General features: G+C 43.4%; 104 protein-coding genes, 1 tRNA gene and 1 pseudogene (2 of these 106 cut by a window edge). 70 read left to right on the top strand and 36 right to left on the bottom strand.

Translation table 11 applies throughout. From position 1 onward, the window contains the following. The 4 genes from KFE98_15280 to KFE98_15265 all read left to right on the top strand — a co-directional run. Window positions 1–750: the 3' portion of a TlpA family protein disulfide reductase gene (locus KFE98_15280; protein ID UTW61366.1), read on the top strand. It extends 702 nt beyond the left edge of the window; only the last 750 of its 1,452 coding nucleotides appear in the window; the start codon falls outside the window, past its left edge; its stop codon occupies window positions 748–750. A gap of 90 nt (window positions 751–840) precedes the next feature. After that, on the top strand, window positions 841–1,377 hold the full coding sequence (locus KFE98_15275; protein ID UTW61365.1) for a hypothetical protein: 537 nt from the start codon (window positions 841–843) through the stop codon (window positions 1,375–1,377). Between the two features lie 263 nt (window positions 1,378–1,640). Beyond that, window positions 1,641–3,467 carry a carboxypeptidase regulatory-like domain-containing protein gene (locus KFE98_15270; GenBank protein ID UTW61364.1) on the top strand — a complete coding sequence of 609 codons (1,827 nt, stop codon included), beginning with the start codon at window positions 1,641–1,643 and terminating at the stop codon, window positions 3,465–3,467. Next, complete coding sequence (locus KFE98_15265; protein UTW61363.1) at window positions 3,449–4,960, top strand: carboxypeptidase regulatory-like domain-containing protein; 1,512 nt, start codon at window positions 3,449–3,451, stop codon at window positions 4,958–4,960. Before KFE98_15270 ends, KFE98_15265 begins: the two co-directional genes overlap by 19 nt. On the opposite strand, the gene KFE98_15260 is transcribed toward KFE98_15265, so the two are convergent. Next, entirely contained in the window at window positions 4,957–5,856 is a 900-nt protein-coding gene (locus KFE98_15260; protein ID UTW61362.1) for a histone deacetylase, read from the bottom strand. The genes KFE98_15265 and KFE98_15260 overlap by 4 nt on opposite strands. A gap of 41 nt (window positions 5,857–5,897) precedes the next feature. Between KFE98_15260 and KFE98_15255 the strand changes: the two genes are divergently transcribed. The 8 genes from KFE98_15255 to KFE98_15220 all read left to right on the top strand — a co-directional run bounded on the left by KFE98_15255 (window position 5,898) and on the right by KFE98_15220 (window position 16,507). Then, window positions 5,898–7,394: a DUF2779 domain-containing protein gene (locus tag KFE98_15255; GenBank protein UTW61361.1), complete on the top strand. Its 1,497-nt coding sequence runs from the start codon at window positions 5,898–5,900 to the stop codon at window positions 7,392–7,394. Window positions 7,395–7,621: 227 nt separating this feature from the next. Further along, window positions 7,622–9,295 carry a hypothetical protein gene (locus KFE98_15250; protein UTW61360.1) on the top strand — a complete coding sequence of 558 codons (1,674 nt, stop codon included), beginning with the start codon at window positions 7,622–7,624 and terminating at the stop codon, window positions 9,293–9,295. Then, the gene (locus KFE98_15245) at window positions 9,295–10,902 is read left to right on the top strand and encodes a toxin-antitoxin system YwqK family antitoxin (GenBank protein ID UTW61359.1); all 1,608 of its coding nucleotides are present in this window, start codon (window positions 9,295–9,297) and stop codon (window positions 10,900–10,902) included. Before KFE98_15250 ends, KFE98_15245 begins: the two co-directional genes overlap by 1 nt. A gap of 1 nt (window position 10,903) precedes the next feature. Then, a complete protein-coding gene (locus KFE98_15240) occupies window positions 10,904–12,850 on the top strand; it encodes a transglutaminase domain-containing protein (GenBank protein UTW61358.1) in 1,947 nt (648 codons plus the stop codon). Then, on the top strand, window positions 12,847–13,620 hold the full coding sequence (locus tag KFE98_15235) for a DUF3857 domain-containing protein (GenBank protein ID UTW61357.1): 774 nt from the start codon (window positions 12,847–12,849) through the stop codon (window positions 13,618–13,620). The genes KFE98_15240 and KFE98_15235 overlap by 4 nt, the downstream gene beginning before the upstream one ends. Continuing rightward, on the top strand, window positions 13,617–14,831 hold the full coding sequence (locus KFE98_15230; GenBank protein UTW61356.1) for a hypothetical protein: 1,215 nt from the start codon (window positions 13,617–13,619) through the stop codon (window positions 14,829–14,831). Before KFE98_15235 ends, KFE98_15230 begins: the two co-directional genes overlap by 4 nt. A gap of 64 nt (window positions 14,832–14,895) precedes the next feature. Continuing rightward, the gene (locus KFE98_15225; protein ID UTW61355.1) at window positions 14,896–16,011 is read left to right on the top strand and encodes a DUF4105 domain-containing protein; all 1,116 of its coding nucleotides are present in this window, start codon (window positions 14,896–14,898) and stop codon (window positions 16,009–16,011) included. Between the two features lie 22 nt (window positions 16,012–16,033). After that, complete coding sequence (locus KFE98_15220) at window positions 16,034–16,507, top strand: DUF4293 domain-containing protein (GenBank protein ID UTW61354.1); 474 nt, start codon at window positions 16,034–16,036, stop codon at window positions 16,505–16,507. On the opposite strand, the gene KFE98_15215 is transcribed toward KFE98_15220, so the two are convergent. Beyond that, window positions 16,504–17,001, bottom strand: a complete 498-nt coding sequence (locus tag KFE98_15215) for a metallophosphoesterase family protein (GenBank protein ID UTW61353.1) — start codon at window positions 16,999–17,001, stop codon at window positions 16,504–16,506. The two genes, KFE98_15220 and KFE98_15215, sit on opposite strands and share 4 nt — an antisense overlap. Window positions 17,002–17,233: 232 nt before the next feature. Here KFE98_15215 and KFE98_15210 point away from each other — a divergent pair, with 232 nt between their 5' ends. The 3 genes from KFE98_15210 to KFE98_15200 all read left to right on the top strand — a co-directional run bounded on the left by KFE98_15210 (window position 17,234) and on the right by KFE98_15200 (window position 23,171). Next, a complete protein-coding gene (locus tag KFE98_15210) occupies window positions 17,234–19,810 on the top strand; it encodes a TonB-dependent receptor (protein UTW61352.1) in 2,577 nt (858 codons plus the stop codon). Continuing rightward, window positions 19,807–20,397, top strand: a complete 591-nt coding sequence (locus KFE98_15205; protein ID UTW61351.1) for a DUF1684 domain-containing protein — start codon at window positions 19,807–19,809, stop codon at window positions 20,395–20,397. Before KFE98_15210 ends, KFE98_15205 begins: the two co-directional genes overlap by 4 nt. Window positions 20,398–20,684: 287 nt before the next feature. Further along, window positions 20,685–23,171, top strand: coding sequence for a hypothetical protein (locus tag KFE98_15200; GenBank protein ID UTW61350.1), 2,487 nt, complete (start codon window positions 20,685–20,687; stop codon window positions 23,169–23,171). A gap of 45 nt (window positions 23,172–23,216) precedes the next feature. Here the strand turns inward: KFE98_15200 and KFE98_15195 are convergent, their stop codons facing one another. From KFE98_15195 to KFE98_15165, 7 genes are all read right to left on the bottom strand, one after another. Beyond that, entirely contained in the window at window positions 23,217–24,026 is an 810-nt protein-coding gene (locus KFE98_15195; GenBank protein UTW61349.1) for a purine-nucleoside phosphorylase, read from the bottom strand. Then, entirely contained in the window at window positions 24,019–24,723 is a 705-nt protein-coding gene (locus tag KFE98_15190; GenBank protein UTW61348.1) for a TIGR04283 family arsenosugar biosynthesis glycosyltransferase, read from the bottom strand. Before KFE98_15190 ends, KFE98_15195 begins: the two co-directional genes overlap by 8 nt. Before the next feature lie 4 nt (window positions 24,724–24,727). Beyond that, window positions 24,728–25,348 carry a TIGR04282 family arsenosugar biosynthesis glycosyltransferase gene (locus tag KFE98_15185; GenBank protein UTW61347.1) on the bottom strand — a complete coding sequence of 207 codons (621 nt, stop codon included), beginning with the start codon at window positions 25,346–25,348 and terminating at the stop codon, window positions 24,728–24,730. A 77-nt stretch (window positions 25,349–25,425) separates the two neighbouring features. After that, a complete protein-coding gene (locus KFE98_15180) occupies window positions 25,426–26,265 on the bottom strand; it encodes a universal stress protein (protein UTW61346.1) in 840 nt (279 codons plus the stop codon). Between the two features lie 10 nt (window positions 26,266–26,275). Further along, a complete protein-coding gene (locus KFE98_15175) occupies window positions 26,276–26,452 on the bottom strand; it encodes a hypothetical protein (GenBank protein UTW61345.1) in 177 nt (58 codons plus the stop codon). Window positions 26,453–26,632: 180 nt separating this feature from the next. Next, window positions 26,633–27,502, bottom strand: a complete 870-nt coding sequence (locus KFE98_15170) for a universal stress protein (GenBank protein ID UTW61344.1) — start codon at window positions 27,500–27,502, stop codon at window positions 26,633–26,635. 21 nt (window positions 27,503–27,523) lie between these two features. Then, entirely contained in the window at window positions 27,524–28,228 is a 705-nt protein-coding gene (locus KFE98_15165) for a Crp/Fnr family transcriptional regulator (protein ID UTW61343.1), read from the bottom strand. A gap of 156 nt (window positions 28,229–28,384) precedes the next feature. On the opposite strand from KFE98_15165, the gene KFE98_15160 reads away from it, so the two are divergent. From KFE98_15160 to KFE98_15130, 7 genes are all read left to right on the top strand, one after another. Next, on the top strand, window positions 28,385–29,716 hold the full coding sequence (locus tag KFE98_15160; protein ID UTW61342.1) for a 2-oxo acid dehydrogenase subunit E2: 1,332 nt from the start codon (window positions 28,385–28,387) through the stop codon (window positions 29,714–29,716). Window positions 29,717–29,830: 114 nt separating this feature from the next. Next, on the top strand, window positions 29,831–32,248 hold the full coding sequence (locus KFE98_15155; protein UTW61341.1) for an OmpA family protein: 2,418 nt from the start codon (window positions 29,831–29,833) through the stop codon (window positions 32,246–32,248). Between the two features lie 72 nt (window positions 32,249–32,320). Continuing rightward, the gene (locus tag KFE98_15150; protein ID UTW61340.1) at window positions 32,321–33,085 is read left to right on the top strand and encodes a ribonuclease H-like domain-containing protein; all 765 of its coding nucleotides are present in this window, start codon (window positions 32,321–32,323) and stop codon (window positions 33,083–33,085) included. Further along, window positions 33,082–33,693 carry a fumarylacetoacetate hydrolase family protein gene (locus tag KFE98_15145; protein UTW61339.1) on the top strand — a complete coding sequence of 204 codons (612 nt, stop codon included), beginning with the start codon at window positions 33,082–33,084 and terminating at the stop codon, window positions 33,691–33,693. Before KFE98_15150 ends, KFE98_15145 begins: the two co-directional genes overlap by 4 nt. Beyond that, window positions 33,678–34,469, top strand: coding sequence for a hypothetical protein (locus tag KFE98_15140; GenBank protein ID UTW61338.1), 792 nt, complete (start codon window positions 33,678–33,680; stop codon window positions 34,467–34,469). Before KFE98_15145 ends, KFE98_15140 begins: the two co-directional genes overlap by 16 nt. Continuing rightward, window positions 34,466–35,146: a hypothetical protein gene (locus tag KFE98_15135; GenBank protein UTW61337.1), complete on the top strand. Its 681-nt coding sequence runs from the start codon at window positions 34,466–34,468 to the stop codon at window positions 35,144–35,146. The genes KFE98_15140 and KFE98_15135 overlap by 4 nt, the downstream gene beginning before the upstream one ends. Further along, the gene (locus KFE98_15130; protein ID UTW61336.1) at window positions 35,133–36,815 is read left to right on the top strand and encodes a S8 family peptidase; all 1,683 of its coding nucleotides are present in this window, start codon (window positions 35,133–35,135) and stop codon (window positions 36,813–36,815) included. The genes KFE98_15135 and KFE98_15130 overlap by 14 nt, the downstream gene beginning before the upstream one ends. A gap of 282 nt (window positions 36,816–37,097) precedes the next feature. Here the strand turns inward: KFE98_15130 and rocD are convergent, their stop codons facing one another. Next, window positions 37,098–38,351 carry an ornithine--oxo-acid transaminase gene (gene rocD / locus KFE98_15125; protein ID UTW61335.1) on the bottom strand — a complete coding sequence of 418 codons (1,254 nt, stop codon included), beginning with the start codon at window positions 38,349–38,351 and terminating at the stop codon, window positions 37,098–37,100. 50 nt (window positions 38,352–38,401) lie between these two features. On the opposite strand from rocD, the gene rlmD reads away from it, so the two are divergent. The 3 genes from rlmD to KFE98_15110 are packed head-to-tail and all read left to right on the top strand — an operon-like array spanning window position 38,402 to window position 40,943. Further along, the gene (gene rlmD, locus KFE98_15120; GenBank protein ID UTW61334.1) at window positions 38,402–39,826 is read left to right on the top strand and encodes a 23S rRNA (uracil(1939)-C(5))-methyltransferase RlmD; all 1,425 of its coding nucleotides are present in this window, start codon (window positions 38,402–38,404) and stop codon (window positions 39,824–39,826) included. Beyond that, window positions 39,810–40,397 carry a methyltransferase domain-containing protein gene (locus tag KFE98_15115; GenBank protein ID UTW61333.1) on the top strand — a complete coding sequence of 196 codons (588 nt, stop codon included), beginning with the start codon at window positions 39,810–39,812 and terminating at the stop codon, window positions 40,395–40,397. Before rlmD ends, KFE98_15115 begins: the two co-directional genes overlap by 17 nt. 36 nt (window positions 40,398–40,433) lie before the next feature. Beyond that, a complete protein-coding gene (locus KFE98_15110; GenBank protein UTW61332.1) occupies window positions 40,434–40,943 on the top strand; it encodes a phosphoribosyltransferase in 510 nt (169 codons plus the stop codon). Here KFE98_15110 and KFE98_15105 read toward each other — a convergent pair. Then, complete coding sequence (locus KFE98_15105) at window positions 40,920–41,447, bottom strand: shikimate kinase (GenBank protein UTW61331.1); 528 nt, start codon at window positions 41,445–41,447, stop codon at window positions 40,920–40,922. The two genes, KFE98_15110 and KFE98_15105, sit on opposite strands and share 24 nt — an antisense overlap. Window positions 41,448–41,572: 125 nt before the next feature. Here KFE98_15105 and KFE98_15100 point away from each other — a divergent pair. Then, window positions 41,573–41,645: transfer RNA gene (locus tag KFE98_15100), tRNA-Lys, on the top strand. 276 nt (window positions 41,646–41,921) lie between these two features. Here KFE98_15100 and KFE98_15095 read toward each other — a convergent pair. Beyond that, window positions 41,922–43,586: a hypothetical protein gene (locus tag KFE98_15095; GenBank protein ID UTW61330.1), complete on the bottom strand. Its 1,665-nt coding sequence runs from the start codon at window positions 43,584–43,586 to the stop codon at window positions 41,922–41,924. Between the two features lie 728 nt (window positions 43,587–44,314). On the opposite strand from KFE98_15095, the gene KFE98_15090 reads away from it, so the two are divergent. Genes KFE98_15090 through KFE98_15080 form a run of 3 tightly spaced genes read left to right on the top strand, consistent with a single transcriptional unit; the run spans window position 44,315 to window position 46,466 of the window. Next, the gene (locus tag KFE98_15090; protein UTW61329.1) at window positions 44,315–44,725 is read left to right on the top strand and encodes a hypothetical protein; all 411 of its coding nucleotides are present in this window, start codon (window positions 44,315–44,317) and stop codon (window positions 44,723–44,725) included. Window positions 44,726–44,734: 9 nt separating this feature from the next. Then, window positions 44,735–45,193, top strand: a complete 459-nt coding sequence (locus KFE98_15085) for a hypothetical protein (protein ID UTW61328.1) — start codon at window positions 44,735–44,737, stop codon at window positions 45,191–45,193. Further along, window positions 45,186–46,466 (top strand): hypothetical protein, encoded by a 1,281-nt coding sequence (locus KFE98_15080; protein ID UTW61327.1) that lies wholly within the window; start codon window positions 45,186–45,188, stop codon window positions 46,464–46,466. Before KFE98_15085 ends, KFE98_15080 begins: the two co-directional genes overlap by 8 nt. 502 nt (window positions 46,467–46,968) lie before the next feature. On the opposite strand, the gene KFE98_15075 is transcribed toward KFE98_15080, so the two are convergent. Together KFE98_15075 and KFE98_15070 are read right to left on the bottom strand one after the other, a co-directional pair. Continuing rightward, window positions 46,969–47,358 (bottom strand): hypothetical protein, encoded by a 390-nt coding sequence (locus KFE98_15075; GenBank protein UTW61326.1) that lies wholly within the window; start codon window positions 47,356–47,358, stop codon window positions 46,969–46,971. A gap of 326 nt (window positions 47,359–47,684) precedes the next feature. Beyond that, window positions 47,685–48,512 carry a tetratricopeptide repeat protein gene (locus tag KFE98_15070; GenBank protein ID UTW61325.1) on the bottom strand — a complete coding sequence of 276 codons (828 nt, stop codon included), beginning with the start codon at window positions 48,510–48,512 and terminating at the stop codon, window positions 47,685–47,687. Between the two features lie 232 nt (window positions 48,513–48,744). On the opposite strand from KFE98_15070, the gene KFE98_15065 reads away from it, so the two are divergent. Together KFE98_15065 and KFE98_15060 are read left to right on the top strand one after the other, a co-directional pair. Further along, the gene (locus KFE98_15065) at window positions 48,745–50,109 is read left to right on the top strand and encodes a hypothetical protein (protein ID UTW61324.1); all 1,365 of its coding nucleotides are present in this window, start codon (window positions 48,745–48,747) and stop codon (window positions 50,107–50,109) included. A gap of 4,365 nt (window positions 50,110–54,474) precedes the next feature. Then, a complete protein-coding gene (locus KFE98_15060) occupies window positions 54,475–56,466 on the top strand; it encodes a T9SS type A sorting domain-containing protein (protein UTW61323.1) in 1,992 nt (663 codons plus the stop codon). A 184-nt stretch (window positions 56,467–56,650) separates the two neighbouring features. Here KFE98_15060 and KFE98_15055 read toward each other — a convergent pair whose 3' ends face one another. Together KFE98_15055 and KFE98_15050 are read right to left on the bottom strand one after the other, a co-directional pair. Beyond that, entirely contained in the window at window positions 56,651–57,880 is a 1,230-nt protein-coding gene (locus KFE98_15055; protein UTW61322.1) for a hypothetical protein, read from the bottom strand. Between the two features lie 206 nt (window positions 57,881–58,086). Then, complete coding sequence (locus KFE98_15050; protein ID UTW61321.1) at window positions 58,087–59,622, bottom strand: tail fiber domain-containing protein; 1,536 nt, start codon at window positions 59,620–59,622, stop codon at window positions 58,087–58,089. Window positions 59,623–59,906: 284 nt separating this feature from the next. Here KFE98_15050 and KFE98_15045 point away from each other — a divergent pair, with 284 nt between their 5' ends. The 3 genes from KFE98_15045 to KFE98_15035 all read left to right on the top strand — a co-directional run bounded on the left by KFE98_15045 (window position 59,907) and on the right by KFE98_15035 (window position 62,899). Further along, entirely contained in the window at window positions 59,907–61,052 is a 1,146-nt protein-coding gene (locus KFE98_15045; GenBank protein ID UTW61320.1) for a DUF4062 domain-containing protein, read from the top strand. A gap of 218 nt (window positions 61,053–61,270) precedes the next feature. Further along, window positions 61,271–61,981, top strand: coding sequence for a class I SAM-dependent methyltransferase (locus tag KFE98_15040; protein UTW61319.1), 711 nt, complete (start codon window positions 61,271–61,273; stop codon window positions 61,979–61,981). Between the two features lie 15 nt (window positions 61,982–61,996). After that, complete coding sequence (locus KFE98_15035; GenBank protein UTW61318.1) at window positions 61,997–62,899, top strand: hypothetical protein; 903 nt, start codon at window positions 61,997–61,999, stop codon at window positions 62,897–62,899. Window positions 62,900–62,911: 12 nt separating this feature from the next. On the opposite strand, the gene KFE98_15030 is transcribed toward KFE98_15035, so the two are convergent. After that, entirely contained in the window at window positions 62,912–64,822 is a 1,911-nt protein-coding gene (locus KFE98_15030) for a T9SS type A sorting domain-containing protein (GenBank protein ID UTW61317.1), read from the bottom strand. Between the two features lie 471 nt (window positions 64,823–65,293). On the opposite strand from KFE98_15030, the gene KFE98_15025 reads away from it, so the two are divergent. The 3 genes from KFE98_15025 (at window position 65,294) to KFE98_15015 (ending at window position 72,328) form a co-directional block, all read left to right on the top strand. Continuing rightward, window positions 65,294–69,496 (top strand): choice-of-anchor I family protein, encoded by a 4,203-nt coding sequence (locus KFE98_15025; GenBank protein ID UTW61316.1) that lies wholly within the window; start codon window positions 65,294–65,296, stop codon window positions 69,494–69,496. A gap of 332 nt (window positions 69,497–69,828) precedes the next feature. Continuing rightward, complete coding sequence (locus KFE98_15020) at window positions 69,829–71,829, top strand: tail fiber domain-containing protein (protein UTW61315.1); 2,001 nt, start codon at window positions 69,829–69,831, stop codon at window positions 71,827–71,829. After that, complete coding sequence (locus KFE98_15015) at window positions 71,819–72,328, top strand: T9SS type A sorting domain-containing protein (GenBank protein UTW61314.1); 510 nt, start codon at window positions 71,819–71,821, stop codon at window positions 72,326–72,328. Before KFE98_15020 ends, KFE98_15015 begins: the two co-directional genes overlap by 11 nt. A 64-nt stretch (window positions 72,329–72,392) precedes the next feature. Here KFE98_15015 and KFE98_15010 read toward each other — a convergent pair whose 3' ends face one another. The 3 genes from KFE98_15010 to KFE98_15000 all read right to left on the bottom strand — a co-directional run bounded on the left by KFE98_15010 (window position 72,393) and on the right by KFE98_15000 (window position 74,574). Continuing rightward, window positions 72,393–72,818, bottom strand: a complete 426-nt coding sequence (locus KFE98_15010) for a leucine-rich repeat domain-containing protein (GenBank protein UTW61313.1) — start codon at window positions 72,816–72,818, stop codon at window positions 72,393–72,395. Continuing rightward, window positions 72,815–73,468 carry a leucine-rich repeat domain-containing protein gene (locus tag KFE98_15005; GenBank protein UTW61312.1) on the bottom strand — a complete coding sequence of 218 codons (654 nt, stop codon included), beginning with the start codon at window positions 73,466–73,468 and terminating at the stop codon, window positions 72,815–72,817. The genes KFE98_15010 and KFE98_15005 overlap by 4 nt, the downstream gene beginning before the upstream one ends. An 89-nt stretch (window positions 73,469–73,557) precedes the next feature. Then, window positions 73,558–74,574, bottom strand: coding sequence for a leucine-rich repeat domain-containing protein (locus tag KFE98_15000; GenBank protein UTW61311.1), 1,017 nt, complete (start codon window positions 74,572–74,574; stop codon window positions 73,558–73,560). Window positions 74,575–74,705: 131 nt separating this feature from the next. Between KFE98_15000 and KFE98_14995 the strand changes: the two genes are divergently transcribed. Together KFE98_14995 and KFE98_14990 are read left to right on the top strand one after the other, a co-directional pair. Continuing rightward, window positions 74,706–75,884 (top strand): thioredoxin family protein, encoded by a 1,179-nt coding sequence (locus tag KFE98_14995; protein UTW61310.1) that lies wholly within the window; start codon window positions 74,706–74,708, stop codon window positions 75,882–75,884. A 40-nt stretch (window positions 75,885–75,924) separates the two neighbouring features. After that, window positions 75,925–77,736 carry a hypothetical protein gene (locus KFE98_14990; GenBank protein ID UTW61309.1) on the top strand — a complete coding sequence of 604 codons (1,812 nt, stop codon included), beginning with the start codon at window positions 75,925–75,927 and terminating at the stop codon, window positions 77,734–77,736. Here KFE98_14990 and KFE98_14985 read toward each other — a convergent pair. The 10 genes from KFE98_14985 to KFE98_14940 all read right to left on the bottom strand — a co-directional run bounded on the left by KFE98_14985 (window position 77,733) and on the right by KFE98_14940 (window position 84,164). After that, a complete protein-coding gene (locus KFE98_14985) occupies window positions 77,733–78,959 on the bottom strand; it encodes a hypothetical protein (GenBank protein UTW61308.1) in 1,227 nt (408 codons plus the stop codon). The genes KFE98_14990 and KFE98_14985 overlap by 4 nt on opposite strands. A 65-nt stretch (window positions 78,960–79,024) precedes the next feature. Next, window positions 79,025–79,612 (bottom strand): hypothetical protein, encoded by a 588-nt coding sequence (locus tag KFE98_14980; protein UTW61307.1) that lies wholly within the window; start codon window positions 79,610–79,612, stop codon window positions 79,025–79,027. 60 nt (window positions 79,613–79,672) lie between these two features. Beyond that, window positions 79,673–80,158 carry a GNAT family N-acetyltransferase gene (locus KFE98_14975; protein UTW61306.1) on the bottom strand — a complete coding sequence of 162 codons (486 nt, stop codon included), beginning with the start codon at window positions 80,156–80,158 and terminating at the stop codon, window positions 79,673–79,675. A gap of 132 nt (window positions 80,159–80,290) precedes the next feature. Further along, entirely contained in the window at window positions 80,291–80,665 is a 375-nt protein-coding gene (locus KFE98_14970; GenBank protein ID UTW64723.1) for a VOC family protein, read from the bottom strand. Between the two features lie 74 nt (window positions 80,666–80,739). Next, on the bottom strand, window positions 80,740–81,435 hold the full coding sequence (locus tag KFE98_14965; protein ID UTW64722.1) for a helix-turn-helix transcriptional regulator: 696 nt from the start codon (window positions 81,433–81,435) through the stop codon (window positions 80,740–80,742). 181 nt (window positions 81,436–81,616) lie between these two features. After that, a complete protein-coding gene (locus tag KFE98_14960) occupies window positions 81,617–82,141 on the bottom strand; it encodes a DUF4269 domain-containing protein (protein ID UTW61305.1) in 525 nt (174 codons plus the stop codon). Between the two features lie 7 nt (window positions 82,142–82,148). Next, a complete protein-coding gene (locus tag KFE98_14955) occupies window positions 82,149–82,709 on the bottom strand; it encodes a hypothetical protein (GenBank protein UTW61304.1) in 561 nt (186 codons plus the stop codon). Between the two features lie 121 nt (window positions 82,710–82,830). Continuing rightward, entirely contained in the window at window positions 82,831–83,130 is a 300-nt protein-coding gene (locus KFE98_14950; GenBank protein ID UTW61303.1) for a DUF1905 domain-containing protein, read from the bottom strand. A gap of 40 nt (window positions 83,131–83,170) precedes the next feature. Continuing rightward, window positions 83,171–83,695 (bottom strand): hypothetical protein, encoded by a 525-nt coding sequence (locus KFE98_14945; protein ID UTW61302.1) that lies wholly within the window; start codon window positions 83,693–83,695, stop codon window positions 83,171–83,173. Window positions 83,696–83,765: 70 nt separating this feature from the next. After that, window positions 83,766–84,164 (bottom strand): nuclear transport factor 2 family protein, encoded by a 399-nt coding sequence (locus KFE98_14940; protein UTW61301.1) that lies wholly within the window; start codon window positions 84,162–84,164, stop codon window positions 83,766–83,768. Window positions 84,165–84,411: 247 nt separating this feature from the next. On the opposite strand from KFE98_14940, the gene KFE98_14935 reads away from it, so the two are divergent. Next, on the top strand, window positions 84,412–84,756 hold the full coding sequence (locus tag KFE98_14935; GenBank protein ID UTW61300.1) for a winged helix-turn-helix transcriptional regulator: 345 nt from the start codon (window positions 84,412–84,414) through the stop codon (window positions 84,754–84,756). 317 nt (window positions 84,757–85,073) lie between these two features. Here KFE98_14935 and KFE98_14930 read toward each other — a convergent pair whose 3' ends face one another. From KFE98_14930 to KFE98_14910, 5 genes are all read right to left on the bottom strand, one after another. Next, window positions 85,074–85,394 carry a hypothetical protein gene (locus KFE98_14930; GenBank protein ID UTW61299.1) on the bottom strand — a complete coding sequence of 107 codons (321 nt, stop codon included), beginning with the start codon at window positions 85,392–85,394 and terminating at the stop codon, window positions 85,074–85,076. Window positions 85,395–85,428: 34 nt separating this feature from the next. After that, window positions 85,429–85,998: a 1-acyl-sn-glycerol-3-phosphate acyltransferase gene (locus tag KFE98_14925; protein UTW61298.1), complete on the bottom strand. Its 570-nt coding sequence runs from the start codon at window positions 85,996–85,998 to the stop codon at window positions 85,429–85,431. Window positions 85,999–86,004: 6 nt separating this feature from the next. Next, on the bottom strand, window positions 86,005–86,655 hold the full coding sequence (gene upp, locus KFE98_14920; protein ID UTW61297.1) for a uracil phosphoribosyltransferase: 651 nt from the start codon (window positions 86,653–86,655) through the stop codon (window positions 86,005–86,007). 3 nt (window positions 86,656–86,658) lie between these two features. Next, entirely contained in the window at window positions 86,659–87,609 is a 951-nt protein-coding gene (nusB, locus tag KFE98_14915) for a transcription antitermination factor NusB (GenBank protein ID UTW61296.1), read from the bottom strand. 76 nt (window positions 87,610–87,685) lie between these two features. Then, window positions 87,686–88,774 carry a Glu/Leu/Phe/Val dehydrogenase gene (locus tag KFE98_14910; GenBank protein UTW61295.1) on the bottom strand — a complete coding sequence of 363 codons (1,089 nt, stop codon included), beginning with the start codon at window positions 88,772–88,774 and terminating at the stop codon, window positions 87,686–87,688. Between the two features lie 150 nt (window positions 88,775–88,924). On the opposite strand from KFE98_14910, the gene KFE98_14905 reads away from it, so the two are divergent. From KFE98_14905 to KFE98_14825, 17 genes and pseudogenes are all read left to right on the top strand, one after another. After that, window positions 88,925–90,718 carry an ABC transporter ATP-binding protein gene (locus tag KFE98_14905; protein ID UTW61294.1) on the top strand — a complete coding sequence of 598 codons (1,794 nt, stop codon included), beginning with the start codon at window positions 88,925–88,927 and terminating at the stop codon, window positions 90,716–90,718. A gap of 173 nt (window positions 90,719–90,891) precedes the next feature. Continuing rightward, entirely contained in the window at window positions 90,892–91,419 is a 528-nt protein-coding gene (locus KFE98_14900; protein UTW61293.1) for a hypothetical protein, read from the top strand. Window positions 91,420–91,689: 270 nt separating this feature from the next. Further along, window positions 91,690–93,128 (top strand): annotated as a pseudogene (locus KFE98_14895) (AAA family ATPase). A gap of 480 nt (window positions 93,129–93,608) precedes the next feature. Then, window positions 93,609–94,172 (top strand): hypothetical protein, encoded by a 564-nt coding sequence (locus KFE98_14890; protein ID UTW61292.1) that lies wholly within the window; start codon window positions 93,609–93,611, stop codon window positions 94,170–94,172. Between the two features lie 578 nt (window positions 94,173–94,750). Next, window positions 94,751–95,152 (top strand): hypothetical protein, encoded by a 402-nt coding sequence (locus KFE98_14885; protein UTW61291.1) that lies wholly within the window; start codon window positions 94,751–94,753, stop codon window positions 95,150–95,152. 278 nt (window positions 95,153–95,430) lie between these two features. Beyond that, a complete protein-coding gene (locus KFE98_14880; GenBank protein UTW61290.1) occupies window positions 95,431–95,598 on the top strand; it encodes a hypothetical protein in 168 nt (55 codons plus the stop codon). 70 nt (window positions 95,599–95,668) lie between these two features. Then, complete coding sequence (locus tag KFE98_14875; protein UTW61289.1) at window positions 95,669–96,205, top strand: hypothetical protein; 537 nt, start codon at window positions 95,669–95,671, stop codon at window positions 96,203–96,205. 133 nt (window positions 96,206–96,338) lie between these two features. After that, entirely contained in the window at window positions 96,339–97,019 is a 681-nt protein-coding gene (locus tag KFE98_14870; GenBank protein ID UTW61288.1) for an NAD(P)H-binding protein, read from the top strand. Window positions 97,020–97,129: 110 nt separating this feature from the next. Further along, window positions 97,130–99,208 (top strand): sigma 54-interacting transcriptional regulator, encoded by a 2,079-nt coding sequence (locus KFE98_14865; GenBank protein UTW61287.1) that lies wholly within the window; start codon window positions 97,130–97,132, stop codon window positions 99,206–99,208. Window positions 99,209–99,392: 184 nt separating this feature from the next. Further along, window positions 99,393–100,007: a DUF1211 domain-containing protein gene (locus KFE98_14860; protein ID UTW61286.1), complete on the top strand. Its 615-nt coding sequence runs from the start codon at window positions 99,393–99,395 to the stop codon at window positions 100,005–100,007. A 52-nt stretch (window positions 100,008–100,059) separates the two neighbouring features. Then, window positions 100,060–101,082 carry a hypothetical protein gene (locus tag KFE98_14855; GenBank protein ID UTW61285.1) on the top strand — a complete coding sequence of 341 codons (1,023 nt, stop codon included), beginning with the start codon at window positions 100,060–100,062 and terminating at the stop codon, window positions 101,080–101,082. 18 nt (window positions 101,083–101,100) lie between these two features. Next, window positions 101,101–102,114 (top strand): hypothetical protein, encoded by a 1,014-nt coding sequence (locus KFE98_14850; protein UTW61284.1) that lies wholly within the window; start codon window positions 101,101–101,103, stop codon window positions 102,112–102,114. 148 nt (window positions 102,115–102,262) lie between these two features. Next, a complete protein-coding gene (locus KFE98_14845; protein UTW61283.1) occupies window positions 102,263–102,916 on the top strand; it encodes a hypothetical protein in 654 nt (217 codons plus the stop codon). Further along, window positions 102,906–103,451 carry a nucleoside monophosphate kinase gene (locus tag KFE98_14840; GenBank protein UTW61282.1) on the top strand — a complete coding sequence of 182 codons (546 nt, stop codon included), beginning with the start codon at window positions 102,906–102,908 and terminating at the stop codon, window positions 103,449–103,451. The genes KFE98_14845 and KFE98_14840 overlap by 11 nt, the downstream gene beginning before the upstream one ends. Window positions 103,452–103,488: 37 nt before the next feature. Then, window positions 103,489–104,751 (top strand): T9SS type A sorting domain-containing protein, encoded by a 1,263-nt coding sequence (locus tag KFE98_14835; protein ID UTW61281.1) that lies wholly within the window; start codon window positions 103,489–103,491, stop codon window positions 104,749–104,751. 139 nt (window positions 104,752–104,890) lie between these two features. Continuing rightward, complete coding sequence (locus KFE98_14830) at window positions 104,891–106,102, top strand: beta-lactamase family protein (GenBank protein ID UTW61280.1); 1,212 nt, start codon at window positions 104,891–104,893, stop codon at window positions 106,100–106,102. Window positions 106,103–106,128: 26 nt separating this feature from the next. Then, on the top strand, window positions 106,129–106,857 hold the full coding sequence (locus KFE98_14825; GenBank protein UTW61279.1) for a methyltransferase domain-containing protein: 729 nt from the start codon (window positions 106,129–106,131) through the stop codon (window positions 106,855–106,857). Here KFE98_14825 and KFE98_14820 read toward each other — a convergent pair. After that, complete coding sequence (locus tag KFE98_14820; protein ID UTW61278.1) at window positions 106,854–107,234, bottom strand: transcriptional repressor; 381 nt, start codon at window positions 107,232–107,234, stop codon at window positions 106,854–106,856. The two genes, KFE98_14825 and KFE98_14820, sit on opposite strands and share 4 nt — an antisense overlap. Before the next feature lie 185 nt (window positions 107,235–107,419). Between KFE98_14820 and KFE98_14815 the strand changes: the two genes are divergently transcribed. The 13 genes from KFE98_14815 to KFE98_14755 form a co-directional block, all read left to right on the top strand. Then, the gene (locus KFE98_14815; protein UTW61277.1) at window positions 107,420–108,328 is read left to right on the top strand and encodes an NAD(P)/FAD-dependent oxidoreductase; all 909 of its coding nucleotides are present in this window, start codon (window positions 107,420–107,422) and stop codon (window positions 108,326–108,328) included. A gap of 18 nt (window positions 108,329–108,346) precedes the next feature. Next, entirely contained in the window at window positions 108,347–108,592 is a 246-nt protein-coding gene (locus KFE98_14810) for a hypothetical protein (GenBank protein UTW61276.1), read from the top strand. Window positions 108,593–108,622: 30 nt separating this feature from the next. After that, window positions 108,623–109,222: a hypothetical protein gene (locus KFE98_14805; GenBank protein ID UTW61275.1), complete on the top strand. Its 600-nt coding sequence runs from the start codon at window positions 108,623–108,625 to the stop codon at window positions 109,220–109,222. 17 nt (window positions 109,223–109,239) lie between these two features. Next, a complete protein-coding gene (locus KFE98_14800) occupies window positions 109,240–109,857 on the top strand; it encodes a hypothetical protein (GenBank protein UTW61274.1) in 618 nt (205 codons plus the stop codon). A gap of 49 nt (window positions 109,858–109,906) precedes the next feature. Then, window positions 109,907–110,221: a hypothetical protein gene (locus KFE98_14795; protein ID UTW61273.1), complete on the top strand. Its 315-nt coding sequence runs from the start codon at window positions 109,907–109,909 to the stop codon at window positions 110,219–110,221. Window positions 110,222–110,273: 52 nt separating this feature from the next. Continuing rightward, window positions 110,274–110,732 carry an RDD family protein gene (locus tag KFE98_14790; protein ID UTW61272.1) on the top strand — a complete coding sequence of 153 codons (459 nt, stop codon included), beginning with the start codon at window positions 110,274–110,276 and terminating at the stop codon, window positions 110,730–110,732. 82 nt (window positions 110,733–110,814) lie between these two features. Then, the gene (locus tag KFE98_14785; protein UTW61271.1) at window positions 110,815–111,249 is read left to right on the top strand and encodes a GNAT family N-acetyltransferase; all 435 of its coding nucleotides are present in this window, start codon (window positions 110,815–110,817) and stop codon (window positions 111,247–111,249) included. Then, complete coding sequence (locus tag KFE98_14780) at window positions 111,250–111,729, top strand: GNAT family N-acetyltransferase (protein UTW61270.1); 480 nt, start codon at window positions 111,250–111,252, stop codon at window positions 111,727–111,729. It begins immediately after the preceding gene. After that, complete coding sequence (locus tag KFE98_14775; protein UTW61269.1) at window positions 111,726–112,487, top strand: hypothetical protein; 762 nt, start codon at window positions 111,726–111,728, stop codon at window positions 112,485–112,487. The genes KFE98_14780 and KFE98_14775 overlap by 4 nt, the downstream gene beginning before the upstream one ends. Window positions 112,488–112,512: 25 nt before the next feature. After that, entirely contained in the window at window positions 112,513–113,259 is a 747-nt protein-coding gene (locus KFE98_14770; protein ID UTW61268.1) for a DUF1835 domain-containing protein, read from the top strand. Window positions 113,260–113,297: 38 nt separating this feature from the next. Continuing rightward, on the top strand, window positions 113,298–113,948 hold the full coding sequence (locus KFE98_14765) for an SUMF1/EgtB/PvdO family nonheme iron enzyme (GenBank protein ID UTW64721.1): 651 nt from the start codon (window positions 113,298–113,300) through the stop codon (window positions 113,946–113,948). A 127-nt stretch (window positions 113,949–114,075) separates the two neighbouring features. After that, entirely contained in the window at window positions 114,076–114,990 is a 915-nt protein-coding gene (locus KFE98_14760) for a tetratricopeptide repeat protein (GenBank protein UTW61267.1), read from the top strand. A 67-nt stretch (window positions 114,991–115,057) separates the two neighbouring features. Then, a protein-coding gene (locus KFE98_14755; GenBank protein UTW61266.1) for a Crp/Fnr family transcriptional regulator crosses the window boundary here: on the top strand, window positions 115,058–115,343 show its 5' portion. Its footprint extends 260 nt past the window's final position; 286 of the gene's 546 nt are visible here — the first part of the coding sequence; the start codon lies at window positions 115,058–115,060; its stop codon lies beyond the right edge, outside the window.

Genomic DNA, 115,343 nt, shown 5'->3' with positions numbered 1-115,343 from the left:
AAGGAGCGAATTAAGAGATACATAGAAGAAACCGGCGATGCGGACAGTCTTATGCAGTTGATCCAAAATCACGATTTCATTGCCAATGTGGAGAACGCTGAGCTCATAACCATCATGGAGCTACACCGCCTATCGCAAAGCACCGAAGGTTACACGGTACCAGCAATCACCCGAATGATTGGAAAACTGGAAGCTCGCACTACCTCTGTGGAAATCCGTGAAATTGCCCGCTACTATTTACGCAAACTCAAGCGTCTTGCTCCGGGTAACCCTGCTCCCTCCTTTGTACTCAAAGATCGCCAAGGGAATGAGCACAGCTTAGAAGACTACCGCGGCAAATACGTTTACCTGGATTTTTGGGCTACTTGGTGCTCCCCCTGCATTAAGGCTATGCCTGCTTTGAATGAAGTTCATACCTTATACGGAGATTCCCTGGTTGTTATTAGTATTTCGGTGGATCAGCGTATCAAACGGTACGAACATTTCGTGGATTCCCATGAGTATCCATGGCTGTTTCTCTATGCCGGAGACGATGCTCCTATCAAGGAAGACTATGAAGTGGTGGCCATGCCAACCTATTGCCTGATTGATCCCGAAGGAAAAATCATGCAGTACCCTGCTCTATCTCCGGGCCATGGTGTGAAAGCCTACTTTGAATACCTGTTCGATTCTTCCCAAAAGAAAACTCCTGAGGTGTGGGATTGGAAAAATGCTCCAAAAAAAGCCCCAAAGAAGGAATCTGACGACTAATCCAAAATGATCCTTCAGATTTCATTCGATTCCAATTAGAATCCCAAATCAGAAATCCAACTCCTCAAGGTTCACTAACTTTGCAGCACGATGCTAAGATTCTTTTCTCTCCTCTTAATCTTAGGACTGAGTTACTCCTCGGCCCATTCTATGGATTTTACTCCAGCGAAAGACACCTTAAAGACTGAAGGTTATTTGGATCTGAAGGGTACGGTAAGAGGTGAAGATAAGCGCCCATTAAACGATCTTCTGCTTCTACTCACCGACAGCACCGGAGTTGAAATTCTGGACTCCATTTACACGGACGAAAAAGGTAAGTATGCCCTGCAACTGGAGTATCAAAAGAAATATCAGATTTACTATACAGGTGGTGGCGGTGTAACGGACATCTTTTTGATCATAGATACCGAGGTTCCCGAATCGCAGGTGCATAAAATTCGAAGCTTTCAGTTTACGATCACCACCTTGTCCAATACCGAATCTGATCCCACGCGATCGATTAAACCCATTCTGATGTCAACGGTGGAGTTTGACCGGAGACAACGTGTATTCTATCAAAATTTGAATGGAAGGGCTGTGGGAGAATTGATCAAGGAAATAGACCGAAGTAAGAAAAATCGCAAGTAGGTTATTAAACAGGAAGGTAAAACCCGCTTAATTCGAAATCGAACAAAACACAAACCACTCATTACCAGCTCACTACATTTCTCTGATTTCGTATTCCCATTAACCTGACTTACTTCTTTTCAGCTTCAATGGGGAGCTTACGGAGCAATAGTTATCTGTATCCTCATATCTTCTTGCAGTAGCTAAGTATCCTTACGCTTTAATTTTTATTTTTGGGTCCTTAGGAGACTTATGGTGCAACAGTACTTGAAAAATTTGATGATGTGGGCAGTGGTCCTACCGGGATTAATCGCGGTAATCTATGCCTTTTCCACTCCCCCATTAAGTACAGCAAGCTTACGGTTAACTTCAAGCTAAAGAACGACGCCGGTAACTCGCTCGATAGTGTTCAGGTAAGAATTACCGATAGCACCGGTACGCAACCGATTGACACCTTCTACACCAACTCCAAGGGTAAGGTTATTTTCAAGCTGGAATACGAACGTCAATACCGCGTGTATTTTGAGAAAGAAAGCTATGTCGGAATCTTCATGTTATTTGACACCGATGTCCCATCCAGTAAGGTTTACAAACCCTACACACACGCTGGTACGCTTACGCTGATTGACGATTCCACCAAGTTTAACCGACGGGCTGTAGCCGAAAGACCTGCGCGAAAAGTTTACTTCAACCCCGCCTTTGACCTGTTTGATGAAATTGCTAATCCAGGAAACTTCATCTCCGAATTGGAGCGTCCAAACATTGGACGAATGACCGTTCGCGGATCACTTAAAGGATTATTCAATGATTCTTTGCCGGTCCACGTTTTTGTACTGGACTCCAACGATCAAATCATCTCTGAATCGTACAGCGACTCGAATGGCAACTACTCCATCCAAATGGATATGATGCAACCAGAAACGAAGGTTTACTTCGAAGGAGATAATGTACATCCTGTGTTTGCTGAGATTTCCACGGTGGTACCAGATAGCTTAAAAGAAGGTGACTTCTCCGTAAAACAAGACATTGAATTGGTAAGCAGCGAAGAGCCTATTAACATGCGAGCTACGGCCCTACCTGTTGAGAAGATTGAGTACATCCCAGAAGAAGGGAATTTTGGTTCCGACGAATTGGCAGCCAGTACGTTTAAAGAAAAAATCTTCCTGAATCGTAAGCGAATTACGGTTAGAGGAAACCTTGAAAATCAAGAAGGTAAGCCATTTAAGCCCACCAAGGTTCAAATTAAGGATGGTAATACACTGATTGACGAAATGGTGGTCGATTCCAGTGATTTTGAAATTGAGATTCCTTACCAATCGATCGTTAAGGTGAATTTTGAGTCAGAAGGTTATCACAGCGGATTCATTTCATTTAGCACCTACATGGAAGACGAGGAAATGCCAAATGCTTCTCAGTTTGCCACGGATGTTGAATTATACGATACCGCTCGAACCGACATTAATCCAAGAACGTTCAGAACCCTGCCCATGGCTAAGTATTCATACGATGCCGAGGAAAAGGGATTCAAAAAAGATACCGTTGTAGAAAAGCAATTCTTCCAGATGCTCCGCGAAATTCGTGAAGCCCGCACCGATTCCCTACCTAAAGGGAAGCTCATCATCAAAAAAGGTACGGTGCGCGATATGGCTGAAGGATTTCCAGTGCCAGACGTTCACTACATGGTGATGGATGAGCACAAGGAACACACCATCATTAGCGATACAACAGACAAAAAAGGGCGCTATTCCTTGGAGCTACCCTTGGGTAGACGCTACTATATCAAACTGAAAAAGGACGACTATTTTACCACGGAGCACTTCATCGATGCCCGTATGCCGGATAGTTACAATTCAGATCAAGATTTTCCTCAGGCCAACTTGGAAGGCCTCCCAATTATCCATAAGGAAACCACCTATTTCGGTTCGTCTAAAACCTTCCCACCACAAGTGGTTGAACACACCATTTGCATGGGTTTTTATTACGATGAGCGGGAAGAATTCTTTGTTTTAGATTCAGCTTCTTACAAGAGTTTTGAAAATCAAATTGCGGCTTACAAACCACCTCCCCACCCGATACCACTCAAGCTCAGCCTTTGGCGGAAACTCCTATAGAGACTGGGCCACAAGAATTGAGATTAGAAGGTCAATTGGTAAACAAGTCGAACCAAGCTATGGCTGGTGTGCCCATCGTATTGATGGAAAAGGGAAAAAGACTGGAGGCCGATACTACCGATCCTAATGGTAACTATGCTTTGAGCCTTCCCTTTATGAAAGAAGCGCTAACGGTTCAGGTAAACAACGATACCCTGCACCCCACTTTTATTGAATTGAACACCATGTTGCCTGAAGGAACGGATCCAAACGCGGATACGCTTTCTATTGCAGCAATTCCGGCTTTCAGTATCAATGATCCTGATGCGAACCCTGAAGCTTTCAAAAAGCCTTACCAGGTATATGATTACGAACAAGGAAACTTCTTGGTTGACCCAGCAGCGGCGGATGAATTTAAAGCGACACTCAACATCATTCCAGATTATCGCTTAATTGCCGTAGAAGGTCGTGCCCGGGATACGAAAAACAAAAACATCTCCGATGCACGAGTGGTGGTTCTGGAAAACGGAAGTCCGGTAGACACAGTATTTACCGATAAAAAAGGGCGTTACGAACTTTCTCTTGACTACCAGAAATCCTACAAGTTTTCTGTTCAAAAAGACGGTTACAAAAGTTCTTATGTGGCCATAAGTACCCAAACGGCTACCAATAATGAAAGATTGGTGGGTAAAAAGATTAAGGGATTAAATCTTCTGTTGGTGAATGACGATGTTCAAAATGTGAACAGCCCTACCCTAAGCCGCCCTTATGCTCGTTATGCTTATGACCAACGCAAGGATGAATTTATTGAAGTAAAGTCGGTTAGAGATGAGTTTATGGCCGAACTCTTTATCGAAGAAGAAAAGAAAAAAGAAGTTCAGCTAACCACCGAGGAAGTTGCTGTAGTAGTTGAAACCGGAGAAAAAGGATTGAGTGACGAACTTAAGATTGGAGTAACCGAAAGCAACGAAGCCGTAGAAAAAAGAAAACAGAACAAAAGCCAGGCTGCTAAGAATGCGGTAATGGGTGATTTTCACACGGCTCTTGCCGGCTTGAACGTAGGCCCAAGAAGAAGTTTGAAAGATGTGAATCTGGCTCTGGAAAACATTTTGAACACGGGTTATGAAGTAACCAGCAGCCAAAATTCTGAACTGGATGAAAGCATGCTAAGTGCTGTAGAGAATCGTCAGTTGCTTAGCGAAATTGTGGCCGGACTCGGACTGAAACGTGGAGATGTGGAACCAGTTTCTTTAGATAGTACCTTCAACCTTCATAGTCGTGCTCGGATTTATCACTCTGAAGAAGGACTGGGTGTTTATCTGGTGTACCGAGACAAAGTATACCGTCCGGGAGAAGTGGTAGAGTACGTTAAAGAAGTTGACTGGTGGTTGTTTGATTCTTACTACCGGAACAACGAAAAAATCTCTTCTGAAGAGTACGAAAAAGAACTGGCCAGTCTACGAGCCAGCGGTCATGTGTTTGACCTTCAAATTCAGGAAGAAGAAGACTCCTAAGTGTAAATATCCCGGGCCAGTCGGTATACCTGGATGTGGGCATTAACAATATCAGAAACCTTTTCAGAATACCCTCCTCCCATGGAAACAACCAGGGGAAGATCGTGGCTATAACACCATCGAATTACCGCATCATCTCGTTGACGGCAACCTTCCATACTTAAGTTTAATCGGCCCAATTTGTCGCTTTCCAATACATCTACCCCACTCTGGTAGAATACAAACTCCGGCTGAAATACCTCCGATATTACTTCCAACGATTGATTAAGCTGATCCAAAAATTCGCGATCCGTAGTTTGGTCTTCCAGGGCAATGTCCAAATCCGATCGTTCCTTTTTTAAGGGGTAGTTGTTTTTGCCATGCATGCTAAAGGTGAATACCCGAGGATCGTTCCTAAAAATCTCGGCCGTACCGTTTCCCTGATGTACATCCAAATCGACAATCAAAACCCGGGAAACCAATTCTTGCTCCAGCAGCCAGGCGGCAGCAATGGCAAAATCATTGAGCAGGCAGAATCCTTCACCTCGATCAGAATAAGCGTGGTGGGTACCTCCGGCAATGTTAAATGACACCCCGTCTTTTAGTGCCCAGGATGCCGCTTCCAAGGTTCCTTGCATAATCGTTCTTTCCCGTTCGATTAACACCTCGTTATGGATGAACCCTGTTTTACGTTGGGCCGCTTTACTCAGTTGGAGTCCCGTTAGGGTTTCCCAATATTCAGGAGTATGCACCCGTATGGCATCCTCCCGATGAAGTATTCCAGGTTCAAAAAACTGATCCTCTGAAACCACGCCTTCTCGCAGTAATTGCTGCTGAATGAGCTCATATTTTTCCATGGGAAATCGATGCCCTGTGGGCACTGGATGAACATAGATGGGATGATAGGCAATATGCATCTCTTTTTCGAGTGTAGCTTTTGTTAAGTTTGTGGCTTCGAATGGACACAAAATTGGATTTCACCCGTGTAATAAGCAAGACCTCTTTTGCAAGAGGCTGGCAGTGTGAAAAGTTTTTGTGGCTCCATAAGTACCAATCCGAGTTAAAAGAAGAACGTGATAGCCCTGAGGGCAAGATCCTTAAGGAATTAGGCAATCCAGTTTTCGAATGGTTCAAAAAACGGTATCCCGAAGGAAAATCTTGTGGAAAGTTTGGCGAACGTGATGAAGAAAAGGACTGGTTGGGCTCCATTGAACTAACACGCCAACTTCTGGACCAAGGAGAAAAGGCACTGTTTTATCCCAGCTTTTTGGTGGACGACTTGATGTGTGATGTGCATTGCCTTGTCAAGGAAAAAGAGGGATGGGTGATTTACCTGGTAAAAATTGCCAGTCGATTGAGCGATCGAAGTGTACGCAATGCCGCCTTTCAGTACTACGTATTGCAAAAGGAAATTCCGATTGTGGATGTACGATTCGCCCTGATCGATCGTCATTATGAACGCCAAGGTGCCATCGACCCGCAGAAGCTGTTTAAAATACGATCGGTTTCTCATCGAATTGAAAAACTCATTCCCGAAATAGATAAAAAGGTCGCCCTGTTTCGAAAGGTATTGAAGCAGGAAAAAGTACCCCGGCGAAAAATTGGAAATCAGTGTACCGAACCCTTGCCTTGTGATTTTAAATCGGTTTGTTGGAAAGATGTTCCGGAGAATTCCATATTTGAATTGGTCGGATTGCCTAAGGATCGCATGTTTGAGTATTGGAAGGACGGCGTTAAAAAGATAGCTGATATTCCCCGCGACGAGGAGATTAGTTTTTCTCAGAAAATTCAGATGGATGGACACCGAAGAGTTGAGAAAAAGGGTGTACAGCACTTTATAGATAGTGTTCAGTACCCAGCGCTTTTCATCGACTTTGAAGGTTACCTCCCTTCCCTCCCCCCTTTTGACGGATTGCGACCCTTTGATCTTATTCCCTTCCTTTTCGCAGGATACCTCATGGAATCTCCCAAGGGAAAGGCCAAATTGGTTGAGTTTCTTTGTACGCCGGGGCAGGATCCAAGAAGGGAATTCTGTGAAGCTTTTCTAAACGCAGCCCGATCTGCCAAAACGCTCTTGGTTTACGATCCCTTGACTGAGCAAAATGTGCTCAAAAAACTGGCACAGACCTTCCCCGAGCATGCAGATGAAATCAACGACATCCGTTCTCGAATTGTGGACCTGTCATTACCCATTCGCCGGAAAGATTTTTACCTGCCTGAGATGAAAGGCTACCACTCAATGAAACAAGTGTTGCCCGCCATTAAACCGCACAAGCACTACCAGGATCTCGAAATTATGACCGGAAGAGCAGCCGCGTACATGTTTCAGGTTATTCAGGAAAACCTCAACCATCCTGAAAACGAAAATCGGATGAATGACCTCAAGGCATATTGCCGTCGCGATGCGGAAGGTCTGGTTCACATATTCCGGGCCTTTGAGGCGGCTGCAGAATAGCCCCGTTAATTTGCGTTAAGACCAGAAAGGCCCAAACCCGGCATCCGTTGACCATGGCCCAAAAATTGTATCTTTCGCTCACCCTGAGAGGTCAGAGGAAAGTATGATAAGTAAACCCCGACGATTGACAGTAAACCAAACCCCATTTCTTGCATTTGTATTCAACCAAAAAATGGGGAGCTACCCTACCATCTTCTCGGGAATAAAATTCGCAAATAGTTAAACCGATGTTTCAAAAAATCACCCTTCTACTCCTATTCACAGGAATCGTTTCGCTCGCCAGCAGTCAGGATAGAATTGAACTGATCAATTCTGGTGAACGAACCACCAAGGCTGAAGAACTTTACCGGGATGGTCAATATCAGGAGGCCCGGGAACTGCTGGAGAGTATTCATGAAAACGATACCAATTATGAATATGCTTTAAGTGAATTGGCCTACGTTCTGTACCTGGATAGTCAATACACCGCTTCCGTAGAAGTTTGTGATCGTGGATTGGAAATAAGAGATGCCTATGAAACCCGGTTGTATAACCTCAAAGGGTTATGCTACAAAAACACCGAACAATACGAAAAAGCGGAAAAAGTCTTTCTGGAGGCTATTGGCAAATTTCCAAGAAATCATCTCTTCCATTTCAATCTGGCCAATACCTACATGCTCATGGACGAGTACCAGAAGAGCTATGACTATTTCAAGAGTTGCGTCAGAATCAATCCGCTTTATGCCAATGCTTATGGTCAAATGGCCTATCTACTCGAAGGGTCTGACCAACTTACAGCGGCCTTCATGTGCATGAACATGAAATTACTGAACAGTGCCTATTCTGACAACGCCTTGATGACCATCATCCGCATGGAAGCCTTAAGCAAAAACGAAACGGTGCCCGATACCAATTACAATATTGTGGATGAGGAAATCCCTGCCTGGTTTAAGGAAATTGACTGGATCTTAAAAAGCCGAATCGCCCTGAACAAACGCTACGAATGCCAATCGGCTCTGGATTTTCATGTGGTAAGACAAACCCAAGTAATGCTGGAAAAACTCCAATACGAAGCCCAGGATACTGGCTTCTGGAATCAGCAATTGGTTAAATACTTCAATGCCATCTATAAGGAAAATCGCTTCTCCGGATACGTGTCTTACCTTTTTCAGAGTGTGCAAAGTGAAGAAGTACAGGCAGCTATTGTAAAAAGTAAAAATGATTTCCTTCAATTCAGCGAATGGTACGCAAACGACGGCCTGATTCTGCTGGGGAGTCATCCCGATGGAAAAGGAGGAATTACCCGAGATATTTACTACGATGACATGAGCATTTATGGCATTGGGCCTTACGACGAAGAAAAGGGATTGGAAATTGGTACCTGGCAGTATTTTCACAGCAATACCCGAGTGTCTGGAACCGGACCCCATAACTCTGACGGGGAGCAACACGGTGCCTGGAAGTGGTATTACCCAAGTGGTGAAATAAAGGAAGAAGCCGTTTTTGTAAATGGTACCTTAAATGGTCCCTACAAAGCTTACAATGAACAGGGCATCTTAACCGAATCTTACACCTATGCCAAAGACGGAAGCATAGAAGGATTGGTCGAGACCTTTTATCAATTTGGCGGTGTAAAAGACAGCTTGTATTCTGCCAAGGGTAAACGTGTGGGAACGAATAAAACCTATCATTCCAACGGACAGCTCTACAACACAATATCCTATAAAAAAGGTTTGCCCTACGGTCCCTATGTTGAGTTTTACGACAACGGCGACACCGCAGAGGTGGCCATTTTTGAAGGGGCTGGTTCAATGGTTCCTATCGCTCTTTTTACCGCGGAGGACAGCTATACACCACCGGAACATACAAAGAGGGCGAGCAAGCCGGAACCTGGGTATACTATCACCGAAATGGAGCGGTGATGAAAACCGGAGATTTCGTAAACAATACCGAAAGCGGAGAATGGAAGGAATACCATGAAAATGGCAATTTGAAGTCTATCCGTTTTTTGGATGAGTCAGGAAAATACAACGGTAAAGCCCAACTCTTTGATCGCGATGGAAAACTTCATGAAGAGTATGACTACCGCAAAGGAGTAATAATGGCCTACCGCTACTACGACAAAGAAGGCAAGCTGGCTAAAGAGTACAACAAGGTTAAAAACACCCTGGATTTTGAAGGCTTTTTGCCTAATGGAGTCAAGTATGTAGAAGGCCGTTTTGTAAAAGAAGGCCGAGACGGTATTTGGAAATTTTTCGATTCAGCCGAAGTACTTGAAGAAGAAACCAGCTATTCTGATGGGGTACAAAGCGGACTGGACATTGAATTCTTTTCCAATGGAGATACCTCTGCGTATATCAACTACACCGACGGATCGAAAAACGGACTCTACATCAGCTACTATTTAGGCGGCCAGTTGGCTACTCAAGGAAACTACGTTGATGGATTGGCCCAGGGTCCCTGGATCAATTACCACAAAGACGGTACAGTTATCTCAGAAGAGTACTACCTCAACGATGTACTCCATGGCAAAAACTACTACTACGACATTTCCGGAAAGCTAAAACGGGTGAGTCGCTATGATGACGGTTACCTGCTGGGAATAATCGAATATGATACGGCCGAAAATGTATTGAGTGTACAAAACCTGGAAGCAGGTCAAGGAAAAATGGAACTTCATTTTCCAGACGGAAAAAGCCTAAGCACCCGTCAATACAAAAACGCCAATCTGGTCGACTCCCTTCATTTTTTCGATGGCATGGGACGTGTCACATCCAGAGGTTTCCTGTTTGACGGAACTCGAGTGGGCTACTGGAGCTGGTATCACCCAAAAGGAAATTTAAGTGCTGAAGGGAACTACTTCTACGGCGAAAAAGACGGAGAATGGAAATACTACCATAGCAACGGTGAACTGAGAAGAAAAGTAATGAAGGATAAAGGTGTATCCAAAGGATATGATTCCTCCTTCTTTGAATCAGGAGCGGTGTACAACCACTTCACCTACATTGACGGATCGCTCTACGGCCCGGGGACCTACCATGAGCCCGGCGGAGAAGTTTACCTGGTTAAAGACTACTACAAGGGCAATGTTCAGGGCTACAGCTATATGGACAATTCAGGCCAGATGAAACCCTATATCCCAATTGAAAAAGGCACCGGAGATGTAAAGACCACCTACTCCAATGGACAAGAAGCCATGACTGCTCACTATGAAAACGGATTTTATCACGGCACCCTTTCTGTAAACTACCCCAATGGGCAACTCTGGAAAACGGGAGAATACGTTCACGGACAGCGCCAGGGTGCCTGGAAAGAATATTACCCAAATGGAAGTCCAAAAACGGAAGAGAACTACAGCGATGGTGATTTGGAAGGGGAAGCACAGTATTTCTGGGAAAATGGCAAGCTGAAAGAAACCGCTACCTTCCTACATGATAAGCGCCATGGCAAGACTCAGCATTTTGATGAAAACGGTAACCCAACGGTAGAACAATGGTACTATGAAGATGAATTGCATCTTGAAAAATAAAATGAGGCTTCTTCTCCTCGTAACGGCGGTATTAACTGCATGGACTCAAACTCCGATCTGGGCTCAATCGACCGAGGATTGGAAGACACTGCAAGCTCAGTATCCAGCTGATAATGGCGTTTTTCTGGATTATTCCATCCACGTAACCATTCAATACGATAAGGAGAATAAGCCCTTTGCTGTAATTGAACATGTGGAAGATCGGCAGTTTTTTAACCAAAATGCCATGCAGTATGCCGAAGACAACGTTTGGTACAGCTACCACAATACCATAGAAGATCTGGACACGTATACCCTGGTTCCCGGTGAGAAGAAGTACGAAAAGATCAAGGTGACAGAATTCGATACCCTGAATAATTTTTCAGCCTCCATTTTTTATGATGATGTAAAGAAAATTCGGTTCTACTACAAAGGATTGCAGCCCGGGGCTAAGACCATTTTGAGATATACCGAAACCGAACAGGATATCCACTTCGTTGGCATGGACTACCTGGGAAGTTACCTTCCTATTTTAAAAGGGAAGCTGGTGATTGACTATCCGGCTGGAATGGAGTTAAACTACCAGGAATACAACCTGGATCAGTACGATTTTAAATTCACCAAGAGGGAAAGTAAAAAGGGAAATACCCTGACGTGGACCTATCAGAACATTCCTTCGAAAAAACCAGTAGGCCGGGCCGTATCATTTTCTTATGTCATGCCGGTGGTAGCCTATCAAGTAAAGTCTTACACCGTAAAAGGCGAAACAAGCGAGGTATTCCCAAGCCTGGATCATCTTTATGCCTGGTACTACTCCAACATCGAAAAATCGGTAGCCGATGACAACGATACGCTTCGTTTGCTGGTAGATTCCATTACTGCTCCATACACCGAGGACCTGGATAAGGCCAAAGCCATCTACTACTGGGTGCAAGACAACATTAGATACGTGGCTTTTGAAAACGGAGAAGGGGGAATTGTTCCTCGCCCATCGGGATTGGTATTTGATCGTCGGTTTGGCGATTGCAAGGACATGTCTTGCCTTACCCATCGGATGTTTCGCTATGCTGGATTGGAAGCTCATTTGGGTTGGTTAGGTACACGGGATATTCCTTTTAAATACACCGAGACTCCTTCTCCACTGGTTGATAACCACATGATCTGCGTTTTCGATTATGGGGACTCTACCTACTTTCTGGATGCTACGGCCCACCCTATTCCCTTTGGCGTACCGCCAGAACACATACAAGGCAAACAGGTGTTAACCGAATATGGCAAGGATAAATACATTGTACACACGGTTCCAGAACTCCCCTATGACTTTACCGGAAAAGTGGATTCCTGTGAATTGAGAATTGAAGGCAGCTCCTTGATCGGTGATTGCGAGTGCACCTATACAGGATTCAGAGCCAATACCGTTCGTCGGAATTACAACAACATTAGAGCGGATAAAAAAGAAAAATACATCCGAGACATTCTGGAAAAAGGGTCCAACAAGTTTAGCCTGACCGACTATAAAATCAGCGGTCATGAAGACCGGGATCAGCCTATGGTGGTTACCTATTCTTTTAAGTTGGATGACTACATTCAGAATTATGAGGATGAGTACTACGTCAACCTTAATCTTATTAAACGGCTAAAATCGGGTGAAATAGACACTACTGTTTTCATCTATGACTTTGATGGAGATTTTAGGTTTTACGATCGAGAGGTTAACCGACTTACCCTACCCGAAGGTTACGAATTGAATTACACGCCTGAAAACACTCAATTGGAAGCCGAAGAATACGGCTATGAAATGACCTATAGCCAGAATGAGTCCAATCAATTGCAGCTCATTAGAACCGTGTATGTGGATTACACCCGATTCCCAACAGAAAACTTTGCTGACTGGAATCTTATGGTAAAAACACTGAACAAGGCCTACAACAAGACCCTGGTATTGAAAAAGAACACTGCTAAACCATGAAAAATAGTATTCTAACTGCCCTTTTCCTTTTCGTCCTAATGGCCATGCAGGCCCAGGAAGACAGCCTTAAACCCTATTACCAAACCCTGGAATGGAACGACGATGGTAGCCGCTGTGACTGGTGCGCCAACGATTCCATCCACCAGGCAGAATATGGCATAGACAAGATGGTGATTGAGTATTACTACTCCCCGACTTACGATTATAATTTGGTGGAATACCGGACCTTCCATAAGTTGGTACGAGTACATACCGAAAAAGCAGTTAATTCCTTTAACCAGATCTACATGAACCTCAACAATGCTGTGGATCTTGTGGATGCCCGGGCCCGGGTAATCAAACCCAATGGCGAGGTGGTCTACCTCAAAAAGGAAGATATTCTCGAGGCTAAGAACTTTGAAGAATATGGCCGGTTCAAATACTTTGCTTTAGAAGGAATTGAAATCGGGTCGGATATTGAATATACCTACACTGTACTCAAAGCTCCTTATCTGGATGGTTCCAGCTATGCCTTTCAGTCGGATTTACCGCACCACAAGGTTGAGTTTCGCTTGCTGGCCCCCAACAACTTGATCTTCGCCTTTCAGAGTGACAACGGATTTCCTGAAATTCAACAAGACACAACCGATACTACCCGAAACGTTTGGGTAGCTCAGACAGAAAAAATCCCGCCTCGGTTTAATGAGCCCTACAGTTCTTACGAACCGAGCTTGCAGGGAATTCAATTCAAAATCGAAGAAAACAGTGCCGGGGGACCTCTCATTTGGTGAGTTATACCGAATTTGCTCAAGACCTCTATGCCATGATTTACCCAGAGGACTACAAGAAGCAATACGATAAAAAACTGGGAGGACTGTCCAAGCAACTTAAGTTGTCGAAATTAGATACCCGGGAAAAAGTTAGGCGAATGGAGAACTATGTCAAGAATAGCTTTCAAATGCTGGATCAGAACAGTGCCGAGTTAGCCGATATTGACAACATTCTAAACGACCGTATTTGTAGTAACCTGGGATTGCTTCGCCTCTACTCTTACTGGTTTGATCTGGAAGGCATTCCTTTCGAATTGGGGATAACTTCGCAACGGGACGAACGCCGGTTTGAAAAAGACTTTGAAACCTATAGCTGCCTGGATGACTACTTCTTTTATTTCCCAGAGCTTGACGCCTACATTGCTTATGAATATCCCGGATACAGATTGGGCAGCAAGCCACCCGGATGGGAGAACAATTATGGTCTGTTTATCAAACCTATCACCATTGGCAACTTTACCACTGGGCTGGCTCAGGTAAAATGGATAGCCCCTTCTCCAGCCAAAAAGAATCAGGATGATTTGCAAGTAGAAGTTCAATTGGGAAGTGATTTATCCGCTCCTCAAGTCATTTTTAGCCGCACCATGAGTGGGCAAAATGCCATTTTCTTTCAGCCGGCATATGAATCCTTACCACCAGATGATCAGCAACAAGTGGCTAATGCTTTGATCAAGTTCATCAACGATGAGGAAGAGGTAGAGCAATTTGAAATTCTCAATACCGCTCAGGAAGACATTGGCACCAAGCCCTTCTTGATTAAGGGAACTTTAAACTACCCCAACCTGTTGCAACAGGCTGGAAACAAATATTTGGTAAAGATTGGAAAGGTGATTGGGCCCCAATCTGAACTGTATCAGGAAGAACAACGTACTCTTGGGGTTGAAAATGATTACAACCGGACCTATCTTCGTCAAATAGTCTTTCACATACCCGAGGGCTATCGCGTAAAAAATCCTGAAGCCGTGGAATTTAATGAGGTAATAGAAAAAGATGGTAAGTCAATCATGCAATTTGTCTCAAAATATCGGTTGGAGGGTAATGATTTGATCATAGATATTGACGAATTTTACGACCAAATTGAACTTCCTCGGGAAGATTTCGAATCCTTTAAAGCCGTTATCAATGCAGCAGCAGACTTCAACAAAGTGGTACTCATTTTGGAACAGATGTAGTTTTTTACTGGTTGTAAGCCTCCTTCTTCTTTCTTCCACTCTCTCCGCTCAAAATCAGCGAACCTTGAGTTCGGAAGCGGAAATTAGTCTGCTTACCTGCGGATCAGGTGGTGACTTGTATTCCATTTTCGGTCACACGGCTATTCGGGTGTTCGACCCTCAAAACAAAGCTGATGTGGTTTTTAACTACGGCACCTTCAGTTTTACCGACGACTTTTACTACGAGTTTACCCAAGGCAAGCTCAACTACAAATTATCCATTGAACCTTTTGCCAATTTTCAGGCGGGATACATTTATGAAAATCGCTGGGTAGACGAACAAGTGCTCAACCTAACTCCAGAAGAAAAACAGAAGGTATTCGATTTTCTATTGGAAAACCAAAAACCTGAAAATCGATTCTACCTCTACGACTTCTTTTACGACAACTGCTCCACCCGTCCAAGGGATGTATTTGAGCAAGTATTGGGTGAAAACCTGGACTACCAATTTCCTACCGATCTTCCCGATTCCTCCTTTCGCGACCTCACCGATTTGTACCTCAAAAACATGCGCTGGTCTGATGCCGGCATCGACTTGGGTTTAGGACTACCCGCTGATCGCACGGCTGACGAAAGACAGAAAATGTATCTTCCGGACTACTTAATGCGCGGATTTGATAACGCCGTCGTATCCCGAGGTAACAAGATGGAGCCCCTGGTGAAAAAACACCATCGCATTGTGGAAGCCAAACCCGTGGAGGAAGGATTTGTTTGGTTTCGTCCCCTACTCACCTTTATAGCCGTCTTGCTGTTTACCCTCATGATTGATCAAATACCAGGAACTACACTTCCGATGCGAATCATGGACTTTCTCATTTTTACCGTAGTTGGTATTGCTGGCTGGCTCATTGTATTTCTTTGGTTTTTTACCGATCACAACACCACACAAAACAACTTGAACATTATTTGGGCCCTTCCATTTTTCTTTCCCCTATCCTTTCTGTTTTTGTTCAAACGAAAGTTTGCCTGGTTTAAGAAGTTCCTGGTCGTGGTTTGGTGGGTAGAATTGGGTCTGCTAATTTCCTGGTTCACACTACCTCAGGACCTGCATAACAGCTATGTATTCATCCTGGTATTGTTACTCTGGAGAATCGCCGCCTACATCAATAAATACCCCTTTAGAAATATCATTCAGGCTTGAAAGTATTTCTTTTCTTTGCAGCATGATTCAACGTGTACAGTCCCTTTATTTACTCGGTGCAGTTATCGTAAGCATCGCGTATTCGTTTATGCCCATTGCCCTTTTTACGGTTAACGGAAACAGCTACTTGGTTAAGCCTTTGGGAATCTTCTTTCAAGAAGGTGGAGAATGGACGTACGAGACGCCAGTTTTGGCCTTGGGAATCGTTTTAATTTTTCACGTTTTGCTCACCCTGGCAGCTATTTTTCAATTCAAAAATCGAGGTCGACAGCTCCGCTTGGTCAACCTGGATATGATTTTGCTGCTGATCATTATGGGACTTCAGTTCATCGTTTCCTACGATTTACCTGAAAAAATCACCGAGAGCTCTGAATTGACCACTCAGTATGAGTATTGGGTAATGATTCCTTTGATTTCTTTGCTTTTGGTCTTCCTGGCTCGCAAAGGCATTCAGAAAGATGAGGACCTGATCAAAAGCATGGATCGCATTCGCTAAGCTTTCCGAGGAAACTCAATCACATCTAAATCCTGAATACGATCGCCATCAATGGCAAATCGTAGCATGGTTCGCACCTTGTGAAATCCGCTAATACCAATAGCTCCCGGATTCATGTGTAGTAATCCCAAACGAGGATCTCGAACTACTTTAAGAATATGGGAGTGTCCGCAGATAAATAGTTTCGGAGGATGCTTGTACATCTGTTCCCGAATGATGGGCGCATACCGTCCCGGATAACCACCGATATGGGTAATCCAAACATCCACTCCCTCACAAAAAAAGCGTTGATTCTCCGGACAGGCTCTTCTCACCTTGGCGTCATCAATGTTTCCAAACACTGCACGAGTAGGTTTAAAGGCTTCGAGATCTTCCAACACCTTTAGGTTTCCAATATCGCCGGCATGCCATATTTCATCGCACTTCTCAAAATGGCGGAAAACCGCTTCATCCAGGTAAGAATGCGTATCGGAGAGTAGTCCAATTTTTTTCACTTGGCGAAAATACCTAATTGAATATTGAATCTCGAATGTTGAATTCTGAATTTTGAGGTGTTTGGGAATCCCTGTAAGAAGGAGTACGTATGAATGCTAAAAATTCAGAATTCGAAATTCAACATTCAGAATTCAACATTAAACCCGCCTTTTATCAAGTCAAAAAGGAGTTCAACAATATCTCTTATTGCACCTCGTTGAAGTGCCTGATAAATGATATTTTTGGCGGCTTATGCTTAAGCGCTTCTTAGTAGCCTTTATAATTCTCATCCTTGGTACCGCAGTCCAGCTTAGTGCCCAGAAAAAAGCGACTGTATACGGGATTGTTCGCGACTCTACTGGACTGACCATCCCTGGTGTAAGTATTTTGGTGTCCATTGATTCCCTCGCCGTTTCGAGTGATGGCAATGGCCGTTTTAGTGTAAAGGTTCCTACGAATCAAGAGGTTAAGGTTCAATTTTCTTATGTGGGCTACAAAACTCAAATCGTTAAGGTGAATCTGAAGCCCGGCGAATCTAAAGAAGTATCTCCGATTTTGAGAAATAAATCGGTAAAGCTTGGAGGCGTAGAAGTGGTCGATGAAATCAGTAAAGCCACCACCCTTACCCGTATGGATCCCAAGTTTCGGGAAAACATGACTTCGGCGTCAGGCAACTTTGAGGATTTGCTGTTTACCTTACCCGGAGTAAGTTCGACCAATGAATTAAGTTCCTCCTATAATGTGCGAGGCGGAAACTTTGACGAAAACCTCATTTACGTCAATGATGTAGAGATTTATCGCCCTTTTTTGGTTCGATCAGGTCAACAGGAAGGGTTGAGTTTTATCAATTCAGACATGGTGAGCTCCATTCTGTTTTCGGCCGGTGGATTTGAAGCTCGATATGGAGATAAGATGTCTTCCGTATTGGACATCCGGTATGCTGAACCCCGTAAATTCAGTGGATCAGCCTCCATTAGTTTATTGGGAGCCTCGGTTCATTTAGAGGGAAGCAACAAGGACCACCGTTTTACCCACATTCAAGGATTTCGGTATCGTTCCAATCAATACCTGCTTAACGGATTGCAAACCCAGGGAGATTATCGACCTCGCTTTTATGACTACCAGGGCTACTTCACCTACGATCTCACTACAGAATGGGAAATTGGTTTGCTGCTTAACTACTCAAATAACCAATACCGATTTATCCCGGAAACCCGAGAGACTGAATTCGGAACGGTTAACGAAGCCTTGCAGCTTACCGTGTTTTTCGACGGACAAGAGATTGATGAGTACGAAACGGGAATGGGAGCATTCACAGCTACCTACAAACCCAATCGCAAAACCAATTTGAAATTTATCGCTTCAGGTTTCCGCACCTTGGAGCAAGAAACTTTTGATATTCAAGGCGCCTATCGCCTGGCCGAGTTGGAAAAAGATCCTGGAAGCGAGAACTTTGGCGAAGTAAAATTTAACCGTGGGGTTGGAGGTTTTATCAATCACGCAAGAAACTACCTGGAAGCCAACGTATTCAATATTCAGCACAAAGGAGTGTATACCCACGATTGGATGACCATTCGCTGGGGAGGACGTTACCAGCATGAACAGATCAAGGATGAATTGAAGGAATGGGATTACCTGGATTCAACCGGATACTCCGTACCTCAATCACCTGGAATTACCGGTTGGTCTTATGCTGAAAACGACACCAATTTAACCCGTCCTACGCCCATAAGTCCTCGTGACAAGATTGAAATGAATGAGCTTATCGTGGCTCGAAATGACATTAGCTCTAATCGGGTAATGGGTTATTTACAAGGGGAAAAAGCCTGGGATTTAGACTCTCATAAATTGGCTGCCGTGGTCGGTGTTCGCTTCAACTATTGGGACTTCAACAACGAGGCCGTATTCTCTCCTCGAGCATCCATCGGGTTTCAACCGAATTGGAAAAAACGTTGGAATTTCAGAGCGGCTTGGGGTTACTACTATCAGCCTCCCTTCTACCGTGAAATGCGTGACCTGAACGGGCATGTAAATTCCGATATCAAAGCTCAGCAATCTATCCACTATGTGCTTGGGGCCGATTATCAGTTTAAGCTCTTTAAAGAGCGTAGTCCCTTTAAGTTGACTGCTGAAGTGTACTACAAAAACTACAAAAACCTAATTCCCTACGAAATCGACAATGTAAGGCTCCGCTACTATGCTACCAACAATTCCAACGGCTATGCTACCGGTGTAGATCTCAAACTGTTCGGGGAGTTTGTAAAAGGGATTGATTCCTGGTTTAGTCTGAGTGTGATGAAAACCGAGGAAGACATTGTGGACGATTTCTATTGGGAGTATTACAATGCTGCTGGAGAAGAGATCATTCCTGGTTTCACTTACGATCAGGTAGCTGTAGATTCTCAACGATTTGAGCCTGGAGCCATTCCACGCCCCACCGACCAGCGTTTTCAATTGGGTTTCTTCTTCCAGGATTACGTACCCAAAATCCCTTCGCTCAAAGTCAATCTCAACTTCGTTTACGCTTCCGGACTTCCTTTTGGACCTCCTACTTATGAGCGTTACAAAGACACCTTACGCATGCCTCCTTATCGCCGGGTAGACATTGGGTTTTCCTACCAACTGCTTAAGTCTGACCGAAAACGAAAAGCCAATAATCCTATTCGATACGTGAATAACTCCTGGTTGAGTTTAGAGATCTTCAACCTATTCGGAATCAACAACACCATTTCCTACCTTTGGGTCCGCGACATATCCGACAGGATGTACGGAATTCCTAATTACCTCACGAATCGAAGGATTAATCTGAAATGGACGGTCAAATTTTGAAACCTGTTAAGTACTCCCTCTTATTGGTCATAGGCCTACTGGTTTTAGCCAGCTGCTCTGAAAAACAAAAGCCCAAAGGCGATTTGGCGGAACATCGCAAGGAAACTCACGAACACATGCTCTCCGATAAGTCACCCATTCCTGAGGAGGAACGAAAGAACTTTTTGGGTCTGAACTATTATCCTGGCAACCCGCAATTTGCCGTTCGAGCTAAGTTCGATGTCCTGTTTAATGGAGAAGTCATCACCTTTGAAACCAATACCGATCGCCGTCCACGCTACCAGAAATATGCCCGGATGGACTTTCTAATTGGAGATACTGCTTGTACCCTATTTGCTTACAAAGCCCTGGATCATGAAGAAGAAGGCTTGTTTGTTCCTTTTACCGATCTAACCAATGGAAATGGCTCCTACGCCACCGGTCGATATCTGGATGTTTCCATTCCCGAAGGTGATTCCTTAACACTCGACTTTAATAAGAGTTACAATCCGTATTGTGCCTACAACGACCGCTACTCCTGTCCCGTTCCTCCACAGGATAATCAATTGGTGGTTCACCTTTTGGCTGGAGAGAAGAAGTATCATTGAATTCTCAATCTTCAATCTTCAATCCTGAATGTTGGATGTTGGATGTTGGATGTTGAAATTCGATTTCAAAATTCAGAATTCAGAATTCACCCATAAGTTTTGCCCCGCTTTCCCTTATCTTCGCTATAGTTGTCTTATTTGAAAATTATTATAGCTTTACAATCATTAACACCATTTGGCTATACATGCGAGATTCTTTACTAACAATCAGAGCTTTACTAATCTGTATTATAAGTATTACTTCAAGCATTTCCTATGCGCAAATAGTAAATTTTGTGCAGTATGGTGTGGAACACGGTCTACCACAATCTCAGGTAAACACGGTTTGCCAAAGTGATGATGGACATTTATGGGTTGGTACCGTATCTGGATTATCCGCTTACGACGGAATCAGCTTTACCAACTATTCCAAGAAAGACAGTTTAGCAGAAGATTGGATCACCGCTTCTTTCAAAGACAGCAAGGGCAACCTCTGGTTTGGCCACTGGGGTGGATCCATTACCCGTCGCGATGCGATTAACAGATCCTTTGAAAGTACTCATATTGAACGCTTTAGCTCCTATCAGGAAGTAAGCGACTTTGTAGAGGATACGGTTGGACAAAACATCATCTTCTCTACCAAAGGTAGTGGCGTGTTTATCCTCAATACCCAAGATAATCAGGTTAAACGCTACGAAGTTTCTTCGAGTGTAAGCGGATCGCGATTTATCAATACCCTCTTTTTGGACGATGATCGTAACCTATGGGTAGGGACAGAAAACGACGGAATTTTCCTGGTTAGCCTGGAGCAACTTCTGGCCGCGGACACCAACAATCCAGCAGCTTCCATTCAGATTAACACAGAAACAGGGCTAACCAGTAACCGCATTAATGACATGGCTATTTACCAGAATAAGTTCTGGATTGCTACGAATGGCGGTGTAAATGTACTGAGCAGCAGTCAGCAAGAAAGCTTAAGAAAGGGAGGTACTTCGGTCACTCCAAAAGTCTACAACGAAGAAGGTGAGCTAAGCACAAACTACATCACCAAATTGATAGCGGATAACCACGGAAACCTTTGGATAGGAACCGCCAACCGCGGAGTAGTAAAGGCCGTTCCCCAAAACGGTGAAATGGGCTTTAGACACTACAGCGTTGAACAAGGCTTGAGTTTCTACAACATCAAGGCCCTGTTTATGGACCGTGAAAATTCCATTTGGATTGGAACGGATGTTGGGCTAAACCAATACATCTCTGACTTCTTCACCCTTTATGACGAAAGCGTAGGAATTACCAACAACATCATTTGGTCGGTTATCCCAGACAATGAAGGAAACATCTGGTTGGGAACGAATCGGGGCGTATCCCAGTTGATCAACGCCGACAACATCAACAACGACTCCCTGAGTGTAGGGAAGTATCGTATTGCTGGGTTGAGTGATGCTCCTGTTATGTCCATCTACCAGGATTCTGAAGGAACTATTTGGTTCGGATCTGCGAATGGTAACCTGTTTAAACGAACCAAAACCGGAACCTACGAACGAATCAATATCGAGGCCCACCTGCAGGATGTAATCTACAGTATTTGTGAAGATGATAGCAACAACATTTGGTTGGGAACCCGCTCCGGTGCTGCTCGTATCAATAAGTCTTCTCACAAGCTTACCCTCTTTACAGAAGAAGATGGATTGGGTGGAAATAGCATTTACAAAATCGTAAAAGACAACGACGGCCGCATGTGGTTTGCCGTTCTCGGAGGAAGCCTTACGAGCTACGATCAGAATGGCTTCCGGGTTTATACCAAAGAAGACGGATTGAACCATCAGTTGGTCTTGTCCCTGGCTCTTGACAAGACTGGAAACATCTGGCTGGGTTGCTATACCGGTGGATTGTACATGTATGACGGTAAATCCTTTACCAACTACAACAAGGAAGACGGAATGAATTCCGAAACTCCCTATTGTATCGTTGCCGATAATGAGAACAACATATGGTTTGGAACGACCTACGGAATTGAGAAGTTTGACCGTGATGAGCAGAAGTTTCACCACTTTGGAAAAACAGAAGGATTTCTCGGTGTAGAGGTTAACCCCAACTCCACCTGTATGGATGACAATGGCAACCTGTGGTTTGGAACCATTTTAGGTGCCGTGAAGTACAATCCTAACGTACACTACAAAAACGAGGTTAAGCCGAAAATTGAAACCGAGCCTACGGTAATCATCAACCAGACTCCGTCTGATTACCCGTTTAACAACACCTTTAGTTCGGCACAAAACAACCTGACCTTCCTGTTTACTGGAATTAGCTTGAATAGCCCGAGCAAAGTGTACTACAAGTACAAAATGAAGAATGATACGGTATGGACTGAAACCACCGAACGTAAAGCGGTTTACACCAGTCTAAAAGCCCGTAACTATACCTTCATGCTTCAGGCCTTTAATGCCGATAACGTGGGCAGTGAAATGTTTACCTACGACTTTGAAATCAAGGTACCTTTCTACAACAGTTATTGGTTCTACTCCTTCCAGATCCTAATGATTAGCATTATGCTATTCCTGGCGGTATTCTACGGAAGAAAAACGGGTGGTTCCAGAACAGCGACTATCCTGGCTTCCATCGCCATCATTATCATCTTTGAGTATGGTATCAACTACGTGGAGGACAACGTAGAGGCTCAGATTGGTAGTATTGCATTTATCAAGGTTGCTTTGAATGCCCTTCTGGGTTTTGTACTCTTCCCAATTGAAGCCTTTATCAAAACCCGACTGATCGGGATTAAGGAAGCCAAATAAAACCCTTATTCGGGTCTGGCTCCCCTACCCCAATTGTTTTTCGTGTTACAGCTTTTCCACCAGCTCGGGTACGATCTGAAGAAGACGCTCTTCTCCTTCGGCTGCATATTTGAGAATGTTTTCAATCTTGGCTACTTCCAGGTTATCCGGATCACACATATCCGTTACCACAGATAAGGCGCAACAAGGCATGCTCATGTGATTGGCTACGATAACCTCAGGCACGGTAGACATACCCACCACATCTGCTCCAATAGTTCGAAGAAAACGGTATTCGGCACGGGTTTCCAAGTTTGGACCACCAACAGCTACGTATACTCCTTCGTGAATCGGAATGTTTTTTTCGCTAGCAATCGAGTGAATAAGTTCGTTCATTTTCGGGTGATACGGGCGACTCATATCTGGGAATCGAGGGCCGAGATCATCATTGTTTTTGCCGAACAATGGATTATCAGGCAATAGATTAATGTGATCATCAATCACCATGATATCACCAGGTCGGTAATTCAGGTTCATTCCACCTGCAGCATTAGAAAGGATTAGGTTCTTTACCCCAAGGACTTTCATCACACGAATGGGGAAAGTAATTTCCTTGGCCGTGTATCCCTCGTAGTAGTGAAAACGGCCTTGCATGGCCAACACCTTTTTTCCTCTTAGTGTACCATAAATGAGCTTCCCTTTGTGAAACTCTACAGTAGACACTGGAAAATTTGGAATGTTTTCGTATTCCAATACCACTTCCTGATCGATGTGATCAATCAATTTTCCGAGGCCGGTACCTAATACAATTCCAATCTCCGGGTTTATCATTCCCTTCTCCTTGAGGAAATCAGCAGTTTCATTCCAATTATTCATATTCATCTTTTTGAACCCATTTTTTACTGTTTTCGAATATGCGCTCGTTGGGTACACCGGTCCAGTACTGAAAATGAACCCAGGCATAGAGCATTTGAAGACGCCAGGTGCCTTTATTCTGATACTTCCGACTGGACGTAATAACGCGTTGCGAAAGTATATGGAAAGGCGATTCTCTGCGAATTTGGCGGATGATTTCTAAGTCTTCCATGATTTTTAATCCCGGGTTAAAACCGCCAATACGGGAATATAACTCCCGGGTAACATACAAGGACTGATCCCCACCCCGACAAATCATCCAGGGAAACCGAACAAAGGCTTCGAACAAGCGGAGTGCCCAGGAGGAAGGATCAAATTGAATTTGAAAGCATCCAGCGGGGTTTTGCTTTCGAACGGCATTCAGTATTATTTCATCAAATCGAGGTGGAGGAAAGGTATCTGCATGAAGAAAATAGAGAATCTCTCCCTTGGCCTTTTTCCCACCCAGCGCCAATTGAACCGCTCGACCTGATTTGGTGGATCGATGAACTTGAGCCCCTACCTCTTCGGCTATATCAACTGTATTGTCCCTACTACCTCCATCCACCACTACAATTTCCAAAAGATTTTCAGGGGATGAATTAGCCTCAAGCCAGGGAATTAGCTTACGGATGTTTTCTTCTTCGTTAAATGTGGGAATGATTACGCTTATTCTCACCGATTCAGATAATCGATTTAAGCGCCCCGACCAAATCCTCTTCCTGATCAACATCAGATAAGGTAGGTAGTAGGTGATACTTCAACTCGGCCGATTTCAAGTCAATCAGGGTATCGAGTAACAGATTGTTGGTACTCCACTCCTTATTCATAAAAAGGTGCTCATAGTTGTCTTTCATACCAATGAGGTAGTAGCCACCATCCTTAGCAGGGCCAATGACCACATCGTTATCATCCAAGGCAACAAAGGCCTTTTTGATCAAGTCTGAAGAGAGCTCGTAGCAATCACTACCGATGCAAACAATGCGCTGATAACCTTCCTTAAAGCTTTCGCCAAAGGCCATAGCCATGCGTTCGCCCAAATCACCTTTTACCTGCTCGTCTTTGAGAAAGTACTGGTTGTCGAACAGATCATCGAAGTCGATGAAATCGGAGTAGTATACGATTCGGAAACAACCTACCTGAAGGCAAATATCACGGGTATGCTCCAGAAGTTTTTGATAGACTTCCAGCGCCTTTTTATGGCCAATAGTCTTAGCCAGACGAGTCTTTACCTTCCCGTACTCCGGGTTCTTGGCAAACACCATCAGCAAATCTCCACCAGTATCTGTAGTAAATCGTGACATATTCCCTATACAGGATTACACGAATTTATAACGAATGGTTGGATAAATTCCGTCTGGAAAAATACAATCGTCGAATTCTAACCGTCCTGAAGGGTCAGCATCGGTATACGAGAGTGATAAGCTACCTTTTTGGCGATGCTCTTGGAGAAGATTTTCTCAAAGAAGTTTTTCTTACGAGGAACCATAGCAATGATATCTACGTTACCGCGCTCTTCGATGTAAGCATTGATTCCTTCCACCGTATCTTCGTTAGAAACCGTTTCAAAACCCACTTCACTTCCCAGGTAGTCCAAAAGAGCTTGTTTCTCCTCTTCCTTGTCAGAAGCTGAAACCTTACTCTGGGTTTTAACTACGTTGAGTAAAGTCATACTTGCCCCACGGCGCTCCATCAAGTTTTTCAAGAAATCCAATATCGACCGATTTTTCAATTTCTTCAAATCAGTCGCATACAAGATGTTTTTGATCGAATTGAAATCAGCCTGAAAAGGAACGGTGAGTACGGGAATACTGATCTCCTGAATGACAGAAGCCGCATTACTTCCCACAAAAAACTCTTTTAATCCGCTGGCACCTGTGGTACCGATGATTACCATATCGATATTCTTGTCCTTAATAATCTGGCGAACGCAGCTTACGAACTCACCAAACATTTGAACCGTTTCCAAGGTATTGCCTTCGTTCTCAGGAAGGGATTCAACCCAAGCCTTTTCCTTTTTCAGGCCTTCAAGTGAATCCTTGGCCATGATCTCACTAACGTTTACGATCATTCCAGCATTACTTGAAGCCGTATTGGGTTCAACCGTATTGAGTAGAATGTAGTGATACCCACGTCCTTGGTAGAGTCCCAATCCATAGCGGATGGCATTGCGAGATGCTTCCGAAAAATCGGTAGCAATTAATACGGTCCTTTTCTCCATAATATGCGATTTATCGTTCTCCAGCATTACCGATAACCAACGAAGTCACGGTGCCTGCCAACAAAATAAGGAAAGCGAACAAACTGGTAAACTGGGTGCTCAATGAGAAGTTCAAAAAGGCAAAATAAAACGTTAAGAAGAAGGTGACCGAAATGATAATTAGGGCCGTTAATTTTTTCTTGTCCATCAAAGCTTATTTAACACAAATCAGATTTCAAATTTATTTAATCCTTTCAAGTAAGCACTGCCTTTTAGTAAATTTAATCCACACCCTATTGGGCAGAAATAATACTCAGCAAATGCACTTAAACGAAAGGTTGCGAAACAGGGTTCTGAACTACCTGTTTGGGTCGAATCTACAATTCAACTATTCGGGAAAAATAACCCCGGTTTTCTCTTGAGCTTCAGTCAAGCGGATACTCAAAATTGGAATGTCGGCATGACTGGAAACTTCCTCAGCAATGCTCTTTCCAAACAAACGTGCCCATCCCGTACGACCGTGAGTAGCTAAGCAAACCAAATCAGCATTAATGTGTTTTGCGTAGGCGTAGATTCCCGTCTCAATGTTGTAATCGTTGATGATGTAGCCCGTAAAATTCTTGATTTCATTCTTCTCAGCCATGTCGTAAATCAACTTGCGAGACAACGATGTAGGCTCAAAATTATCGGGTGTAATTACCTTAAGCAGGTGCAAGTTAGATTCATTGCGTTCTGCAATTTCTTTAACCGCCTGAAGAGGTTTGTGATTTTCTCCAAAGAAAGTGGAGCTAAACACGATATTATTTAACTCAAAGTTTTCAAAACGCCTTTTGATAGTGAGTACAGGTACGATACATACGCGAACCAATTTCTCAATCGTAGAACCCGCAAATTCAGTAGAAGAGCCAGACATACCGTGAGCACCAGCTACAACAAGGCTCACATTTCTTTCCCGGTTTTCGGCAACTACTGCTTTGTGTACAGAACCGAATTTAACCACCTCGTGTACTTTCACTCCTTCCCAGAATTTCAGGGTGCGAAGGTTTTTAAATTTTTGCTTGACCAATTGCATGATCATCATGCTTTCATGCGTTCCTTCTTCTTCGTAGTTGCTAAATGCGTTTTCCTCATAATTAGGAAGGTTAATCACGTGTAGCAACACCACTTCTGCTCCCGTTCTTTTGGCAATTTGAGCAGCCACCTCAGCGGCATAAGCAGCGTGTTTTGAAAAATCAGTAGGTACTAATATAGCGTTCATAAATATTGGGTGTAATGTATGTTAATAGAGGTTAGCCACTTTTAAGAGTTTCTTGGGTTCAATGACACGAATCTTCCGCCCCTGAGTTTCGATCAGGTTTTCGGCTTTGAAGTCGTGCAGCAATCGAATCAAGGTCTCAGTAGCGGTTCCTACGATATTTGCGAGGTCTTCACGGGTTAGGTTAATTTCAATAGGATCGTGATCGTCCGTATCTTTACTATACGTTTCTTGCAACATGAGCAGAGCACCAGCCAAACGCTCACGAACGGGCTTTTGTGCCAAATTGGTAATCGAATCGGCCATCAATCCCATTTCCTTAGACATGCTTCGAAGCAGATTCGCATTGAGTTCTGAATCTTCTTTGAGTACATCCAGAAAGTCGCTTTTGGGAACAAAGCAGATACTGGTTTCTTCCAACGTTTCGGCACTTACCGGGTAGGGTTCTTCACTAAGCATAGCACGATACCCCATCAAATCACCGCCTTTCATAATGCGGATAATCTGATCCTTACCTTCACTTCCGGTTTTGTAAATCTTTACTTTTCCTGAGTTGATGCAAAATACGCCCAAAGGACGCGTTCCCTCATGAAATATGACCTGGTTCTTTTTATATATAGTGCAGGTTTTGTTTCGCGCTAATTCGTGCACACTTTTCCCACACAACTGACTAAAAAAAGATCGATCTTTTACACCACACTCATCACAATTAAACTCCAAGCGCTTCATGTTCTGTTTTTCTGATCTCTCGACAAAAATAAGGGGAAATTACTTCTCTTTATGCCGAAGGTCAATAATAAACATAAGTTGATTAATTATAGCTAAAATCGAACTTAAAGGCCGTCATTTTTATTATTTTTGCCCGCTTAAAATTAGAGCGTTTTTATGGCAATAGTTGAAGTTATTCTCCCCAAGATGGGAGAAAGTGTAGCGGAAGCAACCATTACTACCTGGTTGAAAAACGTAGGTGACACCGTAGAATCTGAAGAATCCCTGGTAGAGATTGCTACCGATAAGGTGGATTCAGAAGTTCCTTCTCCAGGTGACGGAGTCATTACCGAAATTTTGGTTCAAGAAGGTGAAGTAGCTCAAGTAGGTCAGGCAATAGCCTTGATTAGCTCTGATGGTGAAGCTCCTTCCAGTAACGGAACTCCAGCCGCTGCCGCCGCTCCAGTTGAAACAGCTCCTGCACCTGCTGCAGCCAGTGCCCCTGCTGTCCAAGCAGATGCTACTCCAGCTCCTGTAGCTATCGAATCCGATCGCTTCTACTCTCCCTTGGTTAAAAACATTGCCAAAAAAGAGGGATTATCCGGTGCTGAATTAGACACTATTGCCGGAACGGGACAAAACGGTCGCGTTACCAAAAAAGACATTTTAGCTTACTTAGAAAATAGAAGTGCAGCTCCTGCAGCTACTCCTGCTCCGGCAGCACCTGCTGCTGCACCAGCAGCTCCAGCCGCCAAACCTGCTCCTGCAGCTAAGGCAGCCGCTCCTAAAAACCATGGCGACAACGTAGAGATCATCGAAATGGATCGTATGCGTAAATTGATCGCTCACCACATGGTTGAATCCAAGTCGACCAGTGCCCACGTTACTTCTTTTGTAGAAGCCGACGTTACCACGATTGTAAATTGGAGAAACAAGGTAAAGGATGCTTACCTGAAGCGAGAAGGTCAAAAACTCACCTTTACTCCTCTATTTATAGAAGCCGTGGTGAAGGCGATCAAAGATTTCCCAATGATCAACATCTCGATTGACGGGGATCACATCATTCGCAAAAAAGACATCAATATCGGAATGGCTACCGCTCTGCCAAGTGGAAACCTTATCGTTCCGGTTATTCGCAATGCAGACACGCTCAACCTGGTTGGAATTTCCAAAGCGGTAAACGACCTGGCTACCCGTGCACGTAACAATCAGTTGAAACCAGACGAAATCAGCGGTGGCACATACACCATCTCTAATGTAGGTTCCTTCGGAAACGTTATGGGAACTCCAATTATTAATCAGCCTCAAGTAGGTATTCTGGCCGTAGGTACGATTCAGAAGAAACCGGCTGTATTGGAGACCGAACATGGAGACGTGATTGCTATCCGCCACAAGATGTTCTTGTCGCACTCATACGACCACCGAGTAGTAGATGGATCACTCGGAGGAATGTTCGTTAGACGTGTAGCTGATTACTTGGAACAATTCGATATTAATCGGGAGTTCTAAGACAGTTATTAACAACGGAATATCTATAATTCCGGGCACATCAGCGGTTCTTCATTACCAATAAAGACATAATTTGTATCATTGTAAATGATAGATATTAGACCTATTCAGTAAATGATACGCTCACTCACCGTTCGTTACTTGGTTGTTGCCGGCATTTTATGTCTTTCAGCCACCACCGCTTTTAGTCAAACCGGTTCCAAAGCCGAAAAAAACCTCCACCAGCAGGCTTCTGAACTGCTTGCAATGGAGCGCTATGAAGATGCCATTAAGGACTATCATCGTCTTTTGGAAATCAATCCAAATAGCCCGGATTACAATTTTGAAATTGGTATTGCCTACCTGCGTTCGCCTAACGATTACGATAAGGCCGAAAATTACTTTGAACGTGCACTAGCCTATTCACAAGGCGACACGATTCCAGAAATGTATTACTACTTAGGTAAGTCTTATCAATACAACCACAAGTTTAAAGAGGCTAAGGAGTGTTACGAAAACTTCAAGCCTAATATCAAAACCAATAAAGCCGGTCGTGAATTGTTGGCCGAAGTAAATTGGTTGATCAAAACTTGTCAGCATGGTGAGTACCATGTTAAACTGAACACCAAGAATCCATTGGAGAACAAGAAGAAGCCATTGAACGATGTGAAGAAGTACTTCCTGAATTCAACGGACTTTGTGATCATGGAAAATATGGGTGAGAAGATTAACTCGAAGTCTGATGAGTACGCCCCTATCTTCTTTGATAAGGAAAATGAGATTCTCTTTACCTCACGTAGAAATCCTTTTGGAAGTACCAATTACTCCTCTGATGGTAAGCCATTTGAGCAGATTTATGTTTCCAAGATTCAGAATCAGGAGTGGAAAGAAGCTTACTTGGTAAACAACTACCAAATGTTTCCTGAAGGCTTTGTAGAAATTCGCAGTCACCTGGCTACCATTTCACTTTCGGAAGAAAACAAAACGGTTTACCTCTATAAAGACGGTAAGATCTACTCCACCCACATTGAAAACAAACTGTGGACGGAGCCCAAATTGCTAAGCTCTTCTATCAATTACAAAAAAGCGCGCCAAAGCTCGGCTGCTCTTTCTCCTGATGGAAACAAAATGTACATCACATCTGATCGCAAAGGTGGTTATGGTGGATTAGACATTTATGTATGCGAGAAGAACGCTGACGGAACATGGACCGAACCTACAAACCTGGGTCCGGTTATTAATACGGAGTTTGACGAAGATTGTCCATTCATTGATAAGGATGACAACATGTACTTCTCCTCAGCCGGACACTCAAGTATCGGTGGTTTTGACGTATTTTACTCGTACCAGGAAAATGGAAACTGGATTACTCCAAAGAGTTTAGGTATTCCAATTAACACGCCTGCGGATGAAATTTCCTACCGCAAGAGTGCTAAGGTGGACACCATTGCCTACTACGCCTCTTCCCGAATTGACGGATACGGTTACAAAGACATTTACCGCATTACTACCCACTATGAATTCAGAGTAAAAGACACCTTACCCGATATTGCCATGGGTGGTTTGATGTCTGATAGCTTAAGAATGGAACAACTGGCTCAGGCAAAAGCAGATTCTACGGCTATGGCTGAAGGTGGTTCTCCTGAAACGGGTACCGGAAGTGAAACCGGAACAGGCTCAGAAACGGGTAGCGGGACCGGAACCGGTACTGGTGCTGGAACGACTACCATTGGAGCGGGTGCAGGTGCTGTAGCCGTTGCTGCTGGTGACAAGGAAGACAAAAATCAAACGGTAGCCCAGGCGGGTTCAGCTACTTCAGAAACTCCGGTTAAAGGAGGCAAGCCAGTTATCAAGTCTCAAAAAGATTTGGATGACATGTTCCGCAACATCCTGTTTGGATTTAATGGTAACTCCATTGCTGCTGAAAGTGAAGATCAAGTTAAGGCCATCGCTCAATACTTGAACGATAATCCTAACACCGTAATTAACCTTTCTGGTCACGCGGATTACTTAGGTACCGATAGCATCAACATGGAAGTTTCCAAACAACGTGCTTTGGTTGTATTCAACGAGTTGGTTAACGATGGAGCTAATCCTTACCAAGTTACCTTTGATTACTACGGGGAGGAAAAGCCAATTGCTCAAGGACAAAATGCTGATGGAAGTGACAACCCGGAAGGACGTCGACTTAACCGTCGTGTAGAATTCCAACTGGAAGAAAACAAAATGTTCCGCTACGTACCGTTTGGATTTGACTCTTATGCGATCTCCAATGACGGAGAGGTTACCCTTAAAGAAGTGGCCGACTTCATGAAACAAAACCCTTCCACTACAGTTGTGTTGAGCGGTTTTGCTGACAAAACAGGTAACGCCGCTTACAACCGGGCTCTTTCTGAAAAACGAGTTAAATCCGCCTCAGAAGAGTTGCAGGGATACGGTGTAGCTTCTAATCGAATTACTACCAACTTCTTTGGAGAAGAGAAGCCTACTGCACCTAACTCCTCAGACAAGTTCCGAGGCATGAACAGACGTGTAGAGATTCGGGTAAACTAATTTGATAATTATCATTCACCATAATCGGAGCCTCTTACCAATTGCGTAAAGAGGCTCTTTTTTTTACCTCACATGAAACTAAAACTGGAAAAACCGATCGCATTTTTTGATCTGGAAACAACGGGAATCGATGTATCCAAAGATCGTATTGTAGAAATCGCTGTGCTTAAGGTACACCCGGATGGGAACAAGGATATGAAAGTTCGTCGTATCAATCCTACTATTCCTATTCCAGAAGAAGCTTCGGCCGTACACGGCATCAAAGACGAAGATGTAGCTGATATGCCCACCTTCGTGCAAGTAGCCAAGTCTCTTTTCATATTCTTAAACGACTGCGACCTCGCCGGATTTAATTCCAATCGTTTTGACATTCCTCTTTTAGTAGAGGAATTCCTACGTGCCGGTATTCGTTTAGATGTGAAGGACAAGAACCTTGTTGACGTTCAAAACATCTTTCACAAACAAGAAAAACGGACCCTGGAAGCGGCCTACAAATTTTACTGCGACAAAGACCTGGAAAACGCCCACTCTGCCGAGGCGGATATTGAAGCTACTTATGAAGTACTCGAGGCTCAGATCGATAGATACGATGACCTGGAGAACGATATGAACTTCTTGCACGAATATTCCAAAAGGCAGAATTTTGCCGATTTGGCCGGGCGGGTTGCCTACGATGAGGAAGAACAGGAAGTCTTCAATTTTGGCAAACACAAAGGAAAAAGACTCGTTGATGTATTTACCCGGGAGCCTTCGTACTACAACTGGATGATGAACGGAGATTTCCCTCTTTATACCAAAGAAATTCTCAAAGATGTTTGGGAAAAAATGAAAGCATGAAAATCATTTGTATTGGAAGAAACTACGCCGACCACGCCAAGGAATTGAATAATCCCCTACCGGAGGTTCCTCTATTTTTTCTGAAGCCGGATACGGCACTCATTCGCAAGAATGGCCCCTTCTTCATTCCGGAGCACAGCCAGGATGTGCACCACGAGTTGGAATTGGTGATTCGCATCAATCGAATTGGGAAACACATCGCTCCTCGCTTTGCCCATAAATACTTTGAAGAGATTACACTCGGCCTGGATTTTACCGCTCGTGACATACAGCAGCGATGCAAGGAAAAAGGTCATCCCTGGGAAATTGCGAAGGCCTTTGATGGAAGCGCTCCTGTGGGAAAGTTTGTTCCAAAAAGTCAATTCAAGGACCTGAATAACCTTACTTTTAGCTTAGCTAAAAACGGTGAAACCGTGCAGCAAGGAAATACGAAAGACATGATTTTTCCGATTGATGAATTGATCGCCTATATCAGTCGTTTTTTCACCTTGAAAATTGGTGACCTCATTTATACGGGAACTCCAGCTGGAGTAGGACCGGTGAAAGGAGGAGATATTTTGGTAGGAAAATTGGAAGAGGAAGAACTAATTTCATGCAAAGTCATTTGATTCAATCCATTCGAATAGGGAGCCTTCTGGTTTTGATGGCCTGTGCTCTCACCAGTTTCGGACAAAGCTCCGACACCCTCAACGTGGTTGACGGTAAGGGCCGTAAACAGGGTAAATGGGAGAAGAAATACGAAAACGGCAAAGTCCGCTACACCGGTCAATTTAAGGACGATCGTCCAGTAGGTACCTTTGTGTACTTCGATTGGAACTCCGTTAAAATGTCGGAAGTTCGCCATACAACCAACGATTCGGCTCAGGTTGTGTTTTATCATAAGAACGGCAAGAAAATGGCCGAAGGCATGTACTACCAACAAAAACGTACGGGCAAGTGGAAATTTTATGATGCGGAGGAAGCCATTTCCAGTCAGGAATTTTACCTAAATGGTGTAAAAAATGGCCCGGCCCGGATCTACTACAAGGATGGCCAAATAGCTCGAGACTTCAATCACAGAAATGGATTGGAACACGGTAAACTGACCGATTATTTCCAAAATGGAAAAGTGAAATTCAGAGCCGATTACGTAGATGGCAACCCAGATGGGAAAGTGGAGTATTTTCACCCCAATGGCGCCATTCGTATCTTAGGCTATTACCGATTCGCAGTTCAGAATGGCACCTGGACTTACTTTGATCGAAACAGCCTTCCCGAGCGTTATGAGTTTTACAAAGAAGGTTTTCTGAAGTGGCGTAAGTCTCCCGAGGAAATGAAAGAATTTCAAAAAGAAAAGAAAGCCAATAAAACAGCTCCCAGTGACTCGGTAAAAGTGAAACCATGAAGTGGTGGATAATAGGCATATTGTTTCTAAGCCTGACTTCCTGTAAAAAGGACGACCCAGAGCCCATTGACCTGGGCACAGACTTTTACCCCATCGGCGTAGAGTCGGTTAGAATTTACGATGTGGACAGCATTGTGTTCAACGACTTTACCCTCACCCAGGATACTTACCAATATGAGGTAAAAGAAGTTATCATGGAATCGACGGTGGATGATGGTGGCCGTGCTATCGTAAAGATCAATCGCTATGCCCGGCAAACTGGCCAGGATTGGAAGATTCAACGAGTGTATACCGCTCACCGCGATAATTTCTCCGTTGAAGAACAAGACCAAAACCTACGTGTAGTGAAGCTTAACTTCGCTTTGGCGCCTGGAGTTCGGTGGGATGGAAATGCTCGAAATGTGAGAGAAAAAGAGGAATTTGAATGTGTAAGTATTCAATCCGAAACCCTCTTTGGACAATCCTTTAGTGAAGTGGCTCTCATTGATCAATACCACCAAACCGATCCCCTGCAACTTTATACGCACATCGCGACGGAAAAATATGCCCGGAAGGTGGGACTGGTTCACCGCTATGAAAAAATCATCAAACGATTTACCACTGGTGAACCCGATGATGTACCCATCGACAGCGGGTTGGTTATGGAAATGAAAATAAAATCCTTTGAGGTTTATTAAGCACTTTATACTCGGAACGCTTCTCTGGGCAGGATTACTCTCCCCTGCCCTGGCTCAACAAGAATCTTGGTACCTCGTTACCTTCACAGACAAACCCACCGAACTCTTAAGTACTCCCGAAAAATTCTTGTCGCAACGTGCCTTGGATCGTCGATCAAGATCCCATATTGAAATCAGCGAAGAAGACCTCCCTCTGTCATCTGCCTATCTTCAGAAGGTTAATAGCCTTTCCGGATTGTCACAGGGTCATCGCCTCAAATGGATGAATGCGGTCACCATCAAAACAAAGGACGAAAGTGTATTGGATACCCTTAACTCCTGGAGTTTTGTACAAGACGTGAAATGGATTAGTCAGGTTCCCGTAGGTCGACAGGGATACGTGGATAAGCTAGACGAAGAAAAAGATTTGATACGGGAAAACGTAAGCATTAACTCCTTTTTAACCGACTATGGTGATGCCTGGCCTCAAGTCGGAATGATTGGTGTGAATTCGCTGCACAAAGATGGCTATACCGGAAAGGGAATCTGGATTGGTGTTTTTGACAATGGATTCTCCCGGGTGGATGTACTCCCCTACTTTGAAAGTCTTTGGACCAATGGTCAAATCATTGGCCAGCAAGATATGGTAGATGGAGATCAGAACGCCTTACACGGAGGAACCCACGGAACGGCAGTTATGAGTACAATGGCCGTAACTCGTCCGGGAAGTATGATAGGAACAGCTCCTGATGCTTCCTACTACCTCTTTCGTACTGAAGTAAGCGCCTCTGAAACGTTGATCGAGGAATACCACTGGGCTGCCGCAGCCGAATTTGCCGATAGCGTGGGTATCGATATTATTAACTCCTCCTTGGGTTACAGCCGATTTGATGATCCTGCTCAAAATCACACTTACGCGGATATGAACGGCGATTCCACGGTGATAACCAAAGCCGCCAACAGAGCCTTTAAGAAGGGAATATTGGTGGTGAATTCGGCTGGAAATTCGGGCAATCGAGATTGGTATTACATAACCGCTCCAGCAGATGGAAAGTACGTAATGGCGATCGGTGCCATTGGAATTGATCAACAAGTGGCACCCTTCTCTTCAAGAGGTCCTAACTCGGCCGGGCAAACCAAACCCGATGTTTGCGCTTTAGGGTGGAATGCAATTGTAGCCACACAGGACAGTTCACACGGTATTAGCAGTGGAACCTCCTTCTCCTCCCCCATTACAGCAGGGGCTTGTGCCTCCTTGTGGCAGGCTTATCCTCAGGCTTCGAATTACTCTGTAGCCTTGGCAGTGAGAAGCAGCGCGCATCAATACGATAGTCCGGATACCCTTTATGGATATGGAATTCCTGATTTTGCGAAAGCCTTGCAAATTCTTAAGGATAACAGCTATCCGGTTAAGGACAATTCTACGCTTCTCTCCAGCTTTGTCATGTACCCCAATCCAGCGACAAATGAGTTGCATTTGGATTTCATTAGCACCGTTTCTTCTGAAACTATCCGCTTTAAAGTGACCGATACGCAAGGTCGAACAGTGTTGGATGAGAAATGGACAGCAACTGAGGGATATAATCATAATTCCTGGTCTATCCTTCATTTGGAGACCGGCACCTACGTCACTGAATTTTTCCGAGGCGAGGAACGCTCCGTTCGGAAATTGTCGGTTGTGGGGCGTTAGGATTTTTGCCCTTTTATTGCGTTGTCTTTACTCTTGCTCTTTCGGATTTCCTAACTCATTCGGATTTGCAATCCGAATGCTTGAGTCGCGGATTACTCACTTCGTTCATGAGGTCGCAAGCTTAGTTTCAAATCCGCAGCTCCGACTTTCGGATAACATATCCGAAAGAGTTCAAGAATGAGAGGAGGGAATAAAAAAGCCCCAAAGGGTAATCCTTCAGGGCTTCCATTATTTCTTATTCAGGGAATCAGACTTAGCCGATCCTTTTCTTAAGCTGTAGAATTAGGCTTTATATTCAGTCAGCGTCTTTTTGATGATGTCCAAACACTCAGCCATCTGCTCGTCGTTCATTACCAACGGTGGAGCGAAACGAATGATGTTTCCATGGGTAGGCTTAGCCAACAAACCATTTTCTTTCAAAGCCAAACAAATTTCCCAAGCGGTAGAGCTTTCCGGAGTATCGTTGATGACAATCGCATTCAACAATCCTTTACCCCTTACCAGGTTGATCCACTTATTTCCTTCTCCAAAAGCTTGTAACTCGCTGCGGAAAATAGCTCCTAAACGCTCAGCATTACTTTCCAGTTTTTCCTCTTTCACAACACCCAAGGCAGCCATTGCTACTCGACAAGCCAATGGGTTACCACCGTAAGTTGACCCGTGCTCACCTGGTTTGATACAAAGCATTACTTCATCATCGGCCAAAACAGCTGAAACCGGATATACACCACCCGAAAGAGCTTTGCCCAAAATCACAATATCAGGGCGAATGCCTTCGTGATCGGAAGCCAACATTTTTCCGGTACGTGCGATTCCAGTTTGAACCTCATCAGCAATGAACAGCACATTGTTCTCCGCACAAATCTCTTTACAAGCTGCCAGGTATCCATCATCTGGAACCATTACGCCTGCTTCACCCTGGATAGGCTCAACCAAGAATCCAGCAACTTTTTCATCTTTCAAAGCCTCCTTCAATGCATCAGCATCGTTGTAAGGAATCTTAATGAATCCTGGAGTATAAGGCCCAAATCCAGTATAGGAATCGGGATCGTTGCTAAATGAAATAATAGTAGTGGTACGTCCATGGAAGTTTCCGTCACAAACCACAATCTTGGCTTCGTTCATCGGAATTCCTTTCTTGTCATAACCCCAACGGCGACAAAGCTTAATGGCAGTTTCCACAGCCTCAGCACCAGTATTCATAGGAAGTACTTTGTCGTATCCGAAGTACTCAGACATAAACTTTTCATACTGTCCCAAGGAACTGCTGTAGAAAGCCCGAGAGGTCAACGCCAGATTGCGAGATTGCTCGGCCAAGGCGAAATTAATATCTGGATGGGCATGCCCTTGATTTACGGCACTATAGGCGCTCAAAAAGTCGTAGTAACGCTTACCTTCCAGGTCCCACACAAAAACTCCTTGCCCACGATCCAATACAACAGGGAGTGGATGGTAGTTGTGGGCTCCGTACTTGTCTTCCAGTTCCATCGCCTCCTTAGAGGTCAATTTGCTCGCAGTATCGCTTGTATTAATCATGGTTTCTTCAAAATTTTTGTGCGGCAAATATACCTATTTTTGCCCCGAAAATGGGACGAAAGAGGAATAAGAACCAGGTGCTTGAGGCTCTGGAAATTATCGATGCCGGATCGGAAGGTAAGGCAGTAGCGAGATGGGATGATCGGGTTGTATTTATACCCTATGTGGTACCTGGCGATGTGGTGAATGCCCGCGTTACCCGAAAACGAAAAAAATACCTGGAAGCAGTAGCAACCGAAATCATTCAATATTCGGATAAACGAGTGGATCCTGTATGCGATCACTTCGGAACGTGTGGTGGATGTAAATGGCAAAACCTGGGTTATGAGGATCAGCTGAAGTTTAAGGAAAAGCAGGTCATTGAAACCTTGGTTCGCTTAGGTAAACTGGAGCTTCCAGAGGTTAGTCCTATCATGGGATCAGGTGAAACGGAATACTACCGAAACAAACTGGAATTTACCTTCTCCGATCGAAAGTGGATCACCCAAGAGCAAATTAACTCGGGCGATGATTTTGGCGAACGTAGAGGATTGGGTTTCCACATTCCTGGTCGATACGATAAAATTCTGGACGTAGATCATTGCCATCTACAAGCAGATCCCTCGAATGCGATTCGATTAGGCTTAAAGGAATTTGCTATTTCTCAAGACCTAAGCTTTTACAATGTTCATGAGCACAGCGGTTTATTGCGCAACGTTATGATCCGCAGTACCTCGACCAACGAATGGATGGTTTTGGTGAGCTTCGGTGAAGATCAGCCTGAAAATATTCCGTTGGTGATGAACTACCTGAAAGAGAATTTTCCTGACTTGACCAGTCTGCTTTACGTGATCAATACCAAAATGAATGACACGATTTACGATCAGGAAATTATCTGCTTTGATGGACAGGAATACATCGAAGAGGAAATGGAAGGCCTGACGTTTAAAATTGGTCCAAAGTCCTTTTTCCAAACCAATTCCAAGCAGGCTTATGAATTGTATAAGGTAACCCGGGATTATGCTGAGATTACTGAAAATGACTTAGTGTATGACCTCTATACAGGTACCGGTACCATAGCCAATTTCGTGGCCCGCCAGGCCAAAAAGGTGATTGGAATTGAATCCGTTCCTGAAGCGATTGAAGACGCTTGGATCAATTCAAGTGTAAATGAAATTGAAAACGTAGACTTCTACGCTGGTGACATGAAAGATTTGCTGAGCAAATCCTTTATTGACGAGCACGGAAGACCCGATATTGTAATTACGGATCCTCCTCGAGCTGGTATGCATGCAGATGTGGTGGAAAGTTTACTCTACTGTGCTCCTCGTCGAATTGTCTATGTAAGCTGTAACCCAGCAACTCAGGCTCGGGACTTACAATTGCTGAGTGAACACTACGAGATAAAAGCTGTTCAACCGGTAGATATGTTTCCTCACACCCATCACGTAGAAAACGTGGTAAAACTGGAAAGAAGAAATGGAATTGACCTTTGATCAAAACTACTGGGACGAGCGCTATAATACGGAGGATACCGGTTGGGACATTGGCTTCCCCTCTACTCCACTAAAAACTTACTTCGATCAGCTTGAGGACAAATCCCTTAGAATCTTGATTCCAGGTGCCGGAAACGCTTATGAGGCTGAATATTTGCACCAACAAGGATTTACCAACGTTTGGGTGGCCGATATTTCTGCCAGTGCCATCCAGAAATTTGCAGAGCGTGTTCCCACTTTTCCCAAGGAGCACTTGCTTCATGTCAATTTCTTCGAGATGGAAGAGTCCTTCGACATGATGATTGAACAGACCTTTTTTTGCGCCTTACACCCTTCTGAACGAGAACATTATGTAGCTCAAACCGCTCAGATTATTAAACCCGGAGGAAAGTTAGTTGGACTCCTCTTTCAAATTCCCTTGTTTGAAGATCATCCGCCATTTGGTGGTAACAAAGAGATGTATGAACCCCTCTTCTCCCCCCACTTCAACATTCAGGTAATGGAAACCGCGCACAACTCCATTGAGCCTCGGCAGGGAAACGAGCTCTTTATTAATCTCGTTCGCAAGTAAGCTTGTATTATTTTTGAAAGCACTAAATCCTCCAGGATGGCAACAGCAGAAAAGATAAAGGTACTTACCGCCCAGCAGATCGAACAAAAGATTCAACGAATCGCTCATGAGATTTACGAAAACTACCATCAGGAAAAGAAAATCGTTTTGGTAGGGATCGCTCACCGCGGTTATGAGTTTGCCAATCGCTTGAAGGACATTCTTTCTCAAATTGCGGAATTTGAAATCACCTTTGGTCAGATGACCATTGATAAGGATGCTCCGCTTGATCATCCCATTCATACCGACTTGGATGATGAAACTTGGGTCAATCAACCAGTGCTGTTAGTGGATGACGTGTTAAACTCCGGGCACACCCTGGCCTACGCTGTAAGACATATTTTGGGTTTTCCCGTCAAATCTTTGAAAACAGTGATTCTTGTAAACCGCGAACATCACCGTTACCCGGTTACCGCAGATTTTGTAGGCTTGAACCTGGCCACCACTATGCAAGAACACATCTCTGTGGATTTCTCCAAGAAATCAGAGGGCGTTTATCTCCTTTAAGTAATCGATTAGAGCATTGAGCTTGGTTGCGTTCAAATTGAAGGCATCTATACTCCATTTGGCCTTGCTGTAATCGATCACTCTTCGTTCCAATTGTAAGGTAATAGGTCCCAACAAATTGGCCTCTTTTTCATCCTTAAGTAAGGGTCTTTGCGAGCGATCTTTTTTCAATCGGCTGTGTAATTGTTCCGCCGTCGCACTAAAATAGATGGTCATTCCATGCTCATTCATCCAATCTATGTTGTTATGATAGCATGGAGTACCTCCTCCACAAGCAATTATTTGCCCTTGTTTTTCGGATACCTTATGAAGCATTTTTTGCTCCTCCAGTCGGAAAGCATCCACCCCGTGTTTTTCAAAATAGTCGTTGATTGACATTTGAAAATGTTGCACCAAGGCCGCGTCCAGATCAACAAAGGGGAGATTTGTACGGTGGGCTAATTTCTTTCCCCAGGTTGTTTTCCCGGAGCCCATATAACCAATTAGGAAAATATTTTTTGCCATAAAAAAAGTCGGAAATCAAAGTAACTGAATTCGTTAGGGAGAGGCCAAAAAAAAACTCAAATATTTTTTTCGCTGAAGGCTTGTGGTATTTAAGAAAGCCACTATATTTGCAGCCTCATTACGGAGACTTGGTAGCTCAGTTGGTAGAGCATCTCCCTTTTAAGGAGAGGGTCCTGGGTTCGAGCCCCAGCCAAGTCACAAAGAAGGAAGCCTGACGATAAAACGTCGGGCTTTTTTTATGCCTAATACTATCATTTTCCTCGTACTCGCTTCTCACACTCGAACCTGAAGGAGCGAAGCGACGCCAAGCCCCAGCCAAGTCACTAAATCAGAACGAGAGCGAGGCCTGAGAACGAATATAATTTCTGGAACTATCCATCGACACACTTTTTTGACGAATTGATGGAAACCTTGAACATGAACTTTTGAAAACAAAAAAAGGCCTATCAATTTTCAAAGATTTATTCCTTTTTTCTATTTCCCGAATTTTCGGAATGCCTGAACGATCTGATAGATCATTGTGACGATAAATATTTTACTAAAGAACAGTAAAATAACAACGAACAAACTGATGTCACCATTTTCCATTTCATATATGAAATCCCATTTCTTAAAAACCCCTGAAGTCGGGTCAATGAACCTGAAATAATTTGCAGTAAATGTCCCAAGATCATCTGATGTCATGTTCCAAGGAAAAACCAAGTGGACGTTTTCTGTTGACAGAAGAATCAGGAAATAAAATAGAATTGTTGTTCCTGCAAAGAACCTGAATCCTTGGAACCATGAAGTTCCAAACTTGTTGCTCCACTTACTGAAGCAAAGTGTGAACTTGTCCCAAAAACTTTCTTTCCATGTAAGCAATTCAAAATACGCACTAAGCTCTTTTGCCTGATACTTCAACGCCTCGGTTCGATTGCCATGTTTCTGATGTACCGTTTTGATTTGTTCAAAAAACTGTTTGCCTTGATCCTTGTCCACCTTGTACACAAACTCCTTGGGTTTCCCAACTTTAATTTTTGCGATCCGGACATCATCTGGGAAGTTAGTTTTAGCGATAAATGCGTTTGTCAAATCACTACTATTAAAAACTACAAAATCGAATTTTTCGAATTGACAACCAATAAGCTCCAATTTGTGAAAGCTACTCCGGGTAAATTCGACGAAAGTTGTCTTTACAAGTTCATGAAAGCGGTGAATATCGGTGAATTGAATAGAAGAAGTAATATTGAAGTCCCTAAAAATAAGTTGGCTAATTCTGAGTGATCGAAAGTGAATCTTGCTTGGGAAATTTGTACCGTTTCCGGTAATAACCAATTTCTGCAATTTCATCTCGCTCACTGAAAATGTCTCTCTTATTGTTCCTCCATAAAATTCAAATTCTTGAACTCTGGCACCTTCTGCAACTGAGACAAAATCAACCCTGGTTGATTTAGAAAATCTGATTTTGGCGCACTCTGAATTTTCGATAAATTCAGCTTCCCCTATTTGGCTATTATCCTGAAAATAAATAGATTCAACAGCCGAATGATCAACGGTATAGATCAAATTGACCTTTACCTCATCTAAGGTAATTAGTGTATTTACAAAAGCTCTATCCTTAAACACAAGTGAATCAATGACGGATTTTCTTTCAATTGATATTTTTTCTACTCTTGATTCACCACCAAATGAAAGTTCAAAGAATTGATGGCTTTCGTAAATATCAATGTAATCAACTTTAGCAGATTCCTCGAGGGTAAGACTTCTAATATTTAAGGATCGAACCTCAATTTTGGAAACGTTTGCCTCTTCTTTTATGGCGATATTAACCATACCAGAATTAGACCTAACATTTAACTTTCCGATCTGAGCTTTATCGCCAACTATTAGTTTAAAATTATCAGACGTTGTAATTATGTCCAATTCATTAATAATCGAACGTCCATTAATGACAATGGCTTTCCTTATCCCCCCTTTTATTGTGGCAATTGAAGGAACAATTACATCTTTGAATTCGGTATGTACACCGATATTATAAAGAGGGTTAGGCGCACTGTAAAAGGAAATAGCTTTTCCTTTTGAGTGTATTTGGACACTCGAACCGCTTGCCAATTTAGTGAACTCGTGATCTGAAATTTCTATCAGTTTAGTTTTATCCATAACAGAAGATTCTGGCAATTGATTCTACTAAATTAAGCAATCATTGATGTGGTTGTTTCCTTCCCGTTGCGGTGCAACGGACTGATTGTCTGTTGATGGTCCAATGATTAGACAGATTTTTAAACTTCGCAGTTGAAATTATGTACAATAAACTAATCCCTTCAAGAAATTCTCTTGACATGGGGTTCGATCTCAGCCCCATTCGGGTCACAAAGAAGGAAGCCTGACGATAAAACGTCGGGCTTTTTTTATGCCTAATACTATCATTTTCCTCGTACTCGCTTCTCACACTCGAACCTGAAGGAGCGAAGCGACGCCAAGCCCCAGCCAAGTCACAAGACAGAACGAGGACGAGGCCTGAGAACGAGGAGTTCATCAGGCCTTTTTTTGCTCCATACTTTCCATTTCCTCGTACTCGCTTCTCACACTCGAACCTGAAGGAGCGAAGCGACGCCGGGTCACACATAAAGATTTCTTTATCTTGGAAAGCCGCTTCATTTTGGAACGGCTTTTTCGTTTCTCCTCTTCCTTTATTATCAAGGTTAGAATCAAAAGTGCGGCTTTTCATAAAATCGTCCAGAGTTATATTAGATTTCACTTAAATTGATTGCTTTTGTTCAAGGCTGATATCAGTATTCTGTAATTATAACATGTTGTAATTGAACTTGTTATTTTTTAGCTTTGAATAGATTCAATTGAATCACAAAACCTTTTACTAAACATCCTGAATGAAAAGAAATTTGATTTTGGCGGCAATTTCTTGTCTGCTTATCATCAACACGTATGCTCAAAGGAGTATATCTGAAGTTGAACAAATATTAACAGCCAGTTCAGAAAAAGAATGGATACAAGATGAAGTGATTAGTATCATGTACGGGGATTCTTGTATTAGTGGAGTCTCTTGGGTATTTCGAGAAAAGAACAGCCAAGTCATTAAAAAAACCTGCCTAAGAGGTACCTGGCATCATGAGACTTTGAATTGGTCTATTAAAAAGTCAGGAGACTTTAATTGGAAAATTTCAATTAACGAAAAGACTCTTAACTTAACTATCAGGCAATTAGAAGATTACGACAAAATCATCCTAAGAGAAGATGAAGGTGATGTAAGAGAAGAAACCGTTCTAATTCATATTAAATAATAAAATGATATGAAAGAAAGTACTCATCGGACTTGGGATGTAATGATCAAAATTGGAGGAATAATTCTAACTGTTCTTTCGCTTGTTTTTAGTTTCATCCATTTGTCAAATAATCGAACCAAAGCTGAACAATCATTGGCTAAAAACCTTGAATTATGGGAATATAGACGCAACCTCTATTCCGATGTTAGTGGATTGATTGGAAAAATAATTACCAAAGCTGAACTTAAAGATTCAATTGAGGAAGAAAAAATGAACTTCCTAACGACTTACTATGGAGAGCTGAACCTTGTAAATGATTCAATTATAAAATCTCCACTTAAGGAGTTTAGATTTTCGCTTAGGGACATAAACTATGAAGACGAAAATTCCATTCGAGAATTGAGAATAAAAGGTCAACTGGTCATTTTATCATTTAGAAAATCGTCTCAGAATTACTGGAAAAACTTCACAAATGATCATGAGTAAATGGATTTTATTGATGTGCATTATCTTATGGACAAACATGCTTCATTCACAGGTCAAAATTAGAGCTCTTGTTGTGGGATCGGAGTTTTATAAGGAGGATTCGCTTCTAAATCGTTTTGGTTTGCCTCAAAATGTAAGTATAAATGGAGCGAATAAAAGTGCAGTCTTGGTTGATAGCCTGCTTAGGAAAGTATTGGGAGTTGAATCAACCTTGATCGAATCTAAGGCAGACAAACCAGTTGATGATTTGATTTTACAACAGGAAATTGGCCAACTAATTTTACCTGACTCTCTATCCCAAGATTCATTCTTCTACATTATTTATATATGCGGTCATGGGATGACTTCTAAATACGATAAACGAAATCCACTATTTTTTCCCGGAAACTCGAGCATGAGCAGAATTTATGCAAGAGACAACGTCCAGCTTAGCGATTCCTTATATGATCCCCGAAGTGGTCTTGGCTTATCTCTTTCTGGAATTTCCTCTTCTTATTGTGAATTGGGTTTCAATGGAATCATTCTTGGTGATTTCTGTCAAAGTTACTTTGATAAAGAATCAAGTATCGATCCGTTTACCAGAATGAACAATTCCAGCCAAAAATCACTCCAAAAACAGCGAGCTGAACTATCAAATGAATATTTTGAAAATTACTATTCATCCGTCGCAGAACATGCCACCACTCTTCCCGCTTCTGAGAATCTTTTAAATGAACATGGTAAAATTGATAGTGAAAAAATGATGACCATGATCTATGACCCGATCCTTTGGAAGCAGGAAGGAGCAGGTACAATAAGAAACCATTTTTCCGATTCGAATGAACAAAACTTGAATAAACTCAAATTAGAGCAAGCAAAAGGGTTTAGCGAACAGTTGGAATCGATTGACATGGTCGAGTTAGGAAAACTTTTTGTCGACACTATGCTAAGCGCATTGGAGAATTCGTCTTACAGTTTTGATTTCAATTCATCTTTGGTTGATGAACTATATATTAACCGTTGCCCCGTAATCGTATCGAGTAGTCCCGGCTCTACTCAAAGCGTTAAAGATAATCCTACCAAGTTCATTCCTCATCATAAATCCGGCAGGAATATTTCCAAAGTTGGGCCATTAGGTCGTAGATTATTTTTTGCATTGACAACGTTGGATCACTTGGATTCAATAACGGTAAATGACTTTATCAATGCTCTAATGGACGAAAATCTCGATAGCGAGACTATAATACCTTCTCTTTATTGGAATGGAGACGCTGGTGATGTTAAATTGAAATAATATTCCATTTATATTTTGATTAAGCCCAATATGCCGAAAAGGGCTATAAATAACAGTTGGCACAATCTTAAACTCTTTAATATGTCAAAGTCAAATAGACCGGCGAATGCGCCAAGTACAACTGGTAAACCCTCTGGAGGGAATAGAGGAAATAACCCGCCCAAAACAGGAGGAGGAAACAAAGGGAATTCTTCATCGGGTTCCAAAGGTGGCTCAAGAAGAAAATGAGTAATTATTGACTAAATCTATCTCTGGATTTCCTGACTCGGAAATTTTGACAAGAAGATGAATCCCTTCTAAAAAATTTCTTGCATCGGGGTTCGATTTCAGCCCCATTCGGGTCACAAGACAGAACGAGAACGAGGCCTGAGAACGAGGAGTTCATCAGGCCTTTTTGCTCCATACTTTCCATTTCCTCGAACTCGCTTCTCACACTCGAACCTCAAGGAGCGAAGCGACTCCCTCTGGTGAATATAACTTACCCTTGAATCCCTGCCTCTTCCTAAAAATAACTCAACCCTGGAACGGATTCATTGATCGTTACCGCTTTCTGGTACTCGGGATCATAGATCTTATTGATGATATAGGATCCGCTGGTAGTCCAACTGTCGTTATCCTCGGGATCTGTTTTTTCCCATTGTTGGGTTTGTAGGAGGGCATGCCCCCAAAAGAGCCATTTACCATCAATTTTTTGAACCAGGTACAAACGGACTGGATCACGCTGAAAAATTCGGGCGGATGGTTTGTTGTGGAATTCGAAGATTCGGCCTTCTACTTCTTTTAGGGTCACTGGATTTGAGGTGGATTGACGATTGATGTCGAGAATGTTGGCCGGAAAACCCTGCTCCACGGTGAGTGGTAAGGTATCATTCACTTCTATAAAACTTCCCATAATTTCTTTTCAGTATTGTTAGATCGAGCGTAACTCGTTGTTCTGTATATCTTTTTGAAGGCTTGTTCGATTCAAGACTATCCAGATAATTTAATTCAAACTCTGGATAAATAGCTGCCCAAAACGATCTTTTCATCGTACCAAAGCGCATCAATGCGAGCAAGCCAAAAGTAAGAGAGGATTCATAAATAATCTGGCCGATATTGAATCATTGGTACCAAGTATTCCTCCATTAGAATCCGAAATCTATACTACTTAATTTCAAGGAGATACTAAACTCGATGTTTGGAGGATAATTCGACGAGAAGTCGATCCTAAAGAGTTGCTTATGGACAAGATTCATCAATGAGCAATTTGGCTATTGACAGACCTAGGTTATAGGCCTTATTCCAATCCGCACAAGCACCATCAAGATCATTGATATTCTTTTTAGCATTCCCTCGCATCAACAAATAGGGGGACATTTCTTCGGGAGCTAATTCTATGGCTTGGTTATAAGATTCTATGGCATACAGGTATTTCCCTGAATCCATATGTACACCGGCAATCATGAAATGTGCTTCGTGATTTTCAGGATTGAGTTTTAAAAGTTGCTTAAAATCGGCAATGGCCTCTTCATAACTCTTCATATCCTTGTGCAACAGTCCTCTCAGGCGATAAGCGAGTTCATACTCCTCATCCAGCTCAATGGCCTTCTTGTAGTCATTAAGGGCCTGATCATAGTTCTTTAATTCACACCAGGCCAATCCACGGTTGGCATAGGCACTTTTGAATTCAGGGTTTAACTCAATGCTTCGATCAAAATCCTTAACTGCCTTACTGTACTTTCCCATATTCTGGTAACAAGTTCCTCGATTGTAAAAGGAGAGGGAATTCCCAGGATCCAACTTTATGGCTTTCGAAAAATCCTTTAGCGCTGGTTTAAAATACTGAAACATAGCCAAAAGGCCTCCCCGGGTTCGCAAGGCAAACACATTCTTCCCATCTATCTCTATTGCCTGGTTAACGAGTTCAAGAGCCTTTTGATACTCTCCTTGACGCATCATTTCGATACACTGATCGGTCAAACGTTGGGCATCCGAAGAAGGAGACTGGGCATAAATGGGAGGAAAACCCAGAAATAGGGTCAAGGAAATTAAAGCTATTCGGATCATGACTTATTGGTTTGGTAGGTTAGAAATGGTTAATAGTTTTCTAACGGCAATTAGGCCGATTATTATTCAAATCTAATTCCAAAATCCAATCCCAGGATCAAAAATCAGATTGTCCCTCTTTATTTATCAGAATTCGGAATATACAACAACCTGATAACAAGTCTAAAACGCGTAGAAATACGCTTTCCATTCCCACAGACATTCGCCATATTTGATACACAAACCTTAAACTATGCACGCACCAGGGTATTCCCGCAAGTTTGAATCCCGTTCAGTTGCCCATAACGGACATTCACGTTCCGGAGGTATGACCATGACTCCAAGGCAGAAATCGTTTGAGCAATCAATCCTTCAAATGGTACCAAAAGGTCCAGTGGTTCAGCTGGAAGGAGGAGATAAAGACGAACCCGATCTACGCTCAGTGAATCGCACAACATTGGATCTGGTAGGAAACCTATATGGAACCGCACAGGATATTGGAAAAAAGAAACACGTGACCGGAATAGGTAAAGCCGTAAAATCAACCGGAAGCATGGCCAAACTTCTTGCCGCCGAGGGTAAAGCTGGACAAATCAAAATTTCGAAAGAAGAGATAAACACCTATTCGGGATTCGGGACCAACCTTAAAACCACAGGCGGCGACATCGTAGAGTTTGGCGAAACCTGGGGCAACAAAAAAGCGAGCAAAACCAAAAAGGCCGCTACCGGAATTAGAGCCCTCTCCTCTATCGGAGGAACTACCGCGGAGGCTTTGCATCAATTTGGCTTTCAGGATGAAGTGACCATGGGCGAGTATACCCTAGTGGCCGACTCAGCCAAGCTCTTTACCTATGCCCATGACTTTTACGAGGTGATCGCCAAAGTGTGGAGTGAATGTAAAAATGGAAATGTGGGTTCGGCCGTTTGGAAAGGAACGCTTGCCTTTTTTCAGAAATTGGGAAGTGCCAGTTTAACGGCTCCTCGGCTATTGTCGGTTTGGGACCGAATTAAAGGTGATAAAACGGGCGAAAAAGGCTACCTAAAACTCATGCCTCTTGGACGCGCTTTGATGAACCTGAGCACAGCTTTGGACAAAACCAAAATTGTACACTCCGACTACAAGAGCTACCAACAAATCGAAGCCCTGGTCAAGTCTTATGGTAAGAAAAAGAACAGCAGTGCTCAAAATTTGATGCTACTCTTCAATATCAAATGGGACCAATTGGTAAAAAACACGGTAGGAGCCTTTGTGGGAATAGGTGAAACAGTCTACTGGGCCGGTAAATATTTCCCGGCGATCAGCGGAATCAGCTTAACGGTTGGCGTCTATTCCAAAATGCTGAAGGTGGCCTCTTCTCTTTTTTCATCTTTGGGTATTCGTCAAATGGCCCGAGATTATATCCCCTTTGAATCGCTGGTCAACAAGGATTTGAGGAGTGACAAAATTGGCTACAATCGAGCCGAATTGGTTCGTTTTTATACCCATGGACTGCAGGATAAGAACCACCCTTTCAACAAGAATAACGAGTCGGAGAATCTCTTGAAAATTGCCGGTTTAAAGAAGGAGGATACCAAAGACAAGGAAAAGGTTAAAGCTGCAGTTGCCAAGTTGATTTAGATCGAATAAGCCAATGGCACCCACCCATAAAAGACACGGTTAGCTCTGTCAAGAAAGCATTCCAACGAAAGATTTTAAGTAGAAACACCTGCTCCAACAAGTAGTTATACCTATTGCTCAAATAATCACAACCCTCTAACTTAGTGCAAGTTAATCGCAAATATTGCCATTTAACCTTCACCTTAATCTAAACGGTAAAGCAATCGGCCTTCATTCTAAAGGCGCAGCCTGGGCCCCTTTCTAATACTGATACTTTCTGCATTTATGATCCTTTGAGGAGCATGAATCGCCCCTTCTTCCTTCTCTTCTCGAACCCAAACGGCAAATAATTATGTCTCTCTCTCTCAAATTGGGCCTCCCCTTTCTTCTACTACTGGGAATGCCTTTTATCACTCTGGCACAACCTTCAAACGATTCTCTCATTCATGCACTCGATATTACCGACAGCCTTGTCTTCAACAACGGAAATTGGGCCTCGTCGTATGGTGCCTTTACCAACGCTGGTGCTACTTCGGATGGTTCTTCAGCTTCCTGCTGGTTCACAGCTCCTAACAACAACGTCTGGTTTAAGTTTCAAGCAAAAACTACCGAAGTTCAAATCTATGCTCAATCCGGAGGCCTTGCCGGAACGATGACCACTCCCCGTTTGGCATTGTGGGATTCTAACTTGACCGAACTGGGTTGTAACCAATACACACATAGACCTGGGATAATCTCCGAAAATCTTATCGTAGGCAAATGGTATTACATTTCTGTAGACAACCATCCCAGTCACCAATCCGGGACTTTTGCCCTACAGGTATCTGATTCCATCGGTTTTGACTGGTACGAAGGGGCTTGGGATTTGACCGACAGCATTGTTTCTTCTGGAGGAGCATGGGAATCTACTCCTGGCCAATTTTCTAATGCCAATCAAACCGCCGATCGGTCCAAAGGCTCCTGTTGGAACACTGCTCCTTTCCGCAATGTCTGGTTTAAGTTTAAAGCCACTACTTCCGAAATTCAGATCTACGCTCAATCCTCTGGTATTTATGGGAGCATTATTAATTCAAGATTTACACTTTGGGATTCCAGCCTGACGGAATTGGGATGCAATCAATACACTCACCGACCAGGTATTGCGGTGGAGAATTTAACGCCAGGCGAATGGTACTACCTCTCCATCGATAATCACCAGAATCATACTTCTGGTAGTTTTACCCTACAGATTTCCGATAGCATAGGTTTTGACTGGTTTGAAGGAGCCTGGGATCTGACTGACAGCATTGCTTCATCCGGAGGAACATGGGAATCTACTCCTGGTCAATTTTCCAATGCCAATCAAACCGCCGATCGGTCCAAAGGCTCCTGTTGGAACACTTCTCCCTACCGCAATGTCTGGTTTAAGTTTAAGGCCACTACCTCTGAAATTCAGATCTACGCTCAATCTTCTGGTATTTATGGGAACATTATTAATTCAAGATTTACACTTTGGGATTCCAGCCTAACAGAATTGGGATGCAATCAATACACTCACCGTCCGGGTATTGCGGTAGAGAATTTAACGCCAGGCGAATGGTACTACCTCTCCATTGATAATCACCAGAATCATACTTCTGGTAGCTTTACCCTACAGATTTCCGATAGCATAGGTTTTGACTGGTTTGAAGGGGCCATGGATCTTACCGATAGCATCGCTTTGTCAGGCGGAGAATGGCATTCGGCACCAGGTCAGTTTTCCAATCTCAATAAAACTACCGACCGTTCCAAAGGTTCGTGCTGGCACACGGCTCCGCATCGTAACATCTGGTTCAAATTCAAGGCAAGTACCTCCGAAATCCAGATCTACGCCCAATCGGGTGGAATATTCGGGAGTATCATCAATTCAAGATTGGCGCTGTGGGACTCCAGTTTAACCGAAATAAACTGTAACCAATACACAACACGGCCGGGATTGGTAGCAGAAAACCTAACACCGGGTAATTGGTACTACCTCTCCATCGACAACCATCCCAATCATACTTCTGGAAACTTTACCCTACAGATCTCCGATTCCATAGGTTTCGACTGGTATGAAGGGGCCCTTGACATTACCGATAGCATTGGGCAGTCCGGTGGAAGTTGGACCTCAGCTCATGCAGCCTTCTCAACGGTTAATGAAACCGCGGATCGGTCAAGAGGAAGCCAGAGTTGGCCTATCCCTCCTTTCAAAAATGTTTGGTTTAAGTTTCAAGCACCGGCCAGCCAAATAGAAGCCACCGTTTTGAGAGGTGGATTGCACGGCACCATTACCAATGCCGACATGGCACTTTGGGACTCTTCTCTGACCTATATCAATGGAAGTTCTGGAGGACTAAATGTGCAAGGATTTAAACAGGATAGCCTAATTGCCGGGAACTGGTATTTCCTTTCCGTGGATTGCCATAACCATCCCGCTTCGCCTGGCTCTTTCACACTCGAGGTTACCGCTCCGATTCAACCTTTGGTCCAATTTCAAGATACCAGCATCTGTGCAGGTGATCCTATTCCTACACTCATAGCTACGGGAGACAGTATACAATGGTACCTGGATTCTACCATGAATCAGCTGATCTATTTGGGAGATACCTTTCAACCCTTTATCAATTCCCCTGGAATCTATTCCTACTTCGTCACCCAGACCATTTCAGGTTGGGAGAGTTTGCCCAAAAAAGTAACCATTAACGTCCTTCCTCCGGTTACTCCATTCCTTTCCACCACTTGTTCCGGGGATAGTGCCTTCCTTACCATCTCCACAGGAGACGCATCTTCCCATGCCACTGCCTGGAATTGGTATTCGGATTCCTGTGGTGGCCCTTTGCTGGGTAGCGGAGATACCTTGGTTGTGAATTCAAGTTCAGTCCTCACCTACTATGTTCGAGGAATTGGCGGTTGCGTCGATTCTCATTCCTGTGACTCCATCACACACTATCCTCTAAAGACCATTGACTTACTGGTAACCACAGACTCCGTTATTCCCGAATCGTGTAAACGGACAGCTGAGGATATCGTCTGGCAAAGTACCGGAGGACTCACCGTTGTGGGCAATGGCTTGCTTAAAAACTCGGCTTCTCAAGCCTGGGACGCTCATGCCTTTAGTTATAATCGAGTTTACAATGGTGGTTATGTGCAAACCATTGTGGATGAAACCAACAGATCCAGGGCCTTTGGATTAAGTTCATCCTATACCGGCAACAGTTATGCGGATCTTGAATACGACTTTCACATCAATGGGAATGGACTCCTGTACATCTACGAAAAGGGTGTGCTCAAATGGAAGGATGGTGGTTATTCTTCAGGCGATACCATCCGAGTAGCGGTGGTTGGAAATCGAGTGCATTATATGCAGAATGGAAATTCGGTTTACATCAGCTCCACACCACCCAGTGACACGCTCTACGTAGATATTTCTCTTCAAAATTCAGGGGCTACACTCAAAGAGATTGAGGTAAACAATGGAGGCCCCAATCGGTTTCGGGCACATGCTCCTGGGGTTCCCAACATTAGCTACCATTGGATGCTCAATGGAAATGCGGTAGGAGGTAACTCCCCTATTTACTCCCATTCTTCCTTGGTCGCTGGAGATAGCCTCTCCTGTTCCCTACAATTGGATCATGCCACCGGATGTGCCCTTAACTCCAACTCCATTCGCATCGAAGAGTTCTCGCCCCAGGATTATCCCTCGGTTGATTTCTACATCACCCAAGACACCGTTTCCGTGGACTCTTGCGTAATGGCCAAAGAAGATGTGGTTTGGAATACGGTAAGCGGAATTCGAATCGATAGTAACAACGACTTGATAAAAACCTCGAGCCAAATCAACTGGGATGCGGCCGCGTTTAGCCATAACCTGGTGCACTCCGGAGGCTACCTGGAAACGGTGGTTGCCGAAACGAATATTTCAAGGATAATTGGATTGAGTAACCAGGATGGACGATTTGACCATACCAAAATGGACTTTGGATTCTACCTATCCGTTAACGGGGTTTTGAATATTGCCGAAAAGGGTCTGTTAAAACTCAATTGGTGGCCTTTCAACTCAGGTGACACTCTTCGCATCGAAGTTATGGGCAATCAGGTGCACTATTTCCACAACGGACAAAATGTATATACCAGTCAATTTACACCCAATCTACCGCTCAACGTTAATGCACTGATCTACTCTCCTGGTGGGACTTTTAAAGACCTGGTGATAAACAATAGAACGATTGGCCATTACAAGGCAGTAGTGGATGGAGCCAGCGACGTTCACTATCAATGGAGGGTAAATGGTCAACCCGTTGGAGGCGACACCAACATTTACATCAATCCGTCATTAGCCCATGGAGATAGCTTAACCTGTAACCTTTCGATGAATCAGGCATCCGGTTGCTCCATGCCATCCACTTCCCTAAGAATTCAGCGGTTGGCCCCCATTCCTCTTATTCGAGATACTACATTCTGTTTCGGTTCTCCCCACCCGATCTTATCACACCCGGTGTCCATGTTAAGTGGTATTCCAATGCAGGCTTATCGAATCTCGTTCATCTGGGTGATACATTCAGTCCGCCACTGCTGACCGTTGGTAAGCATACCTATTATGTAACTCAAACGGTAGGCGGAATAGAAAGTCCATCCTGTCCTGTGAATCTCACCATCGACAGTCTTCCTTCAAGCCCAAAGGCTTCAGATACGGCCTCTTGCTTTGGTTTTGTCGTTCCCGACCTTGCCGCTCAAGGATCAGCTATTAGATGGTACGCTGATCGCCAATTGACCGCCTTGCTGCATTCAGGAGACACCCTATCTTCCGGAAAAACGGCTATCGGATTCTATACCTTTTACCTTACGCAAACCGTCAACCAATGCCAAAGTCTACCCGATTCGGTAACCTTAGCGATAGACAGTATTCCAAATGCCCCGGTTAGCCAGGATACCGCTTCTTGCTTTGGATTCATGGTGCCTCAACTCATTGCCAGTGGAAGCAACATTCGATGGTACGATGATACGCTCTTAGCAACTCCCATTCATCTTGGAGATACACTATCATCGGGAAAAACGGCTGTGGGTAGCTACACTTTCTACGCTACTCAAACAACCAAGTCTTGTGAGAGTCAAACAAATTCAATCGTACTTACTATTCACGGTATTCCACAAGCCCCACTGGCTATTGACACCAGTTATTGCTCAGGAGTAGATTCGGCGATTTTGATTGCCCAAGGTCTTTCCATACAATGGTATGACAACAGCACTCAAATTCAGGCATTGTATTCTGGCGACACTCTGATTCTTCTCCACCCCTCTGTGGGGCAACATACCTATTACGCCAGTCAAACGGTGAATGGTTGCGAAAGTGAATTGGATACGGCCCAATTAAGGATTCACCCGGTTCCTCCCTCCCCTCAATCTATGGGAGCTTCGTCATGTTTTGGAGAACCTGTCCCCCATTTAATAGCGAATGGTTCAAATCTACATTGGTATGCTTCTCCCCAATTGACACAGGTAATTCATGTGGGCGACACATTAATTACCGGAAAAACGGCAGCTGGTATCTACTCCTATTTTGTTACACAATCGCTGTTGGGTTGTGCCAGTTTTCCCGATTCCTTGGCTCTTACTATTCATGCTATTCCGGAAGCACCGATCACGACCGACACCTCATCCTGTTACCAGAATAGTGTTCCAGAACTATTCGCTCAGGGAAGCAACGTCCAATGGTTCATTGATACAACTCTGTTGTCACCCATACATCAGGGGAATTCCTTTGCCACTGGAGATACCAGTGTCGGGCGATATGTTTATTACGCCACGCAAACCGTTAATGGTTGTGAGAGCCCGGAAGACTCCGCAATACTCAATATTGATTCGCTTCCCGTAGTTACAGTAACTCCTTCCTGGATACAAATATCAAGTGGAGATACGATTTTGCTTCAGGCGTTTAATGCGGATAGTTACCGCTGGAGTCCCTCTCATGGATTACAGGATAGCACGGGTGCACAGATTCAGGCAAATCCGGATACGAACATCATTTACACCGTGATAGGAACCGATGGAAATGGCTGTCGTGGTCAGGCTCAAATTCAGGTGGATGTTTGGCCGCTTGGGGATGATGAGGGAATGGGTCGTCGAAAAGCAAGAATCGTTGTTTTTCCCAATCCAAGTCGCGGAAGTTTTACGGTTGAATGGCCTGCTAATGATGGTGATCGAGCCGAAATAAGTCTCATCAATTCATTGGGAAGTCAATTGATACAACGAAATGTGTGGGCTAATAACGGGATATTTCAATCGCATTTTGAAGTAAAATCCATACCCAACGGGGCGTACTATTTACTGATAGACAACGGTGTAGATCGTCAAACGATAAAGATCATCATTGACCAATAGTGATAAAGTTTGAAAAGAAGTTCAACAAAAAGTAATTCCACGATCCATCAACCCAGATTGGCCCAGCCAGAAGGACAATGTGCGTCTAATCCTCCCAGATGGACATAGCAAATACTTGAATAAAAAATGGCGGATCTGAAATTTGATCCGCCATTTAAAAGCGAGTTTTCCTAATGCTAAAACTCTATTCGCAACCTAAGATTTGTTTAGAAAACAGATTTTTAGTCGAGTTACCAGCAGACATATGACCAAACACAGCAATTAATTTACTCGTCTTATCCGCCATAATGGTCTGAATATATGCATCGACATGCTGATAGAGTACCTCGGCCAAAAATTGACATAATTCCAGTGGATATTTAGCATCCGTGGCGCAGTCGTATTTCACTACCGTGTTTATGAACTCTGAGGGATCCAAAAATGTTCCTTGAAACTGTCCCTTGGCGGTTGACAAATCCATGGCGTACGGAATCTCACCATGCAAGCGCTTTATGTAATAAATAGCCTTCGACAAAACACAGTCCACATAACCGGGTGTCGCCATATTTTGGCCATACAGAGTTGCTATGGCATCGGTATTAGCCCAAGCCTGGGGCACCATATCAATGCTATTTGAAATCTTGCAATTGTATTGCATCCAAGGATTGACTGGAATATCCTCTGAAGGAGGAAGTACTTTATTGAGGTATTCCATGTAATCAGCATTTCCTATATCTGGACCAGCAGTAGGATAGGTTCGAATCTTTGGACCTTCATAATTCTTGGAATTGGAAAGTTGACTGCCATAGAAGGACAAAGCCATTGCAGGAGACAAAGCTCCTCCTAAACTATGTCCGGTAAAAGTAATCGTAGAATCTTGATTCAACTTTTTGAAAAAATCGTCCAGGCTTCCTTCATTTGGATCCTTGAGCTCGTTATGAATGAAACCCAAGGCAATAGCAGTTCCACTGGAGATTTTCACCTTCAATTCATCAGGTCCGCCATAACTCCAATCGCTAATTACTGCCACAATACCATCTTCGCCCATTTCATCAAAATTTGATCCTGAAGTAGTACCTGCGACAGAAACTACGTAGTCAGATCCATTTTGGACTATAAAAACGGTATTGGTAGCAAAACCGTTGTAGGTTTTGTCATCATTTTTATGGCAATCCAAATCAGACACGTGAACAGCAGGCCCCCAAACCAAACTCCAGTCTTGAAGGTATTGGTCTAAGATGGATTCAATAGATGTTAGCTTTTTCGCAGCCAAAGCGTCAGCCAGCTGCTCCTCGGCAGTTTTACTTGAATTTGGGTCCAAGGGAAAATCGGTAACCGAGCCGTCCGCATTGGAAAGCATAGAAAGAAAAAAAGTCTGTTGGTACTCGTCCAACCCCAACTGGTTTTCGGTACTCGTTTTTAAAGTTGTCATCATTTAAGGTATTTGAATTTACACCTCAAATTTGAAGGAAGACTCTATTCGAAACCAGGGTATTTAAGCCTGTTTTCCAAAATCAGTTACTTCTACCTGATTGGGATAGAAGGTTGTGCAGTGTGACGAGGGAATAAAAAAAGGCTGCCGCCCGAAACTTGTTCAGACGGCAGCCTATCCTTATGAAAAGTGCTTACTCTTAAATTAGTTTAGTGAGACAAAATCATTTGCTTGGTAGACGCAACTGATCCATCTGTAATCAAAGCATAGATGTACATTCCAGCTTCCAACTCATTTCCATGAATGGTTACTGAAGTTTCCCCATTACCTTCTACGTCGTAAGCTTTTAGTTGCTTTCCTTCCAGGTTGTAGATGATAATTTGTGCTTGCTGAACATTTTCTGGCAATACCATTTTGATTTGGGTATCGGTAGTAAAAGGATTGGGTGCATTTTGGTACAACTCAACTTGAGGGTTGTCAGCACCAGCATTTTCCAAACCTGTAGCTGAAGTCTTATCACGACCAGTCAAAGCGTCGATTTGTACTTGTTGCTCTTCAATGGTTTTAAGCAATTGCTCTTGGTTAGCGCTCAATTCCTGAACGGCTTTTACCAATGGAACTACAAATTCAGAGTAACGTAGTCCGTAGTGATCGCCGTCATTTTCAGGACGGTCAACACCATTAAATTCCGTGAAGCCCAATTTTTGAGTCAACTCATCTACTTCCTGAGCAATAAAACCAGTTTGGTAGTGCTGCTCACCCGTAGAAGCCTTGTAAAATTCAGAATTGGTAGCACCTAAGAATTCGTCCAATTTGTTTTGATCTACCACGTAGCTTACCGGACGCAACTGATTAATGAAGTCAAGTCCCATTACGTTTTCCTGGATATCTCCTTTAAAACGACCGTCAGAAAGGTTAGTCCAAGCTTGGTATCCACCGATGCTGGTTACAAAAGTATTTCCAATTCTAACCTGATTAGAAGCTGTGGTAATGGCATTATTACCCAATGCAGTCGTATTGGAGTAATTGGTGTTGTTAGGACCTGAAGAGGTACCTACAGCCACGTTATCGCTTCCTGTAATGTTGTTTGCCAAAGCTTTTCCACCAAGAGCTACATTCAACTCTCCAGTAGTGTTGGAATACAAAGCCGCGTAACCGTGAGCCACATTGTAGTAACCTGTGGTATTGTTCATAGCGGCGTAATGACCGATAGCCGAGTTGCTTCCTCCGGTAGTGTTGCTCTGAAGAGCTTCGTAACCGCTAGCTACGTTATAGCCTCCGGTAGAGTTTGTATTTAGGGCATGGTAACCACTGGCTACGTTTCCTGCTCCTGTGCTGTTTTGGGATAGGGCAAAGTAACCCGTTGCCACATTGTAGTTGGCCGTGGTGTTGTTGTTGATCGCACCTTCACCAATACCGATGTTGCCATTTCCCGTCGTATTCGTAGCTAACGCTTTGGACCCAATCGCAATGTTTTCGTTACCACTTGTATTGGAATACAAAGCAGCGTAACCCATAGCTATATTTTGGCTCCCATTGACGTTGGAATAAAGAGCGTATTTACCAAAGCCGTTGTTGTAGTGGCCTGTAGTTGTTGAAAACAAGGATTGAGCACCAAATGCACTATTGTTGGTACCTGTTGTTACACTTCCTAATGCACCAATTCCAAATGAGGTATTCTGAGCCGTAGCTACGTTCCACGAACCCATGGCTAGAGCCAGTGAAAACAATAAAAATTTTTTCATGTTCATTATAGTTTAATTATAGGTATTTGAGATAAAGAGTAAGCACTCTCAGGGCCGGGTTGAATCAGCCCCAATCAAACACTACAAGTTTGTTTTTAAGAATGACTTAAAGGCAGCAATTGGTCCCAACATGCCCATTCTCTTTCCAAAAAAGCCCAAAGACTTACCCGAAATTTGGGAAACTTGAAATACCTAAAAGAGCTAAAAGAAGAAAAACAGTTGGGTAAATTATCGTCAATTCATATTTTAGTATATGCTAATTAAGCCATCAACACGATCCATAAATGCCTAAACAAATTTCCTTATTCAGAGTCTTTCTCGCCTCTCCTTCAGATTTACACGACGAACGCGAAATAGTAGGTGAAGTTATTGATGAATTGAACACATCTGCCTTTCTCCATTCTGACGTTCAAGTTCAGCTTTTAAAATGGGAAAATGCAGTGAATCCGGGAATTGCCAATTATCCCCAACAAGTAATTAATAGTGATATAGGAAAGGATTATGATATTTTTTTAGGAATTCTTTGGAGCAAGTTTGGAACTCCAACGCCTCAATACGGTTCTGGAACTGAGGAGGAGTATCAAATTGCTGTCAAAAATCGTTCAGAGTCCCCTTCAAAGGAGATAATGATCTATTTTAAAACTGCTCCAATTCCGTTCAAATCAATAGATCCCGAGAGTATTAGGGCAATAAATAATTTCAAAAACAATTTGGGAGATGATGGAGTTCTCTATTGGGAATTCAATTCAACGGATGAATTTAGAAAATTGTTAAGAATGCAACTAATGAGAAAGGTCCAGGACCTTAAGCAAATCCCGAGAGAAATAGAAAACCTGGTCAAACCAATTCAAGAGGATATCTATGAAGAAGAATTGGGATTAATAGATTATTCTGAAATTGGGGAGGAGTCGATTGAAAATTTACTTGAAATATTAAATAGAATTTCCTCCGCAACAGTATGGATTGGCAAGCGGTTCGAAGAAATGGCACGTGAAATTGATGCCGAAATCGCAAAAGACCCAGAAATGGGTAATAAAAAAAAGCGCCGATTAGTTAATTCAGCTGCCGATGACATGCATTCCTATGTTCAGAGGATTAAGGCAGAAATACCACTATATTCAGAAAACATCGAAAAGGCGATTGATTCCTACTCAAACGCAATAAAAATCAGCATTGAAATGGGCTCTGAAGAAGTTGACGAATTAGAAGCTGCAATCTCCTCCATTAAAGAATTCGTATTGACGATTGAAGAATCGATCGAATCAGGAAATGAGTTTTTGGAAGTTGTTAAAAGCCTCCCCAGAATGACTAAAGAGTTTAACCGCGCTAAAAGAACTACTTCAAAAACCCTTGAGGAGCTTTATGCGGAATTTCAAATCGGAATTAATTTGGCAAACGCTATGATAAGCGATTTGAAAGCTCAAACTTAATCAGACTTCCTTCTCCATAATTTTATAAATACTTCAAGTTTCCAAATTGTTTTTTAGTAGTAAAACATATGGAGTTTTAAAGAAAATCAAAACTAAGCTAAGATTAAGAAATCCAATAGATATCCAGGCTTCCCAGAATCAAACTAAGAAAGAAGTAACACCTGGATTTTCCCTATATTCGCCGACTCTTTTTGGTTAATCCTGGTATCTCTTCTGCTATGAATAAAAACCTAATCCGTCAATCCAAATATTTCCTGTATAAATCAGGGATTCTCAAGCACCTACCTGGTGATCGAATTAACTTCTTGGGACACTTGTCGGAGCTTTCGGATTGGATTTCAAAACACCGTGATCTGGAGTTTACCGATTTTCCCGCCAAAAAATTTGAATACGACCGTCGATACAAGCTCTTTGAATTTCTAATTGAAAAGGAGATAAAGGATCAACCGGTGGACTATTTTGAATTTGGTGTGGCCCGTGGTAACTCATTTCGGTGGTGGGTAGATCACTTGAAAAATCCCGAGTCTCGCTTCTATGGATTTGACACCTTTACTGGATTACCAGAAGATTGGGGGCCCTTTAAAAAAGGGGACATGTCCAATGGAAATGAACCTCCAAAAATTGACGATAACCGTCACGAGTTTTTTCAAGGCGTTTTTCAAGATACCTTGCTAAACTTCTTAAAAAATTACGATTCTGGAAAGCGTAAGGTCATTCATCTTGACGCTGACCTGTACTCCTCTACCCTATTTGTACTAACGTCCATCTATCCCTACCTCAACAAAGGCGACATCCTCATGTTTGACGAATTCAACGTTCCTATGCACGAGTATAAAGCCTTTACCGAATGGGTAAACTCCTACTATGTGGACTACAAAGTGCTGGGGCAGGTCAATAACTATTACCAGGTAGCAATGAAACTGGTGTAAGAACACCATCCAACCATGAAAATCAGACGAATAACCACCACCCAATCACAACTCAATCATTTGGATGAAGTTGTACGGTCTTTTGTTAGCCGAATTCAGGAATACGATGTTCATGGTCGGATTTTACTGGAACAAGAACTAAGTGCTTCAGGTAAAATTGAGATCGAGTTTCGCTATGTATATGATATTCATGATCAGCTGGTGGAACAAAGTGAGTACAATCACGGAAAATTCATCGAAAAATCGGAGTATGAATACGAGGAGGATAAAACTTTAAAGTCGGTTAAGGTCACCTTTTCGGATGGCGGTTCCATAACTAAAACCTATCAGTATTTTGAATTGGGGAGAACCGATTCCGGCACTGCGCTCAATGACGATGGAAGCCTTTATCATAAAGAGGTAGCCAAATTGGATACTGATAATCGTCCGATAGAGGAGACAGTAACCAACGACCTGGGTGTTGTAGAGGAAATTACCAAGTACCAATACTTTGAGGACAGTGATTTACTGACCTACAGAAGAGTAGAACAACCGATTTACGAATGTTATTCCGAAACCTTTTTCTACTATCAAGATGGTCAGTTGATTCGTGAAGTGGAGAACAACGAAGAATTTCAGCCCCTTTCTGAAACTCGTTTCAGCTATCAAAATGGCCTGGAGACTCACGCCATCTCCCGATTCTTTGCCGATGATTCTCTGGCCGAGGAAAAATATTACTACGACGAAAAGGAACAGTTGATTCGAGTGGAGAAATACACCAATGAAATGCTCACTTTTTCGAATCAAATCTCCTACAACAATCAAGGCACGGTTTTGCAAGAAATTGTACGATCGAATTACGGCGAATTTGGTCCCAGTTATGACCGTTACGATAATCAGGTAGAGTATTGGGAAGAATCTGCTATTGTGAAAGACTAAACCGCCACTCCTCTACTCCTTAATAACCCTTTGCGTACCGTCCTCACTCACCACCAGGTAAAGACCTGGAAGGTAACTGCCTAAATCCACCATGCTATATTCCTTCATATCGTGAAATTCATCCATTAGTTTTCCTGATGAATTCCAAACCTGCACCCGACTCAACGTTTTGTCGTTGTTGAGGTAAAAATGATTCCGCGTAGGATTCGGATAACCCATTTTTTCATCTGAGATCCATGATAAATCTCTCGTACTTGTACCTTGAGTCCACTGACAATTCAAAGCAAATTCCATCACCTCATCGCGGCCATTTCTTATCCCTTGAATGGTGGGACGTACCTCGTAGTCGGGAATAATTCCTACTCTTTGGGTGGGCGTATAGTCTGGGTAATAGGTACCTAAAAAGGTGGCAGCAGTCAGTCCTGAGCCAGGCAAATAAATTCGGGCCGTGTTTCCATCCGCCCCAGAGGTTGTACTTCCAATCTTTATGGCGCCAGGGTGTTGCTCCAAGCCCATACAGGTGTATTCCGCCTGGCTTTGGGTACGCTCATCAAAGAGTAGGATCAACTTTCCCTGATAAGGGTAACCACTCCCCTGACCAATCGTTACAGGTCTCCACATCATTCTACCGGGATACTTCATGTCATTTTGGGTAAATGTGGCAATGGGTATCGGATAGCCGAATAGGAAATCAACCAATCCCCAAAGGGTTCCATTCGGATAGTTTCGAATATCAAAAACGATGGCATCCGTATATTCCAAATCACTATACATATCAGACAACTGCGTCTTTTCCAATTGTCCCATATCAACGATTCCATAGTGACAACCAGAAGGCAAGATAGTATCCGTCCACACCGGACCATTCACCTGATTATGTAGGTTGAGACGGTTGCTCCAGGAGGTCGCCAGGTTAACCTGATTTGATCCCTGGCCATTTTCAACCGTCACCGTCAAGTTCGAACTGTTGGTATAGAGCATCAAGGTATTGAGCTCTCGTTCGATAATATCATCATTTGAACCATTAACATAGTCTCGCAGGCTATCTCTAATATCTTCCACCTTCTTGCCGTCAATGTGAGTCACCACATCTCCAATTTTCACCTGTCCGGCTTGAGGAAGGGTTTGAGTAACCACACATTTCTTTTCTATATAGCGAACGAATATGGGCGGAAATCGAGTTCCACTCCAGGTGCTGAATGTAGGATGCGAATAAAACCCGTGGCTATCATCGATCCGGGTGATCAATTTACGAATGGCCAAATGGTATTCTTCTGCATTCTTCGCTTCCACAAATTGAGGAATAAACTCCACCAGGGTGCTATCCCAATGTTGGTCCATTTGGTGCTTGTAGGGAAAGAAATAATGGATAATGTTCCAATACCTGAACAAGGTGAGCAACCTCATTTCTTCATGAGGGTAGGCCGTGTTTAGGCTCTCATAGTAAAGCGTATCCGTATCAAATTGAATAAACTGACTTCCCCCAGTGTGATTGACCAACACATGATCCCGAGGACGAAATTCGTTTCGAACGGTATCCATCCATTCCCTCACCGATGGATAGAGGTAGGTGTGCTGCATCCAGGACAGGTCTAAATTGTTGTTCAGGGAATCGATCACATGCGGCAAAGTACCTACGCCCTTAGCCATGGTCCCAGGCGATTTTAACCAATGGTATAGAGAGTCGTTAAAAGAAGAATGGTCCGGAGCATTTTTGATACCAGAAATACGGTCGAGTAACTCATTGTCCCAAATCACATTTCCATCCGCCACTTCAGAATGGTAGTATTTGATGTGTCCCCAAGCTTTGCAGGAGTAAAATAATCGTTTGTAGTAAACACTATCCGGAACCTGGGCCGAACCGGAAGAAAGGATAAAAAGGCTGAGAATAGTTACTAGGGCTTTAACACGAAATGGCTTCATAATTGAATGGATGTAAGGTTTACCGGATTAGAAATTGGAAGGTCTATTCCGGTAGCTGCAATTTCCGAAAAATCACCCAAAATCCTTCAACCGATTACAAACCGAAAAAGACCAAATTCAAAGTGAAAACACGGATTGGGTTGTGAATTTTCAATCTTCAATCTTGAATCCTCAACATTTAGGCCTTGGGATAGGAGAATCGAGATGCGAGATGCGAGAGACGAGATTGGAGATGCGAGAAACGAGATTGGAGATGCGAGAAACGAGATTGGAGATTGGAGATGCGAGATTGAATCCTGCCCTTGGCTTAACACATTCTTTACACGCTTAACCTTTACTCCACATCTGGGAAACTGTCCTCTAACGGCCGATTAACGGGAGCAACAGAATAATGTAAAACACCCATAATTCAAACCCACAATCGAGGTAACAGCACCTCTATAAGTTCGCGGCAAAACAACAATAGTTCAAATGAAACGATTTCTATTTCCTTTAAAAACCATACTATCGGTTGCCCTGCTTTCAACCGCATTTTCGATGCAGGCGCAGGTAACCTATACCCTACAGATTTTGCACGCCTCCGATTTGGAAGGTGGTGTTGAGGCCATCGACCGGGCCAAGTATTTTGCTGCCATTGTAGATACTTTGGAAGGCGAATACAGCAACACGGTTATTCTTTCTGCCGGTGATAACTACATCCCTGGCCCATTCTTTAACGCTGCCGGTGATCGCTCGGTTTTCCGCGATGGTGGTGTTTTCAACAACCTTTACAACCTGATTTACGGAACCTCCGCATACAATGGCCTACGCGAAGGTCCAGGTAGAGCGGATATTTCCATCATGAATGCCATCGGATTTGATGCTTCAGCAGTAGGTAACCACGAATTTGACGGAGGTGCCGATATGATGGAATCAATTATTGAAGAAGACTTTCGTTCTCCCGCAGGTCCTGCATCTGACCGCTGGGTAGGTGCTCAGTTCCCTTACTTGAGTGCTAACCTGGATTTTACCGGTTCGGCTGACCTGGGCAACTTATATGCTGGTTCTGTTTTGGAAAACACGGAATTCCTGTCAGGTCCTGCTCAATCTCAAACGGGAAGTTCTTCTTTCCTAAAGTTAGCCTCCGCTACCTACATCACCCGTGGTGGTGAAAAAATTGGAGTGATCGGAGCGACTACTCCACGCCTGGAAATCATCTCTTCTCCGGGAGAAGTAATGGTAAAGAACCCAGGAGCTGGAATGGACAACATGAAAGACATGGCTACCCATATCCAACCTTGGATCGATTCTTTGACCAACAACCACGGAATTAATAAAATCATCCTGGTTACCCACATGCAGCAAATCCAATTGGAAGAAATGCTGGCTGGTGAATTGAAGGGTGTTGACGTAATTATCGCTGGTGGATCCGACGCTATTCTGGCTAACCCAGGTGATCGTTTGAATCCTGGTGACATGCCTTATAAAGGATACCCAATCATTACCAAAAACAAAGACGGTGACGATTGCGCCATTGTGAGTACAGATGGAGAATATAGCTACGTAGGACGATTGGTTGCCGGATTTGACGCCAACGGAAAATTGGTTCCTTCCAGTATTAAAGGTGCAGAAAGTCACCCTTACATCGCTGACTCTATAGAAGTAGCAAAAGCATGGGGAAACTACTCCGCCGCATTTGCCTCCGCTACGGCCAAAGGAAACTTGGTTGACTCCGTAACTCAAGCAGTAACCGGAGTAGTAATCGCCAAAGATGGCAACACCTTCGGTAAAACAGAGGTATTCCTAAACGGACAGCGTGAGTACGTAAGAACCCAGGAAACCAACTTTGGTAACCTTTCAGCTGATGCTAACTTATGGCAAGCTCAACAGTTTGATTCTAAAGTAGCCGTATCCATTAAAAACGGTGGTGGTATCCGTGCTGCGATCGGAGAAGTAAACGAAGTTGCTCCTGGAGTATACGAATATCTTCCTCCTCAAGAGAATCCTTTGTCGGGTAAAAAAGAAGAAGAAGTAAGTCAATTGGATATTGAAAACTCCCTTCGCTTCAACAACCGTCTTTCTGTGATGGACGTAACCGCCAACGGATTGAAACAAATTTTGGAACACGGTGTGTCGGCCTGGGCTCCCGGTGCAACTCCCGGGCAATTCTGCCAGGTGGGTGGTGTAGCCTTCAGCTTTGATCCAAGCTTGGCAGGTGGAAGCCGTATTCAGAGTATGATTCTTTATGATGACAAAGGCGACGTTACCGATACCATCGTTAAAGGTGGAAATGTATATGGCAACCCTAACCGTACCATCAAGGTAGTGACCTTGAACTTTATCGCCGGTGGAGGTGATGGTTACCCCTTCCCTACTTTGGGATCTAACCGTGTGGACTTGGATACTGCCGGATTACCAGCAGGTAGCGCAACCTTTACTACAGCTGGTAGCGAACAAGACGCTTTGGCAGAATACCTGGTTTCTGAATTCTCTTCCAAAGGATACAAAGAAGAAGACACCGATGTAGAAGAAGACGAAAGAATTCAAATCCTTTCTGAACGTGCTGACGGAATTTTCGGATGCTACGTAACTTTTGAAGGTGACTACACCAGCGTAATGGAAGATGCAGGAGCAGTAACCATTGAATTAGAATATGACAACAGCAGCTCTACCGATCGCACCATCAACGTGAATGTGGTTAATGCTATCAGCACCGCAACTGGGTCTGATTATACTTTTACTACCGCCAGCGGAATCGCTAAAGCAGAAACCAAGGGTGTAATAAACCTGACCTTGACCGTTACCGAAGAGTCCATGGCTGAAAGTGACGAGTTGATCGTACTTGAAATTGAAGAATCAAAGGACTACATCGTAGATCCAGGTGACATTCTTTACCATGCCTTCTTCATCCGCGACAATGACAACAAAGGTCCAAGTGCTTCTCAAACTATTGAGCTACGTCCAATGGGAAGCTACCAAGGTTTGACCTCAGGTAGTACAGAGATTTTGGATTACGATCAGGCTTCCAAGCGTATGTTCGTAACCAATGCCAGCCAAGATCGCTTTGAAATTCTTGACTTCAGCGATCCGATGAATATCACGAAAGTAGATTCCATTGACATCTCTTCCATGGGAGCGATTAACAGCCTTTCTGTTTATGACGGAATCGTAGCTGTAGCGATCGAAGATGCGAGCACCATGAATGCAGGTAAAGTAGCTTTCTACGATGTAGATGGTAAAGCCCTAAGTAACGTAACTGTAGGTGTTCTTCCGGATATGGTAACCTTTACCCACGACGGTAAAAAAGTAGTAGCCGCTTGTGAAGGTGAGCCTAACGATGATTACGATCAGGATCCGGAAGGAAGCATTGCCATCATCGACATGAGCGCTGGTGCAGCTAACCTTACCCAAGCTGATGTTACGCTACTTGACTTCAACGCTTACGATGCTCAAAAAGATCAGTTGATCCAGAACGGCATCCGGATTTTTGGTCCAAATGCTTCTGTTTCTCAGGACATGGAACCAGAATATGTAGCTATCTCCGAAGACAACAGCAAGGCCTATGTAGCTTGTCAGGAAAACAATGCTTTGGTAGTGGTTGACTTGACCAGCAACAGCATTACCGATATCCATCCATTGGGTTGGAAAGACCACACCGCAGCTGGAAATGGTTTGGATAGCGATCGTAAATCAGACGACATCAACATCGCCAATGCTCCTTTCCGCGGATTGTACCTGCCTGATGCTATTGCAGCCTACTCCGTAATCGGAATTGACTATGTAGTAACTGCCAACGAAGGGGATAGCCGTGACTATGACGGATACAGCGAAGAAGAGCGTTTGGATCCAGACGACTACGAATTGGACGAAACGGTTTTCCCAGATGCCGAAGCTATTTACAGCGCTTATGGAGACATCAAAGTAACTACAGCCAACGGCGATATCGACGGTGATGGAGACTATGATCAAATCTATACTTACGGTGCTCGTTCTTTCTCTATCTGGAATGCAACAACCGGAAGCCTGGTTTATGACAGCGGTGATGACTTTGAGCAAATCATTTCTAACCACCCGGAGTACTCCAAATTCTTCAACACTTCTAAAGACGGATTGACCATCAAAAACAGAAGTGATGATAAAGGACCTGAGCCAGAAGCGGTAATCCTTGCTTCCATCAGCGGTAACACTTACGCCTTTGTTGGAATGGAGCGTACCGGTGGAGTTATGGTTTACGACATTACCAATCCACAGCAAGCCAGCTTTGTGGATGTAAACATTATGCGTGACACGGCTACCGGTGACGGAGACTTAGGTCCAGAAGGATTGGTTTTCATTCCTTACACCAACAGCCCTAACGACAAGAACCTTTTGGTAGCTTCCAACGAAGTAAGCTCTACCCTTTCTATCTGGGAAGTATTTGATCCAAATCAGCCTGATGCGGTGAATGAAAACATCGCTGAGAACAACGGATTGGTAATCTACCCAAACCCGGCTAACGGTCAGGTGTTCATCGCTTCTCAGGAAGGAAGCATTGAGCGTATCGAGTTGTTTGACTTGAAAGGTCGTATGATCACTTCTTCGGAAGTAAACGCTGTGACTCACACTTTGAACCTGGATAACGTTCCTGCTAACGTTTACCTACTTAGTGTACACACTGCAGAGGGAGTTAAAACTTCCCGCCTGGTGATTCAATAAGCCTCGAATATCAGTACCCTATAGGAAAAGGGCTGCTCTGCAAAAACGGAGTGGCCCTTTTTTAATTTTCAATATTCAATTTAAATCTTCAATCTTGAATTGTTGATGGAGTTATTGTTCGCATATCCTTGAAATCCCATACCCTTGCGCCATTCTCATTTAGGTTCCGTTTTCTCCCAATCATTACATTAATTCTTTAGTCAACCAAACCAAATGAGAGAAGTCCTGTAGAGGTAATTAAGTTCATTTCTTTTATTGATTTATACCCATTAATTCCTTTCTCTTTTTCGATTACTTTTAGATTTCGAATAAACACCTTCAACAAATTAATCATGCGAATTTTTAAATCTTCATTAATCACCTTACTAATCTTGGGCTTGAATATTTCTCTTCTGGCTCAAACTCCTTCGGGAATCAATTACCAAGCCGTAGCTCGAGACGGTTCTGGCAACCTTCTTACCAATTCATCTATCACCGTTAAAGCGGTTATTGCCACAGGTGGAACGGGTTCGAACGTGGAGTACACGGAAACCCATCAAGTAACCACCAGCGATTACGGACTATTTACCATCGTTATTGGGCAGGGATCTACCTCCGATAACTTTGGAGCACTACAATGGGGTGCCAAAAAACACCACCTAAAAATCGAACTGAATGCCGGAAACGGATTTGTGAATATGGGTAGCGTAGCTTTCGAGGCTGTCCCTTATGCCTTGATGGCCAGAGACGTTGAGAATATCCCTACCCTCTCCATCAACGACCTTTCAGATGTAAGCACCAGCGGTGCCAGCAACGGAATGGTGCTCGGTTGGGACGGTACTACCTGGAAGCCGGTGACTGGCTCTGGTGGTGGAACCAATTACGTAGGTGGTAATGGAATTACCATCACCGGAAATACCATTGCGGCAGATGCCAGTAACTCCATGTGGAATGCCAATCAATTGCAAGGCAACAGCGTAGCCAACTCTACTCCGGCCAACGGGCAGGTGCTAAAATGGAACGGTTCCTCCTGGTCTCCATCTGCTGATAACACGGGAGGATCTTATGCGGCTGGTACAGGTCTTACTCTTTCGGGAACTACTTTTTCCGCCAATACGGGTACCGCACTTTGGAACGCCAGTCAATTGCAAGGAAACAACTTGGCGAATACTTCTCCAAGCAACGGTCAAGTATTGAAGTGGAACGGTTCGGCCTGGGCTCCATCCGCCGATAATACGGGAAGCTATACAGCTGGAACTGGACTTACTTTAACCGGTACTGCTTTCTCGGCAAATACCGGAACAGCGCTATGGAACGCCAACAAAATTCAAGGTAACAATGTGGCAACTACCGCTCCGGCAAACGGAGAAGTACTGCAGTGGAATGGTACCAACTGGGCACCAGAGTCGATCAGCAGCAAGGTTTGGAAAGAAATTGGAACGACTTACGCTCACACTACCTACCGTATTGGAATTGGTGTTGATTCAGCCCGTGGTGCATTCGAAATTGAAGACACCATTGTAGGAACTGGAAATGCCAATTTTGCCACCGCTATTTTGACCTCCACTGGCTCTACCAGTAACCAGGCTACTACACATGGTCTTTGGATTACTAAAGTAGGACGTGGTGCATTTAACAACATCGGTATTCGGAGTTCCGTTAGCGGAAGCGCCACTACCCTATACAACGGAAGTGGAGCTGTAGGTGGATTCTTCCTGGCTCAAACCACAGCGGGTCAAAACAACTTTGGTATGAGAGCTTCAGCCGGTGAAGATGCCAGCACTCGTAACTACGGGGTTTATTCTCATAGCCGCGGTAACGGACAATTCAACATGGGTGTGTTTGCCTTGGCAGACAAAAAACACAACTCCACCACCAAAACCAACTACGGGATCTTTGCCTGGGCAGATAGTGCCCGAACCAATTATGCCGGATACTTTGACGGAAACGTAACCTATACAGGAACTCTTTCTTCTGCTTCCGACGCACGGTTAAAAACGAATATTCTTCCTCTCGAAAGCGCCTTGACACGTATCGAAAATGTGGAAGTAGCTACCTACGAATACAGCCAGGAAGGAATGGCCGGTAAAATGAACTTGCCCGAAGGAAAGCAAATTGGATTTATTGCTCAAAACCTGGAAAAGTCTTTTCCTGAATTAGTGGATGTTCAACGTCACGCTGTAGGTGTACAAGCCTTGGATGAAAATCCGGAAACGCTCGAATACAAAGCCGTAAACTACATTGGAATGATCCCTGTGTTGACCAAGGCTATTCAAGAGCAGCAGGACTACATCGAAAAGCTGGAGCAACGTATTGAGCAATTGGAAACTCAAATGAACAACCATGGTAAGTAAGTATTTTATCCTCGCCTGGGGAGCTCTGCTTTGTACCTTTTCGGTTCAGGGACAAACCCTGGAGAGAACCGTTATAGGCTCAGCTGGGACCACCCAAAAAGCAGGTAATCTGGAAATCTCCTCTACCGTGGGAGAGACGGCAGTGGTTATGCAAACCACCCCTACCCTGATTATCACCCAAGGTTTTCAGCAACCCCAAAAGTTGAAAAACGATAGTTCATCCGGACCGGATGGGATCAACGAGGAACAATTGGCCCAGCTTCAATTGTATCCAAACCCCTCCCACGAGGCCATTCATCTCGTGGGTGAATTAACGGGTGAATATCAATTACGTGTGGTGGATGCCCGTGGAAAATTGGTTTTGGATCGCTCAGTTAATCTGACTCCCCAGGAAAAGTTTACACTTCCCGTATCCGATTGGGCTGTTGGGCAATACCACCTTCAATTGGTTGGCAAGGCTCCGGAAGACTTATATGACTTTAGGGTAATCAAACAATAGATTTGCAACCCAATGAACTCACAGAAAGCTCCTCAGCGTAAAGCGAGGAGCTTTTTTTATGCTTTTAATACAAGATTCGATTGCCAAAAACTTCTTCGAGCCGAACTTGATGTGTTCTCTCAAGCGGGTTAAACTCCAAGTTGACCAGGCGCAATCGAAGTAAGTAAAACTCATCCGGTAGTTCATGGATACGATTGCCCAAAAGGGAAATCTCGATTAAGTGGGGCAACTCAGCAATGGAGCTGGGGATCTCAGTAATCGCGGCACCCTCGGCCACAAAAAATCGCAAGGAAGTGAGCGCAGATAACTTCTCCCAAAAGAGCCAATCCAGGTAATAATTGTAGCTCACATCCAAATAGTCCAGACTGGGAAACATAGCAGGGTCCCAATCATCAAATTGAACCGGATTGTCACTGATAACGAGTTTAAGCAGATGGTTCTGCTTTTGTGAAACATAAAGAGAACGCAGGCCAGTATCATAAAGACTCACTCGTTGAAGCCAAGGGATAAGGAGAAGGCATCCTCAGCCCTATCCAAGGGATTGGAATCCAGATTGAGGAACCGTAAATTCTTGAGCTCTGTATAGTTTAAAGGGATTTGGGAAATGTTGTTTTTTCTAAGCGACAAAACCTTTAAGGTCATGTAAGGATTGTCAAACTGGGGAAAAGTCGTCAATTGATTGTCATCGAGATACAATTCCTGAAGATGGGACAACTGTCGCTTTGGAATTTTGAATTCGGTAAGTTCATTTCCGTTCAACTCCAAGCGCACCAATTTTCTCAGCTTTCCCTTGATCCAATTCACCTCTTGTAATCCCACACTATCCATACGAAGCACTTCGAGGTTTCGGAAAAAGAAGACCTCATCAGGAATCTTTGCAAAATGCTGACCGGAGAGATCGAGTTTCTTCACCTTGTTGGGGTATTTCTTGGCCATCTCCAAATCCGTAACCACGATCTTGTCAACTAGATCTGCATACTTCAACCTTCTTTGAGCGGGAAGAGAGGATGGGAGTAGGAGCACCTGTGTGAGAACGAGAACGAAGACGAGAACGAGGATCGGTGGGGTGTTTTTGTTGAATTTCTCGCTGAGTGGGTATAACCGAAAGAAGGATGATGGATATGGGAAGGGTGAATTCACTCGGGTTTGGATTGAACCCAAATTGTTGCAATTATCATTCCATTTTACGGAAATAAATACGGATCCAACTGACGTAATTCACTGATCTACTAATAGTAGACATTTTTCCCGAATACCTGACTCAGCTGTTCCTTATCTCGGGAAGCTAAGGGATTGTACTCCAAATTGATCAAGCGAAGATCCAGGGCATAAAACTCCTGGGGTAAATGATTGATTTCATTACCCAAGAGGGATATTTCGCGAAGTCCCTTTAGCGCACCAATTGAGCTTGGTATTTCTTGAATGCCGGCACTTTCAACCACCAGGAATTTCAACCGAGGCAATTCTACAGCCTTGTTCCAAAACTCGGGGCCCAAATTGGGATGGTAGCTGACATCCAAATAAGCCAATCGTGGAAAATCATCGGGATTCCAATCCTTGAAGTCGATAAGGTTGTCGCTGATAACCAACTTGACCAATTTACGCTGAGCTTGTGAGCATTTCAATGTTCTAAGCCCCGTTTGGTAAAAACTGAGTCGTTCAAAATCAGATGAGAGGGCAAAGGCCTGATTCGCATTTTTCAAGGGATTGTAGTCGAGGTATAGAAATCGGAGGTGTTTCCATTCTTCACAAGGTGCCGGGATTTGAGTAATCTTATTCTGGCGAATTGAAAGAGTGGTGATGGCGATAAAAGGATTGGCTACATCAGGAAATTCGGTGAGTTGATTATCATCCAAATACAACTGGTTTAAATCTGACATACAACCCGGTGGAATCTTTAGGTCGGTAAGTTGATTTCCCATTAGACTTAGAAACAGAAGATTTTTGAAGGTACCTTTTTCCAAGTCAAATTCTTTCAATCCAACACTGTCCAGCCATAGCATTTGCAGGTTTTTAAAAACCAAAAGAGATTCTGGTACCTCACCCATCTTTTGCCCGGACAACTTGAGCCGAAAAACCCTTTCAGGATCCTTAAGCGCCTCGTTCAAATCCGTAAAGACCACTCGCTGCACATCCATGGGATACTTGGTATACTGCTGAGCAAGTGCCATCACGTTGATGAAAAGAAACAGGATCGGCAGAACTAAATATTTCTCTCGAATGATCTGTGGAAACTTGAATTGCATGCGTCTTATTTTATAAAGAGGATACCATTTTTCCAATATTCCATAAAATTAAACCGTTCTCTCTTTTTGGGTCCATCGATTCCGATTCCAATTCGACTCAAAAGGGAATGATAATTGTATATCCCAATTTCATGAGAATAAGTGTTGTTTTATCCTTCTTAATCGCCTTAGCCATCACCTGTAGTATTCCTACCAACAAACCAGAAGAACTGGTAGTGGTGGAACAAAACTGGGACGAAGCCCAAAAGCTCGCCGAGAAATACGATTTGCTGATTTTAATGGACTTCTACACCGACTGGTGTGGCCCCTGCAAAGTATTTGATGCCCAGCTTCAAAACCAAGAATTTGCCGATAGCCTGGCCGCCCATTACCTGGTTTTTAAATACGATGCCGAGAAAAAAGACAGTTTTAACCTGGCCTTAAAACACCATGTTACCTCCTACCCTACCTACATTGTTTCGACGGCCAAGGGCGACATCATCAACAAACAATACGGAAGGTTTGAAGAGACTCCTGAATCTCTGGCTAAGTTCTTTCAGTTTCTTCACCAAGGAGTGGAGGGACATGAACAAAAAAAGTATTTAACAGGAATCACCAAGGATACCCTATCCTTCCCCCAATTTTACGTCGAGCACCTAAACCGCGAAAAGAAATACGAGGTCAAAGACTGGGAAGCTTACTGGCAAGAACATGCCAACCTTCAAACAGAAACCGAATTTGCTGTTTTACTTGGCCTCGGCGGACCAGAAAGTGTCTACGCCAATCTTATTAGGGATCGAAATGCATACGAACAACGCTTTGGCAAAGCCGATGTATACCATGCCTTGGAATACCATTGTCATCAACAATTGGAGAATGCCATTCTAAGCCAGGACTCCAACAAGTTTGCCGCAGCCTTAACCCAAGCAGAACAACTCTTTAACGCGGAAGATGCCGACCGATTTATCCCTGAGTACAAGGAACTATTTTGGGTAGAGACCGAAAGATGGGATCTGATCGCGAATCAGGTGAAAGCAAACCTAAAGGCGGGAAATCTATCCCGAAATGACCTAAACCGATATGCCTGGAAAATTCAGGAATACTCCAATGACTTGAGAGCTGATGAATTAGCTCTTCACTGGATGGATTCCCTAACTCAAATAGATAGCTCCTACGCATACCTGGATACATACGCCTGGCTGCTCTACAAAGATGGCCAACGACAAAAAGCGCTTACCACCATTCAATCCTGCATTAGGCAAGGTGAAAAAATGGGAGAAAATATGGCCTTCAGCAAAGAACTGGAAACGGTTTTGAATTCGGAAATTTGAAACGGGATTCGATCCCGATGGTTATCGGGAGAGATTGAAAATGAAACACCTACTCACATACCTGATCCTCTTAACGAGCTTTTCGTTGTCTTCACAAAGTGTTTATGATCGGCTGGTCGAGCTGAATGCCCAGTGGGTAAACCATCCGAATCCTCTCTTGCAAAACGAATCGGATCGGGCCTGGTCGGAACGGGAGTTGATCCAGTTTCACTTGATTCAAGTGGTTGTCAAACTTCGGACGGATACTACTTCCCGAACTGAGGAGCAACAGATTCGTAGAAGGCAATTACTCGACCAACTGGAACAATATGCCCAAAGAGGTCAATTTCCAAATAACGACCAGCATCCTGACCTTCGGCAGCCCTACTTTGTGGGTTCCAACGGCAATGCCTGTGCAGTGGGCCAACTTATGCTTGAATCCAATCAGCACGAAGCGGTGAAGCAGATTGTTGCTGCCAACAACTTCGCCTATGTATCGGAAATCGCTCCTGACTTTTATAAGAATTGGATGAATGAAAGCGGCTTTACACCTGAGGAACTGGCCTGGATTCAGCCGACCTATCACTTTGACATATACCGCGACATTGTTTCCCCGCGATGTGGAAAAGCCTATCAATTAGAAGGCCACCAACCAGCTCTTCAAAAAGGAGATACCGCCACCTCGTTCCGGGCTCCCTGGTATGAAGGGGAATGCAAAAACGGTGTTTTAGACGGCAAATGGCGGCAATGGCACAGTACCTACCAATCTCAAGAACCAAAAATATGGGTAGAAGGACAATTTAAAAACGGCAAAAAATCCGGTACCTGGACTCGTTATCGAGTGGACGGAGGAATGGCAGATCGCCTGGCTTTTAAGGAGGGGCAACGCCATGGGCTAATGCAGCGATTTGACCAATTAGGAAGAGAATCTTACCACCTGAATTTTGTCCATGGAAAGCCCGATGGTTTTGGCTATTTAAAATACGACAGCGTTTACTTGCAAGAGGTGTACTATGACCACGGAAAACCAGTGGGACATTGGAAAATGAGGGATCATAACAACTACCTGTGGTTGCAGATCAAATTTGATGAAGCAGGGGTAAAATTCTATCAGATTATCAATACAAGTGGTGACCTTTTTACCATTACCCGAAAAAATGGAAAGTACTACGCCAAACTAAATCAGGTGGAAGATAAAGGCTGGGAAGGCCAGGTGGTTCTGGAAAATCTCCCCCAAGTGCCTGTATCTGGTTATCCGCACGAGCAGGATGATGGAATCTGGACCTACCCTCAATGGGGTTTTCAAGGCTCCTTTAGGCGACATGGCAAATGGACCAACAGCCTGCAAAATGAAAAACAACTCATTCGCTACTACCGCCGGGACACGCTTCTGGCATCCGTTGAAATTGACCTGACTACAAAGGGAAAGAATGAGAAATGGACGGAGTGGTTTCCCAAATCTCAAATGCACCATCCTCAATACTTTAGCCTGACAGCTTCCCCTCGGGGACAGCGGATGAAAACCGTAGTTACCTACAGTCATAAAAAGCGAGAAGGTTATCTATTTCAGTATTATCCCAAAGGTCATATTCGGGCCTATGAACATATTCGTGATGGTGAATTGGTCGGATGGCGAATGGGTAAAAATGCTGAACAGGAATACCCGACTATATTTTGCGAAGAAGTGATCGGCGACTACGAGCGATTCAAAATTTCTGAATATGGGTCGAGGGATTCGATGACCAATAGTATGCGTAAGTCAGCTGCAGATATGAAAGTGATCCACCAGAGTATGACTCGACAAGTAGGTTATGATCCAGCGGATTATTCCTACTCAGCCATCAAAAGCCGGTACGGAACTGTTCAACCTTAATCCAAAAGGAGGACGTTACCCAGGTCTTCTACCCTTCCGGATTCTGAATGCCATTGAACCCGGTAAATACCGGCAGCCATTCCATTTCGAGAAACAACTACTTGGGAGGTTTGGTGAACAGAATACTCGGCCACAATCTCTCCGGAAGACTGATACCAGACCAGGGTTCCAGTCTCTTCCCGGTTCCAAACAAATCGGATTTCGGTAGTCATGGGATTGGGGTAAAATTGAATATCAGATTGAGTTCTGGTAATCTCCTCAGCCTCCAGGTTTTCAGGTACAACGCCTTTTAACTCCCAAAAATCCTTGAGGTCAGTAGTTCCATTATTTCCCAAGCCTACGAATACTCGATTGCCTATCGTCATCCCGATGGCTGCATTGCGAACATCCGCTGGAATATTGGAGGTAACAATCGACCAGTCGTCCTGAGTAGGATCATAGATCCAAAAGTCTTTTCTCAATCCTGTGGAACTATTGCCAAATCCGACCAATCCCAGGTGCTTTACACTAAAACCTAAACTTTGATTTCGGGTACCACCAATGGTTGCCAATTTTCGAGTCCAGGAGTCTGTGGAAGGGTCGTATTCCCACAAATCATTGGGCCAATTGGGTGGATTGGTTTCTGCCCCCAAAGTCACATATCCCTTATCACCAAGGGCAAAGGCAACCGGGTTGGTCCTGGCCGATCCTGGAAAACTATCTCTAACACTCCATTGATCGGTAGATGGATCGTAACGGTAAAAATCAAGTTGGCCAACATTGAATCGTGTTCCTAATCCCACATAGGCATAGTCTCCGATGGAAAAAGCAACGGCATAGTCGCGAGGTAATCCGGGAAAATCAGCCAATTGTGTCCACTGATCGGTATCGGGATCGTATTCCCAAAAATCTTTGATGTAATTGTTTACCGGGTCAAAGCCCATACCCACGTAGCCCTTGCCTCCCATTGAAAAGGAAACCGCCTGGGTTCGAGGAGTACCTGGAAAGTCCGCCCTTTTCAACCAGGTGTCAGTCCACGGGTTGTATTCCCACAAGTCGTCAAAGGCGGTAACAGCCGTTATTATTCCACCGCCTCCTACATAACCGCGATCTCCAATGGAAAAGGCAATCGAATTGATGCGCACTCCCCCGGGAAAATCGGTTTTCTGCTCCCAGCTGTATTGGGCACTAACTAGGAAAGGACAGGTAATGAGGATTAATCCAAATAGAATTCGAAGAAGCATGGCTTGAATTTAGGAAGAAAAGAGCTTGGCTACAACGATTCAGTCAATTAGATACATTCTTGCTTCTATTTAGCAGGACTGATAAACATCATTTTAGCAGACAAATACTCGTATCCTCCATCCACTCCCTGGGTGGTTTTGGAACCTCGATAAACCATCAGAGCCAAAGTCTCTGAATTTACCCAAGTCAAGTCTTCCAACGACCAATCCGGAGTAGTATAACTTCCGGCATATTGAATGCCCTTAAGCCCTTGGGTAGTATCCACCTCGTAGATCAAAATTTCAGATCGATTTTCGTAAAAATTGGAATATTCAGGCCCATCATACGATGAATAGACGATCATCTGTTTTGCATCGGGCGAAAAAAGGAGGCCCAAAATTCCGGAGTCGTAGTCCGAGGGAAGTAAGCAAACTTTTCCATCTTGATCAAGCAAATGAGATTCACAGATTTCGTCGCAATTCGTCACCAAATAAGCATTTAGAGCCTTGATAATTCCATTTGAGTCCAGAATCGGTGGTTGGTAAGAATCAAAGGTGTTTTTGTACTGTTCAAAATCCTGTTGAGTTATGGCTTTGGTCTCCAATTCCAACAAAGGTGAAGCTTCCGGCTGCTGAGCTTTTACACAGAGGTTTAGCCCCAATAAAAGCAGCATGGAACTACAACAATATGATATTATCGAGATCAATCCTTTGCGGTGTTTGAATCCTTGAAATTAATAGTTCTCCAGGTGATAACGAAACACAACTCTGTGCTCTTCCGGTCCATCGTAATCCTGGGTATAGGAAATCCCCTTTTTTTCGCTGGAACCAGGTACTATTCTAAAACCCATTTTACGATGAAATTGAATCGAGGCCTTGTTATCAATGGAAGTTACGCACTCTACTTCCTGAATACCTTGTTTGGCCACTTTCTTGAAAAAAGAATCATAGAGTCTTTTTCCCAATTTCTGCTCACGAAAATCTGGATTAACGCCAATAAAATGAACGTAAGCCAATTCTGGATTATCCTGAGAGATGAATCCAATAATAAAACCGGCAATCAGCTCCTCGCTTCTGGCAATAAGGCTCGTTCCTGTAAAGTGTTTAAAGAACAATCTGGGTAGCATATCGGTCATGTTTCGACCGCCCCACCAATCGTTTAATCCGTTGATTATTGGATCGTAGTCCTTGTCAGATATGGGTGTTATTTGAATGTCCATTTTCAATCTGATAGTGGCTTAATGCCTCCCAATTTTGATCCCGCAATATAAATGGACAATTCCAAAAGAAAGGAGAAAGCGGCCCAAGAATATTATTGGACCGCCTTTAGGCATTAGCACATGATGTACTTGCTATTTTCTCGAATGAAGTCCAATGGTATTGCCTTCCGTATCCAACAGAATGGAGATGAAGCCAAACTCACCAATGGCCATTTTGGGTCGAATGATTTGCCCTCCTGAATCCTTCACTCGAGCCTCTTCCGTAGTACAATCTTCTGATGAAAAATAAACGACCGTGTTATTCTCGCTGGCTGTATAGCCCTCTTTCTCCACCAAAGCTCCCGTAGCATTGCTTCCCTCATTTTCAAATGGAAAAGTCGATTGCTTGCCCCATTCTGGAGGGAGGTCCATCATTTTTAAGTCAAACACTGATTCATAAAACTTCTTGGCTCTTTCTAAATCGGCTACATAGATATCGAACCAACAAACCGGATTTACACTTTTCATAGTACTCATTTTTTGATGTTTGAAGGCAAAATTGCCGATCCCTCACTCCCTAAAATTGTAAAAATGGGACCGCGTTAATCTCCGCTTTCGAAGATCAACGACATCTTAAAATGATCCCCATAAAACTCCTTCGGGGTCAAGCCTGTAAACTCTTTGAAGTCCTTGATAAAATGAGCTTGATCGAAGTATTCATGTTCATGGGCAACCCGGGTAAGTTTGGAATTTTGGGTTTTAAGCAAGGATTTTAAACTGGATTGCAGACGGATGATTTTGGACAATTGCTTGGGACTTAATCCAACCGAGGTAGAATACTTACGAGCCAGCACCCTTCGACTTTGATTGGCTTGTTCTGAAAGATCATTGATAGATAGCTGACCGTTGGCCGTTGCCAAAATATCAAGAGTGGAATTCACAATACGATCCTGAGTCTTGACCTCCGATAATCGGCCAAGCAAAAATGCTTCGATTCTCTCGATACGCTCCTGTTGGTTAGCTGCCTCTATAATCTGGATCCCCATTTCCCTTCCCTTTTCACCAAACAAATTTTCAAGAGGAACCGCCGTGTTCTCCATCTCGTGAATGGGAATCGTAGTAAAAGGTAAAAATCCATTGGGGTGAAAACGGACCATAAAAATGCCCGTAGTCCCGGTTGGTTCTACTACATAAGGTCCGGTAAGCTGACCGATTAAAAAGCACCTCGGCAATAAAAAAGACGACCCGATTTGGGGATGGTGTCGGTACAAATCGCCGTAGTGAAAAATCAATTTCATCGTTCCATCCGGAACAATCGTGTTTTTTTGAGGTGTTTGGTCCTTCGAGCCCTCCAAAATCCAATAGCACTTAACAAAGTCCTTCAATACTTCGCTGGGTTCTATGATTCTTGCTTGCACCGCTTGACTATTTCAATTGATTTGAAGAGACAAAAATCGGATTTTCAATATAGGCTTCCAATCACACCTCAACTTTTAGTAGTTCTTCATAAGGATTGCCGTCCAAGCCCAGCAAATGAGCAAAGGCGGGCTCCGTTTTCATGCCTTCTCTTTTTAATCGGATGACTTCAGCCTTGAACAGCTCTCCCCTGGCTTTAAGTATTTCATACTCCTTAAGCATGTGCCGATAGGCATTCTGCTTTTCCGTTGGACAATCCTGACCGAAGATTTCAATATCAAAATCCGGTGTGCTGAATTTTGCAACCGTTGACGGAAGATTATTCCAGGTACTGGTATGAATCCGGTAATTGGGATACTCCGAATACAGGGTATTCAATTTGGCTTCAAATTCATTCGAATTATGGCAGTAACAAATGATATCCAAATCACTTTCGGGAAGGTCAATTTCAATGGGTATGGTGCCTGTCAAAAGTGGATCGTAGTCTTTTAGGTTTTCAAGAATATTCAGATCGGATAAACATCGATACGCTCTCCGCTGACGTTCGTTTCCGGTTTTAAGGTAGTCTAAATGGGTAAAGTCTAACATCTCGGTGTTATTCCAATTTTCTGAATGACTTTTCTTCCCCTTTGATCATCACTCCTTTTATCTCCTTTAAATCCGGAATATTCCAATCCCCAATATGAAAGGTTAAGCCAAAACAACAATCACAGGCGCAGTGAGAGCCATATCCTTGATAAGCGAGAATCAAGCCACCGCGCTCTTCATCAATTTCAATATCGCAAAGAAAATCGTAGCAACAGTTGTCGTAAATGGTCAGGTCCACCGTGATACTCGTATCCGTTCGCTGCACTGAGTTAATCTTGTCCTTGCTCCAATACACTTCCTCTCCATGGCTTTTGCATGCCGATCTTGAAACCTCTTTGAGGTAAAGTCCATAGCCCTTAGCATGAATTTGTCCGTGCGTGGATGGTAATACCGTGGTCCCAGATAAAATATGACGGGCCATTCCCGATGGAAAGATCAAGGTATCCGTTTCATAGACCAAGGTGTCTGCCGTCCAATCCCGGTTTTGACGGATGAAGACGGTGTCTTCCTGGGCGAAAGCGACATCGCCTAATCCTAATAGTAAGAGTAGTAAGATGAGTGGTTTCATGGGAATTGAACTAATTACGGTTAAGTGACGGCCAAAATCCATTCCTATTGCCTTGAACCCAAATTAGTGGATAGACCTAAGCCCAATACTACCCATTCTTTTTGTAAAATCAATCATCCTCCTAAATCAACAAAGTGACCTCCAGCGTATCTCCAACCTGAATAGATAGCTTTTTACGCACTGCAGATTTAATAGGTAATATGTAGCAGCCTGCTTTGGAATCAAACCAGATGGAAGTATTCCACTCGGTTTCTCCTATCCTTACGGTGGCTTTCATTCTACCCCAACCTTCTTCCTGCCATTGCAAGTGTTCACGAATTTCTTTCGATATATCCATGGGAATGGAGACGAAATGCCAGGCTCCTTCCATTCCGGATTTCCACAAGGGATTAGAAAATTGATAGGTTATTTTGGCTTGCATTTAGATTAAGTTCTTGACGGTTTATTTAAGTACAGGAAACTCACCAAAGAAAATTAACATCCTCAAACGAATCACTTGGTTCAAACTTCTTGTTGGTTCCAAAGTAGATTTCATCCTCGTGATAAAATAGCAAGGCCCAATTGAGGCTTTCGTCGATAATTGTTAGATCATCAGAACCTCCGTAGTAAAAGCTATCGAAATATTTGATCAGGATTTTCCAGGGTACGATCATCCCGCAATCTGGTTGCCAAGAAAGGAACACCCTCTTTTCAAAAGGTATTCCTCGTTGGTACAACCATTTCTTGATTTCTTTTTCTTTCCCCTCCCGAATCTTGGCTTTGTCTACTACCGAAAAGAAATCCTTGTCAAAAGGGGTGTTTTTATGCAATCCGGAATGAGAAATATAATCCCATAGAAATTGCGCTCCATTCGAGTTTAGCGGTTGGAGCTGATCGAGATGTACCGCAGGTAAAACATCAAATTCCTCTTCGGTAAATCTCCATTTAAGTTTGAATTCATTCAATTCTGTGGTTTGCTGGCTTAAATTTTCAAATCCAAGGATCATATCGGTTAGCTCTTATAGGCAACCAAAAATAACAACAGATGAAGAATTCTATATCCAATTTGATTTAGATCTACAATCCAAATGTCACCTTGGCGTGATAAGTATCCATGTACTCTTTCATTCGTTTGATTTTGCCGTCTTCAATGATGAATAGGAAGTGGTAGTAGTTCTCGTATTGGGTTCCCATGGCGGTAAGTGCTTTAAACTCGGCTTCGGCTGCTACAACGTTTCCTTCTGAAATCATGGAAGTGGTTTTGAAGTCGGCTCCTTCGGGAAACAACTCGTCCCCTTTAAAGAAACCGAGGAAGTACTCTTTGTCGTGCTCTCCACCCGTAGCCAGGTATTCTGGTTTTCCAATGATCCACCAACTAAAATCGTCCGTGATCATCGTAGCCAGTTTTTCCACGTTTGAAGTTCTCATAGCTTCAACAAATTCATTAACCAGCTTTTTGTTTTCGCTTAGTTCCATTTTGTAAGTTTTTAGGTTATCGGAATTTTCTTTTGGTTCCTGGGTCGAGGATGAATTGCACCCGGTAAGAATGGATCCAAAAAATAGTGTGATTATTAAAAATTTTATGTGTTTTTGTAGTCTCATTTATCTGGTTTAAAACGATTTATGAGCGACAAAACTATAGTCAATGCTATACTTTTTGCAAGTAGTTACATCTATGGTAAGTAATAACATAAATGTGAGCATTGATGGAAATCAATAGGTTATGAGAGAAAAAACTTTGGAAGAATATTTAAACTGTCCTTTTCACCTGGCCATGAACACCCTGGAAGGGAAATGGAAGTTTGCCATTTTGTACGTTCTCCTGGATAAGGGAACATTGCGTTTTAAGGAATTGGAACGTGCCATTCCGGATATTTCGATTCGTATGTTGGTCAAAGAATTGAAGTATTTGGAAGAAAAAAAGATCATCAGCCGAAAGGCCTATGCCACCGTTCCACCCAAGGTAGAATATTCACTCACGGAAGTGGGAAAAAGCCTAAGCCCGGTCATCGACAGCATTTCTGATTGGGGAAAGTTTTATGCAGAATCACTTTCAACGGCGAAGTGATCATTCTAATAAATAGGTTTACAGCCCAAAATATATAATCAACCCTCCCAGGCTGACACCTATTCCGATAATAACTTTAACAGCGAGCTCGTACTCACGCTTTAGCTTAGAATCAACCTCTATTCTCGCTTTGAAATCGGCACGCACCATAGGCCAAGATCTAAAAAAGGGGTATTTATAACCCCGATTTTCCATTTTAAACCTCTTCCAAATAAATAAGCCATTTCGTAGAAGTACGGTTAGGATTATCAGGTAGATAAATACATCGCCCATAGGCAATTAGGTTAGTTAGTCTCGAATTCTGGTTTCTTAAATTATTACTCCGTCAACCGAAACGGCTCCCATCTCTCCCCTGGGGATTTGCGAACCGCTCCAACACCAATTGGCATTTCATAAAGATCGTTGACGGAAGGATCGAGTTCTACGGCCTGTTTTAAGGAAATGATTTTGGCATTTTCTTCGGTGTGGTCATCTCCGTCGCACATAAAGTGCCAATCACCATCGGCATCGTGGGCAACGTATACAATCGACCGCTCTCCAGAAACCACATGATCGCAGGTAAAGCAGGCTTTGGTCTCAGAATCGGTAAACTTGAATTCGGGTTGTTTCTTCTTTCCCAATGCACTAAAAATGCCCATATTTTGTGTTGATTTCTATTGTGGTTTTATTCAATTATTCTTCGCGAAGAAAAATCTGAGGATTATAATTCTTAGGATTCTTGCCGGGAATGTTCTCGTAAAACTTCTCAATCTCAGCCAGGTCCTTTTTTAGGTCTCCAGTAGGATAAAATGCCTTCCCTAAGCCCATTTGACGGTCCTTGTAGTTCATATAACCAAGGATGATGGGTAGTCCGGTATCAATAGCGGTGTAGTAAAATCCGGTTTTCCAACGCTCTACCCTGCTTCGGGTCCCTTCTGGTGGAAACAGCAGGTATTTCAATTCGCCACTGGCCAACATCGCCTTGAGGTTTTCAGTCAAGTCGTTTTTTTTGCTTCGGTCTACGGGAATACCTCCAGTAGAATTAAACAACCAACTAAAAGGCCAGAAAAAGAATTCCTTTTTTATCAGGTAGCGATAGCCGGTTATTTGCAATTCGTTGAGTCCGGGCAAGGCATATACAAAGTCCCAATTACTGGTATGGGGAGCACCAATGATAACCGCTTGCTCCACAGTTTCGTGGTTGTGGTTAACGACGGTCCAACCGCCAAACTTGAGCACCAACCGGTAAAATAGGGTTTTCATTCGGAATTACTCTTTGATTCCGTAGCTCAGATCTCCTGCATCACCGAGTCCCGGAACGATGTAGCTTTTGTCATTCAGTTTTTCATCCACTGCACCTATCCAAAGTTGGGTATTTTCTGGGAAATAAGCACGTACTTTTTCTACTCCTTCGGGAGCACCAATGACGGAAGCTAAATGAACCTGGGCTGGAGTTCCATGTCTGAGCAAGGCATCGTAGGCCAGGCACATGGAAGATCCGGTGGCCAACATGGGGTCGGCCAGAATCAAAGTTTTGCCATCCAAACTTGGACTGGCATTGTATTCGACATGAAAGTCGAGATCTCCGTTATCCTTCTCAATTCTATAGGCCGATACGAAGGCGTTCTCCGCCCGATCGAAGTAATTGAGCAGTCCACTGTGCATGGAGAGTCCTGCACGGAGAATACTGGCAATAACGGGTTGTGATTGGGGTAAGAGTTCCTCAGCCGTACCCAATGGCGTCGTTACCGACTGAGGTTCGTAGGAAAAGGTTTTTGAAATTTCGTATCCAATTACTTCAGCAATGCGTTCGATGTTTTTCCGAAAACGCATGGGATCTTGTTGAATGGACGTATCTCGAAGTTCCGAGAGAAATACATTGAGTACCGAATGACTTCGGTTAAAGATGACTGTGTTCATGATCTATTCTACCAATCCACGGCCCTGCTTAACGATTCGTCCCTCAGCTTTCCAGCTGTTTACGATCTTGTCAAGTACACCGTTGATGAAACCTTTGCTTTTAGGCGTACTAAAATACTTAGACAGATCGATATATTCGTTAAGTGTGACTTTTACCGGAATGGTAGGCATGTGATCAATTTCACATAAAGCCATTTTCATGAGGATAATGTCGAGCTTGGCCAAACGATCTACTTCCCAGTTACGGGTTTGAGAAGCGATCAATTCGGAATACTCTTCATTGCTGCTCAAGGTTTTTCTCAGGAGGTTTTTCACAAATTTGGTATCGTCTTCCTGATCGCGGTAGAGATCCAACAATACTTTGGAGTTTACATCCTGGCTTGCTTTTAGCCGTTGAAGTGTTTTAATAATGTTCAGGTGAACCAACTCCAGATCAACTGGCCAAAAAATGCTTTGCTCTTCTACCAGTTGCTCAAAAATTTCATTGTCCACAAAGAATCGCTCATACACTTTCACCAAAAAGGCACGGTCGTTTTTAAAGGTGTCTTCTTCCTTGGTCATGTACTCTTCGTACAAGCGGCTGGCTTCAATTTGACGGTAGAGTTTTCTTACGTTATCGGAGTGAATACCCCAGGACAATTTCCGGGTATCAATGGCTCTTTTGAAGGCTACGTTATCTTCCAACAAACGGAAGGCTTTGTTTTCTACAAAATGAAGATTGGGATTCAGATCTTCCTGGGTAGCCAGGATTTTCTCTTTTTTCGTTTCGATCAGATTCCGGGCAGAATCCATCACGTCCACCACCAGCAACAACATCAGTAGGTATAATTCCTCGACTTTGTTGACGCTTTTAAACAACTCCTTTTCTACCGGAACCAAATCATTATCTTCTGACTGAAACCAGGCGTATAGGGACTGCAATACCTTAATTCTGAAAAATCTTCTGTTGAGCATGGATAAGAACGTAGTTTGAGGCAAAGGTAATCCCCGGCCGGAAATGCGACCAGGGATTCACCTAAAACTCTTTATTTTATAAGGTGCGGTTAATGTTACCAATAGCCGCAATTCTCTTCTCAGCAAGCTCATTAGCAGCTTGATAAGTAGGAATATTCTTTTCTTCTGATACTTTAAGAATTTGCAAAGTAGTATCGAAAATGCTTTCTGTTTTCGAGAAAGCTCTTTCCCGGTTATACCCTTCCAACTCGGAGTAGCAGTTGATCAATCCACCTGCATTGATCAGGAAGTCAGGAGCGTAAACCATTCCTTTTTCCATCACCATACGTCCGTGAATTTGTTCGTTTTGCAACTGGTTGTTAGCCGCACCTGCAATGATCTTACAAGTCAACTGATCCAAGGTTTCGTTGTTAACCGTAGCACCCAAAGCACATGGAGCGTAGATGTCCATTTGCTCGCCGTAGATGGCGTCAGCTGCTACCACTTCTACTCCACTGTATTTATCAGTGATGTATTTGATCTTGTCTTCGAAAATATCAGAAACAGCCACCTTAGCGCCTTCATTGGTCAGGTAACCAATCAAGTGTTCACCTACGTGACCTGCACCTTGAACAACTACTTTCTTTCCTTCCAGACTATCTGTTCCGTAAACGTACTGAGCAGATGCTTTCATACCCATGTATACACCGTAAGCAGTAACTGGAGAGGGGTCTCCACCACCACCCAAAGCAGATGGCAAACCAACTACGTGATCCGTTTCATCGTGGATGTATTCCATATCGCGTGGAGACATTCCTACATCTTCTGCAGTGATGTATTTTCCACTTAGGCTGTCAACAAATTTTCCGAAACGACGCATCAAAGCTTCGTTCTTTTGAGTCCGGCTGTCTCCGATAATCACCGCCTTACCTCCACCGAGGTTCAAGCCGCTGATGGAAGCCTTGTAAGACATTCCACGGGACAAACGCAATACGTCATTCAAAGCCTGAGCTTCGTTGTCATACTGCCACATACGGGTACCTCCCAAAGCGGGACCAAGGGTGGTATCATGAATCGCGATAATGGCTTTTAACCCGGAATTTTTATCCTGGCAAAAAACAACCTGCTCGTGCTCGTTCTGGGCCATTAGCTCCAAGACGTTGCATTCTACGGAAAGATTTTCCATTTCTTATCAGTTTAAATACAATTTATGCTTTGATTCGTAACTACCTTTGCAGCGGTTTTGACACCTGTTTAAGGACTATCCTTCTCCGCCAAAAGGCGCGGCAAATGTAGGGAAAAAAACGTCCTTTTTGCGAGGGGTTGATCGAGGGAAATGAAAGCACTATTTGCACTCAATAAATACTTTTGGAAATACCGCTGGAGGCTGGCCTTGGGCGTTCTCTTTGTGGTGATTTCCAATGGCTTTGCCATTTATCCAGTTCAGGTTATTCGTACGGCATTTGATACGGTATTGGAAGCCGTGAAAACCTACTCCTGGTTTGATGGAAGCTCGCTCCAAGGCGATTATTTTCAGTCGCTGACGGGAATTTTGATCTATTTCGCGGCTCTGGTTTTGGCCTTGGCTCTACTCAAAGGATTCTTCCTCTTCCTTACCCGAATGACGATCATTGTGATGTCTCGGTTGATTGAATACGACCTAAAAAACGAAATTTTCGCCCACTACGAAAAGCTCAGTCTTTCCTTCTACAAGCAAAACAACACCGGGGATTTGATGAACCGGATTAGTGAAGATGTGAGTCGTGTACGGATGTACTTTGGGCCAGCCATAATGTACACGATCAACTTGATTGTGCTCTTCACCTTGGTGATTACGACTATGCTTCGGGTAAATCCTTTGCTTACCCTCTATGTACTCACTCCGCTTCCTCTATTGTCGATCAGCATCTACTACGTTAGCCACCTGATCAATAAAAAGAGTGAACGGGTGCAGGCCCAGTTGAGCGTGCTATCCACCTTTGTACAGGAATCCTTTTCCGGTATTCGGGTAATCAAGGCCTACAACCAACAGAATCACAAAAGCGAATTTTTCGAAAAAGAACTTGAGGATTACAAAGACAAGACTCTGAGCCTGGTGAAGGTGAACGCCATCTTCCTCCCCATGATGATTTTGCTAATTGGTCTAAGTACCATTCTCACCATTTTCATCGGCGGTCGATTGGCTATTGCCGGGGAGATTACCATGGGAAACATCGCCGAGTTTGTCATCTATGTAAACATGCTCACCTGGCCAGTGGCTTCTTTAGGCTGGGTTACCTCCCTTGTTCAACGTGCTGCTGCCTCTCAGCAACGCATCAATGAATTCTTAAGCGTAGAGCCTGATATCCAAAACCACAGTGAAACGCGAAGCGACATCCAAGGAAAAATCACCTTTGACAATGTAGCTTTCACCTACAAGGATTCAGGAATTGAGGCGCTGAAAGAGGTTTCCTTTGAATTAAATCCAGGTGAATCCTTGGCCGTGATGGGTCGCACGGGTTCTGGAAAATCCACCTTGGCTGGACTCATCAATCGATTATATGATGTGGAGCAAGGAGAAATTCGGATTGACGACCGTCCTGTAAAAGATCATCACCTTACCGATTTGCGCCATTCTATTGGAGCTGTGCCTCAAGATGTCTTCCTGTTTTCAGAGACCATTGGAAACAACATCTCCTTTGGAGATCCTAAAGGACAGGTTCCAAAAGATCGCGTGGAGTGGGCAGCCAAACAAGCTTTGGTTCATGACAACATCATGGGCTTTCCTGAGCAGTACGAGACCGAGGTTGGAGAGCGAGGTATTACCCTATCGGGTGGACAAAAACAGCGTATTTCCATTGCACGTGCTTTGATTGCTCAACCTTCTATTCTCATTTTCGACGACTGCCTCTCTGCCGTAGATACTGAAACCGAAAAAAAGATTCTGAGCAACCTGAAAAAAGTGATGAAGGGAAAAACCGCCCTTATTATCACGCACCGAGTAAGTGCCGCTTCCCAATGCGATCGGGTTATCGTGCTTGATGAAGGCCGTATCGTTCAATCAGGAGATCATGATTCCTTGATGAAGGAAGAAGGGTTTTATGCTGATCTGTACCAGAAGCAGCTTTTGGAAGGGCAAGAGAAGGTTTGACAATTTTCAGGGTCAATTTTCAGCATCAATCCCTATAGCCATGGGTTTGAGTTCTAAGAGCGATCACCGCAGGTAATTTTCAATGGATTAGGCTTGTGACATGCCACTCGATTCTCCAGTCTCGTAACTCCCCTCTGTTTTATACCTTAGTCTCACCAATAAATAACCGACACATGGAAGCCAGAGCCGAAATTGGGGAGAATCAGATTGTTATACACCATAAAAAGACGCCCCTTGGAATTCGTATTTTTTTAATCGTTGTAGCTGTTTGTTGTGCGATCATTCCCTTTTCTGTCCTGGGATTTCTTGTTTCCAGCGCCAAGGGTTTTCATATTGGCGTGGTCATAGGTTTTGCCTTTTTCGGATGGCTGGCCTTCTTCATGCTCCGACTCTTTCTGTGGAATTCCTTTGGTAAAGAGGTCCTTACCTTCCATGATGATCACATCCATTACCTGGCTGATTATCGGTATTTTAAGGATGGCAAAAAAGAGATCCCGGTTTCGGGATTGGTTATTGACATTTTTCAAGAGGAAGGCGGATACGAGCATTTGGGTCGAATGGAATTTCAGCAAGGAGAAACCGTAGTTCGAACAGCGCTACCTATCGAGTTGGCCGAACTGAAAACGACCTTAGAAAAAATTAAGGATCGCTATCCTGGCCAGGTTTCACCGCTTTTCTTTGATAGTCCAAAACAGGTATAATCTCTAATTCATCGCTTAATGGATATTGATTTTTCATCACGGAGGACAAGACTACTCTCGAACCAATTTTAACTGATATTCAAGAGGTTGAAAAATTGAAAGGTGAGGTTGGGGAGTTGTTTGATTGAAATGGTTAATTTAGGTTTAAACTGAACTGTATTTCTCTTGTAGTAGCCTTGTTTTTAAGTTTTTGTTGGTTGATCAATTGAACGTACAGAGAAAATAAAGACATGTCTTTATACAATCGTTTGGCAACATTAAAGAATAAGCATGATATCAACTGAAATACGGAGATTAAAAAACACCTGGGATCGAGGTGATTTCCCAAAGCACCTCTTCTGGCTGGAAATTGAAAATTTAAGAGGGTGGGAAGGTCAGCGTGTAGAATTCAACTTCCCAATAGTCGCCATCGTTGGTGAAAATGGTGCTGGGAAAAGCACTATCATACAAGCCGCTGCTGCCTTGTACAAACACGAAACAGATAGATTTTATTACGCCTCTGATTTTTTCCCTGATACTGCTTGGGACTCAATTGAGGGAATAACAATTCGATCCTCTATTAAAGAAGGGCATGATTTTCATTCCATTTCAGTTAGGAAACCAACCGCAAGGTGGAGGGGGAATGAAACTAGACGTAATAGACCTGTAAAGTATTTAGATTTAAGGAGAATACAACCCATCTATGCGAGAACAGGTTACTCCAGATTGACCAATAGAAATTTGGAAGAAGGTGCTTCCACAGAATTTTCCGATGACCAAAAAACTCGTTTTTCCAAGATTGTAGGTCGTACATATAATACCGCTAGGCATTCTTCAACGAGAACAGACCCTGATAGACAGGTACCTGTGGTTGGTTGGGGCGAAGCCAGTTATTCTGGTTTTCATCAAGGGGCCGGTGAAGCGACATTGGCAGACCTGGTTGCCCTCGAAATCCCAAATTATTCTCTTGTATTAATTGATGAAGTTGAGACTTCATTACATCCTAGAGCACAAAGAAGACTAATCAGAGATTTAGCGATTATTTCTAGAGAGAAGAAAGCCCAATTTATTCTCACGACACACTCTCCATATGTACTTGACGAACTTCCTATGGAGGCACGAGTATATGTATTTAATAGTGTAGGGGGAAACAAGTCGTCCATGGAGTTAGTACTGAATTTGCGTTGTCCAAAATGGATGACGAAAACCATCCAGAACTCGATTTTTATGTTGAGGACTATGACGCAAAAATTATCGTAGAAGAAATAGTGGCTCATACACAACCAGAAATTTTAACCAGAATTGATGTTGTACCTTATGGTTCCGCCTCTGTTGGAGTTTCTCTTGGTACGATGAAGCACCAAAATCGCTTTACAAGGCCTACGCTTGTGGCTCTTGATGGCGACCAAGACCCAGCTCAAGGGTGTTTGATTTTGCCGGGAGGTGACGCCCCAGAAAGAGTTGTGATGACTCAATTATTGAATAACGGATTTCCCGATGTAGCTGATACAATTTCACGTTCCCATGCTGATTTGGTTGACAATTCTGAACATGCCATTACTCTCGCTGATCACCATGATTGGGTGAAACATGTAGCAGATAACCTTACATTAGGGGGAAGAGAATTGTGGCGAGCTATGTGCAAGTCATGGGTTAGAAATGTTCTTACCCAACAACAACGAGAAGACTTCGTAAGATCAATTTCCGATGAACTAGAAAACGTTGCCTAACAAAGGCTAAGTAAACATGTGGGCTGACAAGGTAAAATCAGCATTTATACACATAATAAAACTTGGCACTTTGAAGACAAATACGTGCCCCTATACCCGCAGGTTCCTTAGCCAAACCGTTAAAAATTCGAACCAACCCAAAACGGCTACTATCATTGGGATTGCCGTGAAATTCTGAAAATCAGTCTCTTTGCCTATAAACAACAAAAGCCCTGAAAATCAGAGCTTCTGCTATTTCGTACAGGGGGCCAGACTGCTCTCGAACCATTTTTAGTTGATATTCAGGAGGTTGATAAGTTGAAAGAGGAGGTTAGTTGTTTTGATTTAAATGGTTAATTTAGGTAAGACTAAACTGTGTTTCTCTTGTGGTAGCCTCGCTTTTGAGTTTCCATTCGATAATCCATTGAATGTATATTGAGAATATAGGAATGTCTTTATGTAGTCGTTTAGTGCCATTAAGAAAAATAGCAAAAAAAGTATATGAAACTTTCAGAGTATCTGCCCTATGTACGAGAGTATCTTCCCTATATAAGTTTGATATTGGCGATAACAAGCGCACTATTCACAATGTCAGTATGGAAAGTATCACGAAAAACTTTAAAAAAACAAAATGTAAGAGACCTCATTAGCCATTATAGAAGCACAGAAATGGCCCTTGCAATAAGAAGAATATGGGAATTATACAGAACAAACAATGATACCTTTATTGAGAAGTATTTTGAGATTGATGGATTAGAGATGAAGAAGTTAAATAGCCTTGCAGGTTATAACAAAAAGAACTATTTAGAAAGTACAATATACTTTCAAAGAAGACTCATTGTCAACTTTTATATTGATGTAGCCAACGCCTATCAGAACAAGTTGATTGACAAAAAAGATTTATTTCTTAATTGGACTAAAGAGGATTTAGAAATAATTCCGAAAATCTTAAAACCACTTGAGAATGAGAGAAGAAAAAGGAATTTTGGAGAAAAAACTGAACTTCATATTAATGAAGAACACCCATTAGTCAAGTTGTATGAAGCACGTAATAAATATAAATGAGGCCTTGAATCAAGAATAAAACAGGCAAGAACAAAGTATATTATGTTCATGTATCTTAATTCGATATGGTTTCTGTCTACGACTATACTATCATCTAAAAATTCAGCGTAGCTTTTCACTGATACATTTAGAACACTTCGAACCAACCAGAAACACAGAATACGTCTAAGGATAATAAAGATTTTCCGAAATCCAGTCTCGTTGCCTATCCGTTATTGGAAAGGAGTGGATTGGCAGCTAAACCTTGTAAGAAATTCGTTCCCAATGGAAAGCTGAAAGTGAGAGTTAGAGCGAGTTTGAGAACGAGAGCGAAGAAAAATCAGTTCCTAGTCTTCGCTCTCGCGCTCACACTCGAAACTGATTTTGTACCCACAACAATACTCGAACTTCAAGCTTGGATGGACGGGGGAAGCATATCCCTAATCTGCAAAAATGATCTTGAGCAAGCCTTCAAAATTCATTTTGTTCAGCATGCAATTTGGAAAATCCACCGAGAATCAGAGCTTCCAGGAAGAGTTTATCTTAATAGCAAATTGGTGAGCAAAAGGTCAGAGTTGGAAATAGGTATTCTTCAAAATTTGGATCAAGCAAAATTCCAGCAAACAAATTTTGGAGACAAAGAACTGCTGCAGGAAAAGATGGATTATATTCGGTCAGATGAATATTTCAGATCACCCGAAATAAGACCTGTGTCCCCACCTCAATACTTCAGACAAAAGGAGATTTCATCTCAGGAAGAAGAACATTTGAAATCTAAAGTTTACGACCTAAGAATGAATCCAAGAGAATGGATGGCTCGTAACGGTCATCGAATAATATCTGGTGATCCGCGAATCTTTCAGTTACAGGACAAAGAATTCGAGAAATGGATAAATGTGGCCTTTGATGCACTCCTTTATGAAGGACTAAACGTTCTCTGGTATGAATTTTTGAATCCAGAAGAGATTGAACACTTAAAGGCTGAAATAGACGGACTATAGAGTCGAGTCGAAGTGAGTACATCAGTTACGATCTCTGTAAAACTTATTAACCAACCGATCGCCTGAACAACACTTTGAATGAAACCTATGAATAGCCAATCGAAACGCGTAGTTACAAACTACGCTTAGTTGTGTTTATTCTTTATATCTCATCTCAGGGTAGTTTGTAACTACCCTGAAGTATATCTTGTATTTATCACGAGTAGCTAAGAAATTAAAAGTTGAAAATTGCTTTTCTGAAATGTTTTCGCGTACTTCCGCTTTCCAAAATTTTAAAGATGAAAAAAGCAGCCATCATCCTCTTAATCATACTGAATATCATGGTACTACTTGGACAAATCTGGCCTGAAGGAGCTCCTCCATTTGCCCGAACGGTCAATATCCTTTTTTTGATTGGCAGTTTGACCTTTTTTGGCACAAGTCTTTTCCGGAAAAAAGAATCATAATCCACATTTTCTAACCTCAGCCTAGTTGCAAAATTTGAAAACCTCATCCATCATGCTATATCAGCCGCATATGAAAGTCGCACTTATTTTAGGCCTCATTATTTACACCATTCCTTGTCTTAGCCAATGCGACCACCTTCCCTGGAAGCCTCAAATGGACATGAATAACTGGAAAGCTGAATTTCAGGATTTGGAATGGATAACATTTTACCCAGACGGAAAATTCATTGAAGCTGATTCTGTTTTAGCTGGTTATATGAGTACCCGTGAAAACACTAAACACAACGGCATTGGCTGCTCTTATCTATTAGCCATTCGACACGCCAAAAAGGAATTGAACCATCTGGCCAAAATTCTAGAAGACAGTCTCAACAAGGAAGATGTCGAACAATTTGTGGTGAGCCAGGAACATTGGAACCAATATTTTACGACTGAATACGATTGGCTTAATTTAACTTACGTTGCCTATGCCAACGTGTCGAAATATGGACTCGGTCGTGAGCAAAACTTAAACTCCCACTTCTTTGCTTATCAAACAATCCGAAATCGAATTCTTCGATTGAGGATCTATATAGATGAATTGAACTTGACCCATAAATATCATTAATTGGTGATTAATCCGAACAAACCTTTCAATGAAATTGATGAATCATAAATAGAAACGCGTAGTTACAAACTACGCTTAGTTATGTTTTAAGACCTATTCATTTCAGGTTAGTTTGGCAGAACCAGGGATAAATATGAAACGCATATGCATCATAGGAGCTTCAGGAAAACTGGGCAAATACATGGTTCAACATTGCCTGGATAAGGGCTACGAAGTTGTGGCTGTTTGTCGCACCAAGAGCGTGGGAAAACTCAAGGAATTTGAAGGTCGCATATCTATTATTCCAGGGGCAACTAACGATCGGGAGGTGATCCAAAAAGCGGTGAAGGGATGCGATGGAGTGCTCACCGTTTTGGTTCCCTGGGGCGTGCAACGGTATTCTTCGGGCACTGCCCAAGCTGTTTTGGATTTTGCCGAAAAAGAAGCTCGATTGATTTTTTCCTGCGGCTGGCATATTTCTTTGGATGGGCAGGATCGATACGAGAAGTCATTCCAAAAAAAGGTGCGTTTTTTTACTTGGTTAGGAAAACTATTTCGGGTACTTGAAATCGATGATCAAGAGCGAGCCTGTGAGTTGATTTTTAAAAGTCAAACGAATTGGACAGTGGTAAGAGGCAGTGATCTGGAAGAAGGCGAAAGCCAAGGTCTGCCTGTATGGAGTGAACATGTGGGTGACTCAATCCTGGCAAGTAACCTTACCCGAAGAATTGATTTTGCCCTGTTTATGGTGGACGCATTAACCAATATCCAACTGATTCATAAAGCACCAGCCTTAGTTGGCTGTCAATCAGAATCTGCCTTGATCCATGGATAAACCGACCTATTTGATTAGTCCCATGCCCGCCATTTTCAGTCATTTTTCGATCGACCGATTTTACTTTTTCAGATATAATTCCTAATTCTGAACCTAAATTCAATAGATACATGGCTTATCATCCGTATTTTGATTTTACCGTACTGGGATCCAGCCTATTAGCAGGAATCATTTTTACCTTCATAGGATTGAAGCGAAAATCAGCGCCGATTTATTCCTTGTTTGGAATTACCTGTTTGGTTCTCTTTGTGCACTACCTTTTGGTGGAAATCCCGGTGTTTTTCCCAACGGTTGAGGAATATATTCTTATCACCAAAATCGCCAATATATTGGGCGGTGTGTTCTATGCCCTCCTCTCCTATTTCACCTTTCATTACACCCAAGCCAAGGAGAAAAAATTGCTGTATTCCTTGTTCCTATTCACGGCTGGAATATTGGCAATAAGCACTTTGCGCCCCTACATGTTCTTTGATCACATTTCTGACATTGTAACCATTCCTTACCAGCACACAGATATTTATGAGGTAGTGGGAACACAAGGCAATTGGGGAATTCCATTGTTCTTCTATTTACTCGCCATAACTGTTGTCAATTTTTACTGGAGCCTAAGGGCCTATTTAAAAAATAAAAACCGACAAAATCTAATAACCATGGCCCTCTTTGGAACCATGGTTTTCTCTGTGGTCAACGACAATTTGTTGCTCGACTATTTAGGCCTCAATACGGTTTACCTGACTATTAATGTGTTTTTCATGCTCATCGTGGTCATGAGTTTGCAGCTGGCCAATTCTGTTCTCAACGGATTTGATGCCATGGATAAATTGGGGGTCAATGAAAAACGATGGAGTGAGCTCTTCCAGAAAGTAAAACTATCTGTTATCCAAATTGACAATGAAGGTCAAATTCAGTACACCAACCCTTACTTCAACAATTTGAGTGGCTATGATTCCTCTTCGATTATTGGGCAAAACACCTCTCTCCTATTCACCGATCAGGAGCATCAAGCCTCCTTTTTTCCGGAGCACTTCAAAACGAAAACCGGATCAATAAGAATATTTGATTGGTGGCTGGTTACTCTCAAAAATGAAAAAGGAGTGCAAACGGGCACTATGGCCATTGGCGCCGATAGAACAGAAATTGTTGACTACCAAAACGAACAGAAAAAACTCATCCGGCAACTAAGGGATTTAGAACAACAACTTCGGGCAGAAAACCTCTATCTGAAAGATGAGGTTATGATCAACTTGAATTCCCACAACATTATTGGAGAGAGCAAGGCTCTATTAAAGGCATTGCACAAAACTGAGCAAGTTGCTCCCACAGACGCTACCGTGCTGCTGGAAGGTGAAACGGGATCGGGTAAAGAACTTTTTGCTCAAGCGATCTACCAAAACAGCAAGCGGAAAAACCGCTCCTTCGTTAAGGTTAACTGTGCCGCACTGCCCAAGGATTTGATTGAAAGTGAACTCTTCGGACATGAAAAGGGAGCCTTTACAGGAGCTCTTCAAAAAAGGAAAGGTCGCTTCGAAATGGCCCATGAAGGAACCCTGTTTCTGGATGAAATTGGAGAAATGCCCATGGCGCTTCAAGCCAAACTACTACGTGTTCTTCAAAGCGGTGAATTTGAACGAATAGGAAGCGAAACTACCCAGAAGGTAAATGTTCGAATCATAGCAGCGACGAATCGAAATCTATTGGAAGATGTGGGGGCAGGAACTTTTAGAGAGGACTTGTACTACCGGTTAAACGTTTACCCCATTCAGGTTCCGTCGCTTCGGGAACGAAAGGATGACATTCCGCTTCTGGTCAAATTCTTTGTCCAAAAAAATGCCGTGAAACTGAGAAAGAAAATCTCTCAAATTTCTCCCCGATTGATTCATGACCTAATGCAGTATTCCTGGCCCGGTAACATCCGAGAACTTCAGAACGTGATTGAACGAGCCGTAATCGTTAGCGAAAATGAAAAACTGGTTCTCGCCGATCCGCTCTTTGCGCAAAATGGAAGTCCTTCCAGACCCTCCCGATTCAAAAGCCTCAAGGAAATGGAACGGGAACATATCCAACAGGTTTTAGAACATTGCAATTATAAAATTGAGGGTATCGAAGGAGCTGCCGAAATCCTAAGAATTAATCCGAGCACTTTAAGAAGTCGAATCAAGAAATTGGAGATAATAAAACCAGTTTCTTAACCGCGATATTTCACGGACTTCGAAATATCGTAGATTTCCGATCTACACGAAAAACAGTTAAACCCTGGTTTCCCGATCATTAGCATTTTAACGGACTTTCTGGCACACATTTAGACTTAGGGCAATGCTTTCAACTAAGCACATCGCTTAATTGAATTGAAAGTACACCCAAAATAAAGTTCAAATGGTACCAGAGTGGAGAAGCCGAATGCGGTTTATCATCGATCTTGTTTTCGCTTCAGCGATGACAGTTCTTATCCTAAGTTTTAAAATTCCGGAAACTGTCCCTGATCAGTCGACGCAGACATTTATGGACATCTTGTTTCAGCAGTCCAACAGCTTTTCGGCCTTCGTCATTTCATTTTTAGTCATCACGGTCTACTGGGTTAAAAACCTGGAATCTTTTAACCTCATTGAAAAAGTAGACAAGAGCCTGATTTGGTTTTTTATGGTCTACCTCATCTTTATCATGCTCATTCCAGTGGCCAACCTCCTGTTCGTTCTTTTTCCATCCGGCCACGAACCCCGGGTATTGTTCAGCATCATTATGATCACTTCAGGATTGACGGCTTACGGCGGTGTTTTTTACGCCCACAAAAAGAATTTGCTCAAAACGGAATACGACGTCAACTACATGAAAACCTTTACCAACCAAATGTTGTCCGAACCCATAATCGCAGCAATCGCCATGGGACTGGCTTTTATCAATCCCTTTTTCTGGGACATCAGTTTTGTCCTTATACCTGTGATCATGGTATTCTCCAAGAAAGCCTTATTGAAGTTCAAACAGAGCTCCTAACTCCTATTACAGCTCCAGTAGCTGCCCATTTTAAAAAATCTAATTACGAATTATGGAAACAACAAAAACGCAAACGCATGTGCCCGCACCTACCCAAAACGGGTACGGAGAGTTTAACCTATACGGTACTCTTAAGGAAGTGATCCTCGGAAATGAGCGCAACATGGTGCTCCCTGCCCTAACGCCATATATCGAGAAAGTATACGGCGGTGTTTTGCAACCTCGTCTTCTCGAAATTATGCGCAAAGCCGGTGGAGAACCCGTGATCGACCACGATCCTGAGTTTATCGAAAGCCATCTGGGAGAAACCCAGGCCTTGAGACAGGCATTGGAAAATCACGGAGTAAAAGTGCACATAGCCCGTGAAGCTACTACCGAAGAAATTACCAAAATGAGTCGAGGGGCTCAAGCCTTCACCCAGACCTTTGCAGCCGAGCCGATTTGGGTAGTAGGAAGAAACGTACTTGAAAATGCATGGGCTTCCGATCTGGCCTGGGCACACCTATTTCCCGTAAGAGAATTGCATCAACCCTACATCGATAACGATCAAAACATACTACACTATACCCCACCATCACCTAAACTGGAACGCGACTACATCTACGAAGGTGGAGATGTATTAAACTTAGGAGATGGCCGTGTATTAGTAGCCACTTCTCGCTCCTCTACCAACGAAAGAGGAGCCAACTGGGTAAAAAGAATGCTGGAGCACGATGGCTACCGCGTAGAGATCATCAACCTACCCGATGTTGGAATCCATCACTTATTTGCCGTCATCTGCATCGCCGGACCAAAATTGGTCATTGCCTACCGCGACTCTTTCCCCAATGGACTTCCTGAATTTATGAGCGATTTTGATGTGATTTGGGTTAACCGGGAAGAAGCCCTGGCCACAGCTACCTGCTGCACCATGATTGATCCTACCACCATTTTGATTCCCGAAGAAGCACCGCGTGTAATTGAAGAACTGGAAAAACGAGGAATCAAAACCGTTCCCGTTCCTTTTAAAACACACGCCTTTGGTGCCGGTGGAATTCGCTGTAAAATCTCTGTTATCCGCAGAGAAATTGACTAATTAAATCCTTATTCAAGTATGCATTTAAACCTAGAACCAAGACCCGACATTTGGGTTGGAAATGAATGGGGTGAACTCAAGGAAGTTATCATAGGAAGGCCCGAGCAAATGACCTATCCAACGATGATACCCTTGTTCAAAGACCGGTTAAACATTTTTGATGAAGCCGAGCGCAGCATCTTTATGGATAACGAAAACAAAACCTTTGAACAGGCTAACAAGGAGCGCTACGATAAAATGTGCCTTGAGGTAGAAAACTGGGTAAAGCTTCTGGAAAGCCGAGGAGTTAAAGTTTACCGCCCCAGATTGCTCAATGAAGATGAGTTGAACTACCAGGGTTACTTACAAAAAGGCGTAGGATCCATTTTTACCAAAGATCCACTCATTGTGGTCGGAAACCTGGTGATTGAAGGTTCGAACCGAGTACCCAACCGAAGAAAAGATGTATTCGGCTACCGCCATATTATGGAAGAACGTGTTTTAGGCTCCAATGCTAAGTGGATTAGCATGCCAACCTCTATGCCTGATTCAAGTTCTAAAGATGGAGGTAAAGGTCCCTTCCTAACCGGTGGAGATGTATTCCCTCTTGGGAATAAAAATGTTTTATTGGGATACAACGGAGTGGATTCCAACCTACTCGGATTGAAATGGCTTGCCTCCATTCTCAAATCCGAAGGCTGGAAAGTTCATTTCGTTGAGTACAGCCCAGAAGTCATGCATCTGGACTGTTGTTTTTCAGCACCAAAAGAGGGAGTGGCCTTAGTTTGCAAGGACGCTTTCCCCAAGGGGTTACCTGAGCTTATCAAAAATTGGGACCTGGTGGATGTGACCATTGAGGAGGCCAAAATTGATGCCTGCAACGGTTTACCTCTTGGCCATGGTGTGTATGCCATGTCTACTGAATTTGAGCACGTTGGAGACAAAGTAGCCCAAAAAGGCGTGGAAATCGTGTATACCGATATGACTGAAACCAATCACTTAACGGGAGGTGGAATGCGATGCAGCCATGGACCACTGGTAAGAGAAGGTTGAAATCAAATCGATATAGCAGCTGATGAGAAAAAGCATTCCTTCGGGGATGCTTTTTTTATTCCATAAGTATTAATGGCGCTTCACTAATCCCAAAAAATTAGCTGTGCGCCAAATTGGAGTTTATATCTTCGGAGAATATCAATCATATATGAGCCGATCCATTCTTCTACTTCTCTTTTTACTACCATCGACTCTCTGTTTTGGGCAATTCAAGGAGTACAATGAAACCTATTTGGACACCATCGTAACGCAATCAGGAGAAATGTTCATTGTTCACCTTGTTCGAATCGTTTCTGAAAGCGACGATCACCAGGTGCAGGTTCAGTTTTTCAAGTCCACTTTGTCTGGAGACCGTGTAGCTCATTTTGTTGTGGATAAGGACCCGGTGAGAAGCTGTGACCCTGAAGTTTATGATTACAACGGTGATGGTTATCCGGATTATAGTTTTGTTTCTATGATCGCCGCTCGTGGGTCCAATACAGTGAGAACCTTACTTCTTTTTGATCCCGAAAAATCCACCTTCATCCATATCAAAAATTCGGAAGACTATCCCAATTTAACGTATAATTCAGTGATCAACTGTATAGATAGTTGGGCCTTTCATGGTGGAACCTCACAGTACTTTCTTCATGTAAAATCGGATAGCCTGATTCCCTTTTACGGAATCGATGTTTATGGATCTGAGAGAATTTCTCGAAAATTCGAAAATGGAGAGTGGATTGTAATCAAAACCGATTCTATCGAAAATACGGGCTTTCCACGATATTTGGATTATCGCACGTTTGACGAGTATGGGTATTGATCATTTAGGATATAGGGCTAAAAAGGTTTTCCTAATTCTGGGAGCACCCTCTCCGTCCCATTTAGAATTAGGCAAACAATTGGCTCATAAATTGAACATTTCGATCATACCTATAAATGAGGTGCTAACAGATGAATTACTGACCAATTCTTCTTTGGCCCAACGGATAAAGAATAGATTGGAACTTGGAGAAATATTACCTAACACTCTGGTTTTAGATCTATTAAAATCCAAATTAGCTGCTTCAAAACCTGAAACATTCCTCTTACTTGGATACCCAAGAACAATAGGGCAAATCAAACTACTAAAATCCGATAGGATGTTCAAAGAGTCATCAATAATTGGCATTAACTTTATGCCTGAGAATCCACCCTACTATAGCAAAGAGCTGCCGAAAAATGTAAAATTGATTTTAGAACAACATCAAGAAGTTTGTGATTACTTGTTTGAGCATAACCATATTATTAATGTCAAGCCTGATTTTCGATTGAGCGAATTAGTTGACAGGATAGTTTTGAGCGGGAATATTGATTGATCAAATGTTGAAATACATCTATATATCATTGTTTTTAATGCTGCTGACTGCATTGGCTGCAGCCCAAGTTCAACCCAATTTCGCACCGATACCTTCCAGCTTTGGGATCAACTCGGCCAATCCGGTTTACGCCTTGGATGTGGAATATGATAATGTGGATCAGAACAAACAGGTGTTTCATCTCTTCTTGCCGGATACCACGGGTACCTATCCATTAGTGATTTTTATTCATGGCGGTGGGTTTACCGGAGGATCTCCGGATCAGGTTCTCAATAATGCAACCCTGCGAGCAGACATCAAGTACTTTTTGGAAAATGGGATCGCCTATGCCAGTATGGGATACCGTTTACTGGAAACAACTCAGGCTGATAATGAAGGGGTAATTAAATGCCTCAACGATTCAAAACGAGGGTTACAATTCATCCGACACTACTCAAACGATCTCTTTATTGATCCGAAAAAAATCGCCTTAAAAGGCAGTTCCGCAGGAGCGGGTACCAGCTTTTGGTTGGGTACACGATCCGATATGGCTGAAGCGGGTGCCACTGATCCGGTTTTGCAAAACTCCACACGGGTTTGTGCAACGGCTCTTAACGGTAGCCAGGCTACTTACGATTTGTACAAATGGGAAACTCAGGTCTACCAAAATTTCGATGGGCAAGGCACCACCTTTACCCTGGACAGTATTGAAAATCACTTGGGATTTAACCGAGGCTCCAATTTCTACGGTGGATATGATTCAGCGCGGCAAATTCTGCACGATCCAGCATTGATTCAATACCGGCAAGAGGTAGACATGCTTTTTCACCTATCAGCAGATGATGCTCCGATCTACATGAGTAGCCCCTCAACTGCCGTGCATCCAAGCGACGATTTGTTTCACCACCCTTTTCATGGACGCGAAATTCAGCAGGCCGCTATCGCGGCTAATCTCTCGGAAGTAAAAGCCAACATCCCAGCTCTTTCCATCAACACTACACAAGGAGAAACACAAAACGAATTCCTAAAACGACACTTGGACAATTGTGCCCAAACCAACCATATCAACACTTCTAAGACCTCAGGCGATTTAAACCTATATCCCAATCCAGCGAATGACTTGATAACCGTTCACGTGGGAAAGGGGAACATTAAAGATGTAGAAATCTACAACCTCAACCTGGAGCGAATGATTCAATTTCAGGGAAAAAACGCTGCAAAACTTTCCTTCACTGTTTCCGAGCTACCATCCGGTACTTATCTAATCCAAATCAAAAACGATTTGGGAGAGGTTTTCTGGGAGAAAATCAGCATTAAGTGAGCGAATCAATTCTAAAGTTTATTTCAAGCCTAATTCTCATTCTGGGGTTAATCTCCAAAGTTGGGCTCAGGCACTACCCCAAGAATTAAAAGATGAAATCGAACGTCGGGTAAACCTAAACATCAACCCGGGAATAGCCGTGGCCACTATCGACAGCAGCGGAAAAGCCAACTATTACTTCTTTGGTAAGGAATCGATAGCCGGCAGTCCCATTGGAGAAAATTCGGTTTTCGAATTAGCCTCGATCAGCAAAACCTTTACTTCAACCTTAATCCACCAACTCGTGAAGGAAGGAATGCTAAACTGGGATCAGGAAATGAGGGCATTTCTGCCGGATTCACTCCCTGAGACGATTCAACAAATCACGGTACAGCAACTGGTCAACCACACCTCCGGACTTCCTCGGTTGGCAGAGGATTTCTGGCCAGAAAACTGGAGCAACCCTTACATGGATTATGACAAAACCCAATTCTATTCTGACCTGATGAACATTGATCTGGATTCGGTGGGCAAATGGCAGTATTCGAATCTGGGGTATGCGCTGCTCGGCTGTATGTTGGAAGAACTGACCGATAAAAAGGGAATGGCCTCTTTGATCTCTACCCTTGGGCTTCAGAACACCTCTGCGGAGGTGAGTTTTCGTCCTACCATCTACCCGCACAACTTTGGAATAAACGTGGAAGTTTGGGACTTTCCAGGATTTAACCAATACATGGGAGGCGTGCGATCTACTGCAACTGATTTGACTCAATACCTGCGTTACCAAATAAAAAACAATCCCTCCTTTTCTTCTACCTATCAGGAAAAAGATGTGGCAGCCGTTGAAGCCGACTCACTCTACTGTAGAAATGGTTGGCTGGTTTTTCGTAGAAATCAGGAATCGATCATCTGGCACAATGGTATTTCCGGAGGATCGAACAGCTTCATAGGGTATCATATTGAATCCAAAAGAGGGGTGGTCATTCTCTCGAACGCCCAACGCTCTATCCTGGATTTGGGACTGCATTATTTGTCCAACGATTTTGAAATCAAGACTCCCAAGCCCTCCTTAACTGTAGAAGTTCAGCGTCTTATTGAAGAAAGTGAATGGGATCGCATAGAGGATACCTGGAACCATCCTGACACCCTGTTGTATGATAAAAATATCATGGACCTATACTGGTTGCAATGCGACTATATGCATGAAAAAACCGCATCCATCGCTCTCCTGCTCAATGACCTGTTGTTGGCCGACCTTCCCGATGATCGGGAGCTTCTTTATCATCGAGGTAAAATCTATGAAATACGTGGAGACCTCAAAGAGGCCCAGAAATGGTATGATCGGATGAATGAGCAAACTCATACAGATTGATAGCGCCGTGTAAATAGATTTTAAAAATGAATACCAAAGACCATTACGAACACCATTTGGCCCATTTCTATTCCTGGATGGCCGGAGACTTTGAAACCAAAAGCCACGAGTTTGAGAAGTTACTTAACCAACTCCACATTCGCCCTAAGCATAATAAACAAGCCCTGGATCTGGGAGCTGGGCATGGTATCCAAAGTGTGGCCCTTGGTCAATTAGGGTTCGAGGTAATAGCGGTTGATTTTAATGAACAGTTACTCCAGGAATTAAGGAACCGTTCGGAGGGTTTACCCATTAAGACCGTACTGGGCGATATAAAGGAAGCTGCACAATCGAAAGCCTACCAACCCGAGGTAATTGCATGTTGTGGAGATACCCTTACCCATCTGGAAAACAAAGCCGAAATCCATCAATTGATTGGAGATTGTAATGCTCTGCTAAGCAAAGGCGGACATTTGATTTTATCCTTCCGGGATTATTCGAATGAATTGAAAGGGGAGCAAAGATTCATCCCCGTAAAAAGCGACGATACCCGAATTCTGACTTGCCTGCTGGAATACCAGAATCAATCCGTTAGGGTTACCGACCTACTCCATGAAAAAACGGAGAGTGGTTGGATCCAGAAAGTAAGCTCCTACCAAAAGGTTAGAGTAGCTCCGGCCGAGGTAGAAGAAAGGATTAAAGAATTAGGTCTTGCGATTACTCATTCCGAATTGATGCGAGGAATGCATACGCTGGTAGCGGTTAAACCCGGCTAACAACAATCTCTACAGACACCGGTAATGACGCAGTTTACATTCTCCACGAGGTATTTTTCCGGAAGCGTAAAGTGAACAGGAATGGGCAGGCATTCGATGGTATCGCACACCCTACACCTAAAGTGGAAATGATGCCTGGGACGTTGATCTTGATCATCATCACACTTCATGCATAAAGCAAAATACTGCTTGCCGTCGTCTGCCACAATTCGGTGAAGTAAACCATCTTCACAAAACCGATTGAGCACCCGATATATGGTGGCCCGATTGATATCAATGCCTACTTTCTTTTCAATGGCTGCCTGGCTCATGGCCTTATCAGTGTGCTGAAGCACCGAGAGTACCGCCTCCTTTGTTGCTGTATTTCGCCTTTTCAAAATCTGATTTCAATTCTTATTGCGAATATATTGCATTAATACAAATAAATTCTATTTTCGCAGAACAACTTATTGCAACATTGTTGCATTAAAATTGAATGACACGAAGAGATGCCATAAAACAAGCCAGTTTAACTGGTTTAGCCTTATCCCTTCCGTGGCCCATTTTTAAAATTTATGCCCCTATGAAAAGCCCCAAAGAATTCGAAATAATCATAATCGGAGGAAGTTATTCCGGTCTTTCTGCAGCACTAACCCTTGGTCGTTCGTTACGGAAGGTTTTGGTCATTGATAGCGGAAAACCATGCAATCGGCAAACCCCGCACTCCCATAATTTTTTAACCCAGGATGGAGTAAAACCAGCTGAAATTGCAGGAAAAGCCAAGTCTCAGGTAGAAAAATATGACACCGTTCACTTTCTAAACGATCGAGCCGTAAAGGGAACAAAAACCGCACATGGTTTTCAAATAATTACCGAAAAAGGCGAGCAGTTTTCCGCTCAGAAATTGGTTTTCGCAACTGGAATTAAGGATGAATTCCTGCCCATCAAAGGTTTTGCCCAATGCTGGGGCATCTCCGTCGTTCATTGCCCCTATTGCCATGGCTATGAGATCAGGAACAAAAAAACCGGAATCATTGCCAACGGAGAACGGGCATTGCACCTTGCCCCTATGGCTAAAAACCTGACCCAAGATCTGACCATTTTCACTTCAGGAAAGGCAGAATTCAATGCAGAAGAAAGAGCCCAATTGGAGCGCAATGGAATACCCGTAGTGGAAAAAGAAATTGTAGAAATCGAACACGAAAACGGATACCTCAAAAACCTGGTCTTCGCCGATCATTCCAAAGAACAATTGGAAGCAACCTACGCCGCGGTGCCCTTTACTCAACACTCCGATATACCTAAAAAACTGGGATGTATGTTAAACGATGAGGGCTTTATCGAAGTAGATGGGATACTAAAGACCACGGTAGATGGTGTGTTTGCCTGCGGAGACAACAGCTCAAGGTTACGTTCGGTGGCTAACGCCGTGGCTTCAGGCAACATGGTTGGAGCCGTGATCAACATGGAATTATCTAATGCCGCCTTTTAAATCAAGCACGCACTGATTATGGTTGAAGTATTTATCACCGACATTCGCCATCCTGCGGATGTAAAAACTGTGGCCAAGAATCTGCATCTGGCTTACCCCGAGTGGCAAATCAATTTGGATCCTGACGAAACTGGACTTCCCTACCCTGCCGGACATACCGTATTGCGTATTGAAGGCCGTGATATTGATCCTTTGGAAATTCAAAAAAAAGTGAATCGAGAAGGATTTAACTGCGAGATTATGGAAGATCAAGCCTATTCGTAATAGTTTTATCCTCTATTCCGTATCGGAGCTATGAGGACACACCGCAAAACCACCCCAAAAGTTAAAGACGGGCGAGTACAAAAGAAAAATCGTCACGACCTTACCCCAAACTACTGGAACACCCGGCAAAAAGAATTGCAGATTGATCAGGAGAAACCAGGTAAAGGTTATAAGCACTTTCTTAAAAAACGAGATATCCTCAACTTTCTCGAGATTCTACCCAATTGGGAAGAACTGCAGGTAGAATTGGATGCCGTGATACTGGCGGCAGGAGGCGGTGAAGATGGATGGTATAGCAACGGTGTGTTAGCCATCTGTGCTTGGGAAAAGGACAAAACCGTGTCCATGAACAAAGCGTACTTTATGGAGCACCAGGCCATCTTTGAACGTTTGCATGTTCCTTTCGAAATCAAGGCAACAGGAGTGGTGTGTCATTTTAGCGAAGATCAAATCCGGGCCTATCAATTGCTTCATATATTTTTACACGAGTTGGGCCATCACCACGACCGACTGAGTACCCATGACCGGGTGGATAATGCTCCACGGGGAGAACAATATGCTGAGAACTACGCATTGAAATACGAGCAGGTAATCTGGAATCGTTTTTTTGAGGTTTTTGGGATGGTTTAATGTAAACTGAGTATGCCATGAAATTTTCAAAACCACCCTATCCAACTTCTTTTTTTAGTGATGAAATTTGGGTTAATTGCCCCAAGTGCGCTAATCCTGCGATCGTTAAAACTGAACTTCCGAAATACATCGTACCCACAGTTCTAAATGCCAAATCCATTTGCCATTGCAGCCATTGTGGTTTTATCGAAAAGGATAATGAAAAATGGTTTTGTTCCTGGGTGGGTTTTATAAAACGAGCTTGTGGGCATTGCGGAAGTCCGATATCGAATCTCACCGATCCGACAAAAAAGCCATACCCCAAATCCGAAGTTACCTGCGACTCCTGTCAAACAACAAGATCCTACGAAAATCAATGGCTACCTCATTTTCAAGGAGAGGCAACGGACCCTTATTTCGGCTTCCCCTTGTGGCTACAGACGGCATTCAAGGAGCATACGCTGTGGGTGTATAATCTTCGACACTTGGATTACCTCAAAGAATATGTGGAATCCACCCTTCGGGAGGATGATCAACGTTTTAAATACTCTATGATTACCAATTTGCCTAAGTGGGTCAAGACTCAAAAAAATCGAGAAAAGCTTTCCAGGAAATTGACCCAGCTCAAAAAAGAATTCGCTCCATACACCCAATAGGTAGGCCATTTAACTGAAATCTATAATTTCGGTCATCGAATCAAATCAGATGAGCCAGGAACTTTACAACAGCATTGGTCAAAACCTCGCCGATGAACACGAAACCACAGCCGGACAAATGTTCGGTAAGCCCTGCCTAAAAACAGGTAAGAAGGCATTTGCTGCCTTTTTTCAGGAGGAGATGGTTTTTAAACTGGGACAGGAAGAAGTCAACCAGCTCAAGGAAAAGTACCTGGGTTCTGTTAACTGGGATCCATCGGGAAAGAAAAGAGCCATGAAAGATTGGCTTCAGGTTCCACAGGAATACTCTGAAGACTGGTCGCATTTGGCCAATCAAGCTCGACTATTTGTGGAGAATAGCTAACTCCCCACACCGTATAAATAAAAACCATTATTCCACTACTAACCATACACTTATGACCGATACTGAAGCCACTTTAGATGATTTTTTGGAGAACAAATCCTTTAAGCCTGCTCCCATTCTCTATCGAATAGCAGCCTTTACCGTCGATTTTCTAATATTCTACGCCATTGGCTGGATCATGGGGTACTTCTTTGGAACCCGGGGTGAAAGCGATTTGGACTATCACCTGGATGGTATCGCCGGGTTAGTCTGGATGGCCATTGGACTATTTCTCTGGCCCATTAGTGAGGCTATTTGGGGAAAGACCATTGGTAAAAGAGTATTAAAAATTGAGGTAATTTCTGCAGACAACCAGGCTATTAGCTTTTTGCAAGCTTTTGGTCGTTGCATTGTGGGCCTGGCCGATCAGATCTTTTTGGTCGGATTGGTAGTGGCGATTATGAACCCTCGAAATCAACGCTTGGGCGACTTGGCGGCCAAAACCATTGTGATTCGTTCCCCCAAAAACTGAAAATCAAATAATAGAACCTCTATCACCCGTAGAGTGATGGAAGTTAGTAAGTTTGACTTCTAATACTAATCTACACCTACCCATGAAAATCCAATTCCAGACCATCCCCTACGAAAGTTCGGAATGGCGAAGTGCTGTTAAATTAAGAGAAGACGTTTTAAGAAAACCATTGGGCCAAACCTTTTCTGCCCAAGAATTGGAAGAAGAACGACAGCACATCCATGTAGCCGGTTACCTTAACCAAGACCTGGTGGCCACAGCTGTATTGGTACCTGAAGATGCCCGACTCAAAATGCAACGGGTTGCTGTTCAGGAGGAATTGAGAAATGGAAACATCGGCTCCTCAATGATGATATTCTGTGAAGATTGGGCTCAAGAGAACGACTATTCCGTAGTGTATTGTCATGCCCGGGATTCTGCGGTAAATTTCTACAGTCGCAACGGCTATTTGCCTGAAGGAGACTACTTCGATGAAGACGGTATTCCCCACCTCAAAATGAGCAAACAGATTGGGTAGATGAATGAAGTCTATCAATTCGAACAGATTGACCCAAACGATCGGAAAACCCAACAAACAATTGCTCGGTGGTATGAGCAGGAATGGACTACACCTCAGGACAAAACCCTAAGCAGGCTCGCCTCCTTATCTCCGGAAGGCCAAGAATTTCATTTTCTGGTTCGCCATGAGGGAGAACCCATAGCTGCCGGAGGATTGTCAAATGAGGTTCACTTGCTCAAAGTTCATCCGGAATACCAAAAATATGGTCCCTGGGTAGCGCTGCTGTACACCCTTCCCTCCTATCGCAATCGAGGGATTGGAAAGCAATTGTTGGAGCAAGTGGAAACCGAAGCCGGTCGTCGTGGACTCAGTCGAATTTATCTGTACACCTTCACCGCAGAATCCCTGTACCTTAGGGCCGGATGGCGGGCCATAGAGCGGTTTATCTACCGAGGGAATGATGCAGTGATTATGGAAAAAGAGATTACAAAATCATGAAGGTTTTACCTCTACTACTTATTGCTTTTGTTTTGTTATCGTGCCAAACCGGTATAAACCAGGAATCCAAAGAATTCAAGGACATTGAGCCCATTTTAGAGAAACCAGAAGAGGGACCTAAGCCAAAGTCCGACCAAAGTCAGAAGGTTGAACTGAAAACTGAGAAATCCTATGATTTTGGAGATCTACAGGCCACAGTATCCCAAATCAAAAGCGATGGAACGGAGTTCTACTGCCGATCAAAATTGGTTACTTCCCGAAGTAATAATCGATTGGATAGTGTGGAATTCGAATCTGAGCCGGTGGGAGGTTATTACGGAATATCCAAACCCAAAGCGTTAAAGGATCATCTTATTTTCACCCAACATGGCGATTATTTTGGGTTTACCCTAATCGTTAATAAGGATGGAGAAATAAATGATATTCCAGGAGGATTCCCCTTCTTTGATTCTGAATCAAATCTTCTTTTTAGCATCATCGATTCAGACCTCGGAGGTTTTACGGTATATGACCTTAAGAGCGACTCGTTGATTTTGAGAATAGAGGAAATGAAGGATTACCCCATGCATGTGCATAGGGCCTTTGGGGAACGATATTTTCTCTTTTGCTCAACAGATGACAACAAGGTAAGCATCTGGGAAATTGAATTGGAACTGGATCGAATTATGCACGTAGATTTAGATTCCAATATGATCAATAAATCCACCATGCTGCAGCATTGGAGTGATGAATCCATTCATTGCGAATGCGAAAAATGAATCCAAAGCCTAAATTTTAATACCAATGCCGAATAATTTTCACATCCTCAACGGCGACGCCCTAAGAGAACAGTTTCCCAAACACCTGCATGGAGAAATCATCATCGCCCGGGAATGTCTGGTTGATGGTCCGGTGAACGGGAATACCCTGGTAGAATTCTACACCACCCGGGCTCAGTTTATCAGTGAATTTTACGGAGACTATTCCACACAAGATTACTGGGATGATACAGTGAGCGAACTGGAAAAAATCCGGAATATTCCGGAGGACGGTGAAGTAAACTTGTGGTTTGAAGATGATTTGTTTTGTCAAGTCAACTTTTGGTTTGTGGCCCATTTGCTTTTCGAAAATCGGGTAAAATCTGTTTTTCTGATTCGCCCAAAAAATCATAACCTCTATGGTTTTGGGACCTATAGTACAGAGCAATTGGAGCACCTTTTGGAGGAAAAAATTCAGATTGAAAGCCTGAAACCCTTCGCTCAGCTATGGAAGTTTTATCAGAACGATGAACTCGAAGCATTGAGGATGGCCGCCGATGAGTTAAGCGTCTCTTATCCCTTTGTCACTCCAGCTGTAAAAGCGCATTTGGAAAGAATTCCCAATGGCGAAAACCCGGGAAGACCCATCGCTGCTTTGCAATCCATTATGCAAGAGCTTAACACAGATAAATTTGGCCCCATATTCCAGGAGTTTTGCAAACGACAAAGCATCTACGGATTTGGCGATCTTCAGGTGAAGCGACTTTTCGACCAACTAAAAAAACCGAGTTAATGCCCACCAACATGAATTTGAATCAAACCCTGGGTAATATGCTAACGCTTCCAGCAGGAAGTATTGAACTGAGAGATGACCGGGTTCAGCAAAAATGGAAGGTAGACCTTAAGGCCTATCAACTCTCCCCGATTCCAGTTACTCAAGAACTCTATGAAACCGTGATGGGCGAAAACCCCTCGGCCTTCAAAGGCGATAAACGTCCCGTTGAAACTGTTTCCTGGATGGACGCCATTCGGTTTTGTAACCAATTGTCGGAGCGTTTAGGATTAGCCACTTGCTACCGCATAAACGCGGAAAACGATCAGGTGGAATTCGATTCTCAATCTTCGGGTTTTAGGTTGCCCACTGAAGCTGAATGGCAATACGCCTGTCAAACGGGTGACTCAGCCATTCGATATGGCAAGTTGGATGACATTGCCTGGTACAAAGACAATTCTAATCAAAGTCCGCAGGAAGTGGGCCTCAAGCTGGCCAATGATTGGGGCTTGTATGACATGTTGGGCAACGTATGGGAATGGTGTAATGACATATATGACGAAACCGTTTATGGTTCCTACCGCATATTTCGAGGTGGAGGTTGGAGCGATTTGGAACGCGGCGTATTGGCCACTAACCGAAGGAGGAGTCATCCGGTCTCCTTTAAGATTGACGACTTAGGATTTAGAGTGGCTCGAAACGTTGAATAAATGGATCAAAAAAACTTCCCTCATTTCTCGAATTAGTATCTTGGGACGCTCATGCTAATTGAGATATAAACCCGTTATACCCCTTCCTCAAATCTTTTAAAAACATTATTTAATCCAAAACATTGATATGCATTCATTAAACCAAGTTACCTTCCTTCTTCTTGCCTTAAGCCTTTTTGCCTGCACTCCCAATAATCCTCAAACGACTGAGGAAATGGTTCCAGAAGTAATCGAAGACAACCGGGAACTTAAGGAGATTTACGAGGCCGACCAAGGTGATCGAAAAGCCATGAATAAAGACTGGAAAGCGATCTCGGAGCGAGACAACCAGCGGCAAAAGCGGGTAAATGAATTACTCGATTCCAACCAGGTAAATACCTCGAGCGACTACTTCCATGCGGCCATGATATTTCAGCATGGAGCTGATACCATAGCATCGGGAATGGCGGTAAAAATGATGCGCAAAGCCATGGATTTGGATACCAGTCGAAGCAAGTGGCTGCTCGCTGCTGCCATAGATCGCGATTTGATGCGAAGAGGAAAACCTCAGGTTTACGGAACTCAATACCGCAGAGCAAGCCAGGATGGTCCCTGGACTCTTTATCAAATCGACAGTACCCAAGTATCTGATGAAGAGCGAAGAGAGTACGGAGTTTCTACCCTGGCAGAACAACGGGAAAGAGTACGCTTGATGAACAAAACAAAATTGGCCAAGCTTTATCGAGATGGAAAAAACATAGCCGAAATTGTAGACCTTGCTCGTAAGGAAGATTTGGAAGATTCTGAGTACAACCTCTCCGAAGGTGCGCTCAACAGCTTTGGCTATCAACTCATGAGAGAGGACAAAAATGAGGAGGCTCTCCAAATCTTTAAGCTCAACACGGAATTGTATCCCAACGCCTACAACACCTTTGATAGTTATGGGGAATGCCTGCTTAAATTGGGTAAAAAAGAAGAAGCCCGAAAAGCCTATGCCAAGTCCCTGGAATTGGACCCTGAAAACGACAATGCGACAAAGGTTTTGGAAGAAATGGACAGCTAAAATTAGAGACTAAGAATTGTCCGAATAACCGAGCCTTTATTTTGGTAAAAACAATACCTTGGTTTGGATGTACAAATTTGATCTTAGCGTCTTTTCAGAAGAGTTTGACCGAATTGGTCATCGTAGGACAATCAGGAGTCATGAAACCTTGGTGCCCGTTGGCCGAAAGGCCGATAGCCTTTATGTAGTAGAGAAAGGAGGCTGTGTTCTGCTCTTCGTTCACCCCAAAACCGGTGAAGAACGGGCAATCAATTTTTTTATTCCTGGTTTTCACCCTATTGCGACAGTAGCCGAATCCTTTGCTAACGGGCAACCATCAAAGTATCGACTCGCTACCTTTACCAACTCTCAGG

This window comes from bacterium SCSIO 12741, from assembly GCA_024398055.1.
Classification (GTDB): Bacteria; Bacteroidota; Bacteroidia; order Flavobacteriales_G; family Salibacteraceae; genus SCSIO-12741.
This window is presented reverse-complemented; position numbering and strand designations above follow the sequence as displayed.

What these genes read in the sequence shown, in the direction of transcription:
- KFE98_15275 (UTW61365.1), top strand. Translation starts at nt 841, where the DNA reads ATGCTAAGATTCTTTTCTCTCCTCTTAATCTTAGGACTGAGTTACTCC.
- KFE98_15260 (UTW61362.1), bottom strand. Translation starts at nt 5,856, where the DNA reads ATGCATATTGCCTATCATCCCATCTATGTTCATCCAGTGCCCACAGGG.
- KFE98_15255 (UTW61361.1), top strand. Translation starts at nt 5,898, where the DNA reads ATGGACACAAAATTGGATTTCACCCGTGTAATAAGCAAGACCTCTTTT.
- KFE98_15250 (UTW61360.1), top strand. Translation starts at nt 7,622, where the DNA reads ATGTTTCAAAAAATCACCCTTCTACTCCTATTCACAGGAATCGTTTCG.
- KFE98_15245 (UTW61359.1), top strand. Translation starts at nt 9,295, where the DNA reads ATGAAAACCGGAGATTTCGTAAACAATACCGAAAGCGGAGAATGGAAG.
- KFE98_15240 (UTW61358.1), top strand. Translation starts at nt 10,904, where the DNA reads ATGAGGCTTCTTCTCCTCGTAACGGCGGTATTAACTGCATGGACTCAA.
- KFE98_15235 (UTW61357.1), top strand. Translation starts at nt 12,847, where the DNA reads ATGAAAAATAGTATTCTAACTGCCCTTTTCCTTTTCGTCCTAATGGCC.
- KFE98_15220 (UTW61354.1), top strand. Translation starts at nt 16,034, where the DNA reads ATGATTCAACGTGTACAGTCCCTTTATTTACTCGGTGCAGTTATCGTA.
- KFE98_15210 (UTW61352.1), top strand. Translation starts at nt 17,234, where the DNA reads ATGCTTAAGCGCTTCTTAGTAGCCTTTATAATTCTCATCCTTGGTACC.
- KFE98_15195 (UTW61349.1), bottom strand. Translation starts at nt 24,026, where the DNA reads ATGAATAATTGGAATGAAACTGCTGATTTCCTCAAGGAGAAGGGAATG.
- KFE98_15185 (UTW61347.1), bottom strand. Translation starts at nt 25,348, where the DNA reads ATGTCACGATTTACTACAGATACTGGTGGAGATTTGCTGATGGTGTTT.
- KFE98_15180 (UTW61346.1), bottom strand. Translation starts at nt 26,265, where the DNA reads ATGGAGAAAAGGACCGTATTAATTGCTACCGATTTTTCGGAAGCATCT.
- KFE98_15175 (UTW61345.1), bottom strand. Translation starts at nt 26,452, where the DNA reads ATGGACAAGAAAAAATTAACGGCCCTAATTATCATTTCGGTCACCTTC.
- KFE98_15170 (UTW61344.1), bottom strand. Translation starts at nt 27,502, where the DNA reads ATGAACGCTATATTAGTACCTACTGATTTTTCAAAACACGCTGCTTAT.
- KFE98_15165 (UTW61343.1), bottom strand. Translation starts at nt 28,228, where the DNA reads ATGAAGCGCTTGGAGTTTAATTGTGATGAGTGTGGTGTAAAAGATCGA.
- KFE98_15160 (UTW61342.1), top strand. Translation starts at nt 28,385, where the DNA reads ATGGCAATAGTTGAAGTTATTCTCCCCAAGATGGGAGAAAGTGTAGCG.
- KFE98_15155 (UTW61341.1), top strand. Translation starts at nt 29,831, where the DNA reads ATGATACGCTCACTCACCGTTCGTTACTTGGTTGTTGCCGGCATTTTA.
- KFE98_15150 (UTW61340.1), top strand. Translation starts at nt 32,321, where the DNA reads ATGAAACTAAAACTGGAAAAACCGATCGCATTTTTTGATCTGGAAACA.
- KFE98_15145 (UTW61339.1), top strand. Translation starts at nt 33,082, where the DNA reads ATGAAAATCATTTGTATTGGAAGAAACTACGCCGACCACGCCAAGGAA.
- KFE98_15140 (UTW61338.1), top strand. Translation starts at nt 33,678, where the DNA reads ATGCAAAGTCATTTGATTCAATCCATTCGAATAGGGAGCCTTCTGGTT.
- KFE98_15135 (UTW61337.1), top strand. Translation starts at nt 34,466, where the DNA reads ATGAAGTGGTGGATAATAGGCATATTGTTTCTAAGCCTGACTTCCTGT.
- rocD (UTW61335.1), bottom strand. Translation starts at nt 38,351, where the DNA reads ATGATTAATACAAGCGATACTGCGAGCAAATTGACCTCTAAGGAGGCG.
- rlmD (UTW61334.1), top strand. Translation starts at nt 38,402, where the DNA reads ATGGGACGAAAGAGGAATAAGAACCAGGTGCTTGAGGCTCTGGAAATT.
- KFE98_15115 (UTW61333.1), top strand. Translation starts at nt 39,810, where the DNA reads ATGGAATTGACCTTTGATCAAAACTACTGGGACGAGCGCTATAATACG.
- KFE98_15110 (UTW61332.1), top strand. Translation starts at nt 40,434, where the DNA reads ATGGCAACAGCAGAAAAGATAAAGGTACTTACCGCCCAGCAGATCGAA.
- KFE98_15105 (UTW61331.1), bottom strand. Translation starts at nt 41,447, where the DNA reads ATGGCAAAAAATATTTTCCTAATTGGTTATATGGGCTCCGGGAAAACA.
- KFE98_15095 (UTW61330.1), bottom strand. Translation starts at nt 43,586, where the DNA reads ATGGATAAAACTAAACTGATAGAAATTTCAGATCACGAGTTCACTAAA.
- KFE98_15090 (UTW61329.1), top strand. Translation starts at nt 44,315, where the DNA reads ATGAAAAGAAATTTGATTTTGGCGGCAATTTCTTGTCTGCTTATCATC.
- KFE98_15085 (UTW61328.1), top strand. Translation starts at nt 44,735, where the DNA reads ATGAAAGAAAGTACTCATCGGACTTGGGATGTAATGATCAAAATTGGA.
- KFE98_15080 (UTW61327.1), top strand. Translation starts at nt 45,186, where the DNA reads ATGAGTAAATGGATTTTATTGATGTGCATTATCTTATGGACAAACATG.
- KFE98_15075 (UTW61326.1), bottom strand. Translation starts at nt 47,358, where the DNA reads ATGGGAAGTTTTATAGAAGTGAATGATACCTTACCACTCACCGTGGAG.
- KFE98_15070 (UTW61325.1), bottom strand. Translation starts at nt 48,512, where the DNA reads ATGATCCGAATAGCTTTAATTTCCTTGACCCTATTTCTGGGTTTTCCT.
- KFE98_15065 (UTW61324.1), top strand. Translation starts at nt 48,745, where the DNA reads ATGCACGCACCAGGGTATTCCCGCAAGTTTGAATCCCGTTCAGTTGCC.
- KFE98_15055 (UTW61322.1), bottom strand. Translation starts at nt 57,880, where the DNA reads ATGATGACAACTTTAAAAACGAGTACCGAAAACCAGTTGGGGTTGGAC.
- KFE98_15050 (UTW61321.1), bottom strand. Translation starts at nt 59,622, where the DNA reads ATGAAAAAATTTTTATTGTTTTCACTGGCTCTAGCCATGGGTTCGTGG.
- KFE98_15045 (UTW61320.1), top strand. Translation starts at nt 59,907, where the DNA reads ATGCCTAAACAAATTTCCTTATTCAGAGTCTTTCTCGCCTCTCCTTCA.
- KFE98_15040 (UTW61319.1), top strand. Translation starts at nt 61,271, where the DNA reads ATGAATAAAAACCTAATCCGTCAATCCAAATATTTCCTGTATAAATCA.
- KFE98_15035 (UTW61318.1), top strand. Translation starts at nt 61,997, where the DNA reads ATGAAAATCAGACGAATAACCACCACCCAATCACAACTCAATCATTTG.
- KFE98_15030 (UTW61317.1), bottom strand. Translation starts at nt 64,822, where the DNA reads ATGAAGCCATTTCGTGTTAAAGCCCTAGTAACTATTCTCAGCCTTTTT.
- KFE98_15025 (UTW61316.1), top strand. Translation starts at nt 65,294, where the DNA reads ATGAAACGATTTCTATTTCCTTTAAAAACCATACTATCGGTTGCCCTG.
- KFE98_15020 (UTW61315.1), top strand. Translation starts at nt 69,829, where the DNA reads ATGCGAATTTTTAAATCTTCATTAATCACCTTACTAATCTTGGGCTTG.
- KFE98_15015 (UTW61314.1), top strand. Translation starts at nt 71,819, where the DNA reads ATGGTAAGTAAGTATTTTATCCTCGCCTGGGGAGCTCTGCTTTGTACC.
- KFE98_15000 (UTW61311.1), bottom strand. Translation starts at nt 74,574, where the DNA reads ATGCAATTCAAGTTTCCACAGATCATTCGAGAGAAATATTTAGTTCTG.
- KFE98_14995 (UTW61310.1), top strand. Translation starts at nt 74,706, where the DNA reads ATGAGAATAAGTGTTGTTTTATCCTTCTTAATCGCCTTAGCCATCACC.
- KFE98_14990 (UTW61309.1), top strand. Translation starts at nt 75,925, where the DNA reads ATGAAACACCTACTCACATACCTGATCCTCTTAACGAGCTTTTCGTTG.
- KFE98_14985 (UTW61308.1), bottom strand. Translation starts at nt 78,959, where the DNA reads ATGCTTCTTCGAATTCTATTTGGATTAATCCTCATTACCTGTCCTTTC.
- KFE98_14980 (UTW61307.1), bottom strand. Translation starts at nt 79,612, where the DNA reads ATGCTGCTTTTATTGGGGCTAAACCTCTGTGTAAAAGCTCAGCAGCCG.
- KFE98_14975 (UTW61306.1), bottom strand. Translation starts at nt 80,158, where the DNA reads ATGGACATTCAAATAACACCCATATCTGACAAGGACTACGATCCAATA.
- KFE98_14970 (UTW64723.1), bottom strand. Translation starts at nt 80,665, where the DNA reads ATGAAAAGTGTAAATCCGGTTTGTTGGTTCGATATCTATGTAGCCGAT.
- KFE98_14965 (UTW64722.1), bottom strand. Translation starts at nt 81,435, where the DNA reads ATGAAATTGATTTTTCACTACGGCGATTTGTACCGACACCATCCCCAA.
- KFE98_14960 (UTW61305.1), bottom strand. Translation starts at nt 82,141, where the DNA reads ATGTTAGACTTTACCCATTTAGACTACCTTAAAACCGGAAACGAACGT.
- KFE98_14955 (UTW61304.1), bottom strand. Translation starts at nt 82,709, where the DNA reads ATGAAACCACTCATCTTACTACTCTTACTATTAGGATTAGGCGATGTC.
- KFE98_14950 (UTW61303.1), bottom strand. Translation starts at nt 83,130, where the DNA reads ATGCAAGCCAAAATAACCTATCAATTTTCTAATCCCTTGTGGAAATCC.
- KFE98_14945 (UTW61302.1), bottom strand. Translation starts at nt 83,695, where the DNA reads ATGATCCTTGGATTTGAAAATTTAAGCCAGCAAACCACAGAATTGAAT.
- KFE98_14940 (UTW61301.1), bottom strand. Translation starts at nt 84,164, where the DNA reads ATGGAACTAAGCGAAAACAAAAAGCTGGTTAATGAATTTGTTGAAGCT.
- KFE98_14935 (UTW61300.1), top strand. Translation starts at nt 84,412, where the DNA reads ATGAGAGAAAAAACTTTGGAAGAATATTTAAACTGTCCTTTTCACCTG.
- KFE98_14930 (UTW61299.1), bottom strand. Translation starts at nt 85,394, where the DNA reads ATGGGCATTTTTAGTGCATTGGGAAAGAAGAAACAACCCGAATTCAAG.
- KFE98_14925 (UTW61298.1), bottom strand. Translation starts at nt 85,998, where the DNA reads ATGAAAACCCTATTTTACCGGTTGGTGCTCAAGTTTGGCGGTTGGACC.
- upp (UTW61297.1), bottom strand. Translation starts at nt 86,655, where the DNA reads ATGAACACAGTCATCTTTAACCGAAGTCATTCGGTACTCAATGTATTT.
- nusB (UTW61296.1), bottom strand. Translation starts at nt 87,609, where the DNA reads ATGCTCAACAGAAGATTTTTCAGAATTAAGGTATTGCAGTCCCTATAC.
- KFE98_14910 (UTW61295.1), bottom strand. Translation starts at nt 88,774, where the DNA reads ATGGAAAATCTTTCCGTAGAATGCAACGTCTTGGAGCTAATGGCCCAG.
- KFE98_14905 (UTW61294.1), top strand. Translation starts at nt 88,925, where the DNA reads ATGAAAGCACTATTTGCACTCAATAAATACTTTTGGAAATACCGCTGG.
- KFE98_14900 (UTW61293.1), top strand. Translation starts at nt 90,892, where the DNA reads ATGGAAGCCAGAGCCGAAATTGGGGAGAATCAGATTGTTATACACCAT.
- KFE98_14890 (UTW61292.1), top strand. Translation starts at nt 93,609, where the DNA reads ATGAAACTTTCAGAGTATCTGCCCTATGTACGAGAGTATCTTCCCTAT.
- KFE98_14880 (UTW61290.1), top strand. Translation starts at nt 95,431, where the DNA reads ATGAAAAAAGCAGCCATCATCCTCTTAATCATACTGAATATCATGGTA.
- KFE98_14875 (UTW61289.1), top strand. Translation starts at nt 95,669, where the DNA reads ATGAAAGTCGCACTTATTTTAGGCCTCATTATTTACACCATTCCTTGT.
- KFE98_14870 (UTW61288.1), top strand. Translation starts at nt 96,339, where the DNA reads ATGAAACGCATATGCATCATAGGAGCTTCAGGAAAACTGGGCAAATAC.
- KFE98_14865 (UTW61287.1), top strand. Translation starts at nt 97,130, where the DNA reads ATGGCTTATCATCCGTATTTTGATTTTACCGTACTGGGATCCAGCCTA.
- KFE98_14860 (UTW61286.1), top strand. Translation starts at nt 99,393, where the DNA reads ATGGTACCAGAGTGGAGAAGCCGAATGCGGTTTATCATCGATCTTGTT.
- KFE98_14855 (UTW61285.1), top strand. Translation starts at nt 100,060, where the DNA reads ATGGAAACAACAAAAACGCAAACGCATGTGCCCGCACCTACCCAAAAC.
- KFE98_14850 (UTW61284.1), top strand. Translation starts at nt 101,101, where the DNA reads ATGCATTTAAACCTAGAACCAAGACCCGACATTTGGGTTGGAAATGAA.
- KFE98_14845 (UTW61283.1), top strand. Translation starts at nt 102,263, where the DNA reads ATGAGCCGATCCATTCTTCTACTTCTCTTTTTACTACCATCGACTCTC.
- KFE98_14840 (UTW61282.1), top strand. Translation starts at nt 102,906, where the DNA reads ATGGGTATTGATCATTTAGGATATAGGGCTAAAAAGGTTTTCCTAATT.
- KFE98_14835 (UTW61281.1), top strand. Translation starts at nt 103,489, where the DNA reads ATGCTGCTGACTGCATTGGCTGCAGCCCAAGTTCAACCCAATTTCGCA.
- KFE98_14825 (UTW61279.1), top strand. Translation starts at nt 106,129, where the DNA reads ATGAATACCAAAGACCATTACGAACACCATTTGGCCCATTTCTATTCC.
- KFE98_14815 (UTW61277.1), top strand. Translation starts at nt 107,420, where the DNA reads ATGAAAAGCCCCAAAGAATTCGAAATAATCATAATCGGAGGAAGTTAT.
- KFE98_14810 (UTW61276.1), top strand. Translation starts at nt 108,347, where the DNA reads ATGGTTGAAGTATTTATCACCGACATTCGCCATCCTGCGGATGTAAAA.
- KFE98_14805 (UTW61275.1), top strand. Translation starts at nt 108,623, where the DNA reads ATGAGGACACACCGCAAAACCACCCCAAAAGTTAAAGACGGGCGAGTA.
- KFE98_14800 (UTW61274.1), top strand. Translation starts at nt 109,240, where the DNA reads ATGAAATTTTCAAAACCACCCTATCCAACTTCTTTTTTTAGTGATGAA.
- KFE98_14795 (UTW61273.1), top strand. Translation starts at nt 109,907, where the DNA reads ATGAGCCAGGAACTTTACAACAGCATTGGTCAAAACCTCGCCGATGAA.
- KFE98_14790 (UTW61272.1), top strand. Translation starts at nt 110,274, where the DNA reads ATGACCGATACTGAAGCCACTTTAGATGATTTTTTGGAGAACAAATCC.
- KFE98_14785 (UTW61271.1), top strand. Translation starts at nt 110,815, where the DNA reads ATGAAAATCCAATTCCAGACCATCCCCTACGAAAGTTCGGAATGGCGA.
- KFE98_14780 (UTW61270.1), top strand. Translation starts at nt 111,250, where the DNA reads ATGAATGAAGTCTATCAATTCGAACAGATTGACCCAAACGATCGGAAA.
- KFE98_14775 (UTW61269.1), top strand. Translation starts at nt 111,726, where the DNA reads ATGAAGGTTTTACCTCTACTACTTATTGCTTTTGTTTTGTTATCGTGC.
- KFE98_14770 (UTW61268.1), top strand. Translation starts at nt 112,513, where the DNA reads ATGCCGAATAATTTTCACATCCTCAACGGCGACGCCCTAAGAGAACAG.
- KFE98_14765 (UTW64721.1), top strand. Translation starts at nt 113,298, where the DNA reads ATGCTAACGCTTCCAGCAGGAAGTATTGAACTGAGAGATGACCGGGTT.
- KFE98_14760 (UTW61267.1), top strand. Translation starts at nt 114,076, where the DNA reads ATGCATTCATTAAACCAAGTTACCTTCCTTCTTCTTGCCTTAAGCCTT.